This window comes from Polaromonas sp. P5_D5, from assembly GCF_054049435.1.
In genome coordinates, this window is sequence record NZ_JBFUMJ010000002.1 from 1,184,560 (window position 1) to 1,296,292 (window position 111,733).

Below are 111,733 nucleotides of genomic sequence, written 5' to 3' on the forward strand. Positions count from 1 at the left end.
GGTGCTGGCCGGTGTGGTGGCACACAGCGCCTGGTCGTCGCGCAGGAACCTGCCCAAGCAGGCCACACCGGAAGCCCCCGCACCCGAGCAAGAGCTTGCACCCGCACAAAGTGGCGAAGGTGCCGCTGCTGAACGGCTGGAACCCAGCTTTGACGTGGATTCTGGCCTGGCATCGCTGGCCTCGCTCGCCACGATGAATGCATCCGACAGAAAGCCAGGTCTTGACGTGCTGATTGATGCCGTTGCGCCCGTGGTGATTGAGGGCATGGTGTCGGGCGAAGCCGCGCTTGCCGCCATGCCCAGCACGCGCCGGGCCGGCAGCAAGCCTTTCGGCGTTGAAGGCCTGAGCATCATTACCGGCGAATGGGAATTTCCCACAGCAGGGCATCGTTACAGCGCCTTTCAGTGCGGCGTGCAGCTGGCCAACCGCACCGGTGCGCTCAACCAGATTGAATACTCTGAATTCGTGATGAAGGCGCAGGCGTTTGCCGATGCGGTAGGCGGCGAGCCGGAGTTTCCGGAAATGCTGGACGAAGTGGCGCGCGCCCGCGAACTCGACCAGTTTGCCAGCGGCCATGACGCACAGCTGAGCTTTACCCTGCGCGCCGTCAACACCGCCTGGAGCCCGGGTTATGTCCATCAAAGCGCGGCCCGGCTGGGCTTCGTTCCCGGTTCCATTCCCGGGCGCATGGTGTTGCCGGCGAGCCAGCAGGGGCAGGCCCCCATCCTGGGGCTGGCCTTCGACACACAGGCCGCCATGGCAGAAGACCCGGAGCAGACGGCGCTGCGTGAACTGACGCTGTCGCTCGACGTTCCACAGGTTTCCCGCTCCGAGCAGCCCTTTGCTCGCATGTGCGAAGCCGCGCTGTCCCTGGCTGCCAACATGGACGGTGTGATCATCGACGACAACGGCAATCTGATCCGGCCCGAGGCAATGGAAGTCATCCACGCCGACCTGGAACAGCTTTATGACACGCTGGACAGCCGCGATCTGTCGGCGGGCTCGGTGCTAGGGCGCCGGCTTTTCTCTTGATTTTCCCGGGCTTTTCGCCCGTTTCCGATCTTTTTCATGGCCACCAAAGACCTGTTTGCGCAGCCCGAACCCTCGCCGCAACCGGCTTCTGTTGCGGGGCGTGCTGCCGCCTTGCGCGCCGAGTTGCATGCCCATGCACATCGCTATTACGTGCTTGATGAGCCCACGATTCCTGACAGCGAGTACGACAAGCTGTTCAAGGAGTTGCAGGCGATTGAGGCGGCTCATCCGGAACTGCTGACACCCGATTCACCGACCCTGCGGGTAGGCGGCAAGCCGCTGGATCAGTTTGCCAGCGTGCGCCACAAGGTGCCCATGCTCAGCATTCGCACCGAAACCGACACGGAAGCCACAGGCGCCCAGAATTTCGACACCCGCGTGCGCAAGGAATTGGGCCTGGCGGAATCCGACCCGCCTGTCGAATATGTCGCCGAACTCAAGTTCGACGGCCTGGCCATGAGCCTGCGTTATGAAAACGGTGTGCTGGTGCAGGCCGCCACGCGCGGTGACGGTGAAGTTGGTGAAGACGTGACGCAGAACATCCGGACCATCAACCAGATCCCGCTTCGTTTGCCTGCCGACGCCCCGCCGGTCATGGAAGTGCGCGGCGAGGTTTACATGCGCCGCGCCGACTTCGAAGCGCTCAACGAGAAGCAGCGCGAGAAGATCGCGCAAGGCGCCAAGGGTGAAAAAACCTTCGTCAATCCGCGCAACGCCGCAGCTGGCGGCGTGCGCCAGCTGGATCCAGCGTTGGCCGCGCGGCGGCGCTTGAGTTTTTTTGCTTACGGTTTGGGGGATATCTCTCCGCCGGAAGAGGGCGGTCCGGCGTTCGAAACCCATTTTCAGCTCCTGCTAACACTCAAATCATGGGATTTTCCGGTCGCAGCCCAAACGCAGCTTGCGCAAGGCGCTCCTGAATTAATAGCATTCCACCAGACCATGGGCAAGCAGCGCGACAGCCTGCCTTACGACATTGACGGTGTGGTCTACAAGGTCAACAGCCTGGCGCTGCAGAAAAAAATGGGCTTTGTCACGCGCGAGCCGCGCTGGGCCGTGGCGCACAAATACCCGGCGCAGGAGCAGCTCACCACCGTGCTGGCCATTGAGGTGCAGGTGGGCCGCACAGGCAAGCTGACGCCGGTTGCCAAGCTGGCACCGGTATTTGTGGGCGGTGTCACCGTGACCAACGCCACGCTGCACAACGAAGATGAAGCGCGCCGCAAGGACGTGCGCGTGGGCGATACCGTGATCGTGCGCCGCGCGGGTGACGTGATACCCGAAGTCGTCAGCGTGCTGCTCGACAAGCGGGTGCAGGATGCGCCGCAATTCACCATGCCGCACAAATGCCCGGTTTGCGGCTCCGACGCCGTGCGAGAAGAAGGTGAAGCCGATTACCGCTGCACCGGCGGACTTTTCTGCGGTGCCCAGCGCAAGGAAGCCATCCTGCATTACGCACACCGGCGCGCCGTCGAAGTCGAAGGCCTGGGCGACAAGCTGGTCGAGCAGCTGGTTGATGCCAACGTGATCCGTACCTTGCCCGATCTCTACAAACTGGGCCTGACGGCGCTCGCCAGCCTGGACCGCATGGCGGAGAAGTCTGCCAACAACTTGCTGGAAGCGCTTGAAAAGTCCAAGCAGACAACTTTGCCTCGCTTTTTGTTCGGCCTGGGCATACGGCACGTCGGCGAGGCGACGGCCAAGGAGCTGGCGCGCCATTTCGGCAAGCTGGACGCCATCATGGATGCCACCGAAGAGCAACTGCTGGAAGTCAGCGATGTGGGGCCGATCGTGGCGCAGAGTATTCGCACCTTCTTTGAGCAGGCGCACAACCGCGAAGTGGTCGAGCAACTGCGCGCCTGTGGCGTGGCCTGGGAGGAGGGCGAACCAGCTGCCCGGGCGCCCCAGCCGTTGTCGGGCAAGACTTTTGTCATCACCGGCACATTACCCACCTTGAGCCGCGACGAGGCCAAGGACAGGGTGGAGGCCGCAGGCGGCAAGGTGGCTGGCTCTGTCAGTAAAAAAACCGACTACGTGGTGGCCGGCGAAGAGGCTGGCAGCAAGCTGGTCAAGGCCCAAACACTGGGTGTTCCGGTCATCGACGAAGCGGCCTTGCTGGCCCTGCTGGCTGGCCCACCCGGATAGTTTCAGGCTCACGGGAGGCAACACACCCATGCAGGCATTCGAAAACCTCAACTCTGCGGACCTCCTGGACTCGCTCCTGAGCCTGTCTTCGGCGTTCGTCTTTGGCGCCTTGATCGGTTTTGAGCGCCAGTACCGGCAACGCACCGCAGGACTTCGCACCAACGTATTGGTGGCCGTAGGCGCCGCGATTTTTGTCGACATGGCGAATCGGCTGACCGGCGCGCAGGGCGCAGTGCATGTGGTGGCCTATGTGGTTTCGGGCATCGGCTTTCTGGGTGCCGGCGTGATCATGCGCGAGGAAGGCAATGTGCGCGGGCTCAACACGGCCGCCACCTTGTGGTGCTCGGGTGCTGTGGGCGCCTGCGCGGGCGCTGACCTGGTGGTGCAGGCAGGCATTGCCACGCTGTTCGTGCTGGCGGCCAATACCTTGCTGAGGCCCATCGTCAACCAGATCAACCGCTTGCCACTGGACGTGCAGTCGGCCGAGGTAACCAACTCAGTCTATGTGGTCACGAGCGGGGGGCATCAAAAAGAGGTGCTGGGTGCCCTGGAGAAATCGCTGGAGGAGCTGCACTATCCGACCAACGACCTCAAAGTGTCCGCCTTCGGCGAGGAAAGCGTGAAAATCCAGGCGACGCTGGTCGCCATTGCGGTGGACGGCCCCGCGATGGACCGCCTTGTCCGGCAGCTCGGTGAGTTGCCTGCGGTCAGCCAGGCTTACTGGAGCGCCAGCACCACGGAGTAGTGCATCACCGACGCGCCTTACATGGCGTTACCGGGGTTTGCACGCCGGACGTCACGCCAGGCGGCTACGCCAGACGTTGAAAAGATCTCTACACACAGGAGCTTTTCATGAATTACAAACGTTTCTCTGCCCTGGCAGGGGCCGCCGGTCTGGCTGTTTTGCTGTCTGGCTGCGTGGTGGCGCCGATTGCCCCACGTCCGGTGGCTGTTTACCCGGCCCGCCCTGTCTACGTGGAGCCGGCCCCCGTGGTGGTGGTTCCCGCGCCCGGCTATTACCGGGGTTGGGGCTATCGGCATTGGCGCTAAAACTTCCCCGATAAGGCCCTGCGCCACGATAATTGGCGCATGACCATTCGCGAAATCCTCAAAATGGGCGACCCGCGGCTGCTGCGCGTGGCTCAGCCCGTGACCGCCTTCGACACCGACGAGCTGCACCTGCTCATTGCTGACATGTTCGATACCATGCGCGCTGTCAACGGTGCCGGCCTGGCAGCCCCACAGATTGGGGTCGACCTGCAGTTGGTCATTTTTGGGACTGACACGGTCAACCCACGCTATCCCGATGCACCGGTAGTGCCCCGCACCGTCTTGCTGAACCCCTTGATCACGCCCCTGGGGCCTGAAGAAGAGGGCGGCTGGGAAGGCTGCCTTTCCGTACCCGGTTTGCGCGGCCTGGTCCCGCGCCTTTCGCGAATTCGTTACAGCGGCTTTGACCAGTACGGTGATGCGATTGAGCGTTCGGTAGACGGTTTTCACGCGCGAGTAGTGCAGCATGAGTGTGATCACCTGATTGGCAAGCTTTATCCCATGCGCATCCGCGACTTCAGCCAGTTTGGCTTTACCGAGGTGCTTTTCCCCGGACTGGACGCGTCGGACGACGACTGACCGCGGGAACGTCGAAGGGTACACTGAGGCTGATCGAGGGCTATTTCGCCCCGCCAGAGCGTGTTGTACGCAAGGAAAGCTTCCGGATGTCGCACGCTCCCGTCTCGGGAGCAGTTTCCATCACCGGAGCTGCTTCGCCACCTCCCTACCAGCTGAAATTTGAAACCGTGAGCGGCAGCGGCGACGACCTGCAACTGCGTTCCTTGCTGGACCGCCAGCAATTCCATGATCCCCTCGGCGAGGCTGAACGCGAAGGCATTTCCTCGTCGGCTTGGCCTATATTCGGTTTGCTCTGGCCCTCGGGCCGTGTGCTGGCCCATGCCATGCTGACCTTTGAACTGGAAGGCAAGCGCATTCTGGAGCTCGGTTGCGGCCTGGCGCTAGCCAGCCTTGTTGTGCATCGCCGCGGTGGCGACATCACGGCGAGCGACTGTCATCCGCTGGCGGCGCAATTTCTGCTGGAAAACCTCAAACTCAACCACTTGCCTGCAATGAAATATCAGACGGGCAACTGGTCGCGCGCCAATCCGCTGCTGGAACGCTTTGACCTGATCATCGGCAGCGATGTGCTGTATGACCGTGGCCAGCCGGAGGTGTTGTCGCAGTTCATCGAGCTGCATGCGCTGCCGCACACCGAAGTGCTGATTGTCGATCCGGACCGCGGCAACCGGACCAGCTTCAATCGCAAAATGGATGCACTGGGCTATTCGCGCACTGAGACGCGCGTGACCGAATTGCCGGCCGGCGGCAGCTACAAGGGGCGTCTGTTGCAATACCTGCGGAAACCAGTCGCCTGAAGCTTCAGGTATTGAGCGCTTCCAGGAGCTCCGTCTCGATCGCGATCTGTGCCTTGTTGTGCTGCAGCTCCGGTCCATCGATCAAAAATGTATCTTCCACGCGCTCGCCCAGGGTGCTGACCTTGGCGAGCTGCAGGTTGATGCGGTGACGGGCCAGCACCCGTGCGATGCGGTAGAGCAGCCCGACCCGGTCGCTGGCCGATACGCTGAGCAGCCAGCGCTGGGCTTTTTCATCGGGTCGCAGGTCCACGCGCGGAGCGATCGGGAAACTCTTGACCCGGCGTGACACACGGCCTTTACTCGGAGGCGGCAGAGGCCCGGGGTTCTCGATGGTGCGATCCAGTTCGGCCTCCACCATGGCCGCCAGTTCGCGGTAGTGGTCGGCCAGTGTGGGGCTGACCACCTGGAAGGTGTCCAGCGCATAACCGTTTTTCGCCGTGTGGATCTTGGCGTCCAGGATGCTGAAGCCGGCTTCGTCAAAGTAGCCGCAGATGCGCGCAAACAGATCGGGCGCGTCGGGCGTGTAAACCAGCACCTGCATGCCTTCACCCGCCGACGAGCGGCGCGCGCGAACAATCGCCTTGGCCTTGCCCACATGCCGTGACAGCTGGCGTGCATGCCAGGCAATGTCGGAGGCCTCATGGCGCATGAAATAGCTGACATCCAGCGTATCCCACAGTGCCTTGTGCGCCTCGAAAGGTTCAGCGTGCAGGGCCAGCGTGGTCAGGGCTTCGCGCTTGCGGGCCTCCACTTCGGCATCCGCGTCGGGTGCGCGGCCACCCAGCACGCGCAGCGTGTAGCGGTACAGGTCTTCCAGCAGCTTGCCTTTCCAGGCGTTCCAGACCTTGGGGCTGGTGCCGCGGATGTCGGCCACCGTCAGCAGGTAGAGCGCTGTCAGATAGCGCTCGTTGCCCACGCGTTTGGCAAACGCGGCAATTACTTCGGGGTTGCTCAGGTCTTCCTTCTGGGCGATGCGGCTCATGCTCAGATGTTCGCCCACCAGGAATTCGATGAGTTTGGAGTCTTCGGCGCCAATACCATGCTGGCGGCAAAAAACGCGCACGTCCTTGCAACCCAGCTCGGAGTGGTCGCCGCCGCGGCCCTTGGCGATGTCGTGGAACAGCGCAGCGATGTAAAGAATCCAGGGCTTGTCCCAGCCGGCCGCGAGCTGCGAGCACATCGGGTATTCGTGCGAGTGCTCGGCCATGAAGAAACGCCGCACGTTGCGCAGAACCATCAGGATGTGCTGGTCCACCGTATAGACGTGGAACAGGTCGTGCTGCATCTGCCCGACGATCTTGCGGAAGATCCAGAGGTAGCGGCCCAGCACCGAGGTCTGGTTCATCAGCCGCATGGCATGCGTGATGCCCTCGGGCTGCTGAAGGATGCGCCGGAAGGTGTCGCGGTTGACCGGATCGCTGCGAAACTTGCTGTTCATCAGTCCGCGGGCGTTGTAGAGAGCGCGCAGCGTGCGCGCCGACAGGCCCTTGATGCCCACGGTTGTCTCGAATACCAAAAAGGTTTCCAGAATGGCGTGCGGTTCACGCGCATACAGGTCGTCGCTGACCACCTCCAGCATGCCGGCCTTGTCGAAAAACCGTTCGTTGATAGGCCGCAGCGGGTAGGTGTTGGGGTTGAGCCGCTCTTCGATATTGAGCAGCAGGATCTGGTTGAGCTGGGTGACCGCTTTGGCCGCCCAGTAGTAGCGTTTCATCACGGCCTCGCTGGCGCGGCGCGGCACTTTGCTGCCGTCGTCGGCCTCCGCAGAATAGCCAAAGGACTCGGCCACAGCGGTTTGCAGGTCAAACACCAGCCGGTCTTCGCGCCGCCCGGCGATCAGGTGCAGGCGGGCGCGTATCAGGCTCAGCAGCGCTTCGTTGGCCTTGATCTGCCGCACCTCGAAAGGCGTAGCCAGGCCGTTGCGGGCCAGGTCGTCCCAGGATTTGCCCAGGCCGGCGGCGCGCGCCACCCACAAAATCACCTGCAGGTCGCGCAGTCCACCCGGGGATTCCTTGCAGTTGGGCTCGAGCGAGTAGGGCGTATTTTCGAATTTGTTGTGGCGCTGCCGCAGCTCCAGCGTCTTGGCCACGTAAAAGGCCTGCGGATCCAGCACGACGGCCAGCCGGTTTTGCAGCTGCAGAAAATTCTTTTTGGACCCGGCGACCAGGCGGGCTTCAAGCAGCGAAGTTTGTACCGTGACGTCCTTGGCCGCTTCTTCGACACAACCGGAAATCGTCCGCACGCTGGAGCCAATTTCCAGGCCTACATCCCAGCAGGCGCCGATGAAACTCTCTACCTTGGCCTTGAGGGCCGGGTCGCCATCGATGTTGGCGCTGTCCGGCAACAGCAGCAGCACGTCTACATCCGAATGGGGAAACAGCTCGCCACGGCCAAAGCCTCCTGCGGCCACCAGGCAGGCGGAAACCGGAAAGCCGGCCCGCTGCCAGAGCAGCTGCAGGGTCGCGTCGGCATGGCGGGCGAATTTTTGCAGCAGGCTGTGGATGCCGCGGGACGAGGCACCGCTGGCGGCCAGCGTGGCGAGGAGGGCGGCTTTCCCCGCTTTGTATTGCTCGCGGACCGGGGCCAGCTCGATCATCGCGGAGCTCGCAGGGTCAGAAAGTGCGCGGGGCGCCACTGTGCGCCTGGCTCAGGCACTGACAGCGGCTTGGGCAGGGCTGCTTTGCGGGACAAACGCCGGGATCGGCGGGCTGCCGGCGGACAGGGTCAGTACCTCATAGCCGGTTTCGGTCACCAAAATGGTGTGTTCCCACTGGGCGGACAAGGAGTGGTCGCGCGTCACGATGCTCCAGCCGTCTTTCTCGGGGCCGTCCTTGATATCGCGCTTGCCGGCATTGATCATGGGTTCGATGGTGAAGGTCATGCCCGGTGTGAGCTCTTCGAGCGTGCCGGGGCGGCCGTAGTGCAGCACTTGCGGTTCTTCGTGGAATTTTTGGCCAATTCCATGACCGCAAAACTCGCGAACCACGGAAAACCCCTGTTTTTCGGCAAAAGTCTGGATCGCAAAGCCGATATCGCCCAGCCTGACCCCGGGCTTGACGCGCATGATGCCCTGCCACATGGCTTCATAGGTCACATGGCAGAGCCGCTTGGCCGCAATGGAAGCTTCGCCAACCAGGTACATGCGGCTGTTGTCGCCGTGCCAGCCGTCCTTGGTGATGACGGTCACGTCAATATTGACAATGTCGCCTTTTTTCAACGGTTTGTCGTTGGGAATGCCATGGCAGACCTGGTGGTTGATGGAAGTGCACAGCGACTTGGGATAAGGCACATAACCGGGAGGGCCATAGCCCAGCGTGGCCGGAATGGTGCCTTGAACCTGGGTCATGTAGTCATGGGCCAGCCGGTCTATTTCATTGGTGGTGACACCCGGTTTCACGAAAGGGGTGAGGTAGTCCAGCACCTCGGAAGCAAGCCTTCCCGCCAGGCGCATGCCTTCAATTCCTGCGGCATCTTTGTAAGTAATACTCATGGCCCCGATTATCCCACCGCTCCCGGGCACATGCATTTTCAGCATGGGACCAAGGGGCTTTGGCTTTGGCCCGAATGTGGCCCGAACGGATCGCAAAAGTGCCCGGGCGCACCGGCAGCAAACCGGGGAAGGCCTTCAGTCGCTGATAAAATTACGGGTTAACGCTAGCCCGTTAAACCCAACAGCCATGCGCTGCCCACCTCCCATTACAAGGCCACCGCTACCGTGACCCTGCACCTGACGACTTTTGAGGGCGAACCCCACGGGATCAGCGCCCTCAGCGATTTCCGCGTCCAGCAACTCCTTCCCCGCCTGCAAGCCATCCACGACAAGATCGTGGGCATCAGCGCCCGGTTTGTGCATCTGGTTGCCACGGAGGCACCGCCTTCAGACATCGTCAAGGGCCAGCTCTCAGCATTGCTTACCTATGGTGATCCTTGCACTGCAGGCGCCGGCAAAACCGATGATGCACTGACCTTTATTGTTTCGCCGCGCTTTGGCACCGTCTCCCCCTGGGCGTCAAAGGCCACGGACATCGCCCACAACTGCGGCCTGGCCGTCAAGCGCATCGAGCGCATCACCGAGTACCGCATTACCTTGAAAAGCGGCTTTTTCAGCAAAACGGCCCTGACGGATGCCCAGCGCGAGCAGGTCGCCGGCCTGCTGCACGACCGCATGACTGAAAGCGTGATGTTGGATCGCGCGCAGGCTGCCGGCCTCTTCACCGAATTGCAAGGCGCACCGCTACAGACCATCGACGTGCTGGCCGGTGGCAAAGCGGCCCTGGAAGCCGCCAATGCCGAATTTGGCCTGGCGCTGGCAGCCGATGAAATCGACTACCTGGTCAACGCCTTCACCCAGCTCAAACGCAACCCGACCGACGTTGAGCTCATGATGTTCGCCCAGGCCAACAGCGAGCACTGCCGCCACAAGATCTTCAACGCCGACTTCACGATTGACGGCGTTGCGCAGGAGAAAAGCCTGTTCGGCATGATCCGCAACACCGAAAAACTGCATCCCCAGCACACCGTAGTGGCTTATTCGGACAACGCCTCGGTCATGGAAGGTTATAAAACCCAGCGGTTTTATGCCAAAAATAATGCCAAATTGGCCTCTAGCCCAACAGGAGAAAGCGCGAGCAGCTATCAAACTTATAGCGCCACGGATGACGTGTTGATGCATGTGCTGATGAAAGTCGAGACGCACAACCATCCCACGGCCATCTCACCGTTTCCGGGCGCTTCTACCGGCGCGGGCGGCGAGATTCGCGACGAAGGCGCGACCGGCCGCGGCTCCAAGCCAAAGGCGGGCCTGACAGGTTTCACCGTGTCCAGGCTGTTTGACGACGCCGCCACGTCCTATGGCAAGCCCGAGCACATCGCCAGCCCGCTGCAGATCATGACGGAAGGTCCGCTGGGCGGCGCGGCCTTCAACAACGAGTTCGGCCGGCCCAACCTCAACGGCTACTTCCGCGAATACGAGCAAACCGTAGGCGGCCAGCGCTGGGGCTACCACAAGCCCATCATGATTGCGGGCGGCGTCGGCACGATCGACGCGGCACTGACCAAAAAGATTTTGTTCCCGGCCGGCACCCTGCTCATCCAGCTGGGTGGCCCCGGCATGCGCATCGGCATGGGCGGCAGCGCGGCCAGTTCCATGGCCTCGGGGGCCAACGCGGCCCAGCTTGACTTTGACTCGGTGCAGCGCGGTAACCCTGAAATCGAACGCCGCGCCCAGGAAGTCATCAACCAGTGTGCCCAGTTGGGCGGGGCCAACCCCATCCTGGCGATCCACGACGTGGGCGCCGGCGGTTTGTCCAATGCCTTTCCTGAGCTGGTGAATGACGCCGGGCGAGGTGCGAAGTTTGATTTGCGTGCCGTGCCACTGGAAGAAAGCGGCCTTTCGCCCAAGGAAATCTGGAGCAATGAAAGCCAGGAGCGTTACGTGATGGCGATTGCGCCCGAATCACTTTCGCAGTTCCAGGCTTTTTGCGAACGCGAGCGTTGCCCGTTTGCTGTGATCGGTGTGGCTACCGAAGAGAAGCAACTGGTGCTGTCAGACAAGGAGGCCGCACCTCCCGTGGATATGCCCATGAATGTCCTCTTGGGCAAGCCGCCCAAGATGCACCGTGACGTGAAATCCGTCAAGCACATCGTCAAGCCTATAGACCTGACCGGTGTGGACCTGCAGAAAAGCGCGATTGCGGTGCTTAGCCACCCGACCGTCGCCTCCAAGCGCTTCCTGATCACCATCGGCGACCGCACCGTGAGCGGCCTCACGCACCGTGACCAGATGGTCGGCCCCTGGCAGGTGCCGGTGGCTGATTGCGCCGTCACGCTGGCCGACTACAGCGGTTTTGCCGGCGAGGCCATGAGCATGGGCGAACGCACGCCGCTGGCCACCGTCAACGCCGCCGCCTCCGGCCGCATGGCGGTCGCCGAGGCCATTACCAACCTGCTGGCGGCACCGATTGAGCTGCCGCGCGTCAAGCTGTCGGCCAACTGGATGGCCGCATGCGGCGAACCCGGCCAGGACGCAGCGCTGTACGAAACCGTCAAAGCCGTGGGCATGGAGCTTTGCCCGGCGCTGGGCGTGTCGATTCCCGTTGGCAAGGATTCCTTGTCCATGCGCACCGTGTGGAGCGACGGCGCTGACAGCAAGAAGGTGACCTCGCCTGTGTCGCTGATCGTCAGCGCATTCGCTACGCTGCCCGATGTGCGCGGCACACTCACGCCGCAACTGAACCGTGATGAAGCCGACAGCACCCTGATCCTGATCGACCTGGGCAAAGGCCAGAATCGCATGGGCGGCTCCATCCTCGCGCAGACGCTGGACAAGGAAGAGGGCGAGGTGCCCGATCTCGACGACCCGAAAGACCTGGTCAACCTTGTCAACGCCATCAATGCGCTGCGCAAAGAGGGCAAGCTGATGGCTTACCACGACCGCAGCGACGGCGGCCTGTTCGCCGCGGTCTGCGAGATGGGTTTTGCCGGCAACGTCGGCGTGTCGCTCAACATCGACATGCTGCTGGTCGAAGGCGACGGCATTTCCGACAGCCGCATGGACACCGGCGACAGCAAGAACTGGGCAAGCCAGGTCGGTGCGCGCCGCGAAGAGCTCACGCTCAAGGCTTTGTTCAACGAAGAGCTGGGCACTGTCATCCAGGTGGCGACGTCCGCGCGCAACGAGGTCATGCAGACCCTGCGCGAACATGGCCTTTCCAAATTCAGCCATTTCATCGGCAAGACCCGCCCACAGCATGCCTCGCTCGAAGTCGGCAAAGGTGAGATCCAGGTCTGGCGCGACACCAAGGCCGTGTTCTCGGCCAAACTGCAAGACCTGCATCAGGTCTGGGATGCCGTCAGCTGGAAGATCTGCCAGCAGCGCGACAACCCCGACTGTGCCAATACTGAACACGCGGCCGCCGGCAACCCCGTCGATCCGGGCCTGCATGTGCAACTAACGTTTGATCCAGTCAAAGTGCTGTCGGCGCCCGCGCTCAACCTGTCGGCGCGGCCACGCGTGGCGGTGCTGCGCGAGCAGGGCGTCAATTCGCATGTGGAAATGGCTTACGTCTTCACCGAAGCCGGCTTTGAAGCCTGCGATGTGCACATGACCGACCTTCAAACCGGCCGCGCCAGACTGGCCGACTTCAAGGGCATCGTGGCTTGTGGCGGTTTCAGCTACGGCGACACCCTGGGCGCCGGCATCGGCTGGGCGCGTTCCGTGACCTTCAACCCGGTGCTATCTGACGAGTTCAAGGCGTTCTTTGCGCGCCAGGACACCTTTGGTTTGGGCGTGTGCAACGGCTGCCAGATGTTTGCCGAGCTGGCCGACATCATCCCGGGCGCCGAGGCCTGGCCGCGCTTTACCACCAACCGCAGCGAGCGCTTTGAAGCACGCCTGAGCATGGTCGAGGTGCTGGAGTCCCCCAGCATCTTCCTGCAGGGCATGGCCGGCAGCCGCCTGCCGATCGCCGTCGCGCATGGCGAGGGCTATGYCAATTTCGCCTTCCGGGGCGATGCCTCCAAAGCGATTGCCGCGATGCGTTTTACCGACAACGATGGCAAGCCGACCGAAGCTTATCCGGCCAATCCCAACGGCAGCGCCGGCGGCCTCACCGCCGTGACCACGGCTGACGGCCGCTTCACGGCCATGATGCCGCACCCCGAGCGCGTGTTCCGCAACATCCAGAAGAGCTGGACTTCAGGCAATAGCAGCGAGCACAGCCCGTGGATGAGCCTCTGGCACAACGCGCGCAAGTGGGTGGGTTGATCCTTGGGTGTTGACGCGGTACGGCGCATCTCCTACGTCGTTCCCTATGCGCTGGTTGCGCTGCTCGCCTGGCTGGGTAACCTGTCCTGGTGGGCTGTGGCAATGCTGGCTGGTGGCGGCATTTTTGCGTGGGACTGGCTTTGGGGCGACAGAAACCTGCTTGAGGCCGGTCACGGCCTGGCTTTGACCGCGGTGGGCATGCTGTGCCTGACGGCGTCTTTCTTTCTGGCACGCGGCTTGAATCTGTCGCTTGCGGAATTCCAGGAGCTTGCACGCGGCTTGCCGCGCAGGCACAACCTGCCTTATCTCTTGCCTGTCATTGGTGTTGGACTCATCCTTTATGGGCTTCTTGGCTGGAGCCGCGCCTGGCTTTTGCAGAGAGAAGAGCGCTGGTGACTTACCGGTGTGGCGGCGCCACCGCAGCGCCTTCAATGCCATGGCGCGCCAGCGCTGCCGCCACAAAGCCGGAAGCTTTCATCTCCTCGACGAACGCACCCAGGTAACGCGCACCGGCATCACGCCCTTTAGGCAGGCCCATGGCCTGGTTGATCACCATAAAGCGTCCCGGCAGCAAGCGCACGCCCGACACGCGTTTGGCGTCGGCCTCCAGTTGCTGCTTGACTCCCGCCGCCACTTCCACGTTTTGCGCGATCATCACATCGGTCACGGCGGGTGAGGTGGGAGCCTTGACCAGCTTCGCCGCCTTCAGCTCACGGGTCAGGTAGAGGTCATAGGCACTGCCGTTGCCGACCACAATGCGGTTGGCCGCCTGGTCCACCTCTTCATTGCGCCGGATGGGGGAGTCGTTTTTCACCAGGTAAGCACCTTCGATGATGACGTAGGGCGGCGTCTGCAGCATGTCGGCACCGCGCACCGGGTCAATGGCTACAAAAGCAATGTCCACCTGCGCATCCCTGACCGCTTCGACCACCTTGCCAGCAGAATTGAAGGTGACGAGTTCCACCGGTACACCGAGACGCCTGCCCAATTCGCGCGACAGATCCACCGAGACGCCCCGCGGCTCGCCGGTGGCGGGATCTTTCACCGCGAGGATGGGGTTGCCGAAGTTGATGGCTGCCTTGAGCTTGCCCGAAGGCGCTAATTCGGCCGCGGGAGCCGGCGGCGCAGAGACGCAACCCAGCAGCGCAAAAGCAGCCAGCGCCAGCATGGCCAGCGCAACAAGCCACCACCATGTGCCATTGGAGCTGCGCACCTGACCCGGGGACGGTCCCTCGCTCGCGTGCGGTCCGGCGCCCGCGGCATCTACCGCATCCTTGGCCTCCTTGAGACCCAAGCCAGTCAGGTCCCGCAAGCGCCGTATCGCCTCTATCTTGTTGCCCTGGTCCAGCGCTTCCTGCACCTGCGCGGGCAGAGGTGCGTCGGCGGCGAATGCCTTTGGCGCAAATCCCGCGGCAGGCGGTTCGCCACACATCGAGGCTTCCACCGCATCCTTGGCTTCCTGAAGGCCCAAACCTGTGAGACTGCGCAGCCGCTTAACCGCCTCTACTTTGTTGCCTTGGTCCAGTGCTTCTTGCACCTGTGCGGGCAGGGCGGAAGGAGAATCGGGGTTGCTCATGCGGCGCTCGACTGTGCGGCGGAAGATTGAGGGAAAACAATGCGCTTGGACATGGGACCTCCAGAAGAGTGTGAGCCATTGGAGCGGTGCCGGCTGCTCCCGTCAATCGGGAAACACGCCTCTTTTAAGGCGGGGTCACCGGTCGCAATTGCCCAGCACAGAAATAAAAACGCGGCCACATGGGCCGCGTTTGCGAAGGCCGCTTCCCCGCGGCTTATTCCACCTTGGCTTTTTTGCGCAGCTCTTCCTGGAACGCCGCCAGCTTTTGCTGCTGCATTTGCTGGGCGATCTGCGGCTTCACTTCCTCGAAAGAGGGGAGCTGGGCCGTACGGATGTCGTCTACACGAATGACGTGATAGCCGAACTGGGTTTTCACCGGGGTATCGGTGGTCTGGCCCTTATTGAGCTTGACCAGCGCCTCGGTGAACTCAGGCACGTAACTGGAGGGGTTGGCCCAGTCCAGGTCGCCGCCCTTGGCACCGGATCCGGGATCCTTGGACTTCTTCTTGGCGATGTCATCGAACTTGCCGCCCTTTTTCAGGCTGGCAATGATCTCTTTGGCCTCGGCTTCCTTTTCGACCAGGATGTGGCGGGCCTTGTACTCCTTGCCGCCATTGGCTTCGGCAAATTTGTCGTATTCGGCCTTCAGCTCGACATCTGTCACCGGATTCTTCTTCTGGAAGTCAGAAAACAGCTCGCGGATCAGGATGGTCTGGCGTGCCAGTTCCATTTGCACCTTGACGTCATCGCTGGAAGCCAGGCCCCGCTTTTCCGCTTCCTGCATGAACACTTCGCGCGCAATCACTTCTTCACGAAGCTGGCCTTCCATCTCAGGCGTTACTGGCCGGCCGGACTTGGCGACCTGTTGCGCCAGTGAGTCCAGGCGCGATTTTGGAACGGCCTTGCCATTGACGATGGCCACGTTCTGCGCCATGGCGCCCTGTGCGCCCAGTGCCAGCAGCGCCGCTACGGCGGTGCCGAGTAACAGATGTTTCTTCATGATGTTTTTGTAGTCCTTTTGGTAATGCTTGAAAACGTTTGGCAAGACATGCTGACGTTGCCATGGCTCTGTGCCGAGCCCTGGGCAAATCAGCGCAGATTCAGGGTGGCTCGATGACTTCAATCGCCAGGGCGTGGAGGCCCTGATCAATGAAATTTTGCATTGCATCATACACAAGCCGGTGGCGCGCCACCCGGCTCTTGCCGGTAAAGAGCGGGCTGGCAATGCGGATGCGAAAGTGGCTACCGTAGCCTTCGGCGTTGGCGCCCGAATGCCCGGCATGCGCAGCGCTCTCGTCCAGCACCTCCAGCCATGTGGGTTGAAGCCGCGCCTTGAGCTGCTGCTCGATCTCGTGGGTGCGCACGGGCAGGGCGCTGGAAACGCCGGCGTTCATGGTGTGGCACCTGGTTTGATGTGCTTGTTCAGGTACACCGCCTGCGCCAGCACAAACACCACCATCAGACCGAGGCCACCAAACAGCTTGAAGTTGACCCAGGTGCTGGTGGAAAACGTGAAAGCCACCCACAGATTGAGCAAGCCCATCACGGCGAAAAAACCAACCCAGCTGAAATTGACCACGCGCCAGATCGGGTCAGGCAAGTTCATTTGCGCGCCCATCAGCGATTTGATGCCATTTTTCTTCCACACCAGCTGACCCAGCAGCAGTGCACCGCCCATCACCCAATACAGCACGGTAGGCTTCCATTTGATGAAGCTCTCGCTGTGGAAGTAGATGGTGGCGCCGCCAAGCACCGTCACCAGCCCCAGGCTGATCCACAGCATGGTGTCGACTTTCTTGCCGCTTACCTTGAGCCAGAGGATCTGGGCCAGCGTGGCAACGATCACAACCACGGTGGCCAACAGCACGGGCGCCTCAGCCGCGCCGACCACCCCCCCGGAAACCATAAAACCCAGCCACTCGGTGGCTGTGGCGGCAGCCCAGTCCTTGTTGCCTTCGGCGTACTTGAACATGCCGAAGAAAAGGGCAATCGGCAAAAAGTCGAAAAGAATTTTCATAAACAGATTATCGCGGGGTAAAAGAAGCGAAAGAGCTCACTGGCGTTGGGTCCCGAATTAGCAAGCATGAGCCGCGGAACCGGCTTTGCCGGGCCGCAGGCGGGCGGCCCCCTCGGGGGGCAGGAAGCTACGCGAAGCGAGCGACCGTGGGGGCTATTCCTTCTTCTTGAAATCGAGAGAAGCGGAGTTCATGCAGTAGCGCAGGCCTGTGGGAGACGGCCCATCAGGAAACACATGGCCCAGGTGCGCGCCGCAGCTGGCGCACACGGTTTCGGTGCGCACCATGCCGTGCTTGCGGTCCACAATTTCCTCAATCGCACCCGGCACGGCTTCCTCTGAGAAGCTGGGCCAGCCGCAGCCGGCATCAAATTTGGTTTCCGATTCGAACAGCTTGGCACCGCAGCAGATGCAGTGATAGCTGCCGTCTGCCCAAACAGCCTCATATTTTCCGGTGTAGGGGCGCTCGGTGGCGGCGTGGCGCGTGACTTCAAAGGCCGCAGGCTCAGCGCCTTTTTCTGCCAGCAGGGCCTTCCACTCGGCGTCGGTTTTCTGGATCTTGGTGCTCATGTTCTGTTCCTGGCGTGAGTTGGCGGAGGTGTTACGAACTGCAACTGATTTCAATGGACGAGGCCCAGTCTGGGGGGAAATCCGCAAAGCTCTCGTGCCCCGGGTGCTCATCAGATGGGGCCTGCAGCAAGGCAAGCAAGGTGTCGACCCCGGAAAAGTCTTTTAGTTTCGCGGCGCGTATGGCTTCTTCACCCAAATGGTTGCGCAGAACGAATTTCGGGTTGTTCTTGAGCATCAAATCGGCCCGCAGCCCTTGATCCACCTGCGCGAGGCGCTCTGAATACTGTAGCGCCCAGGCGTTGAAGGATTCCCGGTCAAAGAACAGGTCACGCAGGGGTTCATGGCCGCTTTGTGCCGTGAAACCATTCAGGCGCCGCCAGAAGATGGTGTAGTCCACCTTGTTGGCGGCCAACAGTTTGAAGGTGTTGTCCACCAGGGCCTTGTCCTCGGGTTGCTCGTCCGCCAGGCCAAGTTTGCTGCGCATTCGGGCCTGCAATGCCTCAGGGAACAATGTTTTGTAGGGTTCCAGGGCTGCAAGCGCCTGCTCCTGGTCTTCAATCAGCGGCAGCAAGGCCTGTCCCAGGCAGAACAGGTTCCAGTAGGCCATGTTGGGCTGCTTGTTGTAGGCATAGCGGCCCTGGGTGTCCGAATGGTTGCAGATATGGCCAGGATCAAACGCATCGAGAAACTGGAACGGGCCATAGTCAATGGTCAGCCCCAGGATGCTCATGTTGTCGGTGTTCATGACGCCATGGCAAAAACCTGCAGCCTGCCACGCTGCCATAAGGTGTGCGGTCTTTTCGCTGACGGCCTCCAGCAGCGCCGCATAAGGTTGCTTTGCCTCGCGGCAGGCAGGGTAAAACCGGTCGATGACGTGGTCGGCCAGCACCTTGAGCTGCGCATGCTGGTCGTTGTAGCTGAAATGCTCGAAGTGGCCGAAGCGGATGAAGCTTGGCGCGGTGCGGGTCACCACGGCGGCGGTCTCGGTCTCCTCGCGCCGTACGGCCGCGTCGGAGCCGGTAACGCACAGCGCCCGCGTGGTCGGAATGCCTAGGCCATGCATCGCTTCCGAGCACAAAAATTCGCGAATCGAGCTGCGCAGTACAGCCCGGCCATCGCCCATGCGGGAGTAGGGTGTTTTGCCGGCGCCTTTGAGCTGGATTTCCTGTGGCCCGCGCGGAGTATTGATTTCGCCCAGCAACAAGGCACGGCCGTCACCAAGCTGCCCGGCCCAGACGCCAAACTGGTGACCGCTGTAGACGCTGGCCAACGGCTCGGAGCCGGGCAAGACGCTATTGCCGGTCAAGGCTTCCAGGGCAGCCTGCGATTCAAGCCATTCTGCGCCCAGCCCCAGTTCGCGCGCCATGCTGCGGCTGCGGCCGACCCAATAGGGATCTGGCAGGGGTTGCGGTTGCAAGCGGGTGTAGAAGTCACCACCCAGTTGGGCGAAGCTGTTGCTCCAGGTCAGCGAGGTGCCGACAGAGGAGCCTGCATCGTCGGGCGCCGGAAGGTTTGCAGAGGTCATCGGCAAATTGTCCCCTACCTGACATGAACCCGTGATTTCACGGGCAATCCCGCATGACCGTCATGGTGCGCTGCGGCATGATGCCCACTTGCTGAACACTATTTAACCAATGGAGACTTCCCGATGCTTGGGTTAATGCAAAGCCAGCCGCTGCTGATTTCCGGCCTGATCGAATTTGCGGAGCGCCATCATGGCGACGCCGAAATCGTCTCGCGCCGCGTGGAGGGCGACCTGCATCGCTACACCTACAAGGATGTCGCCCATCGGGCGCGCCGGGTTGCCAATGCGCTGGACGGCCTGAAGCTCGCATTCAGCGACCGCGTTGCCACGCTGGCCTGGAACGGCTACCGGCACCTGGAGCTTTATTACGGCGTGAGCGGATCTGGCCGGGTGCTGCATACCATCAACCCGCGCCTGCATCCGGACCAGATCGCCTGGATCGCCAACCACGCCGAAGACCAGGTGCTGTGCTTTGACCTGAGTTTTCTGCCACTGGTGCAGGCCGTGCATGCCAGGTGCCCGACCATCAAGCACTACATCGCGCTGTGCGACGCCGACCAGTTGCCGGCCGATTCTGGTATCCCCAATCTGCAAAGCTACGAAAGCTGGATAGGTGCCCAGACTGCCGACTACGCCTGGCCCAATTTTGACGAAAACACCGCTTCGAGCATGTGCTACACCAGCGGCACCACGGGCAACCCCAAGGCCGCGCTCTACAGCCACCGTTCCAGCACCCTGCACGCCTACGCGGCCGCGCTGCCTGACGTGATGTCCATCTCCGCACGGGATGCCATCCTGCCCGTCGTGCCCATGTTCCATGTCAATGCCTGGGGCATTCCGTACTCGGCCGCGCTTACCGGTGCCAAGCTGGTGTTTCCGGGGCCTGCGCTCGACGGCAAATCGATCTATGAGCTGATTGAGGCCGAGAAGGTCACTTACGCAGCCGGCGTGCCCACCGTTTGGCAGATGCTGCTGACCCACATGAAGCCTGCCGGGCTGAAGTTCTCAAGCCTGCGTCGCACCGTCATTGGCGGCTCTGCTTGTCCCCCCGCCATGATCAATGCCTTCCGCGAAGACTACGGTGTGGAAGTGCTGCACGCCTGGGGCATGACCGAGATGAGCCCGTTGGGCACGCTGTGCTCGCTCAAGAACAAGCACGACGCACTGCCGGAAGCAGAAAGAATGAAGATACGCCTCAAGCAGGGGCGCGCCATCTACGGCGTCGACATGAAGATCGTCAATGCCGACGGCAAGGAACTGCCCTGGGACGGCAAGGTCTTTGGCGACCTTTACGTCAAGGGGCCGTGGATTGTGCGCGAATACTTCAAGGGTGAGGGCGGTGACCCGCTGGTGGACGGCTGGTTCCCGACGGGCGACGTCGGCACCATAGACGCCGACGGTTATCTGCAAATTACAGACCGCAGCAAGGACGTGATCAAGTCCGGCGGCGAATGGATCAGCTCCATCGAGATCGAGAACATCGCCGTGGCGCACCCAGCCGTCGCCATGGCTGCCTGCATAGGCGTGGCCCATCCCAAGTGGGATGAACGCCCCATCATCGCGGTCGTGAGAAAGCCCGGCATGGACGTCACGCGCGACGAGCTGCTGCGCTTCTACGACGGCAAGACCGCCAAATGGCAAATCCCCGACGACGTCGTTTTCGTCGACGCCATCCCCCTGGGCGCCACCGGCAAGATGCTCAAGACCAAGCTGCGCGAACTTCTTAAAGATTACAAATTGCCACAGCCATAAAACAAAAGGGCGGTGACCTCCCTTACCAGTCGGGGCCGCGGGACTGGCTTTGCCAGACCGCAGGCGCAGCGGCCCCCTCGGGGGGCAGCGCATTACACGAAGTGAAAAGCGTGGGGGTCACGTGGGTGACATCGGCTAGGGCATTCCCTGACGCAGTGCAACATCATTTGACCTAACCTTTGCCGGTTCCCTCTGCGGATTCACCGCGCATTCATACAATTTTCAGGAGACAAGGGATGACAACCCAGAACCGATTTTTCGCACGGCATGCAGGCATCGCCCTGGCGGTGTCTTCCATGCTTTACAGCGGCATGGCGCTGGCCCAGGCGCCCGCCAAGGCCGCAGCGCCCGCCAAAGCTGCAGTTGCAGCACCGGCCACCGGTGCCGTCAACCTGAACCAGACTGTCAAGATCGCCTGGCTTGATCCGCTGTCCGGCCTGATGGCGGCCGTGGGCACCAACCAGCTCAAGGGCTTCCAGTTCCTGGCCGAGCAGTTCAGCAAGAAGAACAAGGCCGGCGTGAAGTTCGAGATCATCGGCATCGACAACAAGCTCAGCCCGCAGGAAACCACCAATGCGCTGAAGTCCGCCATCGACCAGGGCGCGCGCTACGTGGTGCAGGGCAACGGTTCCGGCCCGGCGCTCGCCATCATGGATGCACTGTCCAAATACAACGAACGCAACCCCGGCAAGGAAGTCGTCTATCTCAACTACGCCGCGGTGGACCCGGACCTGACCAACAGCAAGTGCGACTACTGGCACTTCCGGCTCGATGCCGACACTTCCATGAAGATGGAGGCCCTGACGGCCTTCATGAAGGACCAGCCCGACATCAAGAAGGTCTACCTGATCAACCAGAACTACTCGCACGGCCAGCAGGTTGCCAAATTCGCCAAGGCCAACCTGGCCTCCAAGCGCCCCGACGTCCAGATCGTCGGCGAGGACCTGCATCCGCTGGCGCAGGTGCGCGACTTCGCGCCCTACATCGCCAAGATCAAACAGTCGGGTGCCGACACCGTGATCACCGGCAACTGGGGGTCCGACCTCTCGCTGCTGGTGAAAGCCGCCAACGAGGCGGGCCTGAACAACGTCAAGTTCTACACCTATTACGCCGGCGTCACCGGCACGCCGACCGCCCTGGGCGCGGCCTCGGCCGGGCGGGTCTATATGGTGTCCTACAACCACCTCAACATGGGGGGCGAGATCCAGCAGATCCAGGCCGACTACAAGAAGAAGTTCAACGACGACTTCTACACCGGCGCCATTTACCACGCCTTCACCATCCTGACCGAAGCCATGGCGCAGACAAAATCGACCGAGCCGGCCGTCGTGGCCAAGGCCATGGAAGGCCTGCGCTTCAAGAGCTTCAACGGTGATGTCGAGATGCGAAAGACCGACCACCAGCTGCAGCAGGGCCTTTACATCGACAAATGGGAAAAAGCCGGCGGCAAATACCCTTACGATGCCGAGAACACCGGCTACACCTTTGTGCCGGTCAAATACTATGAGCCCTATGTGGCCAGCACGCCTACCTCGTGCCAGATGAAGCGCCCGGGTTGATTCCCGCGTCCCGCTGACGGACACAGGCCCGATCCGAGTTCGGGCCTTTTTTCATCCGGTTTTTTGCAACAGGCGCTTATCGATGAATCTGGAATCCTTCACCATCGCGATGCTCAACGGCCTCAGCTACGGCTTGCTGCTGTTCATGCTCAGTTCCGGCCTGACGCTGATCTTCAGCATGATGGGCGTGCTTAATTTCGCGCACGCGTCCTTCTACATGGTCGGCGCCTATATCGCCTACAGCACCTCGCAGGTCATAGGCTTCTGGTGGTCGCTGCTGGTGGCGCCGCTGCTGGTGTTTGTGATGGGTGCGGCTTTCGAGCGCTTTTGCCTGCGCAAGGTGCACAAGTTCGGCCACGTGCCCGAGTTGCTGGTCACCTTCGGGCTGTCTTACCTGCTGCTGGAACTTGTGCAACTGGTCTGGGGCCGATCGGCCGTCAACTACGTGCTGCCCGAAGGCTTGCAGGGGCCGCTGTTCACGGTGTTCGGTACCAACTTCCCGAAATCGCGCGCCTTCATCATGTTCATTTCGCTGGCCATGCTGGCCGGCATCTGGCTGCTGCTCACGCGTACGCGCATAGGCCTGGTCATCCAGGCCGCGCTCACGCATCCTGAAACCGTGGAGGCACTGGGCCACAACGTGCCGCGCGTCTTCATGCTGGTTTTCGGCGGCGGCGCGGCGCTCGCGGGCCTGGCCGGCGTCATAGGCGGCAACACCTTCATCACAGAGCCAGCCATGGCCGGCTCGGTCGGCGCCATCATCTTCGTGGTCGTGGTGGTGGGCGGCATGGGTTCGCTGAGCGGCGCCTTCCTGGCGTCCCTGCTGATAGGCCTGATCCAGACCTTCGCGATCCAGATGGACCAGTCGTTGATGACACTGCTGGCGAAATTCAGCTACACCGTGACGCCCGAGACCTTTGGCTATCCGCTGCTCAAGCTCACGATTTCGCAGGTGGCGCCCATCCTGCCGTTCCTCTTTTTGGTGCTGATCCTTATCTTCCGGCCCAAGGGCTTGCTTGGTACACGGGAAGGATGAATCGCCACATGTCTACCGCTTACCACCAATTCAAACCCTACAACGTCGGCCGCTGGCTGCTGTGGTCGCTGTACGCGCTGCTGCTCATTGCCGCGCCCATGATGTTCAAGAGCAGCCTGGCGCTCACCATGCTGTCACAGGCCGGCTACCTGGTCATCATCTGCCTGAGCTACAACATCCTGCTGGGGCAGGGCGGCATGCTCAGTTTCGGCCATGCGGTCTATGCCGGGCTGGGTTCCTTCCTGGCCGTGCACGCGATGAATCTGGCCGCCAAAGGCAGCTTTTACATCCCGCTGCCGCTGATCCCGCTGGTGGGTGGCCTGTCGGGCCTGTTCTTTGCCGTGCTGTTCGGCTACGTCACCACCAAGAAGGCCGGCACCACCTTTGCCATGATCACGCTGGGCGTGGGCGAACTGGTGTTCGCCATGTCGCTGATGTTCCCCGAGTTTTTCGGCGGGGAGGGCGGCATCACCACCAACCGCGCTTACGGCAAGCCGGTGTTCGGCATCAGCTTCGGCCCGCAGATCCAGGTTTATTACCTGATCGCGTTTTATTGCTTCATCTGCACGGCGGCCATGTTCGCCTTCACGCGCACGCCGCTGGGCCGGATTTTGAACGCTGTGCGCGACAACCCCGAGCGCGTGGAGTTCATCGGCTACAACACGCAGCGCGTGCGCTACTACGCCTTCATCATTGCCGGTTTCTTCGCCGGCATAGGTGGCGGTCTGGCGGCCATCAATTCGGAAATCGTCACGGCGGAAGTGGTGAGCGGTGTGCGCTCAGGCAGCCTGCTGCTGTTCACCTTCCTGGGCGGCGCCACCTTCTTCTTCGGCCCCATCATCGGCGCCGGCCTGCTGGTGCTGGCGCTGATCCTGTTGTCGGAACTGTCCATGGCCTGGCTGCTCTATGTGGGCCTGGTCTTCCTGTTCATGGTGATGTATGCGCCCGGCGGCATTGCCAGCCTGATCATGATGAATTTGCGCATAGCCTCCTTCGGCAAGCTCAGGGAGCTGTGGGTGGGCTACCTGGGCCTGGCCGTAACGGCCTTCACAGCGCTCGCCGGCGCGGCCGCCATGGTGGAGATGGTCTACCACCTGCAGCTCAACGCGGCCCTGGGCCCCGAGCTTGGCTTTATGGGCGTGCGCCTCAACGCCACCAACCTCAACAGCTGGCTGGGCGCCGGCTTTGTGCTTGTCACCGGCCTGGGGCTGTTCGAGCTCACGCGCCGGCAATTCCTCACGCAATGGGGCCAGATACAAAATGACATCGAGAAAGAAATCAAGCGAAGGGAATTACTGTGAGCCCCCACGCTCGTCACTTCGAGCCTGCGGCTCGCTGCCCCTTTCATGGTGGTTGGGGCGCTGCGCCTGCGGCCCGGCAAAGCCGGTTCCGCGGCCCTGGCTGGTGGGGAGGTTGATATGAACTATTCGCTTGAGCTCAAAGACCTGCGCAAGAGCTTCGGCAAGACCGAAATCATCCGCGGCGCCAACCTCCAGGTACAGGCCGGCGAGCGCGTCGCCATCATCGGCCCCAACGGTGCCGGCAAGTCGACCTTGTTCAATCTCATCAGCGGGCGCTTTGAGCCCACCAGCGGCGAAGTGCTGCTCAATAGCCAGCGCATCGACGGCAAAAAGCCGTTTGAAATCAACCGGCTGGGTCTGTCGCGCAGCTTCCAGATCACCAATATCTTCCCCAAGCTCAGTGTGTTTGAAAACCTGCGCTGCGGCGTGCTGTGGAGCCTGGGCTACAAGTACACCTTCTTCCGCTTCCTGGCCGACCTGGATGACGCCAACGAGCGCGCAGACGAGTTGATGGCCATGATCAAGCTCGACAAAAAGCGTGATGTGCTGGCCACCAACCTGACCTACGCTGAGCAGCGCGCGCTCGAAATCGGCATCACGATTGCCGGCGGCGCGAACGTGATCCTGCTGGATGAACCCACAGCCGGCATGAGCCGCTCGGAGACCAGCCGCTTCATCAATCTGATCAAGGAAGTCACCGTGGGCAAAACCCTGCTGACGGTGGAGCACGACATGGGCGTGGTGTTCGGTCTGGCCGACAAGATCGCGGTGGTGGTCTATGGCGAGATCATCGCCTACGACACGCCGGAAGCCGTGCGCGCAGACCAGCGTGTGCAAGAGGCCTATCTCGGCTCTTCTGTTGCGGACGCCCAAGCGCATGGAGGAGGCCACTGATGCTGCATATCCAGAACCTCCACGCCTTCTACGGCAAAAGCCACGTGCTGCATGGCGTGCATTTCGACGTGCAACCCGGCCAGATTGTTGCGCTGTTGGGCCGCAACGGCTCGGGGCGCTCCACTACGGCCAAGGCCATCATGGGCCTGGTCGACTGCCAGGGCTCCATCCTCTGGAAAAAGCAGGAAATTGTCGGCAAGAAGGCCTACCAGATCGCTCACCTCGGCATAGGCTATGTGCCGGAAAACCGCGACATCTTCCCCAAGCTCACGGTGCACCAGAACCTGTTGCTGGGCCAGAAAGGTTCAGGCAAGGGCTCGCGCTGGTCGTTTGAAGACATGTACCAGATGTTCCCACGCTTGCGCGAACGCCAGCACACCGAGGCCGGCGTGCTCTCGGGCGGCGAGCAGCAGATGCTCACGCTGTGCCGCACGCTGATGGGCGATCCCGACCTCATCATCATCGACGAGCCCACTGAAGGCCTTGCGCCCAAAATCGTTGAGCTGGTGGGGCAGTATTTGCAAACGCTGAAGGCCAAGGGCATCTCGGTACTGCTGATCGAGCAGAAACTGACGATTGCCATGGCAATTTCCGATCGCGCGCTGGTCATGGGCCACGGCAGCATCGTGTTTGACGGCACACCCGACAGCCTGCGGGCCGATGCCTACATCCGCAAAGAGTGGCTGGAAGTGTGAGAACCTGTTTACAGCCTAAACGGGGCCGCGCAAGCCCCTTCTCGGGATGGGATGCAAGGCGCGGTGCGACGCCCATAGCACAGCTATGGGTTAGCATCGCAACGCCGCGGACCGCCCGAGAAGGCGCTTGCCCTCCGGGTTGGGGTGAAATCGGGCGATTGAGCCACCCAGGCTCTTGCATGGGCATTAGCCCATGCAAGAGCCCGAGCGGCCCACTCATCCCGATTGCACCCCAACGCGGCCCCGTTTAGGCTGTAAACAGGTTCTACAAACGGTTGGGATTGTCCAGGGCATGTCGCCGCTGGGACAAAAATAGACTGAACAGTCCATCCGGAGACTTGTGCCGTCACAAACGCCCCCTACAATGGAAAAAGAACGGTCGTACTTTTTTGTGCGCCCGACCAGCGCGTGCCGGGCCGCAGCGCCAGCCGAGACAACCGAAAACTGAAACTCCATCAAGGAAAGAAGCAACGCAATGACCACCCTTTACGAAGTTCACGGCCCCGTCGCGCTCATCACACTGAGCAACCCACCCGTCAACGGCCTGGGTCACGCCACACGCCTGAGCCTGACCGACAACATCCAGAAGGCCAACGCCGACGCCGCCATCAAGTCCATCGTGATCACCGGTGCAGGCAAAGCCTTTTCGGGCGGCGCCGACATCAAGGAGTTCGGCACGCCCAAGGCGCTGATCGAACCCAATCTGCTGAGCGTGATCCGTGCGGTCGAGAATTCCGGCAAGCCCATCGTCGCCGCGATCCATTCCGTCTGCATGGGCGGTGGCCTGGAACTGGCCCTGGGCTGCCACTACCGCATCGCCGCGCCTGGCACCAACGTGGCCTTGCCTGAAGTCAAGCTCGGCCTGTTGCCTGGCGCCGGCGGCACGCAGCGCCTGCCGCGCGTGCTCGGCGTGGAACCGGCCCTGAACATGATCGTGAGCGGCGAACCCGTCAAGAGCGAACTGCTCGCGCAAATCCCCGGTCAGAAACTGTTCGACAAGCTTGCTGCCTCGCCCGAATCGCTGGCCCAGGAAGCCCTGGCCTTTGCCCAATCGATTTCCGACACCCGGCCGCTTCCGCTGGTGCGTGACCTGCGCGCCAAGCACCCCAATGGCGACGCTTACTTCCAGTTCGCCCGCAACATGGTGAAGGGGATGGCGAAAAACTTCCCCGCGCCGCTGAAGTGCGTGGATGCGGTCGAAGCCGCAACCAAGAAGAAATTCGAAGACGGCATGACTTTTGAGCGCGAGTGCTTCATCAACCTGATGTGGACACCCGAAAGCCGCGCGCTGCGCCATATCTTCATGGCTGAGCGTGCGGCCTCCAAGATCCCCGACGTGCCGGAAGACACGCCCAAGCGCGAGATCAATTCGGTGGCTGTGATCGGCGCAGGCACCATGGGCGGCGGCATTGCCATGAATTTCCTGAACGCCGGCATCCCGGTCAAGATTCTCGAGATGAAGCAGGAGGCCCTGGACAAAGGCCTCGGCATCATCAGCAAGAACTACGAAGCCCAGGTCAAGAAGGGCAAGCTCAAGCAGGACAAATATGACCAGCGCATGGGACTGCTGAGCACCACGCTCAGCTACGACGACCTCAAAGACGCCGACCTGGTGATCGAGGCCGTGTTTGAAGAGATGGGTGTCAAGGAAAAGGTCTTCAAGGAACTGGACCGCGTGATGAAACCGGGCGCCATTCTGGCCTCCAACACCTCCACGCTGGACGTCGACAAAATCGCCGCCTTCACCAAGCGTCCGCAAGACGTGGTCGGCCTGCATTTCTTCAGCCCGGCCAATGTGATGAAGCTGCTGGAAGTGGTGCGCGGCGCCAAGACCGGCAAGGACGTGTTGGCCACCGTGATGACGATGGGCAAAAAGATCAAGAAGACGGCCGTGGTCTCTGGCGTCTGCGACGGCTTTATCGGCAACCGCATGATCGAGCAGTACGGCCGCCAGGGCGGTTTCCTGCTCGACGAAGGCTGCACGCCCGAGCAGGTCGACAAGGCGGTCGAAAAATTCGGCTTCGCCATGGGCCCCTTCCGCATGGGCGACCTGGCCGGCAACGACATCGGCTGGGCGATCCGCAAGCGCCGCTACACCGAAAAACCAGACATGAAGTACAGCAAGACCGCTGACCTTCTTTGCGAAAAAGGCCGCTTCGGCCAGAAAACCGGCGCCGGCTGGTACGACTACGTGCCCGGCAAGCGCGATGCGATCCCGAACGCCGAAGTCGTCAAGATGATTGAAGGCCACCGCACCAGCCTGGGCATCACACCGCGCAAGATCTCTGACGAGGAAATCGTACAGCGCCTGGTGTATTCGCTGGTCAACGAGGCCGCGCACATCCTGGAAGAGGGCATTGCCTCCAAGGCCAGCGACATCGACATGGTCTACATCATGGGCTATGGCTTCCCGGTCTACCGCGGCGGCCCCATGCTGTACGCCGACCAGGTCGGTCTCTTCAATGTGGTGCAAAGCATGAACCGCTTCGCGCAGAACCCGCTGGACGACGCCAAATTCTGGAAGCCCGCGCCCCTGCTGGCCAAGCTTGCGGCTGAAGGCAAGACCTTCAACCTGTCCACCTAAGCCCAGCAGACCGCACAGATCAACGTCCCAGAATCCGGAGAATTCCATGACTTCAGCAGTAATCGTTTCCACCGCACGCACCCCCCTGGCCAAGAGCTGGAAGGGCTCCTTCAACATGACACACGGCGCCACCCTGGGCGGTCATGCCGTCGAGCACGCGCTCAAACGCGCCGGCATCGAGGCCGCCGAAGTCGATGATGTGATCATCGGCTGCGCCACGCCCGAAGGCGCCACGGGCGCCAACATCGCACGCCAGATCGCCCTGCGCGCTGGCTGCCCGGTGACGGTATCGGGAATGACAGTCAACCGTTTCTGCTCGTCCGGCCTGCAGACCATCGCCCTGGCGGCCCAGCGCGTGATCGCTGGCGAAGCCGACATCTACGTGGCCGGCGGCGTCGAAAGCATTTCCTGCGTGCAGCAGGAAATGAACACCCACATGCTGCAGGAAACCTGGCTTGCCAAGAACAAGCCCGAGATTTACTGGAACATGCTCCAGACCGCTGAGCAGGTCGCCAAACGCTACAACATCTCGCGCGACCGCATGGACGAGTACGGCGCACTGAGCCAGCAAAAAGCAACCGCAGCTCTCGCTGCAGGCCTCTTTGAAGCCGAGATCGCACCGATCACCGTGACAGCCGGCGTGGCCGACAAGGTCATGGGCCTCTCCACCAAACAAGTTACTGTGAGCAAAGACGAAGGCATCCGCGAAGGCACGACCAAGGAAGGCATCAGCGGCATCAAGCCGGCCATTCCTGGCGGCGTGATCGCGGCCGGCAATGCCAGCCAGTTCTCCGACGGCGGCGGCGCCGTAGTTGTGATGAACGAAACTCTGGCCGAAAAGAAAGGCCTCAAGCCCCTGGGCCGCTTCCTTGGCTTCGCAGTTGCCGGTTGCGAGCCCGACGAAATGGGCATTGGCCCGGTCTTCGCGATCCCCAAGGTACTGGCCAAGCTGGGCCTGAAGATCAGCGACATCGATTTGTGGGAGCTGAATGAAGCCTTTGCCGTGCAAGTGCTGTACTGCGCCGACAAGCTGGGTATTCCCATGGACAAGCTCAACGTCAACGGCGGCGCCATCGCCGTCGGTCACCCTTATGGCGTGACCGGCCAGCGCCTGACGGGCCACGCCCTGATCGAAGGCAAGCGCCGCGGCGCCAAGCGCGTCTGCGTGACGATGTGCATTGGCGGCGGCATGGGCGCAGCCGGCATTTACGAAGTTCTCTAAACCGGGCAGCCACCATGAATGAAACCCTGCTCCTTCAGAAAGGGCAGGTGTTTCCTGCCTTGCCGCCCGCTCTTGTACCGGGGAGCCCGTCATGAGCCTTCGGCCCACGCTGGACTTTCTGCTTTACCGATGGCTGGGCGCCGAGTCGCTGAACCAGCGCGCGCGTTTCGCCGACCATTCGCGCGAGACTTTCGACGCGGTGTTCGACACCTGCGAGCGCATCGCGCGCGAAAAATACGCGCCTTTCAACCGCATAGTGGACACACAGGAGCCGCATTTCGACGGCGAAAAAGTCATCCTGCCGCAGGCCACACACGACGCGCAGAGGGCCTATGCCGCCTCCGGCATGCTCAGCGCCGCGCAAGACTACGAAGTCGGCGGCATGCAGCTTCCCTATACCGTGGAAGCGGCGGCCAATGCCTTCTTCGCCATGGCCTCAGTCAGCATCGGCTCAGGCCTGCTCACTACCGGCAATGCCAACCTGCTGATGGTGCATGGCACCGACATGCAGAAGGAAGTCTTCGCCAGGAACGAGTTCTCCGGCCGCTTCTCGGGCACCATGTGTTTGTCCGAACCGCAGGCCGGTTCCTCGCTCAGCGACGTGACCACGCGTGCGGTCCCGGATGGCGACGGCTTTGAGGCTGACCCGCTGGGCCCACGTTATCGCCTGAAGGGCAACAAGATGTGGATCTCGGCCGGCGAGCACGAGCTGACCGACAACATCATCCACCTGGTGCTGGCCAAGATACCGGGGCCGGACGGCAAGCTGATCGCCGGCACGCGCGGCATTTCGCTCTTCATCGTGCCCAAGAAAATGGTCGATACCCAAGGCGAACTCACCGGCGTGCGCAACGACGTGGCGCTCGCGGGCCTGAACCACAAGCTGGGCTGGCGCGGCACCACCAACACGCTGCTCAATTTCGGCGAAGGCAAATACCCTGTGGACGGCCAGGCCGGCGCGGTCGGCTACCTGGTCGGCAAGCCTCATGAAGGCCTGCGCTGCATGTTCCACATGATGAACGAGGCACGCATCGGTGTGGGCACGGCCGCCACCATGCTGGGCATGGCGGGTTATTACGCCAGCCTCGATTACGCCAAAAACCGGCCGCAGGGCCGGCCCGTCGGCGGAGGTTCTAAAAACGGCACCGGTGCCGTGGGCAAAGACGCCTCCCAGCCACAGATCCGCATCATCGAACATGCCGACGTCAAGCGCATGCTGCTTGCGCAAAAAGCGTATTGCGAGGGCGCGCTGGCGCTGGAGCTGTATTGCGCCCGCCTGGTTGACGAACACCACACCGCCGAGGCGCAGGCTGCCGACGACGCGCGCCTGCTGCTCGAGGTGCTGACGCCGATTGCCAAGAGCTGGCCCAGCGAGTGGTGCCTGGAGGCCAACTCGCTCGCCATACAGGTGCATGGCGGCTACGGCTACACACGCGACTTTCCGGTCGAGCAGTACTGGCGCGACAACCGCCTGAACATGATCCACGAAGGCACGCACGGCATCCAGGCCATGGATTTGCTGGGCCGCAAAGTGCTGATGGAAGGGGGCAGGGGATTGCAATTGCTGGCAGCGCGTATCAACGCCACGGTTGAAAAGGCGATTCAGGTGCCTGAACTCGCCGCCCATGCCAACGCACTGGCCAAGGCATTGCAGCATGTGGGCAGCGCCACCAAGGCGGCCTGGGCCACGGGCGAACCCGGCCAGGCGCTGGCCAATGCGGTACCCTACATGCAGGCCTTCGGCCACACCGTATTGGCGTGGATCTGGCTGGACGTGGCGCTGGCCAGCCTGGCATTGCAGCAGCCTGCTACTAATTCGATAGCGGCTCACGCAGGACGGATGGGCGCTACACGCTATTTTTATCATTACGAATTACCCAAAATCGGCGCCTGGCTCAAGGTCGTTGAAACCCGCGACCTGACCTGTGCCGATTTACCCGAGGAGGCGTTTTAATGGCTTTTTTCAAACCGTCCGCTGACCCTGTTTCCAACAAGGCCGTGGCTCGCTTGCAGACCCTGATCTGGGTCCTGATTTACGGCGGGCTGCTCACGTTGGTATTGGGTCTGTCGGTCCAGCGGCTGGACGATGCCATCGGCTGGTCCATGGTGGTGCTGGGTGGCATTGTGGCGGCGGTTGGCGCGGTGCTGGTTTACGTGCGCTCCCGCATCAACGTCGGCTCGTAGCGGCCTGAAGTCGCCACGACGACAGCGCAGCCTGCAAGGCCCCTGATGTTGTGCCAATATGGCAGACCGTCGCGCCCGGCATTGAAGCCACGGCCAAAACTGACAGATTATTCGCAACCCATCCTTGCCGGAAGTCCCGATGCGGCGCCCGGCAAGCCCGATGACATCCAACAGGAGACAACTTTCATGACCCGTACCATCCAGCAGCTGTTCGACCTCAAAGGCAAAACCGCACTCGTGACCGGCGGCTCGCGCGGCCTGGGACTGCAACTGGCCCAGGCGCTGGGCGAAGCCGGCGCCAAAGTCATTTTGAGTTCGCGCAAGGCCGAAGACCTGATCGAGTCCGCTGCCGAGTTGAAAGCTGCCGGTATCGACGTCGACTGGATCGCCGCCGACTGCTCGAAAGAAGAAGACATCCGGGCGCTGGCCGACGAGGCCATCAAGCGCCTGGGCCATGTCGACATCCTGGTCAACAATGCCGGCGCCGCCTGGGGCGCACCCGCGGAAGACCACCCGGTCGAAGCCTGGGACAAGGTCATGAACCTCAACATCCGCGGCTATTTCATCCTGAGCCAGCACATCGCCAAGCACAGCATGATCGCCCGCAAGTCCGGCCGCATCATCAACGTAGCCTCCATCGCCGGCCTGGGCGGCAACCCGCGCGAGATGACCACGGTGGCTTACAACACCTCCAAGGGTGCCGTCATCAACTTCACGCGCGCACTGGGCTGCGAATGGGGCAAGTACCACATCACCGTCAACGCCATCTGCCCGGGTTTTTTCCCGAGCCGGATGACCGTGGGCACGCTGAAAGCGCTGGGCGAGGAAAAACTCGCCTCGCATGCACCGCTGGGCCGTCTGGGCGACGACGAGGATTTGAAGGGCTTGTGCGTGCTGTACGCGTCGGATGCCGGCAAGCACATCACGGGCCAGTGGATGGCGGTGGACGGCGGTGTATCAGTAGTAACCGGTGGCTGATGTGGCCCCCACGCTTGTCGCTTCGCACCTGCGGTGCGCTGCCCCTTTCCTAATGATTGGGGCGCATTTTTCCTTGGGGCGGCCCGGCGGAAAAACACAGTGAAAGGTTGGGAACAGTTAATGAATTTCGGCGCTGACATCCCTTTCGTCAACCACCTTGGATTCGAGCTCGAACTGTTCGAAGGGGGCGCCTCGGCCATTGGTTATGCGCCCAGGCCCGAGCACCTCAACTCATTTGCCGTGACGCACGGCGGCGCCATCATGACGCTGCTGGACGTGACCATGGCGACGGCCGCTCGCAGCGTACAGAAAGACATGGGCGTGGTCACCATCGAGATGAAGACCAGCTTCATGCGGCCGGCACCCGGTGACGGCAGCCGGCTTACAGCCAAGGGGCGGCTCATGCATCGCAGCACCACCATGGCGTTTACCGAAGCCACGCTGTATGACGCGGAAGGCCGCGCCTGTGCACACTCCACGGGCACCTTCAAGTACGTGCGGCGGGTTGCCACCGCCGCCCAAAACACCGGCGCACCGGATCTATCCGGCGGCGGCATATCAACCGATTGAACCGAGTTATTGGTTAAATCACAGCCCAGCCCAATAAAAACCGGCGCAAGCAGCTATCAAATCAATAGCAAATCATCTGCCTTTCCCGACAACACACAGGAGACTTCCATGCCCATCAACCAGCAAATCCTGCTCGACAACCGTCCCACCGGCGAAGCCGTCGCCAGTAACTTCATGCTGGTGTCCAGCGACACGCCGCCGCTGCAGGATGGCCAGGTGCTGGTGCGCCACCATTACCTGAGCCTGGACCCTTACATGCGTGGCCGCATGAGCGATGCCAAGAGCTATGCCGCGCCGCATCCGCTGGGCCAGGTCATGCTGGGCGGCACGGCAGGCGAGGTGGTGGAAAGCCGCTCGCCCAAATTCCAGCCTGGCGACAAGGTGGTCGGCATGGGCGGCTGGCAGGAATACAGCGTGGTCAATGCCGACCAGCCCGGCGCGCTGCGCAAGGTGGACACCACGCACGTGCCGCTGTCGCACTACCTGGGCGCGGTCGGTATGCCCGGTGTCACCGCCTGGTACGGCCTGGTGAAAATCATTGAGCCCAAAGCCGGCCAGACCATGGTGGTCAGCGCCGCTACCGGCGCAGTGGGGAGCGCGTTCGGCGCACTCGCCAAGGCACGCGGCTGCCGCGCCGTCGGCATTGCCGGTGGCCCCGATAAATGCAAATATGCCGTCGATGAACTCGGCTTTGACGCCTGCATTGATTACAAAGTGCACGCCGATGCCGCTTCGCTGACCAAGGCTCTCAAGGACGCCTGCCCGGATGGCATTGATGGCTACTTTGAAAACGTGGGCGGCATGGTGCTGGACGCCGTGCTGCCGCGCATGAACGCTTTCGGCCGCATCGCGCTGTGCGGCATGATCGCCGGCTACGACGGCCGGCCCATGCCGTTGGCCTACCCGGCGCTGATTTTGACCAGCCGCCTCAAGCTGCAGGGCTTTATCGTGGCCGAGCACATGGAAGTCTGGCCCGAAGCGCTCAAGGAACTCGGCACGCTGGTGGGCACCGGCAAGCTGCGCCCGCGTGAAAGCGTGGCGCAGGGGATTGAATCGGCGCCCGAAGCATTCCTCGGGTTGCTCAAAGGCAAAAACTTCGGCAAGCAGTTGGTCAAGCTGATCTGACCCGACCACGGCGCGGTCAAAAGGAGGTGGACATGACGCATGAAGTCTTCAACCAGCCCGCAGCGCTGTCGGACTACAACCTGTTTGACACCAATCGCCCGCTGCGCGACGCGCTGAAATTTAATGCGCCAGCGCTGGACACGCACGAGCTGAGGCAGCTCGGTGCGAAGCTGGGCAGCACGGCCATGCAGACCCACGCGCGCCTGGCCAATGTGCATGGGCCGGCGCTGCACAGCCATGATCGTTTTGGCCGTCGTGTGGACCAGGTGGAGTTTCACCCGAGTTATCACGAGCTCATGAAACTCGCGACGGGCTCGGGCCTGCATGGCTCTCCGTGGTCTGAAGAAAACCCGTCACCCCATGTCCAGCGCGCAGCAGGCTTCATGCTCTTCACCGAGCTCGAGCCCTCCATCCTGTGCCCCATCTCCATGAGCTACGCGGCCACGCCCGCGTTGCGCGGCAACACAGCCATCTACGCCGACTGGGGCCCCAAGCTGGCGAGCCGCGCCTATGACCCCGAACTCAAGCTGTGGCAAGCCAAGGCCGGCCTCACCATGGGCATGGGCATGACGGAAAAGCAGGGCGGCTCCGACGTGCGGGCCAACACCACGCGCGCTGAGCCCGCAGGCCGCGACGGCTGGGGCGAGCGCTATGCCATCACCGGCCATAAATGGTTTTTCTCGGCGCCCATGTGCGACGCCTTCCTGGTGCTGGCCCAAACCCCAAGCGGCCTTTCCTGCTTTTTCCTGCCACGCGTGCTGCCCGATGGCGGCCTCAACGCCATCCGCATCCAGCGCCTCAAAGACAAGCTGGGCAACAAGGCCAACGCAAGTTCTGAAGTGGAATTTGAAAACGCCCAGGCCTGGCTGGTCGGAGGCGAAGGCCGCGGCATTCCACAAATCCTCGAAATGGGCACCATGACCCGGCTGGACTGCGCGCTGGGCACCAGCGGGTTGATGCGGCAGGCGCTGGCCCTGGCGCTGAACCACACCTCGCAGCGAAAAGCTTTTGGCAAGCTGCTCATCGACCAGCCGTTGATGCGCAACGTGCTGGCCGACCTCGCGCTTGAATCCGAAGCCGCGACCGCGCTGGCAATGCGCCTGGCCCGGGCTTTCGACCACACGGGCGATGCCCACGAAGCCGCCATGGCACGCCTGTTGACGCCTGTCGCCAAGTTCTGGATCTGCAAGCGCGGCAGCCACTTCGCCCAGGAGGCGATGGAATGCCTGGGCGGCAACGGTTATGTGGAGGAGGGCGGCGAGGGCGTCATGGCCCGCGTTTACCGCGAAATGCCGCTCAATTCGATTTGGGAAGGCGCGGGCAACATCATGGCGCTGGACCTTTTGCGCGCGCTGCGCAAAGCCGACGCCGTAGCGGCCCTGAACCAGGAGCTTGCCGCCGCACAAGGCGCGCATCCGGCGCTGGACCGGCTGGCCGCTGCCTTGCCCACACGTGTGGAAGAAATGGCGACTGAAGTGGAGGCACGGCGGCTCGCGCAGGACGTGGCGTTGGCGGTGCAGGCCGCCTTGCTCTACCAAACCGCGCCCGCTGCCGTCTTCAGCGCTTTTTGCGACTCGCGTATTGCGGGCAACTGGGGCCATGCCTTTGGCACGCTCGGTGCCGGGACCGATTTCGACACCCTCATCGCGCGGGCCATGCCCCGCTGAATTTCCAGACACCCAGAACACCCCGGAGACACCATGAGCGAGCTGATTCTTCACCACTACCCCACATCGCCATTTGCCGAAAAAACCCGCCTGATGCTGGGTTACAAAAACCTGCCCTGGAAGTCCGTCATCATCCCGATGATCATGCCCAAGCCCGACGTGGTGGCGCTGACCGGCGGCTACCGCAAGACACCCATCCTGCAAATCGGCGCCGACATTTACTGCGACACCGCCCTGATCAGCGACGTGCTGGAGCATTTGCAGCCCGAGCCTTCGGTGTACCCGGAACCCAGCAAGGGCCTGGCGCGCACGCTGGCGCACTGGGCCGACAACACGCTGTTCTGGACCTCCATGGCCTACAACACGCAGCCCAAGGGGATTGCCCAGATGTTCGACAAGGCGCCGCCCGAAGCCGCCCGGGCTTTCGGCGAAGACCGCAAGGCCATGAGCATCGGCATGCCGCGCCTGCGCTCCAGCGACGCCGCCGCAGCCTATAAATCCTATTTGCGCCGCATTTCCGACATGCTCGACGACCGGCCTTTTCTGCTGGGCGATGTGCCCTGCATCGCCGATTTCGCGATGTACCACCCACTGTGGTTCACGCGCACCCGCACCCCGGTGCTTGCGGGCATCCTGAACCTCACACCCGCCGTGCTGGAGTGGATGGACCGCATGGCCGCCATCGGCCATGGCGGCATTGAAAAATTCAGCTCTGCCGAGGCTGTGGCGCTGGCCGCCGCGTCCACCCCTGCGCCGCTGCCGGGCGATCTGTTCCAGGACGAACACGGCATTCCCTTGGGCAGCCAGGTGCTGGTCAGCGGCGAGAGTTTTGGACCGGAGCCCACCGAGGGCGAGCTGATCGCCGCTACCCGCATGCATTACACGCTGCGCCGTACCGATGCGCGTGCCGGCACCGTGCATGTGCATTTCCCCCGCATCGGCTACACCCTGAAAGCGGCAACTCCGGCATGAGCAGCAACACCGGTATTTCCTGGCGTTTTCTTCCCTTTGGCGCGCTGACCACACGTGAGCTTTACGAGATCTTGCAGCTTCGCAGCGAGGTGTTTGTGGTCGAGCAGGCCTGCAGCTTCCAGGACATGGACGGCGCCGACATGGAGGCCATGCATTTGCTGGGCACAAGCGAAGGGCGGCTGGTGGCCTATGCGCGCTGCTTTGCCGCGGGCGTGAAGTTTGCGGAGGCCAGCATAGGCCGCGTGGTCACGCATGCCTCGGCACGCGGCGGCGGCGTTGGCCATGTGCTGATGAAAGAGGCCGTTGGCCGTTTACAGCAGCACTGGGGCCCGCAACCCATTCGCATAGGCGCACAGGCACGGCTTGAGCAGTTCTACCTGCAGCACGGTTTTTCCAATACCGGCCAGCCCTACATCGAGGACGGCATACCGCACATCGAGATGTTGCGGATTGCCTGAACAGTTGCCTCAAGTTCCCAGAGTGACAGCTGAGACGCCTTGCCTCACGGACAATTTTCCCATTCCAGCCATCAAGGACTCCCCAAAATGATCACGGACTTCAAAGGTAAAACCGCAGTGCTGACCGGCGCGGGCTCGGGCTTCGGCCTGGAATGCGCGCGCCTGGGCGCCAAACTGGGCATGAACCTGGTGCTGGTCGACGTGCAGCAGGACGCGTTGGACAAGGCCACCGAGGAGATGAAGGCCGCCGGCGCCCAGGTGCTGTCCTTCAAACTTGACGTCTCCAGCGCCGCGCAGATGGAGGCCATGGGCAAGGCCGTGTTCGAGCGCTTCGGCGCGCCGCATTTCGTCTTCAACAACGCCGGCGTCGGATCCGGCGGCCTGATCTGGGAAAACAGCGTCAAAGACTGGGAATGGGTGCTGGGCGTCAACGTCATGGGCGTGGTCCACGGCGTACGCATCTTCACGCCGATGATGCTGGAAGCAGCCGCCAAAGACCCATCCTGGCAAGGCCACATCGTCAACACCGCCAGCATGGCCGGGCTGCTGAACCCGCCGAACATGGGCGTCTACAACGTGAGCAAACATGCCGTGGTGGCGCTCAGCGAAACCCTGTACCAGGACCTGGGCCTTGTGACCGATCAGGTTGGCGCCTCGGTGCTGTGCCCGTTTTTTGTGGCCACCGGCATCGGCATGAGCCACCGCAACCGGCCGGCTGAACTCGGCGCGGAAAAGCCCACCAGGAGCCAGATGATCCAGCAGGCCATGACAGGCAAGGCGGTCGGCTCCGGCAAGGTGAGCGCCGCCGATGTGGCGAAACTGGTGTTTGACGCCATCGCAAAGAACCAGTTCTACATCTATAGCCACCCCAAAGCCATCAACTCTGTGCAGACACGGCTTGAAGACGTGCTGCAGGCACGCAACCCGACGGATCCGTTTGCCGACAAGCCCGAAATTGGCCAGCAACTGAAAGCCGCGTTGCGCGGAGCCTGATGCGCCGCGGCTGCCTTGCTTGGGCCGGCCTGCTGCTTGGGCTGGCGGGGGCAGGCGCGTTGGCACAACCGGTGAAGTGCCCCGACGGAAAACTTGCCGACGGCATTGAACGGGCAGGGGACGCCCGGCAATGCCTTGTCATCCGCAAGCTGGCGCCTGGCCAGACGTCCCGCATCACGCCCAAGGTACTGGTCGTCTTTCTGCACGGCGACAACGGCGGGCGCACGGAGTTGAAAGCGGACAGCGGCACAGCAGCCTTGCTTGCCGAAAAGCTCCAGGCCGTCACCGTGGCGATGCAGCGGCCCGGCTACCGCAGCGATCTGGGCGTATCGGACGGCGAGTCCGGCCCCGGGGACGACGACTACACACCCCGCAACGCCGAAATCATTGCTGCCGCGCTGGGCAGCCTGCGCAGCCTCAACCCCGGCAAAAAAATCCTGCTGATCGGCCATTCGGGTGGCGCGGCCATGGCGGCGCTGGTCGCCAGCCGCTTTCCCGGCAGCGCCGACGCCTATTTGCTGGCCGCCTGCCCCTGCGATGTGCCGGCATGGCGGCAATGGCGCAACAGCTCGGCGGGCAAGGCCGGCGTCTGGAGCCGCAGCCTTTCACCGCTGGCCGAAGCGGAAAAAAACAGCCCGGATACACAGATCAGCGTGGTGGTGGGCAACAAGGACGAGAACACCTTGCCCCAGTTCAGCGAGGCCTATGTCAGGGCGCTGCAGGCGCGCGGCGTCAAAACCCGGGTCACGTATGCGATGAACGCCACCCACGTGTCGGTGCAGCGCGCGCCGGAGTTCTTCATGCTGGCCGGGGAATTGGCCGACAGGCTGTCGAAATAGCGGCGCTGCGCTATCCTTGCCGCTCCTTCATTCAACGCTTTTGATGATGTCCAAATTCCTGAACCGCCTTTCCCTGGCTGCCGTTGTCGCGGCCGGCTTGCTGCTTGCCGGCTGTAACGACGCGCCGGGCACCGCACCCGGCAGCCCGTCGGCAAAGGCTGCCGCCGAACCGGTATCCGTGGCTGCCATCGAAGCCGGCGCCAAAGGTTTTTCGGCCGGCGCTTTAATGAGCAAGCGCACGGTGTATGTGTTTTTTGATGCGCAATGCCCGCACTGCGGCGCGCTGTGGGAAGCGGCAAAACCGCTGAAGTCCCAGGCCAGGTTTGTCTGGATCCCGGTTGGCATGCTCAACGCCGCCAGTACGGCCCAGGGGGCGACCCTGCTGGCGGCCAGCGACCCGGTGGCTGCCATGGACGCGCATGAAACTTCGCTGCAGGCCCGGCGCGGCGGCATCAGTGCGGCCAGCAATATCGACGCGCAAAAAGAAGCCGTCGCCAAAAACACCGAGCTGATGACCAGGCTGGGTTTCGCTTCGATCCCCACCATCGTCGGAACCCACGCGCAGACCGGCGCCACGGTGTCACATGAAGGTTCATTGCCAACGGCGGCTCTGGCCACCTTGCTGGGTTTACAGCCGCCGGCAGCGCAGTAATCTGGTATTTACCTTGGAAAAGTGGCTGAAACCCAATAGGGACGCGCGCAACAAGCTATATATTTGATAGCAGTTGCGCGCCGTGGCTCAGCCCCGCTTCAAAACAGAACCCGGCTGCGGATGGTTCCCGGCACCTCGGCCAGCTTGGCCAGCGCGATATCGGAGTGCGCTGCGTCGATGTCGATCACCACGTAACCCACTGCCTCGTTGGTCTGCAGGTACTGCGACGCGATGTTGATGCCGTTGGCCGCAAACACCTTGTTGATTTCCGACAGCACGCCCGGCACGTTGCGGTGAATGTGCAGCAGGCGGTGCTTGCCTGGGTGGGCCGGCAGCGCCACTTCAGGAAAGTTGACGGAAGATGTCGAGGTGCCGTTGTCGCTGTACTTCACCAGCTTTTCGGCCACTTCGATGCCGATGTTTTCCTGCGCTTCCATGGTCGAGCCGCCCACGTGCGGCGTCAAGATCACGTTGTCGAGGCCGCGCAGGGGTGATTCAAAAATGTCCTTGTTGCTGCGCGGCTCCACCGGAAACACGTCGATCGCCGCACCCAGCAGCTTTTTCTGCTTCAGCGCCTCGGCCAGCGGTTCGATCTCCACCACCGTGCCGCGTGAGGCATTGATCAGCACGCTGCCGGGCTTCATCGCGGCAATCTCGGCCGCGCCCATCATCCATTGCGTGGCCTGGGTTTCGGGCACGTGCAGGCTCACCACGTCGGACTGGGCCAACAGATCCTTGAGTTGAGCCACCTGCCGGGCGTTGCCCAGCGGCAGCTTGGTCACCACGTCAAAAAACACGACCTGCATGCCCAGCGCTTCGGCCAGCACCGACAGCTGCGTTCCGATGGAGCCGTAGCCCACGATGCCCAGCGTTTTGCCGCGGATTTCGTAAGCGTTTTCGGCCGACTTGAGCCAGCCGCCGCGGTGCGCCACGGCGCTTTTCTCGGGCACGCCGCGCAGCAGCAAAATGGCCTCGGCCAGTACCAGCTCAGCCACGGAGCGGGTGTTGGAAAAAGGCGCGTTGAACACCGCAATGCCGCGTTCGCGGGCGGCGTTCAGGTCGACCTGGTTGGTGCCGATGCAAAAGCAGCCGACCGCCGCCAGCTTGCCGGCCTGGGCAAACACATCGGCAGTGAGCTGGGTGCGGGAACGGATGCCGACAAAATGCGCGTCGGCGATTTTTGCCTTGAGTTCGTCATCGGGCAGCGCGCCGGCCAGGCTTTCGATCTGCGAGTAGCCTGCCGCCTTGAGAACTTCCACTGCGGAGGGGTGAATGCCCTCGAGCAACAGGAATTTGATTTTTTGCTTGTCGACCGAAGTTTTGTTCATGGAAAGCCGCTGCGCCAAGAAGTGGATGAGGAGCAAGTATGAGGGAAGCGAAATACCCGTGCTGGTGCGCGGTTGGGCGGCGGGATTCGAGGCCTCGAATAATGCCAAAAATGGCCGCAGACCTTACTGGACGTGCGCAAGCAGCTATTAAATCAATAGCGGCTGGGTCTGGGGCTCCTGATCGGGTTCGGCGGGTTCACAGGCAACAGCATCCCCCACGCGCAGTAAACCGCCCTGCAACACACGCGCCGTCAGCCCGCCGTGGCCGCGCATGGCGTTGTAGCCGCCCGGGCCCAGCACTTCCTCCATGCGCGAACAGGGTTCGCACGGGCCGGTGATTTCCAGCACCACATCGCCGATGCGCAGCGCCATGGGTTGGTCCCTGAAGAGCGATTTCGCAGCCAGCAGGTTCAGGCCCGACACCACCAGGTTGCGCCTAAGGCTCGCGGCATCCACCGTGCCAAGCCGCATCAGCGCCGCCAGCACAGGCAGGTGCTCGGCCTGGATCAGGGTGACCTGGCGCTTGCTGCTTTCCGGGCGAATGGCGGGCGCCGCAGCGCTCCGGTCGCCTTCCAGCCCACGGCCGGCAAGCGCCGTCACGGTTGCCACGCGGAGCGCCGGGCTGCGGCGGGCGGGCCTCAGCAAAATCTGCTCAAGCCGCCCTTGGTGGGGGAATTGCCGGGTGAGCGTGCGCAGGTCACTGATGCCCGTGCCGGCGGTGGCTGTCATTCCAGTACCTGTCCCGCGGAAGGGTAGCTGCGCGACAGCACCTGCTCGTCTGTCAATTCCGGGCCCTGCCACATGGTGACTTCTGAAGCGCCGGCCCCCAGGGCCATCTCATGGAGGGCCCGTATTTCCACCTGGGTGAAACCACCCGCGGGCTCCCCTAGAGGATGGAACACCATGCGGGGCGCGGGAGCCAGCACGTGGCTGGCCTGAAGTTTCCGGACGAATGCCTTCAGTACCTGCTCACCGTGGGTGAAGTCGGACACCATGGAGCGCGGGTGGCTGAAAGGATTGATGACCTGTGCCGACTTGCTCGATTTATGCAGGGCAGCGTCATTGCCCGCACCCAGCACTTTGGGCTTGGGGCTGCGGGAAATCGCAATTTCGGGCACTTCGGAAATGAAAGCGCCCGTTTTCACATTGCGCACCGTCAGCCGGTAAGGCGACAGGCGAATGTACAAAGGTGGCTTGATGAAGTCGAACATGGTCAAGGGCGGCGGTTGAATTCAGTGAGCCTGGTGCTCATGACAATACGGCTTTCAGCGCGGCCAGGAGCCGCGCAGCTGCCAGCTTGACCCGCATCTTGAAACGACGGGCCATGCGCCATGGCAACGACGCCCTGGCCTGGGCCATGATTTTGTCCTTCCAGGCTTTCCAGGGGGTGTAGAGCCGCGCGAACCACGGCATTTGCATGAGTGCAGGCTGGGTCAGCTGAAAGAGGCGTGCGGCCAGCGCGGTTCCGGTGAGTTTGGCCGCCAGTATCAGCGCCAGGCCGACAGTCACATGCCCCAGGCCGAACAGGTAAAGCGCCAGCAGCTTCACCGGTATCAGCGCCAGCACCGGCACGCTGAAGGCGAGCAGGGCAGCCCAGGGCGGCAAGCGGATGATCCAGCGCTCCAGCCGCCCCCACCAGGGCAGGCGCCCCAGTGCTGCAAAGCCGGCGGCCAGCGGCTCCCAGCCCCATTCTTCAAACAGCAAAAACAGCGCGACAGGCGCAAGCAAAACGACCCGCAGCACTTTTTCGAATTTGCCCATATCTGTTTTCCTTAAAGCGCCGAAGGGTAGGCACGGCTCCAGCCGAGCAGCAGCACACCCGCTGCAAGCACCCAGGCCAGTGTGGCGCAGGCGAGCGTGACGGGCAGTGTCGCGCGCACGCTGAGCCAATACACCACCAGCAGATAAACCGCATAGGGAATGAGCGACCACAGGCCAAACAGTGCCGTGGTACGAAGGTCGGCCGCGGAGCGTTCGCTGCCCACGATGTAGTGCGCAATCAATGCAAAGGTGGGAAACAGCGGCACCAGCCCGGCGATGAAAAAGCTGCGCGACCGGGAAAGAAGGGCAATAACCAGCACGGCAAGCGCACCCAGCAGGCATTTAAGAAAAAGTGAAAGCATCGATCGAAAAGAAAAAAGAATGCAGGGACGTGGCCGCAACAGCACGGACCCACAGTTTATCGAAGGGCACTATGGACGCCCCTCGGCCTGTATCGCCTGCATGCCGTTCAGCGCTTCCCTGCGCATGGAAAAAATGCTGTCGTTCGAAAGCTCAGGCACCACTGCAAAGCCGAGGCCTTCGTAGACGGTCAGCGCAGGGTGGTTGTCACGGTACACGCGTAGTGTGAAAGCTGTGGCACCGGTGTTACGAGCCGCCTGGGCCATTAGCAGCCTGCACAACATTGAACCCAGGCCCTGGCCGCGCGTGTGGGGCGCCAGGATGATGCGGGCCAGATGGGCAACACCTGCCTCACGCACCCAGAACTGCCCAAAGCCCAGCGCCTCTGCCGGCCCCCGGCTCATGACAAAGCTGAAGGCGCCGGGTTCAGCCAGCAGTACCGGGAGCTGCTCGGGCTCAAACGGAAACTTCAGCTTGGGGCCGGCCCAGCGCAGACAGGTGCTGGCGTCCTGGACCCAGGTGGCCAGCGCCGCATAGTCGGCGGCCCCGGGCGGCCGCAAAGCCAGCGAAGGAGCGCAGGGCGGTGATTGCGGGGAATCCATGGCGCCATTGTGCGGCAAGCCCGAGGCCTCGCGTTGCCCCGCCTATACGGTGCGCCAGGCGGTAGTCCTTCAGTGGCCGTGCTTTACGCGGCACATTGAAGGCTGACGGCCTGCAGGGTCTTGCCGGTTTGAGGGTCGAACACCACGAGATTCACCTGGCGCTCATGGCCCTGGGTCGCGGCTATGCTGCGAAAGGCCAGTTTTTGCGGCCCGGTTCCACTGCTTTTGTATTCCCCTGCCTGGGTGTACTGGCGCACCACGAAGTCGTGTTGGAGAACTTCGCCGGCGTTTTCGCCGGCTTTCACCCTGGAATTGTGCCCATGCTCAGTGACGGTCCAGTAGGCTGACCAGGACGGTGACACCTGCGGTGCGGGCACCGGGGTGACACTGGCTTCAAACTGGCCCGGCCCGAGTTGCCTGAGTACGATGCTGGCGCGCGCGGGTTCCTTGCTGTCGGCAGGCCTGCCACCCCAGCGAGGCCAGTCTTTGCCGTTGAGTACGGCCTGCGGTGTATAGATGCCGCGCAGATTGTTCCTGGACGCTATTTCGCGTTGCCGGCTGGTGTAGGCGGGCGCGGCAAAACGGTCAACCCAGCCGATGTAGTCCCAGTAGCCGACATGAAAGGCTTGCACCACGGCCCCACTGCCTTTCAGCGACGATGCCCATTTGTCAGCGGGCGGGCAGGAGCTGCAGCCCTCAGAGGTATACAGCTCAACAACCGGCGTGATGGTCGGCCCTGAGCTGATGGCACAAGCGTTTTGTGCGGACAACGCGCTGGACGTCGATGCCATCAGGACGATTGCGATGATCAGCGGGGTGTTGCGGCGGGAAGGCCGTGGGGGCGCGGTGTGCAGCATGAGGGTCTCCGTGGATTTGCAGACCCCCATTGGTCGATGGACTTCGCCGGTTCTTACACCTGCCGGGCCCGGTTAATAAGAAAAGAAAGACGCGGCACAACCGGTATTCAGGCACTTAAACCAGCGGCATGGTCTCCGAGTCTTTTTCCAGGTGCGGAATTCCGCCATGCCGTTCGAGGCGGTCCTGGAGCTGGCCCATGTGGGCGGCCATGGTGTTGTCCGACTGCTCCAGCCGCGCCAGCAATGCCTGTTGCTGCTGCGAGAAGCGTTCGGCCAGCACAGTGGCGGCGGCGGCTTCCCGGTGCTGTGCGGCCAGGGCCTGCACCTCCAGGTAGCTCCGCAGTTCGGTAAAACGCGAAGCCTCGGCCTTGTCAGCCAGCTCACGCTGCGTGTTCAGCTCGCGTGCGTAGCGCCGGGTTTCCAGCAAGTTGGTGCTTTGCATGTAGAGCGTGGAGGCCAGAAACACCACCGTGGCAACCACCAGCAAGAGCAGCATCACGAAGCCCAGCGACACCTCCACGGTGGTAAAGCCCAGGCTGAGCATGCTCACACGGCTGAATTCATCGACATTGAGGGCCACAAAGCCCGCCAGCAGCAGCATGGCCACCACCAAAAAAATCGTGCGAGTCCGCATGTGTGTCTCCCCTGAAAATGTAAGAAATTGCTTTAAGCCAAGGGCCATTATCAGAAGCAAAACAGCGCTGGTGCTGTGGGACAATGCCGACCCTTGGCGTCAGTTTGTACTCGGCGCACCGATAACGGCTCTCTGCCAGGGCAGGCTGCATCGCCGGGCGGGCATTTGCCCCTTTATCGACCTTCTTTTGCTTCTTTTTCCGAGCTTTTTCGAACATCTCTTTCAATATGCAGAAAATCATCCGCCAGATCGCGGCAGAAATTAAAGTCCAGGAACACCAGGTCAAGGCAGCCGTCGAGCTGCTTGACGGCGGCGCCACGGTTCCCTTCATCGCGCGCTACCGCAAGGAAGCCACCGGCGGGCTGGACGACATCCAGTTGCGCGAGCTGGAATACCGGCTGGGCTACCTGCGCGAGCTGGAAGAGCGACGCGAAGCCGTGCTCAAAAGCATTGAAGAGCAGGGCAAGCTCACGCCCGAGTTGCGTGCAGCCATTGAGTTTGCCGCCACCAAGCAGGACCTCGAAGATCTTTACCTGCCCTTCAAGCCCAGGCGCCGCACCAAGGGTCAGATTGCGCGTGAAGCCGGCATCGAGCCGCTGGCCGACAAGCTGTTTGCCGACCCGTCGCTGGTACCTGCCGACGAAGCCGCGGCCTTTGTGAAGGCCGAAAAGAACGAAAGCGGTGACGACTTCACCACTGTGCAGGCCGTGCTGGATGGCGTGCGCGACATTCTCAGTGAACGTTGGGCCGAAGATGCGGGCCTGGTGCAGTCGCTGCGCCACTGGCTCTGGAGCGAGGGGCTCTTCAGCTCCAAGCTGGTCACCGGCAAAGATGAAAACAACGCCGACAACAGCAAGTTCCGTGACTACTTTGACTACGACGAACCGATTGGCCGCGTGCCTTCGCACCGCGCGCTGGCCGTGTTCCGCGGCCGTGGGCTGGAAATTCTGGATGCCAAGCTGGTGCTGCCCGAGCAGGCCGAGCCCGGCAAACCCAGCATTGCCGAAGGCAAGATCGCACTGCACCTGGGCTGGAGCCACAAGGCCCGCCCGGCGGATGATTTGATCCGCAAGGCCGTGGCCTGGACCTGGCGCGTCAAGCTCAGCCTTTCGCTTGAGCGCGACCTCTTTACCCGTTTGCGCGAAGAGGCCGAGAAAGTCGCCATCAAGGTCTTTGCCGACAACCTGCGCGACCTGCTGCTGGCGGCGCCCGCCGGCCCGCGTGTGGTGATGGGCCTGGACCCGGGTATTCGCACCGGCGTGAAGGTGGCCGTGGTCGATGCCACCGGCAAGCTGGTGGAGACCTCTACCGTCTATCCGCATGAACCGCGCAAGGACTGGGATGGCTCCCTGCACACGCTGGCCAGGCTCTGCGAAAAGCATGGCGTCAACCTGATCGCCATCGGCAACGGCACCGCCAGCCGCGAGACCGACAAACTCGCCGCCGACCTGATCAAGGGAATGGCCAAGGTGGAACAGGCCATTGAAAAAGTCGTGGTCAGTGAGGCGGGTGCCTCCATCTACTCCGCCAGTGAATTCGCCAGCCAGGAAATGCCCGACGTGGATGTGAGCCTGCGCGGCGCGGCCAGTATTGCGCGACGCCTGCAAGACCCGTTGGCCGAGCTGGTCAAGATCGACCCGAAATCGATCGGCGTTGGCCAGTACCAGCACGACGTGAACCAGAGCGACCTGGCGCGCAGCCTCGACACCGTGGTCGAAGACTGCGTGAACAGCGTGGGCGTGGACCTGAACACCGCCAGCGTGCCGCTGCTGGCGCGCGTGTCGGGCCTGTCGCAAACGGTGGCCAAGTCGGTCGTGCGCTGGCGTGATGCCAACGGTGCCTTCGCCTCGCGCGCCGACTTGCTCAAGGTGACCGGCCTGGGCGCCAAGACTTTTGAGCAGAGCGCGGGTTTCCTGCGCCTGCGCAGCAGCAGCAACCCGCTGGACATGACAGGGGTGCACCCCGAAACCTACCCGGTGGTTGAAAAGATCATGGCCCACACCGGCAAGCCGGTGGCCGAGCTGATGGGCCGGGCCGAGATGCTCAAGACCCTGAAGCCCGAGCTGTTTGCGAATGAACAGTTCGGCGTGATCACCGTCAAGGACATCATTGCCGAACTGGAAAAACCCGGCCGCGACCCGCGTCCCGACTTCAAGGTGGCACGCTTCAACGACGGCGTGGAAGACATCAAGGATTTGAAGGAAGGCATGACGCTGGAAGGTACGGTCAGCAACGTGGCCGCCTTCGGCGCCTTCATTGACATCGGTGTACACCAGGACGGCCTGGTCCACGTGAGCCAGCTTTCCAACAAGTTCGTGACCGACGCGCGTGAGGTCGTAAAAACCGGCGACATCGTCAAAGTGCGCGTGACCGAGGTCGATGTGGCGCGCAAGCGCATTGGCCTCACCATGAAACTCGACGCCGCACCGGCCCGCCGCGACGGCCCGCGTGACAACCGCTTTGAAAGCGCGCGCCCGCCGGGCGGGCAAAACCGCGGCGGCAACTATGGAAGCCGCCCAGGCGCGCCACAACCGGCCGCCGCGACCGCCATGGAGTCGGCCTTCAGCAAGCTGGCGGCACTGAAGAAATAACAATGCGCACGCCGCCAGGTCGCCAGAAAGACATGAATTGACCCGTTTTTAAGGTTAAATCAGGCCCTGGCGCTTGACTGGCGGGCGCAATCAGCTATCAAAATAATAGCAAACTCCACCCCCATGCAAGCCCTCCGCATTTACGCCGGTCCCAAGGCACGCCGGCATATCGAGCAAAACGGCCTCAGGCCAGCAGACATTGCCGTCGTACCCGGGGCGGCGGGCGGGCCCAAGGGCTTGATCCTTGGCGCACTGGACCGCTTTATCTTTGGTGACTGGCTGGCGCAAAGCAGCCATCCGGTGGACCTGGTCGGCGCGTCCATAGGCGCATGGCGCATGGCCACGGCCTGCCTGGACAACCCTGAGGCCGCATTCCAGCGCCTCGAAACCGATTACATCCACCAGCATTACGAACTCAAGCCCGGGCAGAAGCGCCCGACCGCCGACGCCGTCAGTGAGCAGTTCGGCCAGAGCCTGAAGGTTTTCTACGGGGGCAGGGTGAAGGAAGTGATTGGCCATCCCCGCTATCGGCTGCACATCGTCACCTCGCGTGGCCGCCACATGCTGGGTCGTGAGCACAAGGTAGCCACGCCGCTGGGCTACTTTGGCGCGTTCCTCACCAACAGCCTGCACCGCAAGGCCATGGGCGCATGGCTGGAGCGCGTCGTGTTTTCCACGCAGAACGCCTCCCTGCCGTTTTCAACTGCCGACTACCGGACCCGCCAGGTGCCGATGGACGAAGCCAATTTTCAGCCGGCGCTTCAGGCCAGCTGCTCCATCCCTTTTGTGCTGCGCTCCGTGCACAACATCCCCGGCGCGCCGCCCGGCGCCTACTGGGACGGCGGCATCACCGACTACCACCTGCACCTGAACTATCACCGCGGGGGCACGGCAGGGGAGGCGGGGTCATCGCCGGGATTGGTGCTGTACCCGCATTTCCAGAGGGCCGTGGTGCCTGGCTGGCTCGACAAGGGCCTGAAGTGGCGGCACGGAGCCACACATTTTCTGGACAACATGGTGTTGCTCGCCCCCAACCCGGAGTGGATCAAAACCTTGCCCGGCGGCAAGCTTCCGGACCGCGCAGACTTCATGCGCTACGGCCCCGATATCCAGGCACGCATACGCGCATGGTCGCAGGCCACATCGAAAGCCGGGCAGCTTGCGGAGGAATATGCCCGGTGGCTGGAACATCCGGACATGAAGCTGGTTCATCATTTATGAACCGGCCATGAACCGGCCGGAATGCGCGCCTGGATGCGGTGTTCCCCCGGCGAGGCGCTCATAAAAAAGCCGCATGACGTGGCACGTCATACGGCGATTCCAGATCGCTGCCAGGCACCTCAGCCTGGAGCGGAAGCCTCAAAACACGTGTGCAATACCCGCGTACAGCGACTTCGGGCTTTGGCCGACCGCCGAGAGCGCCAGGCCAGCCGAACTGCCACCGCCGCCGCTGATGGTGTAGCCTGCGTTGGCCTGGTTGCTGATCCTGGTCGCGCCGCCGTAGATCGTGGTTCGCTTGGACAGCGGATAGTCGTAGCGCAGACCTATGGCCTTGGAATCCGAATTCGCCGTGGTCTTGTTTTTGAGCTGGCCGTAGGTGGCGATCAGCTTGCCTACGCCGACAGGTGCCGAGGCGCCGATCTGGTAAGCGTCGAGCGCGGGCGCACCAGTCGTGTCGCCGCGACGACGTACAAAGATGGCAGACGGCTTGATGAACCCGAAATCGTAGGAGACGGCGACGTCAGTGTATTTATCGGTATTGCCGACTATGTAGATGGTTTTTTCCGTCAGGTAGCTGACTTGCGCCGCAAGCGTGCTGCTGCTGTAGCCGGCTGCGATGTTGAGCACGTTGCCGGTGGACTTGGGTTGGCCGCCCGCGCCGGTCGATTCGCCGAAAGCATAAAACACATTGGCCTTGAAACCGCTCCAGGTCGGCGTTGTGTACTGGATGGAGTTGTCCCGGCGGGTGGTGGCGTCAGAGAGCGAGCCACCGTTGATGCCTACGCCCGGCCCCGCGTAATAGTTCAGGGCGCCGGACATCGTGAATCCGGCAGGGTCAAAAGCCGCCATGGTTCCAAAATGCGGCGTGTACTGGCGGCCGATGTTGACGGCGCCGAAGTCACCACTCAAGCCCACGGTCGCCAGGCGCTGAAACATGTAACTAGCCCCAGTCGGCACAGTGCTGGTGGGGATGGTCGCAGTACCTGTGCCAGTGCCTGTGTCTGTTAAAAAGCCGGCCTCCAGCACGAAATTCGCCTTCAGGCCGCCGCCGAGGTCTTCCGTACCGCGAAACCCGAAACGTGAACCCATGGCACCCCCGCTGGAGACGCGTGTCACATTGCCGTTGCCGGCAGACGCGACTTCCAAATAGGTATCAACCACGCCATACAGCGTGACGGAGCTTTGGGCCTGAGCGGCGCAACTGGCAGCGGACAGCACGGAAAGTGCAAATAGTTTGGTCTTCATCAGGTCTCCTAATGTTGTTGATATAAGCGTGCTTATCGATTCGACGCAGCCCTACAGGTCCCATGCACTGTTGTTTGCGGACAGCAAACACCGCGTGAAATCGCTAATCACTGCATGAGGTTAATGGGGTTTTAGTTATAAAAAATAAGTAAATAGTCTCTTGTCAACAATGACATTTATGGTTATAAAAAGTAATTAAATGATTTTGCGACTGATTCTTCGGCCAGAACGCAGCCTGGCTGCTAGCTACTGATCTGGCCCGAATTGCGAGTGATGCTGCGCGAAGGCAACTTCAGCCCGGCGTCCACCGCATTCCCGGCGCTACGAGAGCGGTGGGACCTCATCATTGCCCGCACTTCGCGATGCTTCTGAACTGATGGGGTGGCGCATACATCGGATGGGTCCGATGTGGCAGATAGAGACATGGTGGGCGGGTGCGACCTGGCGCACCCCCAGCGGGAGCTCAGCGCCAGGCGGAGCCGGCGTCCGGGCAGTCGCTCGACACGGCTCTGACGGTCGCTGCCGGCAATGTCGCACGCTGGTGTTCGGCTCGCCACAACACATCCCAGACACCAAGATCCGCCAACTGAAGCCGCACCGTGCTGCGGCAATGCCGATTCCAGTCGTAGCCGACCATGAGATTGAGCCGGTCGCTTGCGGCTCGCGAGGCTGGCGCTTGTTCGGCCAGCTCGCGGCGTGTTTTTTCGCTCCAGGCTTGTATGGCCGGAACCTCGGGCAGCAGGTGTGCCGACCAGCGTGTTTCGCCGTAGGCTCGCAACAGCAGGTCGTTCGCCTCATAGACCCGGCCGAGGTAACCGGCATGCGCATCGACAATCAGGTCAACCTCACCGCCGGGCGGCGCCGGCCGCGCCGCCAACGCTTTGACGATGCCGTGCTCCTGCGCGATTCGTTCAAGTTTTTTCCAGTGGCCAGCCATGCCGATCAGGAGGTTCACTGCGATCATCAGTACCAGGGCGCCGCGCAGTGTCGCACCCCGCACCGTCGCGCGTTGGACCAGTGCGACGCAGCAGCCCGCAAACAGCGCAATGACAACCATCGGTAGCAATAGATGCCGCGCACCCCATTCGCCGTACCAAAAGCTCAACGGCGCCTGGCTTGAGGCCGTCGCGAGCACCGCGGAGACGGAAGTCGGCGACGGCAAATGAACGACAAACAACGGGGAGCCGAGCCCGACCACCACATAGGGGGCCATGGCCGCCAGCGCGAGCAATCCCAGTAGCGCCATCGGCCGCCAACCGGCTCGCAGCGCGGTACCGAACGACTTCTCGCCGGCAGCCCGGCGATGCCAGCTCGCCACGAGGCCGGGCAACAAAGGCAGTAGCAGCAGGAACCAGGTTGCGAACAGTGCCAGATATTTGAGGTAACTCAGCATGCTGCTCAATGCGAGGGGATCGAGAAACTGGTTGTAAGCGATGTACGCGCCGACTGGCCGCCAGATCACCCGCGTAGCGGCAAACGCGGCAATCGCAGCGAACACCAGAATCACCGAGCGGACATAGTTCCAGCGGGACCTGTCACGGGCAAACAGCCAGCGACCGGATTCCAGCGCGATCAAAAAAGCACAGTTCGATGCGAGCTGGAACGACAGCAGCACCAGCAGCAGCCCGAGACTGGCTTGCATGCGTCCGGGCGCGTGGAACAAACGGTAGCCCGCCAATGCCAGAAACACGCAGGTGATATGGCCGAGCATTGGCGTGTAGCTGAAGAAAACATACCAGAGCGGGAAGCTCAATACGACGGCAGGCAACCATGCGGCAACCGCCGGTTCAATGTTAAAGACGTCCTCCCCAAGGCGGCGTACTTCCCAGGCGATACCGAGCGCCATCAAGATGATCCAGAGCTTGAAAAATATCCAGGGTGGCAGCAATGGCTGAAGCGCATCGGCGAGGTAAAAGAGGCCGTAGGTCAGGTACCAGTTGCTGTCGAGCAGCCAGCTTCTGAGCGTGGCCCAGTCGTGATTGGCCAGAGCGTGGGCGCCGATGACACCATCCCACATTTCAGTCGACGACAGCCAGATTGGTGCAGGTCCGAGCAGCAGCGCGAACACGGTCCAGAAAATTACGCTACCGAATGGGGTTGTCGGTCCGGCGCGGCCAGCCTCGGCCGCCTTAATCATCGAAATTAATGCGTTCACGTTCGACGACGAGCGGACGTTTCATGACATGGGTCAGGATCGCGCCGACATATTCTCCGAGCAGGCCTATAAAAAACAGCTGTACCGATGCGAAAAAGAACACGCCTATCAGTACCGGTGCCGTGCCCATCGAAAACTGGTTCCAGAACAGCAGTTTGAGTAACAGATAGACGAGGGAGACCAGCAAGCTCAAGCCCGACAGAGCAAAACCGATCATCGTTGCGAGCCGTAACGGCACGCGCGAGTGAGAGGTGATGCCGAGCATCGCAATATCGTAGAGCGTATAGAAGTTGTTTTTGGTAATGCCCCGCAGGCGCCGCGGCTGGTTATAGGGGATTTGCACCGCCTCGTAACCAACCTCGGAAACAAGGCCGCGCAAATAAGGATATGGATCGTCGATGCGTCGCAGGACCTCCAGTACCTTGTGGTCGTACAGGCCGAAGCCCGTGAAATTCTGGATCAGCTTGACGTCGGCGATCTTTGTGACGGTACGGTAATAAAGGCGGCGCAGCGAGAACATCAGCGAGGACTCTTCGGAGCTTGGTTTCACGCCGACAACGATTTTTTCGCCGTCAAGCCAGTGCGCGACAAAATCTTTCATAAGTGCCGGCGGATCTTGCAGGTCTGCCACCAGCAGGATCGCAGCGTCGCCAGTCGCCTGCAGCAGTCCATAGTAGGGTGAGCGGATATGGCCGAAATTGCGCGCGTTCAGGATGACCTTGACCTTCGGGTCGGCGGCTGCCAGTTTGCGTAGCAGCGCTTCGGTACGATCAGTCGAACAGTTATCGATAAACAGGTGTTCGTAACTGACGCCCTCGATTTCACCAAACACCGCGCGAGTTTGCGCATAGACCTCTTCGACGTTGTCCTCTTCGTTATAGCAAGGGGTGACTACTGTGATTTTTTTCATGGCATGGCGAAGACGAATTTCTGTTGCATCTTATAGGCGATCAATGCAAGCGGGAGCAGGACTATCGCGTTGGCGGCATAAAGATTGAGACCTGCCGCCAGCAAAAGTGCAACCCCGCCCACATTAAGCCCGTAAATCAGGACATAAACCGCGACAAAACGCATGAGCCTGCTGCGGGGTGCGCCGTCGAATACGAGTCGACCGGTGGTCTGAAAGTTAAACGCGATCCCGGCAACGGTCGCCAGTCCGATCGCTACGGGATATGGCATGCCAAGCAAGCTCAGAATTGCGAACAGTCCGTAACCGAAACCGGTATTGAGCAGGCCGACTGTCAAAAAACGCAGAAATTTTGAAATTGGCAATTCAAGCAAACCTTGGAAGCTGGGCAGAACGTATTTTCCCCCCAACCCTGCGCTACATCGATTTTTCGAGCATGAGGCGGTAATCATTCATGTCGGCGATGCGTGGATTGGTCTTATGGCAATGGTCAGCCAGCGCGCCGTCGATGATCCTGCCGAAACTTTGCGGCTGCACGCCCATTGCTGCGAGGCCGTCAGGCAACCCCAGCCGTGCGTTCATCTCGCGGATGGCATCCGGAATGTCGGTGCCCGAAGCAAAGCCCATGGCACGCGCCATGCGGTCGAGGCGCCGGTCCTTCTGCACGGATTCGGCGGCCGCATTGAAGTCGACGACCACAGGCAGAAACATGGCATTCAGCGTGCCGTGGTGCAGGCGCGGGTCGACTCCGCCCAGGCTGTGGCTCAGCGAATGCACGCAGCCCAGTCCTTTCTGGAACGCCATGGCCCCTTGCATGGAGGCGCTCATCAGGTTGAAGCGGGCGTCCCGGTCACTGCCATCGCGCGTGGCCCGTTCGATATGGGCCCAGCCGCGTTCCAGGCCGTCCAGCGCGATGCCGTCGGCCGGCGGGTTGAAGGCGGCTGACATGAAGGTCTCCATGCAATGCGCAATCGCGTCCATGCCGGTGGCCGCTGTCAGTTTGGCCGGCAGGCCCAATGTGAGCTCCGGATCGCAAATCGCCGTTTTCGGCACCAGATGCCAGGAATGAAACCCAAGCTTGCGGTGGTCATCCACAATAATGATGGCCCCGCGGGCGACTTCGCTGCCGGTGCCGCTGGTGGTGGGTACGGCAATCAGCGGGGCCGCGCGGTCCGTGATTTTCAGTGAACCGCCTTCAATGGTGGCGTAGGTCGTGAGCGGGCCTTCATGGGTTGCGGCAATCGCCACGCCTTTGGCGCAATCAATGGCTGAGCCACCACCGACCGCGATCAGGCCGTCGCAGCCGGCGGACTTGTACAGCGCGGCGGCTGCGCGAACGGCTGCCTCGGTGGGATTCGAAGGGGTTTGGTCAAACACCGTCACCTGCACACCGGGCAGCGCGTCAATCGCTTTTTGCAAAATACCTGCAGCCTTGACACCGGGGTCGGTGACGATGAGCGGACGGGTGATGCCGACACGCTCACATTCCTGCTTGAGCAATTTGATCGCGCCGAATTCAAACTGGATCTGGGTGACGTAATAGATAAAGGCCATGGTTTTGCTGTCTTTCGCGTTGTACGATGCTGGGCGGTTTTCCCGTGCCGCCCATCTTGCCCCAATCGGTTGCCCCAATCGGCTTGGCCCTACTTTAATAGCTGGAGATGCCCATGAATTGCAAGCAAACCCTGATGCTGGTCACCTTGGCGATAGCGGCTCTTCAGGCCAGGGCCGAATGTCTGAGCGACGCGCAAGTCGGCGACCTGGCCGAAAAGATCGCCGCCAGACAGCCTGCGGCAAACCCGGAAGGTCTCAACGAAGCCGATGGCGCTTGTACCCGCGCCAAACTCAATGCGCTGCTGGAAAAACGCCACGGCAAAGTGGTCGGCTACAAGGCAGGCCTTACCAACCCGGCGGTACAAAAACGCTTCAACTACGACCAACCCGTGTGGGGCAAGCTGTATGAGGGCATGGTGCTGCCCGGCGGGTTCGTGGTCGATGCGGCCTTTGGCGCGCGTCCGCTTTTTGAGGCCGACATGCTGGTGCGTGTCAAAAGTGCAGCCATCAACCAGGCCCGGACATCCCTGGACGTGCTTGAAGCCGTTGACCAGATCATTCCCTTCATCGAATTGCCCGACCTGGTCGTGCAGGCGCCACCCCGGCTCAATGGCCCGGCGGTCAGTGCCATCAATGTCGGTGCCCGGTTCGGTGTGGCCGGTACGCCCTTGGCCGTGCCCGTGACGAGGGCAGAGCGCTACGCCATGCTGGGCATGCTGGAAAACATGACCGTCGTGCTTGCAGACGGCAGCGGTGCAGAACTGGGAAGAGGCAAGGGCAGCGACATCCTCGGTCATCCCCTCAACGCAGTCGTCTGGTTAGCCGGCGCCCTGGCCAAGGAAGGTCTTGCCATGAAGCCAGGCGATTTGATCAGCCTGGGCTCGTTTTCACCCCTGCTACCCCCCAAGGCAGGGTTGACCGCCACAGCGACTTACCAGGGACTGGCCGGAGCGCAGCCTGTGTCGGTAACATTCAAATAAATGCGCCGCACCTCCCCTGAAGACTTGCTGACTCCCGCGATGCGGAATGTACTCAGCCGCATGGCACGGGCCAGGCGCCCACCGTTTCATACGCTCACCCCCGCAGGGGCCAAAGCGGCATACGAGGCAGGTGCCGGCGTGCTGGAAATTCCCAAGCCGGCCTTGACGCGAGTCGAAGACCTGCTCATTCCCGCCAGGGATGGCTACAGCCTGCCTGCGCGCCTCTACGCCTCCTCAACTGACCGCCTGCCGGTGCTGCTTTACTTTCATGGCGGCGGCTTCACCATCGGAAGTGTGGCAACGCATGACGTGCTGTGCCGGCAGCTCAGCCACCTGTCAGGTTGCGCGGTGATTTCCGTGGACTACCGGCTGGCACCGGAGTACAAATTTCCTGTAGCTGCCCATGATGCCTGGGATGCCCTGCAGTGGCTGACGGTACGGTCAACCAGCCTCGGTCTTGACGAAACCCGTGTGGCGGTCGGCGGCGACAGCGCGGGCGGCACGTTGGCAACCATGTGCGCCATCCTGGCCCGCGATGCCGGTTTGCCGCTGGCGCTGCAGCTGCTGTTTTACCCCGGTTGCGCCGCCCGCCAGGACACACCGTCGCACCGGCTTTTTGCCGGTGGTTTTGTGCTCGAGGAAGCTGATATCACCTGGTTTTTCAACCACTATGTGCGAAGCCCTGCCGACCGCGAGGACTGGCGCTTCGCGCCGCTCAATGCGCCGGATGTGGACGATGTGGCCCCTGCCTGGCTGGGGTTGGCAGAGTGCGATCCCCTGATCGACGAAGGGGTGATGTATGCCGACAAGCTGCGCGCGGCCGGCGTGCCGGTCGACCTGGAAATCTACCGCGGGGTCACGCACGAGTTCATCAAGATGGGGCGCATCATTCCCGAAGCGCGGCAAGCCCATGCGGACGCGGCTCGGGCGCTGCGCCTGGCATTCAATCTTTCGGACAATAAACCATGAAACGACAGGAATTCCGATTTTTTCACCCGCTGCGGGTTCGCTGGGCCGAAGTGGACATGCAAAAAATCGTGTTCAACGCGCATTACCTGATGTACTTCGACACTGCCATCACCGACTACTGGCGCGCGCTGGCACTGCCGTACGAGGAAACCATGCACAAGATGGGCGGTGACCTGTACGTGAAAAAGGCCACACTGGAATACCACGGCTCGGCACGCTTTGATGACCGGCTCGATGTTGCGCTCAAGTGCGCACGCATCGGCAATTCGTCCATGACATTCATAGGTGCGGTGTTCAGGGCCGATGAACTGCTCATTACCTGCGAACTCATCTATGTGTTTGCCGATCCCCTGACCCAGACGTCCCGGCCCGTGCCGGATGCGCTGCGCAATCTGCTCGTGGGCTTTGAGGCCGGTGAGGCCATGGTGAACATCAGGACGGGTGATTGGGCCACCCTGGGCGCCGACGCGGCCAGGGTCCGCACGGCCGTGTTTGTGCAGGAGCAGGGCATTCCGATGGAGATGGCGTGCGACGAAGCGGACAACCCGGCCGTGCACGCCGTTGCCTATAACGGGTTGGGAGAGGGCATTGCGACCGGGCGGCTGGTGCGGCAAGCCGATGGCACGGCGAAGATCGGGCGCATGGCGGTGCACAAGGCGCTGCGCGGAGCTCACCTTGGGCAAAATCTTTTGAACGCGTTGATGGACGCCGCCCGGGATCGCGGAGACCACGAGGTCATGCTGCATGCGCAGCGCAGTGCGGAGGGCTTTTACCGGCGCCTTGGCTTTGAGGCCCGGGGTGAGCCTTTCGAAGAAGCCGGCATCTCCCATGTTGAGATGGTCCGGGCACCGTAACGGCGTTGTTGGTGCATGCCGTCGCCTGTGCGTGCGGCCTGTTTCAAACACTCAGAAAGCTGATCGATCTCATGACCCCCAAAAAAACCGGCCCCGATGCGCAGGGGCATCCCACCGTCGCAGGTACGGTAGCCAAGCTGGACCCTGCTGACTCACCCGGCGCGGACTCCATGGCGGCCCTGCCTGCAGAGGTGGCGCAGGGCGGCTGGATCACCGTGCTTCTTGCTTTCATGATGTTTGTGACGCCGGCAATTGGCGTGCCTCATGAAGAAATGCTGCAGGACACGCTGAAATCCATGATGGTGTCGTTTTCGGCGATCAGTGCCGGCCTGATTTTCTTCTGGCAGCAGCGCCACCGGCGGGAGCCCCTGCGTTGGCATGCCCTCATGTGGTTACCCCTGTCGCTCATGTTTTACGCCCTGGCAAGCATGCGGTGGTCACACGCCTATCTCGGTGGCGTGGAGGCCATCCGGTGGTTCGTCTTCAGCCTGCTGCTGTGGCTGGGGCTCAATACCCTGTCAAGGGACCGGTTGCCTCATTTGGCCCTGGGGATTCATGCGGGCGCCCTCGTGGCTTCGCTCTGGACCGCACTTCAGTTCTGGTTTGATTTCACTTATTTTCCGCAAGGCCCGAATCCAGCGTCCACTTTTGTCAACCGCAACTTTTTTGCCGAATTTGCGGTCTGCACCATTCCTTTCTCCTTCTATCTATTGATGCGGGCACGGAACTCGCTGCAAATATCCCTGCTGTCCTTGACCAACGGCTTTGTCGTCGTGGCGCTCATGATGACAGGGACGCGTGGGGCCTTGATGGCGTTATGGCTGCTGCTGATCTTCGTACTGCCGCTCATCGCCATGCGCTACCGCCGGCAACTGGCGATTTCTTCGTGGCACCTCGGCCAGAAATTGTTGGCATGCGGGCTTCTGGCGGCCACCGTCCTCGCTTTGGGTTTGATCCAGACCGGTAATCCGAAACTGACAGCAGAGGCCCGGGGCAACACGGCTTTCGAGCGGGCCTTCAAGCGTACGGCAACAATTTCCGTCGATGACAATTCCTTGGGCGTGCGCTTTGTGATGTGGAAAGCGACATCGCGGATCATCCAGGCTCATCCGCTAAGAGGCGTTGGCGCCGGCGCCTGGGAAGTGGATGTTCCGCTGTACCAGGTCGATGGCACGCAACTTGAAACCGACTATTACGTCCACAACGAGATCCTTCAGTTGCTGGCCGAATACGGCCTGGTGGGCTGGATGTTCCTGCTGGCCCTTCTTGGCTATCTCAGCATCGCCGCGTGGAAAACGCTCAGAAACCGGGGATTCGGGTGGTTGCAAGAGGCCCCGGAACGTGCGCTTGTCCTGTCCAGCTTGCTGGCGCTTTTGATCGTCAGCAATATCGGTTTTCCCTGGCGCATGGCCACTACCGACGCAATCTTTGCACTGGCGCTGGGGTTCCTGACTGCTTCCGACGCCCGCCTGGGCGTTCAAGGCAAGTTTGCCGCCCAACAACTTTCCTGGAAGCCTGTGTACTCGAAGTTGCTGGGCATCACTTTAATGTTTTGCCTCGCGCTGGCGATCTATATATCGCAACAGGCCGCCATGGCGGAAAGCCGGATCGTCAGGTCCGTCAGACTGGCACTAACCATCACGCAGTCCGGGGATGTCAACAACCCGCGCTGGAACGCCACCAAGCTGGAAATATTGGAGCTGGTCAAAGAAGGCACCCGCATCAATCCCCACTACCGCAAGCTGACGCCGATGGTGGCTGACGAATTGGCGCGCTGGGGCGACTGGCCAAACGCCGTCTGGATCTGGGAGTCTGTGGTGTCTTCGCGTCCGTACGTGGTGGCCCTGCTGACGAATATTGCCCGTGGGTATGCCCAGATGGGAGCCATGGACAAGGCTTTCGAATACCTGGAGCGCAGCAAGAACCTCCAGCCGAAAGCGGCTTCAGTCCGATCGCTGGAAGTCGTCCTGCTGAGCCGGTCGGGGAGAACGGCAGAGGCCCAAAAGCTGGCCAAACAATACCTGGCAGAAGGTATTTATGACTATGACCTCCTGGATGCCGGGTGGGTACTGGGTGTGAAAAACGGCGACTTGGATCTGGCCATCCAGAGCATGGAACTGCGTAACAAAAGCTTTCCTGACCAGCAGGTCGACGGGCTGGTCAAACTGGGCTACCTCTATGCCATCCGGAAAAAAGATGACGCGAAGGCGTTGATGTTCTACAAGGCGGCCATGGCCGCATCACCCGAAAAAGACAAGGAAGCCACGCGTCAGCGTATTCCCCCCGACTACCGGTCCAGGCTCTGAGAAGCGGGTGCGGCTTTCTGCCATTGAACAGTGAACCGGTGCGAAACGGGATACGCCGGCTGATGGTGATGGCTGGACTCTTCAGCTGACGGGCTCACGTACGTATGCTCCTCGACCTGGACATCCCATCGCGTTGACAGATCGGCTGGATCTGCTGCTGCCAGCAGCACGGTGCTGCTCCGTGTGCCGTACGCATGGTCCGGAAAATCCACAAAGGCACTGGACAGAGCTTCTTCCAGCGCCAACGGCACACCGGTGGCTGGAAGGTCTTCGCGCGGCGCGCGCTGGCGATTACCCAGAGCTGACCACAGCGATGCCTGAAGCTCCGTTGCTTCCAGGCCTGAGCTCGCCATCAGCGCGGCGTGGAGGGAGCGTTTGAGTTCCAGGGTTTTGGGCCACGGCGTATCCAGTGCCGCATTGGACAACCCATAGAGACCTGGTGGCAGAGCCTGAAGATGCAGGCTTGAAGCGCCAGACACCACGGCCGGCTTGTTCGTCACCCAGGCCCAGACGTTCCGCTGAAAATCGCCAACCACCAGGTTAAAGCCTGCGTAGTCCGCGCCTTCTTCTTCGAGGGCTGAAGCAAAACCTGCCGCATCATCGCGGCTTTCCAGCCAACGTGTTACCAGTTCCCCCCGTGAGCGAGCTCCGGTATCCGCACGGGCTCCGCGCACATTGGTGAGAAAAGCGATCCTGCCGCCCGGAGTCATGCCCATCCAGGTGCCGCCGGCACGCAAGTCGCGGCCTGAGAGGACTTCTTGCCCCGAAGCGGTTTGCCAGCGGGCCAGCGGCAGCGTCGGCCGGTCCAGGAATTCATCGCGGTTGGCCGCAATCAGGAGCGGCCAACGCTCCGACACGCCAATGGCAAACGCGATCAGGCACATGTCATGAGCCCCACGCCCCAGTGCCGCGCATCAGATGTCTTCGAGCAGCGCGTAGGGCAGGGGAAGCAGGCTCAGGGACTCGCCCGTGGCGCTTCCCAGTGTCAACCGGCCATCTCCGGCATCGGCGGCGGCAGAGGTTTGCATCGATACGATGGCGTCAAAGCCGCCAGCAGGATTGGCAGCTGCCGCGGCGACCAGCCCGCAAGGCTGTCCTGCGTCCGAGGCGTGAAACACCTCCTGGCCCACGGTTGGTGTTCCGGCGGTATGGACAAGGTATGCGCGCCGTTTGAGCGTGCCGCGGAACTGGCTGCGCGCAACGATTTCCTGGCCCGGGTAGCAACCCTTTTTGAAGTTCACCCCTCCGACGGATTCGTAATTCAGCATTTGCGGCACAAAGGCCTCAAAGATGGGCTGCGTGATCATCGCGATACCGGACTGCACGTCCAGCCAATGCCACAAGGCGCTGTCGATGCGTGGGCCTTCGGGAGCGGGTGAAGCGGCAGGTGCGCACCAGATCGCACGCGGCTGGCCCGCGCCGGGCTGCAAAAACACCATATTTGCATCACAAAAATCGGCTTTTGACCATACAGGACGAGCGCCACCAGCTATCGAATCCATAGCAGATCCGGTGACGCCGTAGAGCGCAAATTCGGCGCTGGCATCGGTCAGTCTGGCCTTGGCACGCAGCACAAACATCGACAGGCGCTTGAGTGTGGCGGGCAGGATGTCGCGGCTGCACAGCAGCAGCGCGTCCTGGCCGGCATCGCTGCTGCGCTTGAACACCACAAAACTGGCCTGCATCCGGCCCTTGGCATTGCAGAAAGCCGCCAGGCGCGCTTCGCCGGCCCCCATCTGGGCCACGTCCTGGGTCAGCTGGCCCTGCAAAAACGTGACGGCATCTTCACCGGAGGCACGGATGACACCCAGGTGCGCAAGTTCGGTGATGCCGGAAATCAGGTGAGCGGCAGGAGGCAGGGTCATGGGGCGTTCACATTCGATGAGGAGATGGGCTGAATTATCATAGGCTCGAGGTTTTGTGTTCTGTACAGAAAAGGTAGCTGGGTTGTGCGTCGTGTCTTTACAAGTCTGTTGATACTGGTATTTGCCGGCACCCTGCTGTTGTTTGGCGCGGGTTTGTGGTGGCTGCACGAGCCGATTCCCCTGCGGCTGGCCCCCGGCAGCCAGGTCGTAGACCTTGAAATCGAGCCCGGCACGCCCGCCAGCGGCGTGGCCGAGGTCATCGTGGCCAGCGGCGCCGATGTCCCGGCCCTGTTGCTCCATGCCTGGTTTCGCTTTTCGGGCCAGGCCCGGCTCATCAAGGCCGGCAGCTACGAGCTGGTGCCCGGCACCACGCCGCAAAAGCTGCTCGCCATGCTGGTGCGCGGCGATCAAGCCCTCAAAAGCGTCACGCTGGTGGAAGGCTGGACCTTCAATCAGGTGCGCGCTGCGCTACAAAAAGCAGAGCAGCTTGCGCCCGACACGCTTGGCCTGGCGCCCGAAGTCATCATGCAAAAGCTGGGAAGGCCGGGTGTGCACCCCGAGGGCCGTTTTTTCCCCGACACCTACACCTACGCCAAGGGTTCCAGCGACCTGGCCGTGCTCAAGCGCGCGTCACGGGCCATGGACAAGCGGCTGGACGCTGCCTGGGCGCTGCGAAACCCCGACACACCGCTGAAAACCCCTGACGAGGCCCTGATCCTGGCCAGCATCGTCGAAAAGGAAACCGGCAAGCCGTCGGACCGCTCCCAGATCGGCGGCGTTTTCACCAACCGGCTGCGCCTGGGCATGCTGCTGCAGACCGACCCCACCGTGATTTACGGGCTCGGCGACAAGTTCGACGGCAACCTGCGAAAACGCGACCTGCTGACTGACACGCCCTACAACACCTACACCCGCGCCGGTCTGCCGCCCACCCCCATCGCCATGCCGGGCAAAGCTGCCTTGCTGGCCGCCGTGCAGCCGGCACCGACCAAGGCCATTTATTTTGTGGCGCGCGGCGACGGCACCAGCCATTTCAGCAGCAGCCTGGATGAGCACAACCGTGCGGTGAACAAATATATAAGAGGCCAGTAATAACTATGGCCCCCACGCTTGTCGCTTCGCGTACTGCGCTGCCCCCCGAGGGGGCGCTGCGCCTGCGGCCCGGCAAAGCCGGTTCCGCGGCCCTGGCTTGCGTGTCACTTTCGCTCAGTTGGCGGCTTGGCGTTACGCGAATGACATCATGAGTAATAGACCTCTGAGCGGCCTTTTCATCAGCTTCGAAGGCATAGACGGTGCCGGCAAGTCCACGCACATTGCCGGGCTGGCCGATGCCTTCAAGGCCGAGGGCAGGGCGGTGACGCTGACACGAGAACCCGGGGGTACGCCGCTGGCCGAAAAACTGCGCGCCATGGTCCTCAATGACGCCATGGACCCGCTGACCGAAGCCTTGCTGATTTTTGCCGCACGGCGCGACCACCTGGTGAACGTGATTGCACCGGCGCTGCTGCGCGGTGACGTGGTGCTGTGCGACCGTTTCACCGACGCCACTTTTGCCTACCAGGGGGCAGGGCGCGGTTTTGACCTGAAGCTGCTCTCAACGCTGGAGCGTTGGGTTCAATCCGACGAAGGGCTGCTGGGCGACCCCGCCGGCAATTCACCCATGAAGCCCGAGGTGGAAACCGTGATCGAGCCGCATTTGACGGTATGGTTTGACCTGGCGCCTGAAGAAGCGGCCCGGCGGCTGACGGGCGCGCGACTGCCCGACAAATTCGAGGCGCAGCCGGTGGCATTTTTCCGCCGCGTGGCGCAAGGCTACGCGGACCGGCAGAAAAATCATCCGGAACGTTTCGCCCGCATTGACGCATCAAAAAGCCGCGATGAAGTCTGGCAGGCCGTGAAGCAGGTGTTTATTGCCAAAGGCTGGTTGTCATGAGCGTTCTGGATACTTTGCCGGCGACAGCCGGATCCAGCAACCCGCGCCTGGCGCCGTGGCTCCAGGCGCAACTTGAAAGCCTGCTGGCCCAGCGCGGCCATGCGTGGCTCCTGAGCGGACCTTCGGGTTTGGGGCAGTTTGAACTGGCGCTGGCACTGGCGCGGGCCTGGCTTTGCGAAGAAGCCACGCCGCAGGGGGCCTGCGGGCACTGCGGCAGTTGCCACGCGGTAGATGTACACACGCATGCGGACCTTTGCATGCTGATGCCCGAAACCCTGTCGCTGGCGCTCGGCTGGCCGCTCGACGAAAAGACGCAGGACGACCTGGACAGCAAGAAACGCAAGCCCAGCAAGGAAATCAAGGTCGATGCGGCGCGCGAAGCCGTGTCTTTCACCCAGTTCACACGGTCACGCGGCACCACCAAGGTGGTGCTGGTGTTCCCGGCCGAGCGCATGAACAACGTCACGGCCAATACCCTGCTAAAGACACTGGAAGAGCCTCCAGGCGCCGTCAAGTTCATCCTGGCCACCGAGGCCGCGCACCAGTTGCTGCCCACCATCCGGAGCCGGTGCCTGGGCCACACCATGGTCTGGCCGGACTTTGACCAGGCTCTGGGCTGGCTCCAGCAGGAAATCACGCTGGCAGGTGACAGCGCCGGTAGCACCAAAAAAGCCGTGGCAGCGCCAAAAGCCGCCGAATTGCAAACCTTGCTGGTGGCCGCGGGCGGACGACCCGCCGACGCGCTGAGCTGGGCGCAGAACAACCCGCCCGCGGAAGCTGCCCAACATTGGCAGGCCCTGCCCAAAGCCATGGCGCGCGGCGACGTGAGCGCGCTGTCGGACTGGGCGCCAGCGCAGGCTGTGGATGCATTGCAAAAGCTTTGCCACGATGTGCTGGCTGTGCGCATGGGTGCGGCGCCGCGGTTTTTTCACGCGGGCGACCTGCCAGCAGCCCTTCCCGCTGCGGCCGGCAAGACGGGTGGCGGGCTTTACGCCCTTGCAAGCTGGTCCAAAGAGCTGGCGGCCATTGCCCGCACGGTGGAACACCCCTACAACCCGGGCCTGATGCTTGAATCGCTGGTAAGCCGGGCCCGCACAGCGCTGAATGCGAAATAAACCCAAACCGTTTCTTTTATGCTGCAATTGCAGACGCCTTCGCAGGCAAACCGATAAACTAGCGCCATGAGCACACCACCGCCCGCCAGTTCGGCCGCCACCGCCCGCCCCAGCGTTGTCCAGCTGGCCATCAAGGAAAAAGCAGCGCTTTATGCCGCCTACATTCCCTTGTTCACGGAAGGCGGCGTTTTCATTCCGACTGCACGCGACTACAAGCTGGGCGACGACGTCTACGTCCTGCTGACGCTTCCCGAAGATACGCAGCGCTATCCGGTGGCCGGCAAAGTGGCCTGGGTCACACCCGCAAGGGCGGCCGGCAACCGCACGCAAGGCGTCGGCGTCCGGTTCCCGTCGGACGATAAATCCCGTCTCCTGAAGATCAAGATTGAAGAAATCCTCGGCGCCCACCTGGCGTCCGACCGCCCCACACAGACCATTTAGGCCCTGCTGGCCACGGCCGGCCACATCGGCAAGCGCCGTGGTTGCTATGGTATTTATACCTGCTTGCGCAAGACCAATAAGGCTTGCAGCCTTTTTTGATACCTAACTTTGTACCGCGATGTTCACTGACTCCCATTGCCATTTGAGCTTTCCGGAGCTTCAGGCCCAATTGCCGCAAATCCGCCAGGCCATGCAGGCCGCCCAGGTTGACCGGGCGCTGTGCATCTGCACCACCCTGGAAGAGTTCGAAACTGTTCATGGATTGGCCACGGCCTACGACAATTTCTGGGCAACCGTCGGCGTGCATCCCGACAACGAAGATGTCCGAGAGCCCAGCCTGGACGACCTGCTGACACGCGCCAGCCTGCCCAAAGTGGTCGGCATTGGCGAGACCGGGCTCGACTATTACCGGCTGGGTGACCGGACCGTAGCGGACATGGAATGGCAGCGGGAGCGGTTTCGCGTGCACATCCGGGCAGCTCGCCAGACCGGCAAGCCCCTGGTGATTCATACCCGCAGTGCTTCCGACGACACCATCGCCTTGTTGAAGGAGGAGGGCGGTAGCGCTGGAGAAGCGGGCCGCGCCACTGGAGTTTTTCACTGCTTTACCGAAACCCAGGCGGTGGCTCGCGCTGCGCTTGACCTCGGGTTTTACATCTCTTTTTCCGGCATCCTGACCTTCAAGAATGCGGCGGATTTGCGGGAGGTGGCCCGATTTGTCCCCCTGGACCGCATGCTGATTGAGACCGACAGCCCCTACCTCGCGCCCATGCCGTACCGCGGGAAAACCAATAATCCTTCGTATGTTCCCCTGGTGGCCAAGCAGATCGCGGAGCTCACCCAACAACCCATCCAGGCCATTGCAGAGGCCACCAGCCGCAATTTCGAGCAGCTTTTCAGCGGGGTTAAAGCATGAAAAATAACCTCATAAATTACTTTAAGAAAGCAATTATTGCCGTTGTTTTTTATGGGATTTCTTCGGCAAATGCAGGGTCGTACGATGATTTTTTCATCGCCGTCAAGCGCGATGATCCCCGCACTATTCAGGCACTGCTGCAGCGGGGGTTTGATCCCAACACACCTGACCCAAAAGGCGAGCGTGGGCTCTTTCTCGCGCTGAAGGAGCCATCGCTCAGAGTAGCGCAGGTATTGGTTGACTGGCCCAAGACCGACGTCAACACCCTCAACGACAAGGGCGAAAGCGCGCTCATGCTGGCTGCCCTCAAGAACCATCAGGGCCTGGCTGAGAAGCTGGTCAAACAGGGCGCCGACGTCAACAAGACCGGCTGGACGCCGCTGCATTACGCCGCCAGCGGCGGGCACCTGGGCATCATCAGCCTGCTGCTGGAAAATAGCGCCTATATTGATGCCGAGTCTCCCAACGGCACCACGCCGCTGATGATGGCCGCCATGTATGGCACCACGGAAGCAGTGCGTCTTCTCCTGGAGGAGGGCGCCGACCCGCAACTCAAAAACCAGCTGGGTTTGACAGCCTTGCAGTTTGCCGAGCAAGGCAACCGGCCTGACGCCGCAGCAGCGATCGTTGCAGCCATTCGCGCAAAAAGGCCTGCCGGAACCTGGTGAGTCGACCTGCCTGACACCAGATTTGATCTCAAGAGAGGTAGGGGAAAGTTGTGGTCCGATGTGGCGGCGCCGTCCGACTTGACGCAACCCACATAAGACATATGCTTTAAGCCACGTCTCTGATCCGGAGCGTGCAGGAGAAACTCATGACCTCTTTGAAATGCGCAATGGCGCTGTCCTTAACGGCCTTGGCCGCGCCAGCCATGGCGTGCTACACCGTTTATAACCCCAGCAACCAGATCCTTTATTCCGGTGAGGCGCCGCCCATAGACATGAGCTACCAGATCCACGAAAAGCTGCCCGCCGTCTTTCCCAGTGGCCATCTGATTTTTGACACGAGCAACAATTGCCCATCGATAGACGTACGCCGTGCCGTACCGCAACTCACTAATGTCGCGCTTGTATCGGCCGCACCCGCTCCCAGGCAAGCACGTCAGATGACGCGCGCCCAGCGCGAACGCGCGCTCGATTCCCAGACGAAATGAGCACGAGCAGTACGCCGCTTTAGTTTGAAGCTGGCTACGCAGCGAACTGCTGAAAAACATCACCCATTGAGGCGTGCGGTGCGCTTCACTTCACAGGCCTCATGTGATCGGCGAGGCAAAGATACCTTTGCGGCACCTGCAATGTTCTACGATGTATAAAACGAGCCCGTTATGAAAACTCTGTCTCATAATCGCTGTTGAAATCACACCACGATCTTTGTGATGTTAAGCAAACCCTCCCCTAATTGGAGGGTTTTTTTATGCCCGAGCGATTCAGCCGATGAATAGTAATTCGAGGGAAGGCAGAAGAATCAAGTCTAATAGCTAAACAGCCGCCTATCGGCCCGATGCCGACATCGAAACTAGTCGTATTAATTATCAATGAAGCCCCTCAATTTCATCGCCTTTTGCCTCATGGCCTCGACGTTTAGTGTAGTTCTTGCCGCACCGTTCGACGGTACATGGACGATTGATCTGCGTTCTCCGGCAGAGAAGAGTTCGAAGGCTGAGTGCGGCATCGCGATGTTTGTGTTGAAGCAAGACGGAACACGCGTGACCGGCGACCATCAGATGGCTACCGTCGGCTGCGGCAGGCTGAATGAGGGCGGCGAGGATACTGTTGAAGGCACGGCACGCGGTAACAGCGCCGAACTCACCGTGACGAGTGGTAGAAACGGACAGATCGTGCGCGGTAGGGCAACCCGCATTGGAAACTCTCTGCGATGGAAAGTCACGGAAGAAGTGAAGCCTGGTGAACCTGAAGGCGATTCCGGGCTGATCTTGTGGCGAGGTACTCTTAAGCGAAACCGGCACTAACGCCTATTGGCCAGAAGCGGATATAGGACTAAAGATGAGGATCGGCCCCAGGCTCATGCATCGAATTGAGCCGCACCATGACGCGACGGACATCGAGACCCTGCGAAAGTTGCTACAGGGCGCCCCGGGCGTTGTACGAGTCCTATCGATGCAACCGCATCACAAGGGAGGCTTCAGCACGTCAATCGACTTAGATGAAAGCCTTCTCGATCAATTCATAACCCATGTAGATGAAGCGGGTTGGATGAGTGTGCTCTAACGGCATTGGCGTCCGCTTTGGGCCCGAGGCTGCCATCCGGCGACTCGCAAGAATTCCACGATATGTATTATGTTAAATGATAAATACAGCCAATCAGAGTGGTAGTTACCTTTGGCTAAAAAGCACAGCGATTACGTAAACCTACATCCAAACACGACGTAATCTTGCTCCTTTCGGTGTTTTGACAGTTTCAGCGAAAAGTATGCGGTTTACGTTTTTGGCTGACCGTCGATTGGCTGAAGCTCTGCGGCTTGAGCTAGGCCTGGGGTGTGACCCAGATGTCCCGGGTACAGGCAAGTACCGCCGCTAGTTGACGCATTTTCTGCCAGGTTGCCTTGCGAGGCACACCGCTTTCCAACTCCAACTCAGCCGCGGCCGCCGACAGCACGCTCAACGGAGCCTCGTCGAGCAAGGCCCGCAGTTGCGCAATGTGCTTGGGAGGAATGGTGCCGGTGATCAATGAGTGGCGTAGTGTCTCAGGCGGTATCGGCTCGCCGTAGCTGATGCCGCCAGAACGTGCGGCTACATTGAGCGCGGTGCCAGGTTGTTCATCTGATTTTGATCTGCGGACACCTGTCACTCCCAATCCGAAACCCAACACGTTAACTAGGCGCTCGGTGCGCGTGAGGCTTAGATTGGCGAGCTTTCCGGCTTCAAGCGCATTGATCGTGGCGCGTGATAGCCCGGCCAGCTCTGCAAGACGTTCCTGGCTGAAACCCATTTCGAATCTCTGGCGTTTTACGATATCGGCGAGCTCACTAAGTATCGGCATGCCAGCACCGTAGCAGCCCATTCTCAAATTGTCAAATATATCCATCTTTTCATTGAGCAATATATGAGAGATTCAGAAGTTTGGCTGGTCCATTGGAGCGCCCTGCTCACCTCGCCCCCTCCTTTGAGGCCATGCAAAGCTGGAGCCTAGCTCGCCTTTACATGCCGCAGCAGGACACGCAGTTCCTTTAAAACCCCTTCAACAAGCGCATCTGCGCCCTTGGAATGCGGGTGGCCGGCGTATGCCAGCGTTAGCAGAGTTAAAGGGTGGACATCCAAGACTTCTGCCAGGGCATCGACTTTCACCAGCGTCGGGCTTTTCATTCCTCTTTCCAAGCTACTGACGTAGGTTCTGCTGGAGACCAGGCTGAAAGCTTCCTGAGAAAGGCCGCGAGCAGTGCGAGTCACCTTCAGGGCTTCTGAGAATTTGTTCTTGTGTTGTGCTTTGCGGACCATCCCGCCATTAGTAATTTTCGAGCCCTATAGAGCTACAATCTATAGGATTCATCTTTACTAACATGTTCGTTACTTACAAAGAGCACAAGGCACCACTGAACCCTTTTGGGGATGGATTGACTCATTGGCGGGCTGCGGAGCTTGCCCTCCAGCGGCCGTGGTTCCTTGTATCGATCAGTCAATCAGATTCCATTGACGATGACTCCTTCCGAGTCAGCCGCACGATGCTGATGTCGAACATTTCGGACGTGGAAGCATTGACGCAGCTGGATGTGGCAAGCCCGCTCCAGCTTGACTCGGTATTCATCGTCACCCCAGGTCACTTCAACGGCACTAGCCAATGGAAGATGGAGCCTTTGCGGGCGGTTTGGAGGGCTGAGGAGCCGTCAGCGCTTGGGCAGTTAGCTGACATATATGAGACGGCAGAGGGGGTGACGTATGCCGATTCAATGCTCGCCACACCCCTCAAGCGGTTGCGGAAAAAAGTCCTCCATCACACCTTTCCCCAGCAGTAACAGACCTGCACCGCCATATCGGGCCCCCTTTCGTACCTTCGGGTCTTTGGGTGCTTGCCCGAGTTCAATGCAATCTCCTCTCCCCTACAGATACCTCATGAAAAAATCACCCAAGAACCTTTTTGCCGCTGCCCTATTGGCTGCTGCGTCGTTTTCAGCCACAGCCCAGGAGCTGTACATCTCCGGCAGTACTGAACACCGAGCATCAGCCGACGTGGTGACTGGCAGGCCGCAAGTTGCAACCATGACGGCCGGCGGCTACCAAATCTGGCTGCCTGGCGAGGGTTGGACGCTACTGTCTGCGACGCCGTCCAAAGGCTTGCTGAATAAGGACAACTCGAGCATGGGCGAGTATGTTGTGAGTCGAACTAACTTTGTGCGTATTGAGCAAGGCGTAGTGCGTGACGTTCAAAGCGTGCGGGTGTCCCACGCAGAGAACAAGAAGCACACTTCCTGGACGAACCCAACCCCGTGCGGCGGAGGCGCCGGCGCGCAGGACATCTACGGCGTCGTGCTGAGTGCTGAACAACCGACGTTCACCCGCGGCACCAATTGCGCGTTTGTCTCCGTTAACAAATATCTGTCTGGCGCGACCCCCGACATCACGCAACCCCAAAATGCGGCACCTCTTCAGAAACAAGCTATTCGTGTTGGTGTTCTGCGAGATGGCATGTACTCGAAGAAGCTTGACGTGACCTTTGACATTTTTCCGGACTCCGAGGGCTTCACGGGTGGCTGGAGCAAAGCGGAGATTGCCGCTGATCCCGCCAAGAGCCAATTCATTGCCCACCTCCAGAGCTGGGTGAAAACCCTTCAGGCTGCGGTCGACCAGGCGTATGAGGGAAGGCCTGATGCCTATAAAGGAATGGTGAGCTGGCGTGTTGGCGCCATGCTTCCAAAGCAGTAGTTCAAAGTCATCCCAGGTTTGGGGAGCTCAAAGTGCTGTGAAAACCACTGGTGACGTTGTTTTGTTCTGTGGCGACCCGCACGGGAGGTTCGACCACATCCTGCAAGCCGCGGATGAGCTGCGCGCATCAGCCGTCATATTGCTGGGGGATATGGAGCCGGTGCGTCCGCTACACGAGGAGTTGGCTCCGATTGCCGACAAGCTCTGGTACATCCACGGCAACCACGACACCGACAGCGAGCGCAATTGGAACCACCTCTGGGGCAGCAAACTGGCAGACAAAAACCTCCACGGCCGGGTGGTGCCTTTGCCCAATGGTCTCCGGATAGCCGGCTTAGGTGGTGTATTCCGGGAAAGCGTCTGGTATCCCAGCCTGCCTACATCGCCAAAATTCCGCAATCGCCAAGAGCATGTCCAGGCTACGCCCCAGCAGGACCAGTGGCAGGGCGGCGTGCCGCGCAAACACTGGTCAAGCATTTATCCAGACGACCTGGATCGTCTGTCCCTGATGCAGGCCGACATTCTCATTACGCACGAAGCGCCGGGTTATCACAACAACGGCTTTGAAATCCTGGACACCCTGGCGCAAAGCATGGGTGCCAAGGTGACAGTGCATGGGCACCACCACGATAATCTGGATAGCTCCGACGGATGGGGTCAGCAAGGCTTCAGGAGTTTCGGCGTTGGCTTGCGGGGTATTACCGCCATCAACGCGGACGGAAACGCCACCGTGATCGTCCCCGGCGAGCTGGATGCGCAGCGGGACTTCCGGCAAAAATACCTGGACGTTTTCAAGAACGCGCCGCCATGAGCCCGATTCTCTTTCTTGACTTCGACGGGGTGCTGCATCCGGAGCCGCTCATGGCTAAAAAAAAACTGTCTCAGCTCCCTCTCGTGGAAGCAATCCTGCGGGACTTCCCTTCCGTCGAAATCGTCATTTCCTCAGACTGGCGCCTCGATTGGTTCAATGAAGGTGAAGCGGTTGCTGTATCGAACATGCGCCGGCATTTTTCCCCAGACATCGCCTCACGGGTCATCGGAGTCACGCCATTTTTAGGCCGGCGTGAATCGCGAGGTCTGGCTCCGCTGCCCTACCCGCGCGAGGCCGAATGCCTGAAATGGCTTAAATCGAATCGGCCAGCCTGGACTCCATGGATGGCTTTAGATGACCGCGCCTGGTGGTTCTCACCCGGCAGCATCAACCTTATGCCGATCAATAAAGGCGTCGGATTCATCCCGTCCGATGAAGATTTGTTCCGCGAGCACCTGACGCGGATCACGAGACAACCGATGGACACCAGTAAGGAATATATGACCCTGTTTCTTGACTTCGATGGCGTCCTCCATCCAGACGTTTGCGATAGGGAGAGCAGGTTTTGTAACCGCGATCGGCTCCAGAAAATCCTGCGTGATTTCCCGGAAGTCGACATCGTGTTGACAACAACCTGGCGCCTTCGCTTTCCATTGGACTCTGCAGGCGACACCCTGAAGCATTATTTTTCTTACGACATATCAGAGCGCATCGTCGGAGTCACGCCTGACTCCAAGGATCTGGACCCTCGACAGTTTCCGGATGGCCTGGACCTCTACCCGCGGGAATGGGAGTGCATTGCCTGGTTGCGTGCCAACCGGCCTTATAGCCAGCGCTGGCTGGCCTTGGACGACAAGGCGTTTCTGTTTCGTCCTTTCAACAAGAACCTGATGGTCGTCGATGCAGCGACGGGGTTTGTCGGCGCGGACGAAAGTCGATTGCGCCAGCTGCTGCGGGAGCGTATCCAATGAAAATCCTGCTCCTGTCCGACCGCGGTGCAATTTCAGATGGGGGACAAGGAGAAAATTTTTCAGGAGCTTGTGAAAAAGGGACACCTGAGGGTGCCGCGACCGGCAAGGTCGAGTTTCCCTCAAGGTAACTGAAGCTGCGGCACTTTCGAGATGGTAACGGAAAGCTTGTATTCGCACAGCTCAACGTCCCTGATGCTGGCGCAAGCCAGGCGAAGGTCCTCAGAAATGGCGCGGCAAACGATGATGCCGCGCACGCGCTGGCCAGGCTCGGCTAGCTCCTTACGAACCCAGTTCATATACCGCAGCAGCTGGCCAACAACGCGGTCATAGCCACGCGAGACTTTTAGTTCCAGAACAACAAAGGCTCCGGCCTGGTCCACAGCCAGGATGTCAATGCGCCGGCCGCCGCCCGCCTCAAACTCTATGCCGCGAATGTCTTCATCCTCATAGAGTCGTAACCCGGGCTCGATGCACCCAAGGTTTTCAGCCAGGTAACGCTGCAGGTCTTTCTCAAGGAGAAATTCCGAAGAGCCCGGTGCTGCGGTTTCCCCTTCTTCCTCCTCGTCAACCTGGGCGGCCGCCTCCTGACGAGCCACATCGCCCTCAACCATTTCGCGAATGGGCGCCGGGTCTGTTMCAGGTTCATAGAGGCGAAATTGACCCGAATCGACCTTGAACAAAATGTCGTCGGTTTCGTTTGTGGCCGGATGATGAAGCCGACTGCGATCGTTCGTCGCCGCCTGGACCAGGTGCGCGCGAATGCTTCCCGCCTTCAGCCTTGGATAATTCTTGGCGAACCAATCGACGGCTCGGGCCGTCGTGAATACTTGACCAGGCCTGAGGCCCCAGTCTTTGAGCATGTCTTTGAGCAGTGCCCGCGTGGGTTTGTCGTAGATTGTTCGCGCCATATCGGCTTCCAAAATGAATGCCCCTGCCGCACCGCAGAGATAATCCAAGGGTACCCGAGGTACGTGGAGATGAGTTCCGCTTGAACGAACAAAAGTAAATGTTGTTCTCCCCTGCCCTTTGATAACAAAGACCAAGCATTGCAAGGTCTTTGGCTACCTTCTCCATCGAGCTCCTTATCATTTGTCTCGCAAGAACTGTGAAAGCATATGTCCCATTTTTCGTGCCTTTGTTTGAAGGTACGGAGAAGAATCGGGCGTGGCCTGAATCTCCAGACTTTCACGTACTACCTCGATTCCGTGGGTTGCGAGCCCTTCAATCTTTCGAGGGTTGTTTGTTAGAAGGCGAATGCGCGTAATGTTCATATAGCGAAGCACATAAGCCGCCCGCGAGTATTCGCGAGGATCTTGAGGCACGCCCAGGCGCGCGTAGGCATCTGAAGTGTCGAGGCCGTGGGTGCGTCCTAGCTCGAGGCCGAGCGTCTTCGTGAACAATCCGGCGCCGCGGCCATCGCATAGAACATAGATGAGAAGGCCTCCGTCGTGCTGTATGCGTGCGAGACTCGTTTCAAGCTGCTCATGGCAGTCGCAATCAAGGCTTCGAAAAATCTCCGCTGTGTAACACGCGCTTTGTATGCGACAAATTGGTGGTTGCTTCGGTTCTCGAAGTTTAGAAAGACAAAGGACATTGTCCTCTTCGTGAGGACCCCACGCGAAGCAGTGAAATTCAAAATCCCCGTACGCGGTGTTTAGATGTGTGGATGCGACGTTAGGCGTTTGCTGCTGGGTCATTCTCTACTTTTGTAGCCGCTGGTTTAGTCCCCACGGCCTCTGGGGTCGGAACGAGAGGAAGCCAGCGCTGGTGCGCATCCCATGCGACAGCACGCACGGCATCCGCAAGGAGCCTTGAGCGCTCCGTATCGTCGGTAGCGTATGGCCCTAGGTGATACTGATACTTATACACATGATCTTCAATTCGGCGCTGACAGTCGCGATATAGAGACCATAGACTTTGAGGCTTTCTCAGCTGAAGCCACGCTGTGCTGGCTGCAGCGGACAACGACAGTACCGACGGAACAATTTTCCCCAGGAACGCACCTTCTCCGAGAGTTACGAAGAGAGGGCTAACCAAGCTGCAAACCACTACTAGAGCAAAGCAGGCCAGCGACTCCGATTTATTGTGGTCCGATTTCCTTTTAAAACCCCGCAATGTATCGTCTGCGAATTGCAAGGCATCGGGTATTGCTCTGGGGAATGTCATTGGAGGCTTCCTGATTGTTGGGAACAAGTCGCCCTTGGAGCGATTTAGTGACCGAGTTAATTTATGCGAACCCTCTTGCTTACATCGTCAAATCTTCGAAGGGGTGTCATCGAAAGATCAATGGCCATTGACGATTGCTCTCCATGCTGACACTAATAACTATAGCCTGCGTCTCGCGCAGACTTGCAAGCACGTACGACGATTAGCAAGGGGAAACGGCGGCATGACCTCCTGGTCTGTTGCAACGCCGGTTAGGCTCCTCCCCTAATTGGAGGAGGATGAAAGGTTGGCCGTGGCGCATACTTCCAACTCGAAAGTAACAAAAAGTACAGGGACATTTTGCCGCTACGCCTCCGATTTATCCTGGACACAAACATCCTGATTCCTCTGCAGGACTCGTTCGTAGCCCTTGAGCCCAATCTTGCGAACTTTGTAAAGCTTGCCGGAGTTGGCGGGCATCAGCTCCTCTATCACCCCGCCTCAGAAGCTGACATCCGTCGCGATAAAGACGTTGCGCGCCGTACCCGCATGCTGGCAAGACTGAGGCAATACACGAAGCTTCAACCAGGCCCTCCTCCTCCCTGGAGCGCTCCGGGGATTAACGTCAACGATGCTTGCGACGATGAGATTCTCTATGCCTTAGAGAATGAAGCGGCGCACGCGCTGATTACGGAGGATCAGAAACTCCATGCCAAAGCCAAAGCGAGAGGACTTAGTTCTCGTGTGTATTTCATCCAATCAGCAGAGGATTGGCTTCGCCGACTACACGAACCCGCAAAAATACAGCTGCCCAACATTGAGGATGTTGAACTACACACGCTTACTGTTCAACTACCCAATCCTTTTTTCGACAGCTTACGCGCAGGGTACGCCGGCTTCGACGGATGGTTTAGAGCCAAAGCGCAAGAGGGTCGCCATGCATGGATCTACCGTGACGGCGGCAATCTTGCTGCGCTGTGTATATATGCCGTCCAACACGATGAGAAAATTACGGATAACGGCGAGCTACTAAATGGCTCGGCGCTGAAGCTTTGCACCTTCAAGGTAGGCGAGACAGCACGAGGGCGGAAAGTTGGCGAGCTATTCTTACGTGCAGCCTTTCGCTACGCCAGTGACCAGCGATGTGAGGCGATTTTCTTGCATGCAAATCCCGAGCGGCACGCTCACTTGATCGACCTTCTCGACGATTTTGGTTTTTTCGCAGTTGGAACCTACCGCGGCGACACCATGTACGTCAAGCGGCATCCGGTGAATCCTCCCCCACTCAATATCGATGCATTCGAGTACGTTAAGCGGTTCTATCCACACTACTTGAGCGGAATTGGGGTTCAGAAGTTCTTGGTTCCGATTCAGCCAAATTACCATCGGATTCTGTTTCCCGACTACGCCGTACCGGGTACATCGTTGCCTGCAGACCACCCACGCAYGCATGTGTCGAATGCGATGAAGTTGGCCTACCTTTCTCACGCTCCTAGCAATCAGGTTCATGCAGGCGATGTCGTGATTTTCTATCGCACACATGACTTAAAGGCCACCACCACGCTGGGTATCGTGGAATCATTTCATACGTCGAGTGACCCGGCTGAAATTGCGCGCTTGGTAAGTCGGCGAACGGTCTATTCGAAGCAAGAAATCGTTAACATGGCAAAACGACCGACGAAAGTCATGCTGTTCAGGCTTATAGAACATTTCCCAACTTCGGTCGATTACGATTGGCTGMGTAAAAATCGGGTCGTACGTGGCCCAATTCAATCTATCCTGAGAATTACTGATGAATCTTTTCGAGGAATCGTCCGAGCTGCCGGGCGGTAGAGCGGTACTTCTTTCTATCAAGCCGAAATATGCCGACCTGATCCTCGCCGGAAGCAAGCGGGTTGAGTTGCGGCGTAGCTGGCCCTCCAACGATATTGGTGTCATGGTTCTATACGCATCATCGCCAGTCCAGAGACTTGTCGGCATAGCTTACGTAGACCGGATTGAAGAAACTGACCCGAATGGGCTTTGGAAGCTTGCTGACGACTACGGTGGTGGCGTCACTCGCGAAGAGCTTGACGAGTACTTCGCCGGGAAAAAGACGGCGTTTGGGGTAATGATCGCTCGTACAAAAACTGCAGAAATTGCAATAAATCCTAAGGAATTATTCCCGAATTTTGTCCCCCCGCAATCTTTTCAATACCTGACGCCAAGAGAATTTCAACTCGTAATGCAAGCGATTTTCCCGAAACAAGAACCTTCATGAATATCTTTATTGCGGGCATACACGGCGTAGGGAAAACCTACCTTGCGTCCCTGTTCGCACCAGGCTCAGCCCTCCTGCACACCTCCGCCAGCAAGCTGATCAAGGAGGAGCGGACAATGGCCAACTGGGGCGTCGATAAATTGGTGTCGGACGTTGAAGGAAATCAGCTCGCACTGATTTCAGCGGTTCGTCGCCACAATGCCGATGGTCAGAAGCTTTTGCTGGATGGCCATTTTGTTTTGCTCGACGGCGCCGGTCAGATGGTGCCGCTGGAAATTCCCGTGTTCGAGGCGCTCAATCTCAGCGGAGTCGTACTGATTGAGGCGGATGCGCAAGTGGTGGTCGATCGAGTCAAGGCACGCGATACGAAGGTCCAATCCCTCGACCATGTCATGAAATTCATGGCTCTCGAAAAGGCACAGGCCGGCAAGATCTGCGCTTCGCTTCAAATCCCGTTGAGTGTTCTGGTCGCCCCGTCGATTGACGAATTTTCGACGGTAGTTTCCAGGTTTTCAGCGCCAAAAGTCTAGGGACCGGCGTTTGTACCCGGCCTCGCTCTCCAGTAAGACTCTTTTGGAGAATCAGTCGTTTAATTTCAAGTGCTTCGGCACCGATCAATGTTTGTAGCTACGTTCACAAGCTGGTGGCACAAAGACGATCCTGATCTCGGGATCATGAATACGATTAGTCATTCTCTTTCTCGTTATGAGCTCGCCCATCCCGACGGCATGCCGAATCTTAGAAATGATGCCTCGCTCACTGTTGCATTAGATTTCGGTGGTGCACACCGCGAATCACCGTACGAAACGATGGGCGTTCTTTTGGTCGGAAACGAATCCATCTTGAAATGGGCAGCTCAGCAAGAATCGGTTCGAATGAATCACTTGCCCGATTGGCGTCGGATGTCCTACAAAGGCCTGAATGATCGCCTGAAGTACGACGCTCTCCCGCATTTTTTAAAAGCCGCAGACTCGTTGAATGGCGTACTGCTTACCGTGCTCGTCGATAAACAACTGGGAAGTATCTTTTCTAATTCCGGTCGCCTCGCTCGTGAAGACGTTCCACTTGAAGCGCTCAAAAGTTGGCCAACTGCAACTGTGGAGAGGATGTTGAGAGCGACATATTTCATCGGTATCCTGCTGCGAGGTCTGAGCAGCCCGTATCAAAACCTTGTTTGGTTTCTCGACCATGACGACATCGTGGCAAACGAAAAGCGTCACAGAGAACTAGTCGAATGTTTTGGAGTGATAGCCGGGAACTGCCTACCGCACAGCCTCGGACACTGTCGAGTAGGTACCGCCGCCAGCGACAACGGAAACCGCCAAGTCGAGGATCTTATCGCCCTCCCCGACCTAGTGGTCGGAGCGCTTGCTGACGCCATACCGCAGATGGTAGCGAATGGCCTTCTATCTGGACGATTAGCCGTGGCGCCACCTGCAATGAAGCCCAAAGCTAAGTTCTTGCTGGACTGGTTTTCGAAGAATACAACTCCTCTTAAGCGTCTGGTTCTTGTGCTCGATCAAGCGCCTGATTCGAAGAAATGCCGCATTACTACTTTGAGGATGCACGGCTCCAACGACCGCTGATATTTCTTTTTCTCCAAATTTGGAGCTACCAGATGAACAAGCCCAAAGCCAGTTCCAATCTCCCGACGGATCTCATACCAGAGGTTTATCAAGGGCGTGAGCAAGCACTCGTAAAACATCGCCTGCTGGAGAGTTACCTGCAAAAGCTCGTCCTCATTATTGGCGCCAGCGCGCGTCGCGCTGGACGCGTCGAGATTTGTTATGTAGATTGCTTTGCCGGACCATGGGGTGCAGTCAATTCCGATTTGAAAGGAACGTCGATCGCAGTAGCGGTAGAGACGCTCGCTGAATGTAGATTGAAGTTGGCGAGTCTCGGTGTGACCGCCACGATGCGCGCGCTGTTTGTAGAAAGTGACGCCACAGCTTTCGGACGGCTCCAAGCATATCTTGAAAAAACCGCACCCGCGTCAGTAAAATGCGAGGCCCGTTTCGGTGATTTTGTGGGGTTTAGACAAGACATTTTGAATTGGTGTGGACGCGATGCATTCACCTTCTTTTTCATTGATCCTAAGGGATGGAAGGAGGTCGGCATAGAAACACTCCGACCTTTGATCTGTCGACCCCGCTCCGAGTTTCTCATTAACTTCATGTATGGATTTATCAATCGCGCGGTATCGATGAAGGATCAAGAGGTAGCAATGACGACATTGCTCGGAGAACTGCTCAAACTTGATCCCGACCTATCGCCTGACGAACGAGAGGACCGAATCCTTGGGACTTATAGAAAAAATCTTAAGAGTTGCGTAGTCCTTGCAGGAGGAGCGTCCAGGCCACGGACGGCATATGTGCGGGTTCTCGATCCTCAAAAAGAACGACCCAAATATCATCTGGTTTATCTAACATCTCATCCTAAGGGCGTCATCGAATTCATGACCCTGTCGGAGAGTATCGATTTAATTCAGAAGCGAGTGCGTGCCGTGAAGCGGGATAGCGCTCGCTTGGAAAAAACTGGCACGCCTGACATGTTTGGCCCGGAGAGTCACATTGATTCGCTTGATGGCCATACCAGCGATTACGATGTGGATCTTTTTTGGAGAAATCATCTTGATGCTGGCGAAAAAAAAATTGGGATAAGCGAATTCGCAGACATTCTTGAATCGACCGATTGGTTCGCCAGTGATCTGCAAGCGTCCCTGGTTAGATTGATCAAGTCAGGGGAAATTGTGAACCTCGACAGCAAAAAACTGCGCCCAATAAAGCCCTTACATTTTGAGGTGTGTGAACGGCTTCAACTCGTACGTTAAGTGTTCTCGCGGTAGGCTTTAAGGAATTAGGGATTGACCTCGATCGTCGTGCTTGGCAGTGAAAATATAGTGCGTTGCGCAGCGCTCAGTACGTCGCCGGCTTTTAACGACTGTCCTTTACTACGTATCGTTCCATTGAGTGCCCTTGCACGAATCTCCCCTTGGCGGATTGATTGGTCTAGCGCCCCTCGAATCATGTCTGCGGTTGCCGGTGTTGAACTGCCTATCGATTCAAGCAATTCTCCGAACTGCATTGGCTTGTCGGCGTCATAGACTAAAGGGATAAGTTTCGTTGTCAAGCCAGAGTGGCAACGTTGAGCGGCAAGCGAATCGAAATGATGCGCCTCTCCCAAATCAATCGATTCTTGTCGCGTAGCACGGCTATCGCTGCTGGTGCGATAACCTAGTGTGAACAGATCAGGTTCTAGATAGTGGGAGAAGTGATTGGCGTGCTCCCAGTGCAACTCCATCATCACGTCGCGCGCCTTAAAGTTGTTGGATAGATGAACCAACCAGTAGGTCCAGGCGGTATTGCCCATGGGAGTGATGTAGAAGATAGTGTAGTGTCGCGCACCACTTGTCTTTACCAATCCATCCGCGAGGTAGCGCTGGATAGTAGACCGCCATATCGTCGGCGAGGCAGTTTTTAGCGAATCGATTAACTTCCAGTCGATAAAACTGCCAAGTCCGATTTCTTCAAGTTTGGTACGACTTTTCTCTTTGTCACTAAGGAAGGTAATCAGGGAATCAACATTGAAAGTCAGCAAAACTTCTGCGCCCTTGACTTCGGAAAAGATGGTTCGCAGCAGTTGCGCCGGTACTTGGTCATATGCATACTGATCGAGAAGGAATATCGCTCGCCTTCCGCCCTCTCGTGCACAGATACTTTGAATGATGGGACTGACTTTTTCTTGAAATGACCCATTGAGTAAGACCACGTCAGAGCCAATTCGACTCGGTCCAATTTGACTGGTGAGCAAGCCACTCAGGTAATCGAAATTCGACTTTAACTTTTCCACAAAATAGTACTTGGCGTCGATACGTCGCGGCTTGTTGCGCCCAACGTTCAGCAGTGCTTCTTGATCACGTACTGTATTCAAGGCAATAAGCGGGGAGCCTTCATGAATGGCGCCACCAGCTTGCGCCGTGTACTCCCCTCCGCCGGCGAACCCATCTACGATTGACAACGTGAGTTTTTCGATCCGCACGTTACTCATGAGCACCTGGATGTAGCGCGCCAAATAGTCACGTACGATTTGATGCTTAATCAGGCTGTGATTGTCAACCGTAGGCGGGCTGCTGCCCAAATGCCAGCTGTACTTATCGGCTTTTTTGACCATCGGCTCGCCGGTTGAAAGTTACCATCACGTGATGCTAAGCCTCAAGGTCAAATTCACCAATCGGTATTTACATTGTGGCTCCAGCAGGCATTTCATCCCAGGTTTGTCCATTCAGTAAGCGACCATTGGCATGTTTTGCGCGCCGTTTGCCATCGACGCCCCATGCTCCCCATTGCTTGAAAAAGAATGCCACCCTCTGCTCTTCGCACTGAAGCCGTACGGAATCAGCCCAGGCCTCCTTCATAGGCCGCGCCTTAGGCCCAGATTCACCGCCGACGATGACCCAATGAATGCCCGTCAGATCTAACTGCCCAACGTCTTCAAGCATGGGTTCTACGGAAAGGAATCTGACTCGCGCTGGAACTTGACGCAGATGATCAATCCGTGGCACTCCATGTCGCCGATTTTCAACAGAGACACCCATCCATGCGTTATCGGGCACAGACCGGGTTTTGAAGTAGCGAGYCATCCTGGCGCCTCGCTTGGTCAGAATTTGATATGTATGGTGAGGTGTTTGCGCAATTGTCAGGAATACTTTCTCAATGTATTCATCGGGGATCCGGTCGTGGAAAAGATCGGACATCGAGTTGACAAAGTAGATTGTTGGTTTGGAGCGCTTAAGCGGATCATTAAGTCGCTGTGGCAGCATCTGCAATGCAAAGCCGCGCTCATAACCAGGAGTTCCCATTGCTTGAAGCCGCTTGGCCATCCCTTCCGCATAGCAGTTTTTACAGCCTGCAGAAAGTTTGGTGCATCCGATCGTGGGATTCCAAGTTTGCTCGGTCCACTCAATGCGGCTGATGGTCGTCATGAGTTGACTCCTGTAAATGCTCGTGGGTGAAAAGTCGAGCGGGACGAATATTGACGAACAAGGCCGCGGACGATACCGAAGATTTCGAGATGCTGCTTAGGATAAATCCGCTCATAGTTGGCATTGTGCGGTACGAGCATTGGCTGCTCTCCCTCGTAGGCGAGCTCCTTAACGGTAAAACTGCCATCTATGACCGCAACAACGATTTGCCCTGAACCAGCGACCTGAGCTCGTTCCACTACGCATAAATCGCCTTCAAGTATTCCAGCATCGCACATGGAGTCGCCCTTTACTCTGACAAGCACTGTTTTCGATGGTTCTCGAACGAGGAAGCTATCCAGTGTCATGAGGTCGGCCGTAATTTGCCCTTCGACAACGTCTGCTGCTCCGGCACGCACTGAAGAGGTAGCCAGTGGAAGCTCAAAGAAACGTTCTGTTGGAACCAGCTTCCCTCCAGGTGCCGCACGTAAATATCCTGCCGCGATAAGCCGATTCGCTAGCTTCACTGCAGAGGTCTTAGCTCGATAGCCAACCACTTTTCCAATGCCGGCATAAGAGGGCAGCGTCCGATGTTTCGCATAGTGATCCTGCAAACGACCCAGGTGTTCGACGTCAACGTTAATCATGGCCATCAGGCATTATGGAGTACGAACGTACTCTTTGCAATTGGCGCCACCTGATGGTTGCATTACCGGGTCGAATTGGCTACGGCGCACGTTTAACTGTGCCTGGGCCGCGCCTGCTCCCCGTGGAGGGCATGGCCGCACGTCCTTTAGCGATACGTCGCGACTCCCCAGAGGTAGCTGCAAGTGCGCTCTCAAGCTCTTTTGTTCTTTTCTCGGCACCTTGCAGCCGCTCCCTCAACGTGGCGAGTTCCATTTGCCCCTCTTGCAGCCGAACGCCCAGCTCAACGCTCCTTCGCTCTAGCGCCTGCTCCTCGGCGGCATGCCTCTGGCTGGCACCCTCAAGTGCTCGAGACGACTGCTTCGCCTCTTGGCGAGCGCGGTCCACCTCTTCCAGAAGGCGCTTTTCGCTAGCCGACGCCCGCTGTTCGATGCGCTGGCGCTCCTCGGCTAGCACGCGAAGCTGTTCGTCGAACTGCCGCCTGTCCGCATCGCGTCCCTGAACCAGGTTGGCGAGGCTGCTGTGGGCCTGTTCGAGGTCGCGGCCGGCCTTTTCAAGCTGGGCGGTCTGATCCCGCAGTTGGGACTTGGCCAACTCCAGCGCATGCTCTAGGGCAATACCCCGTTCGGTGAGCGCGGCTTCCCGCTGTAGGAGCTCTTGACGCGCGATATCCAGTTTCAGGCCTTGCTGGGCAAGCCTGTCGCGCTCGGGCTCTAGCGCTCTATCCGCTTCGTCACGCGCGGCTGCAACAGCTGCGGCCCAGACTTTGTCCAGCGCCTGGCGTAGCTCCTTGGGTGCATCCTCCTCTGCCTGGGCGCCTGAGAGCGCAACTCCGAGTCGCGGCCCCAGAGTGGCAAACCAGGCCTCCAGCATGGGACTGACGGTATTCGGTGAGCCGCGCCCGATTTTGAGACGCACCCGCTCAATCGTCGGCCGCTCTCCGGCGGCGATCAGCGCATCCGCCGCGGCCCACACCTCTTCCTGCTGAATACCTCTCGTACTTTTCGATTGCATGGCCGGGCTCCAGTGGCTATATTTACCAACGATAAGAGATTGTTATCGTGATCTATTCAATACTCGCGTAATACATCATACATACCATGTATGTTTTTAATCAATAACTCGCCCTTAGCCGAACATGCGCCTGCCTGTCCTCCAAAAAGTCCCGGCCCTGCAGCCGACCGAGCTCAGCGATGTCACACGGCGCGCGGTCGAGGATCTGCTGCGCGAGGGCGAGTCGAAAAACACCATGGCCAGCTACAAAAGCGCCCTGCGCTATTGGGCCGCCTGGTACGGCATTCGTTATGGCGGCCAGATCCAGCTGCCGGTCCCCTCCCCCTGCGTGCTGCAGTTCATCGTGGACCATGCCGAGCGGACCACGGACAAGGGCTTGGTGTCGGAGCTCCCGGCCCTGATCGACCAAACGCTGGTCCAGGCCGGCTACAAAGGCAAGCTGGGCGCGCTGGCCCACAACACCCTCGTGCACCGGATTGCCGTGCTGTCCAAAGCGCACCAGGTGCGCGAACTCAAAAATCCCTGCCAAGACCCCACAGTACGTGAGCTGCTTTCACGGACTCGCAAGGCCTACGCCAAACGCGGCGCCCTGCCGCAGAAGAAAGAAGCGCTCACCAAGCATCCTCTGCAGGCCATCCTGGCTACCTGTGACGACTCGCTGCGCGGCAAGCGGGACCGCGCCCTGCTGCTGTTTGCCTGGGCCAGCGGCGGGCGCCGGCGCTCCGAGGTCACGGGAGCGGACATGCAGTTTCTTAAGCCGATTCCCGAGGGCTTTGTCTACAACCTGGCGTATTCCAAGACCAACCAGGCGGGCGTGGACCTTCCGGATAACAACAAGCCGCTGCTGGGATCGGCCGCCGTGGCGTTGACTGCCTGGCTGCAGGCTAGCGGGATTAAGGCAGGGGCGATTTTTCGGAGCGTGCGCAAAGGCGGACACCTAGGTGAGGCGCTCTCCCCCGCCGCGGTTCGCGCCATCGTCAAAGAGCGATGTGAACTCGCGGGAGTCGGCGGTAGTTATTCAGCGCACTCGCTGCGATCAGGTTTTGTGACCGAAGCTGGAAGGCAACAAGTGACGCTCGCCGACACCATGGCCATGACCGGGCACCGCAGCTTGGCAACTGTTGTGGGGTACTTTGGTGGTGACGCAACCATCTTGAATTCCGCCGCGAAGCTGCTCGACTAGCAATGCGCCGCGGCATTGGCGAATCGGACGGCGAAGGGAAAGCTACTCGCGGCGTGATCATCATGCGCTCGGGCAAGAGCCCGCTGAGACCATCGCGTCTGCCAAGGCCGAAGTTCCAGGCCTTGCAGGCCAGTCTGCCCATGCGGGGTGAATCGATCCCAGGAAACCTCAGCGCCGTGCAGCTTGATAAGCCTCAATCTGCGGCAGAAGGTCTTTCCGACGTGCAAGGGCTTCGGCAGACCAGACTGCTTCGCGATCATAGTACTCACCGAAGGCGGGCGTCTCTGAAGGAATGATCACCCACGGCTGCTTCGAGCCGGTGAAAATGTGGACATCCGGAGACATCATGTCCGTATCGTCGAGTGTCCCGACTCGGACGAACTTCAACACCGGGCCGGAGCCGGCATAGTGACTCCAGACCGCGATACGGCACTTCGGGCATCTGGCAATCTTCTGGCCTGCGCCGCTCGCGGAGGGAGTGTCAATCACCTCGGGCTCACCGCCAAGGTGCACGACGCGATCAGCCTCGTACATCGCATTGAGCGCGAACGCGGCGCCGGATTCGCGCTGGCACCAGCGGCAATGGCAGCAGTGGACGATCATCGGCGCAGTGGCCAGACGATACCGGATGTAGCGGCAATCGCATCCGCCTTCGACGGGGTAGTTCATGCTGAATGATATGCGCAGTGTCTGAACCGCTGCAACCCCGACTCAGTCGCGAATGTCCGACCGTCTGACGGCCCCACCATCTCTATTCCCTGCGCTCGTATTCATCCAGAGCGAGCAGCAAGCTCGTCCTGTGGTTGCGTGCGACATCCTGCCAACGCTCGCCGGTGAGAGCCCCTTCCAGCGCCCAAAGAAGATTCAAAGAGACGCGCTGGCCAGCACGCTTGGCCTTCGCGTAGGCAGCCACAGATCCAAGTGTTCGCAGGTCACTCAGCGTTTGTATGCCCGCAGTCTGTAGCATCTGAGCAGACTTGGGTCCGAGATTCGGCAGTAATGAAAGCGAGGTCGCATCAGCCATGAAAAGATCATTCCCCTCAAAGCCAGCCGAACTCAATCAACTCGGTAACGTCATAGAGCCGGTTTTCGAGCGAGTGTAGTCCCAGCAAGTTTGTAGCCAGGGCTATGGATGATTCCACGGATTGTTTCCCGCGAGAAGCGACTAAGAGATCTGGTTGGGCGACGTAAAACTACCAGCGCAGTACCCAACGACCCAGCGCAGCACCAACAAGCACCGGCACCATCATGCCAATGACATACCACACAGCAAGAAATGGAACGGCGAGTTCCACACAGTGCAGCGCATAGATCGCAGCTCCCACCCCACCGGCCAGCGCACCGGCAGCCGCGCCGGCGAGTGCCTGCCGGGTGGGCGCCAGATCCCTGAGCGCCAGTAGCGTCGCCACAAAAACCGGCAAGGCTATGAGGCCGATACTGAGCGCACAAGTGCGCCAGGACTGCCCCAGCAACGACGGCATGCGCTCCTCCATCGGCATTCCAAACCATGCCACGGTGGCCATCGTCCAGACCAAGAGCACGGGCACCGCCAAGCCCATCCAGGCGCGCCGCACCTCGACGCCCGGTCGCGCCAGACGCAGCACGGTGACAAAGGCCGAAACGGCAATGGACAGCGGGAACAACAGCTTGACCCAGAACATCGGCAATGAAATGACCAGCCTCAAGTCCTCACGTAATCCATAGCCTGCGAAGAGGATCGCCAGAGACACCGGCACACCGACCAGCAGCGCCAGTCTGAGGCGACGGCCGGCCGCGTTTTGCGGAACGGCAGCCGCGCCATTGGCAAGCATCGCCACAAAATCGTCAGTTTTCATGTAGTGCTCCTGAATCTGGCAGCCAAGGCCTTGAGTCCGCGGTGAATGCCGATCTTCACGGCCGACTCCGACATGCCAGTCAGACTTGCTGTCTCGGCCACCGACAGACCCTCTATTTTCACGTGGACAATAGGCAACCGCTGGCGTTCCGGCAGGGTTTCAAGCAGACCAGCCAAGTCGCGCCTGGCGTCGCCGGCTTCCGCGGCCGACTCGGCGAACACCGCCAAGTCGTCGTCCAACGGGTCATGCAGGTCCTCGCGGACCGACTTGGCCCGCAGCAGATCGATCATCTTGTAGCGTGCGATCGCATGCACCCAAGCCGTCAGCGGCTGGTCGCTCTGGTAGGTGTGGCGCTGATTGTGCATGGCGAGCAAGCATTCCTGGACAAGGTCTTCCACTTCATCGGGCCAGCCGAAGAGGCGTTTGCGCAAAAACGCGCGCAAATAGGCACTGAGCTTTTGGAGGAAAGTTCGGTAGGCGGCGGTATCTCCATCGAGGCCGCGCATGAACAGGTCATGCAGCACTTGTTCCGCATCGCTTCTCACCACAACACTCCTAACGCTCCTTCTTGTCATTCGGTCTTTCGGCTTGTCCGGTTACAAAAAGTGCAAAAAAAACTTGCCCGATTGTGCCTTGCGCTGTAACCGCAGCGGTGCGGACTACGAAGTACCAAGTAACCACGCATTCGGCGTGGTTACGCTTCAAACATATTTAGGAGTTCATTCATGACTAACCGTCCTCTCGTCATTTCCGCCCTCGTCCTTGGCGCGCTTGCCGCCGGCTCCGCCATGGCCCAGGACAAACCAATGACCGACAACATGGCCAAGATGGAAAAATGTTACGGCGTCTCGATGGCCGGGAAAAACGACTGCGCTGCCGGCCCTGGCACAACCTGCGCCGGTACGTCCAAAGTCGATTACCAGGGCAACGCCTGGAAGAACGTGCCAGCCGGCACTTGCACCACGATCAAGACCCCCAAAGGAGTCGGCTCACTGCAATCGATGAAATCCTGACCGATCCCGAGCCGCCTTCAGCTGCCATGGTAGACGTCCTCACGGCCGGCCTCAGCCTCAAGCCTGAGCACTTCGAGCCTGCGCTGTCGACACAGGCCGATGGCCTGTGGTTCGAGGTGCACCCCGAAAACTACATGGCGGCGGGCGGCCCGCGGATGGGGTGGCTGGACGCCATCCGCGCCCATCATCCGGTGTCCCTGCACGGCGTGTCCTTGTCGCTTGCGGGCGACGCGGAACCGGATGCCGCTCATCTCCAACGGCTGGCGACGCTCGCCCGGCGTATCCAGCCGTCGCTGATTTCCGAACATCTGGCATGGTCCCGATGGAACGGCCAGTACTTTCCCGATTTACTGCCTTTCCCACGCACGACTTCAGCGTTAAACCGCATTGCCGCCAATATTGCGCGCACGCAGGACGCGCTGGGCACGGCGATTGCCATCGAAAACCCCTCCCATTACCTGCGCCTCGATGGGCATGAATGGGACGAAATCGATTTCCTGAGCGAGATGGCTCGGCGTACCGGTTGCTCGCTGCTGCTCGACATCAACAACGTGCATGTCTCGGCGCGCAACCTCGGCTTTTGCGCAGAAGACTGGCTGGACCGTTTTCCGCAAGCGCTGGTCAGCGAAATTCATCTTGCGGGCCATACCACCGACCCCAGCCTGGGCGAAGGCCTTTTGATCGATTCGCATGACATGCCCGTCGCGCCGGAGGTCTGGCGCCTCTATCGCCGCTTCATTGAACGCGCTGGCGCGCGGCCCACGCTGATCGAGCGCGACGGCAATGTGCCCGCTTTTGACGAACTGATGACTGAGCGAGACCAGGCCTTGCTTGAGCTCGAACGCGGCACGCAGGAGACCATGACATGAGCACGCCGCTGCCGCTGGGGCAATTCCAGCAGGCCTTTGCCCAGGCCCTGTTCGCACATCCCGCGGCCGTCGGCCCTGAGATGCAATTGCTCGCCACGCAACCTGCTTTTGCGGTGTACCGCAACACGGTGATGAAGGCCTGCATCGATGCACTGGAGGCCAACTTTCCAGCGGTCGCACGCTTGGTGGGGGATGAGTGGTTTCGTGCCGCTGCCGCGCTTTACGTGGAGACCGAAGCACCAAAAGACGCACGCCTTCTGTACTACGGCAACGGTTTTTCCGACTTCCTGCGCGGCTTTGAACCGGCAGCCGAACTTGTCTACCTGCCCGGCGTGGCGCAGCTCGACATTTTCTGGCGCGAGGCCCATGTCGCGTCCGACGCCCCTGCCGTTGACGCCGCATGGGTCGCCGCCCACACGCCGGAGCAGATGGCCACCCTCGTGTTAAGTCCCCACCCGGCGGCACGCTGGGCCTGGTTCGACGAACAACCGGTTTACAGCATATGGGAGCGCAATCGCAGAAGCAACGAAATCAACAAGGATCTGACTTGGCGGGGCGAAGGCGCGCTGCTGACGCGGCCTCGCGATGCGGTGGTCTGGAGCGAAATCACGAAAGCCGGTTGCGTTTTCCTTGATGCCTGCGCGGGCGGCCGAACACTCGCTCACGCAACGGCATCCGCACTTGCGGTTGATCCGAAGGCAGACCTCGCGACCACCTTTGCATGCCTGCTGCGCTCTGGCGCATTCGCTGGTAATTCGATTTAATCCCCTGCGAAAGAACACTATGAGCACCAATGTTCAGATTCCCCAAACCATCCCGGGCGACGGCGACGGTGGTCTTCGCGCTCGCTTGAACTCGATCGCTACCTGGCTTTCACGCATGGTGACTCACGATCTGCTGGCGCTGGCCTCGCGTTTGGGCATTGCCGCGATTTTTTTCTACTCCGGGCGCACCAAGGTTGCGGGCTTTCTGACACTGACCGACAGCACCTATGAACTGTTTCGCACCGAGTACAAGCTGCCGCTTTTGCCGCCAGAGATTGCGGCGCATCTGGCAACCTATGCCGAGCATCTGTTCCCGCTCTTGTTGGTATTGGGACTGTTCACGCGTTATTCGGCGCTCGCCCTGTTGGGCATGACGCTGGTGATTCAGGTCTTTGTGTATCCGGACGCGTGGCCAACGCACCTGTCATGGGCAGCCTTGCTGCTTTATCTGGTCGGCCGGGGCGCCGGACGCCTCTCGGCTGACCGAGCATTGGGCCTTCTCTGAGCGGATGCTCGAATGGCGCAGGAGTATTGCGCTGTGCGCGAACCTTACCAAGCGCAGCTGAACTGCACGGGGCAGGCAGTGATTCCCTTTGCCTTGCACCATTTCTCTCGCATCCCTATTTGTCGAAAACCGCCCCTACAGGCGCGTGGCCGAAAGCCCGGCTGTAAGCACGGCTGAATGCCGCCGCACTGGCATAGCCGCTCCAGGCCGCAACTACTTTGACGCGCGCACCTTGCTGCAGCCGGCGGCGGGCAAGCGTGAGGCGCCAGGCCGTGAGAAAAGTGCCCGGCGTCATGCCCAGCGTGCGACGGAATGAAAGCATGAACTGGCTTCGGGAGAGCGCGCTGATTTCAGCCAGATCTTCCATCCGCCAGGCACGCGCGGGTTGTTCCAGCAATGCGCCCACCGCATGCCTTAGCCGCGGATCGGCCAGCCCTGCCAGCAAACCCGGCTGGGTCGCTCCCTGATCGATAGCGTGGCGCAACACCATCAGCACCAGCAACTCGCCCAGCCGCGCGAGCGCCGCGGAGCCACCGCAACGCGGCACCTGCGCCTCAGAGAGCAGTTGCCGCGCCAACGCCCAGAGGGGCTCATCTTCCTGCGTGTCGAGCGCCACTTCCGGCGGCAAGGAGCGCAGGAGTGGATTGGAGTCACCTCCAAATCTCACCACCGCCGCCATCAGGACCGTTCCCGGAGAGCGCGGCCGCAGCGCGCCTGCACTGCAAAAGACGATCTGGCGCGCTCCCACAGTATCGCTTTCAAGCAGGAACAGGTGGGCAGCCTCACGTGTGTCGCCATCGTCCGCAGCCGGTTGCACCTGAAGGGGGAAGGCGGCAAGAAACGCGCTGAGACGGTCGGTGCGGGCGGGCGAAGTCATAGATTAGGACTTTTGATCATGCATTTCGGAATTTTAGTTGCATTGAGTCTGCCATGCTTGATGCCTCTATTAACTTCGAAAGGAAAGACATGCTCACACCTCGACAAACCGTCCCATCGCTGGTCGTCCCAACTCTCTCTGGTGAGTCTTTTGACCTGGCGAGGGAAACCCCCGACCGGTTTACGCTGCTTTGCTTTTACCGCGGCCTGCACTGTCCGGTCTGTGCGATCTACCTGCGCGAGCTGGAAAGCAAGGTCGAGGCTTTCGCCGAGCGTGGCGTGGGCGTGCTGGCCTTGAGTGGCGACGGCCAGGATCGTGCACGCCAAATGGCGGAAAAGATCGGGGCCAGCAAGTTGCGCATGGGCTACGGGCTACCGTTGGCTATGGCCCGCGCCTGGGGCTTGTATTTGTCCACATCGCGAGGAAAGACGTCGATCGGCATTGAGGAGCCCGCGCTCTTTTCCGAACCTGGCGTATTCCTGGTGCGCCCCGACCGAACGCTCTACTGGCTGGCTGTGCAGTCGATGCCATTTGCACGGCCAAACTTCGGGGAGTTGGTCCAAGCGCTGGATTTCGTTATCAAGAACGATTATCCGGCCCGCGGTGAATACCTTGGGGACGTCAATGGTGGCGCTTGACAATCTAGGACGGTCATCCTAATATCGCCGAAATTTCCAGGTCAACCGTCCCTAATCATGGCAACGCCAACCCGCGACAGCATCATCCAGGCTGCAGACACCCTGTTCTATGAACAGGGGTTCGAGCACACATCTTTCTCGAACATCGCGGATGCCGTGAATATTTCGCGCGGCAATTTCTACCATCACTTCAAGACCAAGGACGAAATCCTGACGGCGGTCGTTGCCGAGCGGCTGGCACGCACGCGGGCGATGCTGGCGCAGTGGGAGGCCGAGGGGAAAAGCGCGCAAAAGCGCGTCGAGCTGTTCATCACCCTCCTGATACGCAACCAGTCCAAGATCATGCGACACGGCTGCCCGGTTGGCACGCTGTGCATGGAACTGGCAAAACTCAAGCATCCGGGGCAAGGCGACGCTAACGCCGTCATGGACATTTTTCGCGTATGGCTGCGAAGGCAGTTCGAGGAAATGGGCCGCAGCAAAGACGCGGATGCCCTTGCCTTGCATCTCCTGGCGCGGAGCCAGGGCGTTGCCGTGTTGGCGCAGTCCCTGCGCGATAAAGACTTCGTGCGACAGGAGGTAAACCTTATGACTGCCTGGGTCCAGTCCTGCGCGAAGCCAAAGAAGGCCGCCACAGGGCGTTCACATTAGCCATTTTTTTCAAACAGGAGCGTTCATGTTCTGTATTTTTCTCAAGTTCTCCAGCAACAAAGGCCAAGCCGCAGTCCACGTGGCAGGGCACAAACGATGGATTGACCAGGGGTTCGGGGATGACGTCTTTCTCGTGACGGGCAGCCTTGCAGGCAACCAGGGCGGCATGGTCCTGGCGTACAACACCACGCGCGAGGCACTGGAGACTCGCGTGGCGCTCGATCCCTTTGTTGCGGAAAAGGTGGTCGAGGCGGAGATCGCCGAGATGACTCCCAACAGGGCCGAAGAACGCCTGCAATTCCTGCTGGAACACGCCTGAGATGGACTTGACTGTTCCAGGTCCCGATGGACAGCCGCGTTTCCCAATGTGATTTAGGTTCTGTAACGTGTCCTTTGGTCGCGATGTAAGTCAAGCCACTTCCTCTGGCTGTACTTAACCGTACGGTTTACCCCTCAGTCAATGAGCGTCGTGAAGCGCGGAAATTAAAGGGCAGGAAATGGTTCCCCTTGCCTTGTGGCAGTTTTCTACCAGAGTGCTGAGGGCCGACTCAATGCGGCGCAGATCATTCAGCTTTTCACGAACGTCCGCCAGTTTGTGCTCGGCCAGTCCTCTGGCCTCTTGGCAATGGGCGCCGTCCTCCAGCCTCAGGAGTTCCGCAATTTCGTCCAGGCTAAAGCCCAGGCGCTGAGCAGATTTCACAAACCTCACACGGCTTACCTCCGCGGCCCCATAACGTCGAATGCTGCCGTAGGGTCGTTCCGGTTCAGCCAGTAATCCTTTGCGCTGGTAGAAGCGGATGGTCTCGACGTTGACGCCGGCGGAAGCGGCGAACTCGCCAATCGTCAGGTGGGTCACAATTTTCTCCATTGACTTGACTCCGTACTTAAGTACGGAAGTAATCTTACGCTATGAAGTCAAGCATCCCTGCAGAACCTCCCACCCCCGCACAGCAGTACGGCACCGTCACCCTGGTAACCGGCGGTGTTGCAGCTTTCCTTGCGTCCGCCTGCTGCCTGGGTCCATTGGTCCTGATCCTGCTGGGATTTGGTGGCGCCTGGATTGGCAATCTGGCTCTCCTGGAACCTTATCGCCCGTTCTTTATAGCAATTGCCTTGCTGGCTTTGGGTCTCGCCGGGTGGCGCCTCTATCGCCCCGCGAAAGCCTGTACCGCAGGTGAAGTCTGTGCGGTACCGCGAGTTCGCATTCTCTACAAGGTCGCCTTCTGGGTGGTTGTGACGCTTGTGCTGATCTCGCTCGTTTTCCCCTACGTCTTGCCGTTGTTCTATTGAAAAGGAATTGCCCATGAAACACCCCATCCCTTTGCTCGCCTTGGTCGCCTGCTTTGCCGCGCCCGCGTGGGCCGCTCCCAAGACGGTGGTCTTGTCAGTCTCTGGCATGACTTGTGCCGCCTGCCCGATCACGGTGAAGGTGGCTTTAACTAAAACCCCTGGCGTCTCCAAAGCTGACGTCAGTTACGAAAAACGGCAGGCCACCGTCCTCTTCGATGACGCAAAAACAAACACTGCGGCGCTCACCCGGGCTACCGCAGACGCCGGCTATCCCTCTCATCTTGTCGGGGCGACCCCATGAGACCGGTCACCCTGGACTCGGCTCTGACATGCCCGAGTTGCGGCCACAAAAAAACCGAACAGATGCCCGAAAATGCATGCCAGTGGTTTTACGAGTGCGAACAGTGCCACACCGTACTGAATCCGAAACCAGGGGATTGCTGTGTATTTTGTTCCTATGGAACGATGCCTTGTCCTTCCATGCAGGACAAGGATCTTGTGTCAGGCTGTTGCACCTGAGAACTTTTTTTTGCATTTGGGGTCACAGACTCATTAAACTCAGCCCATGACCCGAAACCGTCACCACCGCCTGATCACAGTGCTCTTCGCACTGGTCAGCTTGCTGTTCATGCAGCTGGCGGTGGCTGGCTATGTTTGCCCCGGTTCCGGATCAAAAATCGCTGAGGTGGCCGCGATGGCCGAGGCCGGCATGCCGTGTGCCGAATCCATGCCGCTCAGCATGGACGATCAGCAGCCCAACCTGTGCCATGCGCACTGCCAGGCGGGCCAGCAGTCTGCTGACAAGCATGAACTGCCGTCACCCGTGGCCCTTGGCGCCTTGCCTGGCGATTTCAGTTTGCAGGTCGCCGTCCCGGTCTTTTCTGAAGCGCCGTTGCAAGCGCCTCATCTGCAGCGCACCACCGCGCCCCCTGTAGCCATCCGGAACTGCTGCTTCCGCCTCTGACCTCCCAGACCGTCTAGCTCCTGTCTGATGCATTTCCTATGCATTGACAGGTCCGTATTCGTGCTCTGGAGGTTTTATGTTTATCCCCTTTCCGATTTATCGGACTATCGTTGCTGCCTTGATGGCGGCCACGGTCTCTGCGTCATGGGCTGCCGACCCGTTAACCCTGATCGAGGCGCAGCGCATTGCCGTCGGCCGATCCCAGCAACTGATCGCCCAAGGTGCTTTGGCCACCGCCGCCAGAGAACAGGCCGTGGCAGCCGGCCAACTCCCCGACCCGGTACTCAAATTCGGCATCGACAACCTGCCTGCCGACGGTGCGGACCGCGGCAGCCTGACGCGCGATTTCATGACCATGCGCCGCATCGGCGTCATGCAGGAAATCACCCGTTCCGAGAAGCGCCAGCTGCGCTCGGAACGCTTTGAGCGCGATGCGCAGCGGACGCAGGCGCAGCGCCAGCTGACATTGGCCAATTTGCAGCGCGACACCGCGCTGGCCTGGTTGGATCGCTATTACACCCAGGCTATGCGCGAACTGGTGCAGCAACAGATCGAAGAAGCCCGGCTGCAGGTGCAGGCCGCCGACATCGCTTTTCGCGCCGGCCGGGGCAGCCAGGCCGACGTGTTCGCCGCCCGCGGCGCCGTGATCCAGCTGGAAGACAGGCTCAGCCAGATCGACCGGCAGTCGCGCAACGCCAGCTTGATGCTGGCCCGCTGGGTGGGCACGTCGGATGCGGATCGACCGCTCTCCGGTTCGCCGCCCTGGCAAAGCACCCCGCTGCAGAGCCAGGTTTCAAGCGAACACCTCAAGCAGCACCCTGATCTGTTGGCCATGAGCGCAGAGGTCGATGCGGTTGAAACCGATGCCCGGCTGGCCCAAGCGAACAAACAAGCCGACTGGAGCGTCGAGGCCAGCTACGCCCAGCGCGGCCCGGCTTACTCCAACATGCTCTCCGTCGGCGTCTCTATCCCTCTGCAATGGGACCAGAAGAACCGTCAAAACCGCGAGCTGGCCGCCAAGCTGGCCCTGGTTGACGAAGCCAAGGCCCGGTACGAAGACATGCTGCGTAACCATGAAGCCGAGGTACGGGGCTGGCTCAATGACTGGCAAACGGGCAAGGACCGGGTCGCCCGGTACCGCAATGAGTTGATCCCGACAGCCCGTCAACGCACCGAGGCTGCACTCACCACCTATCGCACAGGCAAGAGCGACCTGGCTGGCGCCCTCGCTGCTCGCCGCGATGAGATCGACACCCGTATGCAGGCCCTGACGCTGGAAATGGAAACCGCGCGTTCCTGGGCTCAACTCAACTTCCTCGTCCCCGAACACAGCATGCCGGCGCAAACCAAGGAACAGCCATGAATAAAAAATACCTTATTGCCGCGCTGATCGCTGCCAGTGTTCTCAGCGCCGCAGGTTATGGCCTGTATGCCCTGGGAATGAAAAATGGCAGCAGTATGACGGCCGCCACCACACCAGGTGAAGCGCCACCGGCTCCAGCCGCCGCGTCCACAGCCGGCCCCCAAAGCATTGCCGAGGGCGAAGAAGCCACCCGCCGCCACATTAGCTCCGGCCTCAAGGCGGGCGATACCGATCCCGCCAGCGGCCGCAAGATTCTCTACTACCAGGATCCCATGGTGCCGGGCAACAAGTTCGATAAACCGGCCAAGTCACCATTCATGGACATGATGCTGGTGCCTGTCTATGCCGATAGCGATTCCGACCAGGGCAAGATCACCGTCAGTCCGCGGATTCAGCAGAACCTCGGAGTGCGTACCGCTGTTGTCACCGAAGGCACGCTGTCGCCTCAGGTCTCTGCGGTCGGCAACATTGCTTTCAACGAACGCGACCAGGCCACCGTGCAAGCCCGGGCGACCGGCTATGTCGAGCGTCTGCATGTGCGCGCCACGCTGGATGCGGTGGCCAAGGGACAGCCTTTGGTGGACCTGTATGTTCCGGACTGGGTGGCGGCCCAGGAGGAGTTCTTGTCCCTCAAACGCATGCAGGGCAATGACCTGGGATCGCTGGTCGATGGCGCCCGCCAGCGCATGCGCCAAGTGGGCATGAATGACGAGCAAATCCGCCTGGTGGAAGCCAGCGGGAAGACGCAACCCCGCACGACGATCACGGCGCCATTGGGTGGCGTGGTGGTGGAGCTGCTGGCACGCGAGGGCATGACGGTGTCGGCGGGGATGACCTTGTTCCGCATCAACGGGCTTTCCACAGTCTGGGCCAATGCCGAAGTGCCCGAGAGCCAGACGGCGCTGCTGCGCCCCGGCGCCAAGGTGCAAGCCCGCAGCCCGGCAGTGCCCGGCACGACCTTCGAAGGCAAGGTGCAAGCCATCCTGCCGGACGTCAACGCAGCGACGCGCACGCTCAAAGCCAGGCTGGAGCTGGCCAACCCGGGTTCGCGCCTGGTGCCCGGCATGTTTGTGACCATGCAGTTCATGGACATGCGGGCCGAGAAAGCCCTACTGATTCCCGCCGAAGCCGTGATCCAGACCGGCAAACGCACGGTCGTGATGCTGGCCGAGGAGAACGGCCGCTTCCGGCCTGTTGATGTTGAAGCCGGCATTGAAAGCGGCGGCCAGACGGAAATCAAGCGCGGCCTGCAGGCCGGGCAGCGTGTGGTGGTGTCCTCGCAGTTCCTGATTGACTCGGAAGCCAGCCTCAAGGGCGTGGAGGCGCGGCTCAACAGCGAGGCCGCCCCGTTGACCCGGCACCCCGGTGAGGCGCAGGTGATCGCCATCGACAAGGACAGCGCGGTGCTGGCCCATGGCCCACTTCCCACAGCCGGCATGGGTGCCATGACCATGGAGTTCAAGGCACCAGCCGGCGGCATGCCGCGCAATGTGACCAAGGGGGACAAGGTCCAGTTCGAGTTTGTGATGCCCAAGGACGGCGAGCCGACCTTGACCTCCATCACGCCTGTGGCACCTGTTTCGCCGCAGTTGCCTAAAACCCCATCGTCAGGAGTTCAGCGATGATGGCCCGCCTGATTCGCTGGTCCATAGTCAACCGTTTCCTGGTGCTGCTGGCCACGCTGATGATTGGGGCCTGGGGCGTGTACTCGGTGATGAGAACGCCGCTGGACGCCTTGCCCGACCTGTCGGACGTGCAGGTCATCATCCGGACGACTTACCCCGGTCAGGCGCCGCGCATTGTCGAGAACCAGGTTACCTACCCGCTGACCACAACCATGTTGTCGGTGCCGGGAGCCAAGACGGTACGCGGCTATTCCTTTTTTGGCGACTCCTATGTCTACGTGCTGTTTGAGGATGGCACGGATCTCTACTGGGCACGCTCCCGGGTATTGGAGTACCTGAACCAGGTCCAGTCGCGCCTGCCGGCGGCAGCCAAGGCCTCACTGGGGCCAGACGCTACGGGCGTCGGCTGGATCTACCAGTACGCCCTGATTGACCGCAGCGGCACCCAGGACGCCGGACAGCTGCGAGCTCTGCAAGACTGGTTTCTCAAGTACGAACTCAAAACCGTGCCGAATGTGGCCGAGGTTGCATCGGTCGGTGGCATGGTGCGCCAATACCAGATCGTCCTGGACCCGGACAAGCTGGCCGCCTACGCGATTCCGCATACCAAGGTGGTCGAAGCCATCCAGAAGGCCAACCAGGAAGCTGGCGGCTCGGTGCTGGAGCTTGGGGAAGCGGAATACATGGTGCGGGCATCGGGTTATCTGCAGAGCCTGGAGGATTTCCGTTCGGTTCCGCTCACGACTTCGGCGGCCGGTATTCCGGTGCGCCTGGGCGATGTGGCCCGTATCCAGATCGGCCCGGAGATGCGCCGCGGCATTGGTGAGCTGGATGGTGAAGGCGAAGCCGTCGGCGGAGTGATCATCATGCGCTCCGGCAAGAACGCGCTGGAGACCATTGCCGCCGTCAAGGCCAAGCTGCAGACCTTGCAAGCCAGTCTGCCCAAGGGCGTTGAAATCGTGCCGACTTACGACCGCTCGGGCCTGATCGAACGCGCCGTGGACAACCTCACGCACAAGCTGCTGGAAGAATTCCTGGTGGTGGCCGTGGTGTGTTTCATCTTCCTGTTTCACCTGCGTTCGGCCTTCGTGGCCATCATCTCGCTGCCGCTGGGCATCCTAGCCGCCTTCATCGTGATGCACTACCAGGGCGTCAATGCCGACATCATGTCACTCGGTGGCATCGCTATTGCCATCGGCGCGATGGTGGACGCCGCCGTGGTGATGATAGAGAACGCCCACAAACATCTGGAGCATTGGGGACATGACCACCCGGGCGAGACGCTGGAGGGCGAAGCGCGCTGGCGCGTCATTGGTGACGCAGCGGCCGAAGTCGGGCCAGCGCTGTTTTTCTCGCTGCTGATCATCACCCTGTCGTTCATCCCGGTGTTCACGCTGGAAGCCCAGGAAGGACGCTTGTTCTCGCCATTGGCCTTCACCAAGACCTATGCCATGGCCGCTGCGGCCGGACTGTCGGTGACCCTGATTCCGGTGCTGATGGGTTACCTGATACGCGGCCGGATTCCCCACGAGAAGTCCAATCCCTTGAACCGCCTGCTGATTGCCATCTACCGCCCGATGCTGGAGGTGGTGCTGCGCGCGCCCAAACTCACCTTGCTGGCCGCGGGTGCCGTCCTGGTCATCAGCCTCTGGCCGCTGCAGCATATCGGCGGCGAGTTCATGCCAAGGCTGGACGAAGGCGACCTGCTTTACATGCCGTCTGCATTGCCGGGCTTGTCTGCCGGTAAAGCCGGCGAGCTGCTGCAGCAGACCGACCGGTTGATCAAGACCGTGCCCGAGGTCGCCAGTGTGTACGGCAAGGCCGGCCGCGCCGAGACGGCGACGGACCCCGCGCCCATGGAGATGTTTGAAACCACCATCCAGTTCAAGCCACGCGAGCAGTGGCGCGCCGGCATGACCCAGGACAAGCTGGTGGAGGAACTGGACCGCATCGTCAAGGTGCCTGGCCTGTCCAATATCTGGGTGCCGCCGATCCGCAACCGCATCGACATGCTGGCCACCGGCATCAAGAGCCCGGTGGGGGTCAAGGTGGCCGGCGCCGACCTGCTCACAATAGACCGGCTGACCGGGGAGATCGAACGAGCGCTCAAAGACGTTCCCGGTGTCAGCAGCGCCTTGGCCGAACGCTTGACCGGCGGACGGTATATAGACGTCAATATCAAGCGCGACGCGGCATCCCGCTTTGGCCTGAACATTGCCGATGTGCAGTCGGTCATCAGCTCAGCCGTGGGCGGCGAGAACATCGGTGAAACCGTCGAAGGCCTGCAGCGCTTTCCGATCAACATGCGTTATCCGCGTGAAATCCGGGATTCGATGGAGAAGTTGCGCAGCCTGCCCTTTGTGACGGAGCGTGGTCAGCGCCTGGTGCTTTCGGACGTGGCCGACATCCGCATCACCGACGGCCCGCCCATGCTGCGCAGCGAAAACGCACGCCTCTCAGGCTGGGTCTACGTGGACATCCGCGGTCGTGACTTGCGCTCGGCCGTCCAGGACATGCAGAAAGCCGTTGCGGACAAGGTCATGCTGCCACCGGGCTACTCGGTCTCCTGGTCGGGCCAGTTTGAATTCCTGGAGCGCGCCACAGCCAAGCTCAAGGTGGTGGTGCCGTTCACGCTGCTGATCATCTTTGTGCTGCTGTACCTGACCTTCAAACGCTTTGACGAGGCCTTGCTGATCATGGCGACCTTGCCGTTCGCGCTGGTGGGGGGCATCTGGCTGCTGTACCTGCTGAGCTACAACCTGTCGGTAGCGGGTGCAGTGGGCTTCATTGCCCTGGCCGGGGTCTCTGCGGAGTTCGGCGTGATCATGCTGCTGTACCTCAAATCCGCTTGGGATGATCGGCTCGACCAGGGTAAAACCACCGCGGCCGACCTGCTGGATGCGATCCGGGAAGGTGCTGTGCTGCGCGTGCGACCCAAGGCAATGACAGTAGCGGTCATTCTGGCCGGGCTGTTCCCCATCATGTGGGGAACAGGTACGGGCTCCGAGGTTATGCAGCGCATTGCCGCGCCCATGGTCGGCGGCATGATCACCGCCCCCTTGCTGTCCATGTTTGTGATTCCAGCGGTGTATCTGCTCATGCGCAGGCCTCGCGAACGCCAGGCCGCAGGAAAGCCGTTCTGGGCACGACGTCATCCCGCCGCTTGATTTATTTTTGTTAGTTTTATCAACCACTCTCAAAGGAGTTTTTCATGAAGAAGATCGTAATTGCCTCTCTCATTGTGGCCGCAGCGTCCACCAGTTTCGCCCAGTCAAAGATGGGCGATATGAAGGGCATGGACATGGCCAAGAAGCCCGCCGCCGGCGCTCAAGCCACGCATGAAGCGAACGGCACGATCAAAAAGATCGATACCAAGGCAGGCAGTGTCGTGATCGCTCACGGTCCCGTCAGCAGCCTCAACTGGCCGCCGATGACTATGAGTTTTAAGGTCAAGGACAAGGACTTGCTTTCCAAGCTGGCTGTCGAAAGGAAAGTCGTCTTCGGCTTTACCAAAGAAGGTGATGATTATGTGGTGACGATGGTGAAATAATTCCAGGGAGAAGCACACTACCAGCTAGGGTGGCGACTTGCTTCGGTTCATTTCGGCTTGCTCTCTCCTATCGATCCAATTGGATAAATTGGTAGCGCTCTGCAATCGTTTTTCCACCGCCCAATCGACGTGCGCTAGGAAGTACTGGTTGATGCTGGGATACTCTTTAAGGTAAATCCAAGAAAAAACTGAAGCGAGGTCTAAGGACGCAACTTCACGCTGAGCGTTATGGATGACGGCGCCGCGCAGGCTCACTAGATGGAGCCTTGATATCGATGCGCCTCGGTCCAGTTCCCCCGCCTTTTCAAAGAACACGCGGGCATGTTCCTTGGCATTCTCAAATGCCTTGGCTGCACGTACGCTGCAGCCTTGAAAGACTAATGCTTCACCTCGACTGGTTCCATTGGGTACCGGGGTTAGTCCAAGTAGCCCGGTGAGTGTGCCAGTGAGGGGGCCGCTCGAAAAAACTGTCCAATGGTCCCTTCCAGACGGGAATTCCCAAGCCACGATGTGCTCGCCGCGCTGGTGCGCGACAAAGTCCTTGAGGCGCAACTTATCTATCTGTTTATAGAAAATCCCTCCGTAGTAGAGCATCTGAATCAACCCAAGCACCTGCAGGTCCTTGTATGACTCCGAATCGCCTTGCAGATACGGATGCAGTGCAGCCCAAACTGGCGTGGTGATTTTGTCCAGTTTTAAAGGCTGATTTGCCGTGGCCATAGCAGAGCGTTCGTTCTTTAGCAGTGCAGTTAACGCATGCAAAGGGTGACCCGCCAACAACAAGCCATGAGCATTTGCCCACCGAAAATACAAACGGATTAACGTCAATGTTGTACCGACTCCGCTCGCATTCATGGCAACCCTAAACGGTTTCCAATCGGCTCTCGCGCGGTTCCCTATGGTGACGGTCATCCATCTGGGTTTTGGTTCTGGCGCCATTAAAAACTGTATGAAAAGCGCCACCTCTTCTCCGCTCAATTCGGCAAGAGCGTGCCCCCGCTCAACTACACACCACAACAGTATTTTTTCTATCGCCAGTCGGCACTGTCGCCGCATACTGCTCCCGCTGTAACCATCCAGCCAGGCCTTAAGCGCTTGGATATCGTTGGCGAATGTCGACGGCTCCCTAGCGTCCCAAGGTATGGCCCAGGCGGTGGAACCATCGAGTGTGGAGGGCATATGTAATTCTTCTAGGGGTCGAATCAGCTTTGCGCGTCCCTCTGGCGTTGACAATTCCGTGGACATCAACATCTTCATTACGGCTCCATGATCAGGAATACGGGAAAAACGGCCGGCACACGCAACTCAGAGCAGCCAATTTAGGCCCTTCGTTTGCCCCCACCAGAAAGCGTGCATTGTTGACCGTGCGTTTAACCGGCTCGATGAGCGAAGTCTGTACTTCGAGCCGGTGGTGAGCGACTGAGAACAGCTGGTGATAAGGGGGCGGCACAGCGTCAAATTCGAAATGATCAATGCTCGTGCTGCCTTGTACCAATAACCTCCACCGGCTTTCGACCCAGGCGCATACTGCCCGAAAGCTTGCATGGAACGAGAACCACACGAGCGCGGGCCACTCGCTATCGGTCAAAMTGCCGTCCCAGACACCCCCTGCGTAATCCCTTTCCCAGTCCCCTGGGCCAGATGACCGCAGCAGGCATGCCCGATTGAATCGAGTTTCAAATCGAGACCTCCAAAGCATCCAGGCCTGCGCCCAAACACACAGTCTCGCGTCCGGCAGGCTGCTAAGGTTCAACCAACCGAACGTGGCGCCACCGGATGGGCTGCGCAAACATTTCTGATGAGGTTTGAGATACTTTCGGAAGATATGCCGACGTATGGCTTTGTAAGCTTTGACGCGCTCAAACGCGGCTTGGTCACTGGTTCGCTTCGGAAGCTTTGGAGTTTCATCACCGCGCGCATCCTCGATCTTGTGAAACTGATAGCGTTCCGCGCCGTCGAACACTTCAAATCCAAGATCGGGGGCACCTAAGGCTTGGCAAACACATTCGAACATGATCTTGCGTTGCTGAGATGCGGGGTCAATTTCCAGCTCGTTCAATAGCCAACGCTCCCCTTCTGACCAACGCAACGGATGTGCGGCCGTCATTCGCAACCACTCTCTGAGTTTCTCAAGGCGTTGGAGACCAAGATGGCTTGCAGATGGGCCTCGCGATCCCGATCCAGCCAAGCTGCTGATGTCGAAATCACCGGCTAGATAGAGGCCGCACTCGACGCACCGGTACGGCGAGAAGAACGTTTCTGTGGTCGCGGCATAGCGCGGCGTCATTGCACCGCAAGATCTGCAGTTGGAAAGCAGTGTGTCGCCGTGAACGGGGCACCGGCCTAGACTCGCAATCTGAAACTCGGCATAGTGAATTCCTACGCTCAGACAAGCGGGGCAATAGCGCACGCAGCGGTCCAGAGAGAGTGAAGCGATCTGGATGCCCTCTGGCGCCAGGCTCTGCCTGCAAACAGCACGAATATATTGCAGGTTGGGGTGGGCTTCGTACTTGGTCGTCCAGCCAGTGTCCAAAAAGCTTCTGCGATGGATAGCCAGACTGGAGCCATGGCTCATGGGCGAGTTAAAAACCCTCCGAAGCAATTCGCCAGCTTGAAGAGTATTGACCATCGCCAACTTCAAAAGTGCCCCATAAAGAGACTCACCAGGGCTACCCCATTCGTCTTGCCAGATGTGCCTGGGGGACTCTAAGGAATCAAGCATCGGGATCATCCAGGTCGATGGGCTTATCCAGCACACCCAGACTTTGCTGGTAGCCCGAGCATTCGGCGGCGTTGCGCCACAGGTTTTCGGGAAGGATCAGCCTTGGGTCGTCTACAAGCATGACCTGCTGAAGCACATGGACGAGCGCGATACGGACCCAAGCCATCGCCACTTGCATGGGTTGAGCGGTCAAATCCTGCCCTACGTTTACTGCGCAGCGTTGGAATTCCGCCCACAGCTGGATTGCGTAGCAATGCAAACGCCAGCCAGCGGCGAATGCCCGAGGTGCAAAGAACTGCGTACAAGCGCAGCCACTTCCCAAGGGATACTCGGACAGCACCTCATCGTCCAATGCGAGCATGACCTCGGCCAGCTGTTCCGCGTTCTTGATGCCCTCGAAGGTGTGAACCTGAACCATGAAGCGGCCCAAGATGTCCATTCGACCGACCTGGAAGAAAGTTTGCCGCAGACCTAAAAGGTCCGGTTGGCCAAAAAGCACCACGCAAAGCGAAATTCTCTTCTCGGCCAATGTGTTCGCAACATCGATCAACCACGAGTACTCGGCTTCCGAGAGCTTCTGAGCTTCATCAACAATCAGAACAATTCGTTTGGAGCGACGCGTCAGAACCCATGACCACCACCCCTTCCAAAGACGATTAAACCGATCAGTAGCGTCTCGTCCAGGTGGCACGCCCATCTCCGAGGACTCAAGGAGCTCACGGTAAAACCGAGCTTCGTCGGATTTGGCGTGTCGGCGGGCAATGTGCACTACGACTGGTGTTCCGTTCAAAGTCTCTTGAATTTTCTCCTTAATCAGCCGGATAGCCGTGGTTTTTCCGTACCGAGGTACCGCAACCCACGCGATGCCAGGGGTGCCTGCCATGATCGAGCTGACGATCTGAGTGAGCGCTGCGATGACGGGCGGTGTCGGCAACGCGTATCCGCCAGTTGCCAACATCAAAGGGTGGTCAGCGATGTAGATATTCCGCTGTTGCACATCGAGCGGATCGAACCCGGCGAACAGCGCCCCCTGCACAGGCACAGCGCCAAAACCGGATTCCAAGTCGTTGGTACTGTTCATCGCGGCTTGCCTCGAAAGTTGGTGTGAGGCAAAAAGCTCGGCCACTCAGGGGTCTTAACGGGGAGGGAAACCCGACCTCCGGACGGTTTCGGTGCAGGCACTAGAAGAGGCTGCACAGGATTACGCGGTGGCATGGGCATCGGGACGCCTGCTTTTGGGGGTGAACCAATCGCAGTGGCGTAATGAGCTGCTTTGGTTGTTTCTTTGGAAATCGTGGGGCGCCCCTTGTTCTGATCGCGTTTTTTCTGACCTTTATCAAACATGTGGCGGTTAAATGCGGTGATCTCGTCTTCTCCCGTAAGGACCTCGAGCTTGCCGCTATTAATCAGCCGTCCGATCTCCTTTCTCATCTCCAGGGTATGCGGCTTGATACCCCATACTCCTTTCGCTGTCAGCACGCCAAGTGATCCACCGTTCTTGAAGAATGCCTTTGCAGTTCGCGGATCCTGCGTATTGATGTGCAGAGTGACTTCGTGGCCAATCAATGACGCAGTGGAAGCCAACATAGGACTGGTGTAGCGCGCGTAGGACGTTTCGGCGTACTGGCGGATGGCATGCACACCTTGAGAGCCACGGATCGGGACTTTGACTACCAGTGTGGTCATATCGGGCACATGAGACGGGAGCGCTGGCAGGCGGCGCGGCAAGAAGCCAAAGGCATCCATACTCACGTAGTGGCGCAACACGTCCAGTGCAGACCTCCCACCGAGCGCGCTTGTGGGCTTCGCATTAAAGTTGGCGATGACAACATCGACGAGGTCCAGAATCTCCTCAAGTTCTATTTCATGCCGGATCGCGGCGCCAACTGGATCGCTTTTCCTGATATCCCGCGGATGACTGCCGGTGGTCGAGATGATCCGCTGGAAACCACGTTTCTCCAGAATGCCGAACACTCTCTCTACAACCTGACGTCGAACCCAATGGCCCACCGGCCCCCAGTTAATAGACATACCGGTCCTCTGACGGATACGGTCGACAAAGGCGCGGGACCAATGCGCCATGGAGTTGTCGATTTGCATTTCAGCGGCACATGCGCCTTCAAGTTCCGGAATCACTCCCGATGGCAATCCTGCACCTGGCATATATTTGACGTAGTCAATAACCAACTGTCGCGGCTGCCACCGCCCTAACACATTAGCCATGGTCAAGACCATTTCCTCCGCAGACGCCTCACTGCGTAAGGCGATGTGGTAGCCCACCACGCACTGGACGTGCACGTCAACAACCAATATGAGGATCAGACGGCTTATAGGTATGAGTTGAGGACCTTTGGGCGTCTGAATAAGCACTACGCCGAGGAAATCAAACTTGTGCTCATCGAGTTGGAACATGTCATATGGTTTGTCGGCTGTCAGGAGACTCACGAATCCGGTACCCGGCGCAGTCCTGGATGCGCCCACCTCCCCACCCAGCAACTTCGCGCCGATTGCAAAGTTTGACTTTCTGATCTGATGCGCGAAGCGGCGCGCCGCCGCGCTGCCCATGCTCTTCGTGTTGAACGGATATTGACCAGGCAATCTCCCAGCTTCGATGCACAGGTCCTTAAACTTTTGAAAGATGCCTTGGAAAGCGATTCCGGATTCAATAACCCGATCCCGCTTCTTTGAGCTTTTCAAGATGAAATCTACGAGGCCCWCTGCAATTGACGGGTAGTCCAGCAACAGCTTGGTGAAGCATCCACTCAGCCCGGCTTTTCCTGTCCACGTGGTTTCATCGGCCACGCGCTTGTAGTCTTCGACTCGCAAGTCTTTTATCAAGCCGCGCCAACCTAGAATCCGTCCGTCATCTGCTGGGGCCAGGCAGCGGCTCAGCTTATCCACGAGCACAGATGAGCCTACCCCGTGCCATTTTTTGATGTGAACGACGTGCTCTCCATTCAAATAGGCTTCAAGAGCCGCTCTTAATTTTTTAAACCTGGAGATGTTGCTTTCGCTCCAGTCGTCTGTTGAGACCTCCGGCCAACTGGCATGATCCGAATGTTCATCGGAAATCGTTTTTCGCGTGATCCGCAGGCGCTTCACGGCGCCTCCAACATGGTGCGAGGCCCTAGTGATAACTTGTCGAGGTCGGAAAGARCGCGGCCTTGTTGAGTCAGTTTTAACAGTGCTGCGACAACTCGGCTGTGCTCTTCAGCCGTGTATTCAGCCACAATCGCTGACAGCGCGATAGCTTTGCGTGCCGAGACAAGAGCGCACACCTCGTCTTCGTATTGTTGGATGTTGAGATGACGCACAGCCGCACAAAACGCGGTCGCACGTCGCCAATTGCAAATGAACTGCCAGTGCTTTTTTATCAGTTCGGGCGTGACTCGCAGGTATTGATACTGGAAGTCCTGAGTGATCCGCTCCTGGATAGCTCGCTGGTTCTGGGCAGGCATTGAGCCTTCCTGCTCTTCATCTTCCTTGACTTCGCGCCACTGGATTTCACCATCCTGATAGACAGCGATCGCAGCGGGATAGTTCGCCTTACTACTGTCATCCTCGTCAGCAATGTACAAATCTGAGTCGACTGAAAAGGACAGGATTTTTGGATCACCTTCCATCCAGTGGAAATTCAGGTATTCCATGTCCCCGATCAGCACAAAATCTTTCTGATTTTTGGTGCTGTAAACGGTCCAGATGTTATGGTTTTTGTGGCCGCGCTTCACGGCTGCGGCGATGGCTTTGAGGCGTAGCGCTCGGAAGTTGCCCTTGGGAATTTTTTTCTCAGCCATTGCTCTTCTCCCCGGCCCGCAACGGCCCAAGCTCAAGCGAATCTAGCGCTCGCGCGATAGGGAAATTGACGGCGGAGACAGGTGGGATAGGAGTGACCCGGAGCTGGCTGGCAGGATTGATAATGCGGGAAGACCACTTGCCGCAAGACTTGAGAAATGATGGCATGGACGACTCCAGCACGAGGCGCGGACTGAGCGCGCTGCGTGTAAAAGTAAAAAAGCTACCCTCCCCGCTTGACAGCAAACGGATAGGTCGTTCATACTGGAGTCGTCAGATTGCAAATCACGTACCCCGGCTGTAAAGGCCATCGGCCTCCTGGTCGAAAACGAAGCAGTCATGTGTTGACGCACATGGCTGTTTTTTTTTGCCACGCAAATACACTGTCTATGAGGCGGATAGGACCTAACTGGTATCCATGTCACCCTCCTTTTGCTTGTCAGCCTCCGTTGCGCGCATGGTGGCTAGCCAAATGGCCACGTCCTTCGCCAGGGCGAATTTTCCTTTGCGATGTTCGATGGAGAACACTTTGATCGGAAGTTGACGTCGGTACGCCGCTCTTCGGAACGCAGTTGCGGTCGGAAAGGCAAGTACGCGAGCCAAATCGGCCTGCCCCAGCATGAAGCCATATTTCTGGACAAGAGTTGCCTCAAGCGTGCTGGCAAGCTCGCTGATCTCTTTGCTCATCTGCTGATCACTCAAAGGCCGGTTGGTCACGCTAAAAGTGTGCACACTTCCGTGTGATTTGGGAACCCAGTCAAAAAGAGGCACTAAAGCGCGGTGTATGTACTGTGAGATCCACCGTGGCGATGATGGAGCGGTTGTCAAAACAGGTTCTGGCTAGCAAACGCAGGGGCTGTTTAAGGGGCGAATTTGGGTAAAAACAACGCTGGTGCACGTCGAATGGTTTCCGAGATATACGCGGCACCATTCTCGAGGAAAGTTTGAAATAAGTGCTTGCGCACAGGGGAGTTTTTCACTCCAATAAACTGATGTCCATCAGCGGTTTGATCAAATCACCAGCAGGCGAGTCCTCTCTGAAACTCAGGGAGATCAGCCTTTTTTTCGGCCAACTTACGCCGTCATTTCTCCACCAATTTCGTCCTGCGAGTCATGGGATAACACCGTTGCGTCAGTTTCTGCGCGAGCGAAAGAATATGTCATGACTGCGCCAACTCGCGCCTCGTCGCCAACCATCGACAGCGAGAACCGTGGCCGCTTTGCGCATCTATACGGAGTGCTGACGGCCCAGGAAATGGCAGACCATCTCAAGTGTTCGCCGGAGGCTGTTTATGAACGCGCGGTCGTCGGCGAATTCATTTTTCTTTCGTCGCCAGCCCGGGTCGATGACCGGCGGTATCCCGCGTTTCAGCTCAATGACCGGCTGGACAAGTCACTGCTGAAGCAAAGCATCCAGAAATACCTTGAAGCCGACGTCAACTCGACCCTGCTCTGGAGCTTCCTGCGGAGCCCGCAGAAGATATATGCCGGTCTGACTCCCATCGAGATGCTGCTGGGCGGTACGCCACCTGAATACGACACGCTGTCGCCCGAGGAGAGGTCGGACATATTCCTTGATGTGGTGGACGAAGAGATTTCTCGGGTGCGATGGTAGCTCCTGTTATGAGCGACCTGATGCTCTCGCCGACATCGATGGTGTGCTGCACCGCGGCATCACGAGCTCAGGTGCCTATACCGCCCAGTGTCAATCTTTGAGGAAACGCTTCGTGCATCCGAAAATTGAAGGCGTCATTTCCAGCGACCGGCTGGCTCATGAGTCTGGGATGGCCGTAGACAAATCATTCGGAGCTGGGAATCAATTCGGATATTTTGGTGACCGACGGTCGGCGAAAGGAAGGAGCTAAGTTTGAACTACCCCGACTTGATCGATAACCGAAATTACTTCAAAACCTTTGATCTGATCCGGACGTTTAGCGACTTTGAGTGTCCCCAGGATCTCTACACGCTAGACAATCCGAGAACCCGTAGAAAGCATGTAAGAACCTGCCAAACCGTGTACTGGTATGAGTACTTGAAAGCCCGGCACGGGCTGTCGTCGGCTCGGTCAATGCAAAAGAAATTCGAGCCTACCTCTTTTAAAACCGGTGAAGGCATCAAACCCTACGACAGCAACATTTGGCTGAAATATCGCGACGGTAAACACAAGCCCACACAAACCAAGCTCTTTAAGGTTGAGATTATTTCGCCTGGGTCCTCGGCGGCAGTGAGAGATCTACTATGGACTTTGCTGCTCAGAGACGGCTTTACACATAACAAATCGCAGCGATTGCTCAAGCGGTTGCCAGCATCGGTTCAAACAATCATTTTTGCCAAAGACCCGCATGGTCGTCTTAAACGGGTGCCAATGCCGTCGATTCTTAGTCAGCTTTCGCATCGAAATGACTTGTCAATATTGTCCGTCTACACAATCCTCGCACGAGAAGCCATAGAAGCTGAAGATTGGCCGTGCGCGGACATTTGGGCCGCTCATTTATTCAATGTATTCCTTGCGCTTTGCCCGGATTTTCATCGTATAGGAATAGCCAAGCCGCTTTTTCAAATTTTTGAAAATTTGATATTTAGCCGCACAGAGCTAGGAACCTGGCGCTCACGAGATTTCAGAGATGCTGATATGGAATTCAGGGATGCTTACCTCTGAGCGGACTTAAGCATAAACAGGATAGGTGACGTCTATTCGAATTCATTGATCTTGATCTTCTACCCCGGAGCTTCTCTGAGTAACAGCTGGGTATCACATCTTGACCGAGTGGCCGCTTCCTGACGCATAGGCTAGACTTCTGCAGTGGGCCATCAGCCGACCTTCGCAACTCCCAGCCGATTACTCGCCCACTGCAATCCCAATGCCTTTCTCGCTGCTATCAGGTGGTTCGTTAGTGCATCACGAACAGCACGATGCGATTGTTCCCTGGTGGAGCTTTACGAAGACGGTGCTATCGGCAGCAGCGCTGACACTGGTGCGAGACGGATTGGTTCGGCTTGATGCTGCGGTCCTTGACGCTCCGTTTACGCTGCGTCAGTTGCTGAAACATGAAGCCGGGTTGGCAGACTATGGTGAGCTTGCCGAATACCACGCCGCCGTTGCGCGCGGCGAAACGCCTTGGGCGGCGGACGAAATGTTGGAACGCCTCGATGCCACGAGGCTGCGATATACGCCCGGAGTTAGTTGGCGATATTCCAACGTCGGCTACATGTACGTGGCGAGACTCCTCGAACGCCTGACCGGTCTCACCCTCGATGAAGCCCTGATGCAGCAAGCGTTTTC

115 protein-coding genes and 1 pseudogene (2 of these 116 running past the window's edge) are annotated in these 111,733 nt (G+C 59.9%); 71 read left to right on the top strand and 45 right to left on the bottom strand.

Annotated features, from left to right (window positions below; genetic code table 11):
- From ACXJKE_RS12250 to ACXJKE_RS12275, 6 genes are all read left to right on the top strand, one after another.
- Positions 1-1,033, top strand: the 3' portion of a protein-coding gene (locus ACXJKE_RS12250; RefSeq protein ID WP_457280838.1) for a cell division protein ZipA C-terminal FtsZ-binding domain-containing protein. It extends 41 nt beyond the left edge of the window; 1,033 of the gene's 1,074 nt are visible here — the last part of the coding sequence; the start codon falls outside the window, past its left edge; the stop codon is at positions 1,031-1,033.
- 36 nt (positions 1,034-1,069) lie between these two features.
- Positions 1,070-3,175, top strand: a complete 2,106-nt coding sequence (ligA, locus tag ACXJKE_RS12255; RefSeq protein ID WP_457280839.1) for an NAD-dependent DNA ligase LigA — start codon at positions 1,070-1,072, stop codon at positions 3,173-3,175.
- Positions 3,176-3,203: 28 nt separating this feature from the next.
- Positions 3,204-3,920, top strand: coding sequence for an MgtC/SapB family protein (locus tag ACXJKE_RS12260; RefSeq protein WP_457280840.1), 717 nt, complete (start codon positions 3,204-3,206; stop codon positions 3,918-3,920).
- Between the two features lie 107 nt (positions 3,921-4,027).
- Positions 4,028-4,225: a hypothetical protein gene (locus tag ACXJKE_RS12265; RefSeq protein WP_457280841.1), complete on the top strand. Its 198-nt coding sequence runs from the start codon at positions 4,028-4,030 to the stop codon at positions 4,223-4,225.
- Between the two features lie 39 nt (positions 4,226-4,264).
- Positions 4,265-4,804: a peptide deformylase gene (gene def / locus ACXJKE_RS12270; RefSeq protein WP_457280842.1), complete on the top strand. Its 540-nt coding sequence runs from the start codon at positions 4,265-4,267 to the stop codon at positions 4,802-4,804.
- 86 nt (positions 4,805-4,890) lie between these two features.
- Positions 4,891-5,601: a class I SAM-dependent methyltransferase gene (locus ACXJKE_RS12275; protein ID WP_457280843.1), complete on the top strand. Its 711-nt coding sequence runs from the start codon at positions 4,891-4,893 to the stop codon at positions 5,599-5,601.
- Positions 5,602-5,605: 4 nt separating this feature from the next.
- Here the strand turns inward: ACXJKE_RS12275 and ACXJKE_RS12280 are convergent, their stop codons facing one another.
- Together ACXJKE_RS12280 and map are read right to left on the bottom strand one after the other, a co-directional pair.
- Positions 5,606-8,197 (bottom strand): [protein-PII] uridylyltransferase, encoded by a 2,592-nt coding sequence (locus ACXJKE_RS12280; RefSeq protein WP_457280844.1) that lies wholly within the window; start codon positions 8,195-8,197, stop codon positions 5,606-5,608.
- Between the two features lie 51 nt (positions 8,198-8,248).
- Positions 8,249-9,091, bottom strand: a complete 843-nt coding sequence (gene map, locus ACXJKE_RS12285) for a type I methionyl aminopeptidase (RefSeq protein ID WP_457280845.1) — start codon at positions 9,089-9,091, stop codon at positions 8,249-8,251.
- Between the two features lie 225 nt (positions 9,092-9,316).
- Here map and purL point away from each other — a divergent pair, with 225 nt between their 5' ends.
- Both purL and ACXJKE_RS12295 read left to right on the top strand, forming a co-directional pair.
- Positions 9,317-13,366, top strand: coding sequence for a phosphoribosylformylglycinamidine synthase (gene purL / locus ACXJKE_RS12290; RefSeq protein ID WP_457280846.1), 4,050 nt, complete (start codon positions 9,317-9,319; stop codon positions 13,364-13,366).
- A 3-nt stretch (positions 13,367-13,369) separates the two neighbouring features.
- The gene (locus tag ACXJKE_RS12295; RefSeq protein ID WP_457280847.1) at positions 13,370-13,762 is read left to right on the top strand and encodes a hypothetical protein; all 393 of its coding nucleotides are present in this window, start codon (positions 13,370-13,372) and stop codon (positions 13,760-13,762) included.
- A 1-nt stretch (position 13,763) separates the two neighbouring features.
- Here ACXJKE_RS12295 and ACXJKE_RS12300 read toward each other — a convergent pair whose 3' ends face one another.
- The 7 genes and pseudogenes from ACXJKE_RS12300 to ACXJKE_RS12330 all read right to left on the bottom strand — a co-directional run bounded on the left by ACXJKE_RS12300 (position 13,764) and on the right by ACXJKE_RS12330 (position 19,051).
- Positions 13,764-14,534, bottom strand: a complete 771-nt coding sequence (locus ACXJKE_RS12300) for an ABC transporter substrate-binding protein (protein ID WP_457280992.1) — start codon at positions 14,532-14,534, stop codon at positions 13,764-13,766.
- 96 nt (positions 14,535-14,630) lie between these two features.
- Positions 14,631-14,942: pseudogene (locus ACXJKE_RS12305) on the bottom strand (ribosomal protein L7/L12); the annotation flags it as partial.
- A 214-nt stretch (positions 14,943-15,156) separates the two neighbouring features.
- Positions 15,157-15,942 (bottom strand): peptidyl-prolyl cis-trans isomerase, encoded by a 786-nt coding sequence (locus tag ACXJKE_RS12310; RefSeq protein ID WP_457280848.1) that lies wholly within the window; start codon positions 15,940-15,942, stop codon positions 15,157-15,159.
- Positions 15,943-16,042: 100 nt separating this feature from the next.
- Entirely contained in the window at positions 16,043-16,336 is a 294-nt protein-coding gene (locus ACXJKE_RS12315; RefSeq protein ID WP_457280849.1) for a BolA family protein, read from the bottom strand.
- Positions 16,333-16,959, bottom strand: coding sequence for a septation protein A (locus ACXJKE_RS12320; RefSeq protein ID WP_457280850.1), 627 nt, complete (start codon positions 16,957-16,959; stop codon positions 16,333-16,335). Before ACXJKE_RS12320 ends, ACXJKE_RS12315 begins: the two co-directional genes overlap by 4 nt.
- A gap of 153 nt (positions 16,960-17,112) precedes the next feature.
- A complete protein-coding gene (msrB, locus tag ACXJKE_RS12325) occupies positions 17,113-17,526 on the bottom strand; it encodes a peptide-methionine (R)-S-oxide reductase MsrB (protein WP_457280851.1) in 414 nt (137 codons plus the stop codon).
- A gap of 31 nt (positions 17,527-17,557) precedes the next feature.
- Positions 17,558-19,051 (bottom strand): protein adenylyltransferase SelO, encoded by a 1,494-nt coding sequence (locus ACXJKE_RS12330; RefSeq protein ID WP_457280852.1) that lies wholly within the window; start codon positions 19,049-19,051, stop codon positions 17,558-17,560.
- Between the two features lie 123 nt (positions 19,052-19,174).
- On the opposite strand from ACXJKE_RS12330, the gene ACXJKE_RS12335 reads away from it, so the two are divergent.
- The 19 genes from ACXJKE_RS12335 (at position 19,175) to ACXJKE_RS12425 (ending at position 40,532) form a co-directional block, all read left to right on the top strand.
- Positions 19,175-20,803 (top strand): 3-(methylthio)propionyl-CoA ligase, encoded by a 1,629-nt coding sequence (locus ACXJKE_RS12335; protein WP_457280853.1) that lies wholly within the window; start codon positions 19,175-19,177, stop codon positions 20,801-20,803.
- Positions 20,804-21,114: 311 nt separating this feature from the next.
- Positions 21,115-22,362, top strand: a complete 1,248-nt coding sequence (locus tag ACXJKE_RS12340; RefSeq protein ID WP_457280993.1) for a branched-chain amino acid ABC transporter substrate-binding protein — start codon at positions 21,115-21,117, stop codon at positions 22,360-22,362.
- Positions 22,363-22,444: 82 nt separating this feature from the next.
- On the top strand, positions 22,445-23,398 hold the full coding sequence (locus ACXJKE_RS12345) for a branched-chain amino acid ABC transporter permease (RefSeq protein ID WP_457280854.1): 954 nt from the start codon (positions 22,445-22,447) through the stop codon (positions 23,396-23,398).
- Between the two features lie 8 nt (positions 23,399-23,406).
- Positions 23,407-24,699 carry a branched-chain amino acid ABC transporter permease gene (locus tag ACXJKE_RS12350; protein WP_457280855.1) on the top strand — a complete coding sequence of 431 codons (1,293 nt, stop codon included), beginning with the start codon at positions 23,407-23,409 and terminating at the stop codon, positions 24,697-24,699.
- A gap of 117 nt (positions 24,700-24,816) precedes the next feature.
- Entirely contained in the window at positions 24,817-25,593 is a 777-nt protein-coding gene (locus ACXJKE_RS12355) for an ABC transporter ATP-binding protein (protein ID WP_457280856.1), read from the top strand.
- Entirely contained in the window at positions 25,593-26,288 is a 696-nt protein-coding gene (locus tag ACXJKE_RS12360; RefSeq protein WP_074574254.1) for an ABC transporter ATP-binding protein, read from the top strand. Before ACXJKE_RS12355 ends, ACXJKE_RS12360 begins: the two co-directional genes overlap by 1 nt.
- Before the next feature lie 475 nt (positions 26,289-26,763).
- Positions 26,764-28,872, top strand: coding sequence for a 3-hydroxyacyl-CoA dehydrogenase NAD-binding domain-containing protein (locus ACXJKE_RS12365; protein ID WP_457280857.1), 2,109 nt, complete (start codon positions 26,764-26,766; stop codon positions 28,870-28,872).
- A gap of 46 nt (positions 28,873-28,918) precedes the next feature.
- Entirely contained in the window at positions 28,919-30,094 is a 1,176-nt protein-coding gene (locus ACXJKE_RS12370; protein ID WP_457280858.1) for an acetyl-CoA C-acyltransferase, read from the top strand.
- A gap of 91 nt (positions 30,095-30,185) precedes the next feature.
- The gene (locus ACXJKE_RS12375; protein WP_457280859.1) at positions 30,186-32,048 is read left to right on the top strand and encodes an acyl-CoA dehydrogenase; all 1,863 of its coding nucleotides are present in this window, start codon (positions 30,186-30,188) and stop codon (positions 32,046-32,048) included.
- Positions 32,048-32,278: a hypothetical protein gene (locus ACXJKE_RS12380; RefSeq protein WP_457280860.1), complete on the top strand. Its 231-nt coding sequence runs from the start codon at positions 32,048-32,050 to the stop codon at positions 32,276-32,278. Before ACXJKE_RS12375 ends, ACXJKE_RS12380 begins: the two co-directional genes overlap by 1 nt.
- A gap of 186 nt (positions 32,279-32,464) precedes the next feature.
- Positions 32,465-33,256 carry an SDR family oxidoreductase gene (locus ACXJKE_RS12385; RefSeq protein ID WP_457280861.1) on the top strand — a complete coding sequence of 264 codons (792 nt, stop codon included), beginning with the start codon at positions 32,465-32,467 and terminating at the stop codon, positions 33,254-33,256.
- A gap of 120 nt (positions 33,257-33,376) precedes the next feature.
- On the top strand, positions 33,377-33,826 hold the full coding sequence (locus tag ACXJKE_RS12390) for a PaaI family thioesterase (RefSeq protein WP_457280862.1): 450 nt from the start codon (positions 33,377-33,379) through the stop codon (positions 33,824-33,826).
- Between the two features lie 108 nt (positions 33,827-33,934).
- On the top strand, positions 33,935-34,951 hold the full coding sequence (locus ACXJKE_RS12395) for an NADP-dependent oxidoreductase (RefSeq protein WP_457280863.1): 1,017 nt from the start codon (positions 33,935-33,937) through the stop codon (positions 34,949-34,951).
- A 26-nt stretch (positions 34,952-34,977) separates the two neighbouring features.
- On the top strand, positions 34,978-36,618 hold the full coding sequence (locus ACXJKE_RS12400) for an isovaleryl-CoA dehydrogenase (protein WP_457280864.1): 1,641 nt from the start codon (positions 34,978-34,980) through the stop codon (positions 36,616-36,618).
- Between the two features lie 33 nt (positions 36,619-36,651).
- Positions 36,652-37,590 (top strand): glutathione S-transferase family protein, encoded by a 939-nt coding sequence (locus tag ACXJKE_RS12405; RefSeq protein WP_457280865.1) that lies wholly within the window; start codon positions 36,652-36,654, stop codon positions 37,588-37,590.
- Positions 37,587-38,048, top strand: coding sequence for a GNAT family N-acetyltransferase (locus ACXJKE_RS12410; RefSeq protein WP_457280866.1), 462 nt, complete (start codon positions 37,587-37,589; stop codon positions 38,046-38,048). Before ACXJKE_RS12405 ends, ACXJKE_RS12410 begins: the two co-directional genes overlap by 4 nt.
- An 87-nt stretch (positions 38,049-38,135) precedes the next feature.
- Positions 38,136-39,041, top strand: coding sequence for an SDR family oxidoreductase (locus ACXJKE_RS12415; protein ID WP_457280867.1), 906 nt, complete (start codon positions 38,136-38,138; stop codon positions 39,039-39,041).
- Complete coding sequence (locus tag ACXJKE_RS12420) at positions 39,041-39,880, top strand: alpha/beta hydrolase family protein (protein WP_457280868.1); 840 nt, start codon at positions 39,041-39,043, stop codon at positions 39,878-39,880. The genes ACXJKE_RS12415 and ACXJKE_RS12420 overlap by 1 nt, the downstream gene beginning before the upstream one ends.
- A 43-nt stretch (positions 39,881-39,923) precedes the next feature.
- Entirely contained in the window at positions 39,924-40,532 is a 609-nt protein-coding gene (locus ACXJKE_RS12425) for a thioredoxin fold domain-containing protein (RefSeq protein WP_457280869.1), read from the top strand.
- Between the two features lie 98 nt (positions 40,533-40,630).
- Here ACXJKE_RS12425 and serA read toward each other — a convergent pair whose 3' ends face one another.
- The 8 genes from serA to ACXJKE_RS12465 form a co-directional block, all read right to left on the bottom strand.
- Positions 40,631-41,860, bottom strand: a complete 1,230-nt coding sequence (serA, locus tag ACXJKE_RS12430; protein WP_457280870.1) for a phosphoglycerate dehydrogenase — start codon at positions 41,858-41,860, stop codon at positions 40,631-40,633.
- Positions 41,861-42,007: 147 nt separating this feature from the next.
- Positions 42,008-42,589 carry an MOSC domain-containing protein gene (locus ACXJKE_RS12435; RefSeq protein ID WP_457280871.1) on the bottom strand — a complete coding sequence of 194 codons (582 nt, stop codon included), beginning with the start codon at positions 42,587-42,589 and terminating at the stop codon, positions 42,008-42,010.
- Complete coding sequence (locus ACXJKE_RS12440) at positions 42,586-43,071, bottom strand: rod shape-determining protein (protein ID WP_457280872.1); 486 nt, start codon at positions 43,069-43,071, stop codon at positions 42,586-42,588. Before ACXJKE_RS12440 ends, ACXJKE_RS12435 begins: the two co-directional genes overlap by 4 nt.
- A 37-nt stretch (positions 43,072-43,108) precedes the next feature.
- Entirely contained in the window at positions 43,109-43,621 is a 513-nt protein-coding gene (locus tag ACXJKE_RS12445; RefSeq protein WP_457280873.1) for a hypothetical protein, read from the bottom strand.
- An 11-nt stretch (positions 43,622-43,632) separates the two neighbouring features.
- A complete protein-coding gene (locus ACXJKE_RS12450; protein ID WP_457280874.1) occupies positions 43,633-43,983 on the bottom strand; it encodes a GlpM family protein in 351 nt (116 codons plus the stop codon).
- A gap of 69 nt (positions 43,984-44,052) precedes the next feature.
- The gene (locus ACXJKE_RS12455) at positions 44,053-44,583 is read right to left on the bottom strand and encodes a GNAT family N-acetyltransferase (protein ID WP_457280875.1); all 531 of its coding nucleotides are present in this window, start codon (positions 44,581-44,583) and stop codon (positions 44,053-44,055) included.
- Positions 44,584-44,666: 83 nt separating this feature from the next.
- Entirely contained in the window at positions 44,667-45,440 is a 774-nt protein-coding gene (locus ACXJKE_RS12460; protein ID WP_457280876.1) for a DUF1223 domain-containing protein, read from the bottom strand.
- 115 nt (positions 45,441-45,555) lie between these two features.
- Positions 45,556-46,074: a hypothetical protein gene (locus ACXJKE_RS12465; protein WP_457280877.1), complete on the bottom strand. Its 519-nt coding sequence runs from the start codon at positions 46,072-46,074 to the stop codon at positions 45,556-45,558.
- Here ACXJKE_RS12465 and ACXJKE_RS12470 point away from each other — a divergent pair.
- The 3 genes from ACXJKE_RS12470 to ACXJKE_RS12480 all read left to right on the top strand — a co-directional run bounded on the left by ACXJKE_RS12470 (position 46,040) and on the right by ACXJKE_RS12480 (position 49,886).
- Positions 46,040-46,339 (top strand): hypothetical protein, encoded by a 300-nt coding sequence (locus ACXJKE_RS12470; RefSeq protein ID WP_457280878.1) that lies wholly within the window; start codon positions 46,040-46,042, stop codon positions 46,337-46,339. The genes ACXJKE_RS12465 and ACXJKE_RS12470 overlap by 35 nt on opposite strands.
- Positions 46,302-48,665, top strand: coding sequence for a Tex family protein (locus tag ACXJKE_RS12475; RefSeq protein ID WP_457280879.1), 2,364 nt, complete (start codon positions 46,302-46,304; stop codon positions 48,663-48,665). Before ACXJKE_RS12470 ends, ACXJKE_RS12475 begins: the two co-directional genes overlap by 38 nt.
- 123 nt (positions 48,666-48,788) lie before the next feature.
- Positions 48,789-49,886: a patatin-like phospholipase family protein gene (locus ACXJKE_RS12480; protein WP_457280880.1), complete on the top strand. Its 1,098-nt coding sequence runs from the start codon at positions 48,789-48,791 to the stop codon at positions 49,884-49,886.
- A gap of 138 nt (positions 49,887-50,024) precedes the next feature.
- Here ACXJKE_RS12480 and ACXJKE_RS12485 read toward each other — a convergent pair whose 3' ends face one another.
- The 5 genes from ACXJKE_RS12485 to ACXJKE_RS12505 all read right to left on the bottom strand — a co-directional run bounded on the left by ACXJKE_RS12485 (position 50,025) and on the right by ACXJKE_RS12505 (position 55,747).
- Positions 50,025-51,131, bottom strand: a complete 1,107-nt coding sequence (locus tag ACXJKE_RS12485) for a porin (RefSeq protein WP_457280881.1) — start codon at positions 51,129-51,131, stop codon at positions 50,025-50,027.
- Between the two features lie 463 nt (positions 51,132-51,594).
- Positions 51,595-53,286, bottom strand: a complete 1,692-nt coding sequence (locus tag ACXJKE_RS12490; protein ID WP_457280882.1) for a hypothetical protein — start codon at positions 53,284-53,286, stop codon at positions 51,595-51,597.
- A complete protein-coding gene (locus tag ACXJKE_RS12495) occupies positions 53,261-54,196 on the bottom strand; it encodes a glycosyltransferase family 2 protein (protein ID WP_457280883.1) in 936 nt (311 codons plus the stop codon). Before ACXJKE_RS12495 ends, ACXJKE_RS12490 begins: the two co-directional genes overlap by 26 nt.
- Positions 54,193-54,645: a GtrA family protein gene (locus ACXJKE_RS12500; RefSeq protein ID WP_457280884.1), complete on the bottom strand. Its 453-nt coding sequence runs from the start codon at positions 54,643-54,645 to the stop codon at positions 54,193-54,195. The genes ACXJKE_RS12495 and ACXJKE_RS12500 overlap by 4 nt, the downstream gene beginning before the upstream one ends.
- A complete protein-coding gene (locus tag ACXJKE_RS12505) occupies positions 54,611-55,747 on the bottom strand; it encodes an iron-containing alcohol dehydrogenase (protein WP_457280885.1) in 1,137 nt (378 codons plus the stop codon). The genes ACXJKE_RS12500 and ACXJKE_RS12505 overlap by 35 nt, the downstream gene beginning before the upstream one ends.
- Before the next feature lie 113 nt (positions 55,748-55,860).
- Here ACXJKE_RS12505 and ACXJKE_RS12510 point away from each other — a divergent pair, with 113 nt between their 5' ends.
- The 4 genes from ACXJKE_RS12510 to ACXJKE_RS12525 all read left to right on the top strand — a co-directional run bounded on the left by ACXJKE_RS12510 (position 55,861) and on the right by ACXJKE_RS12525 (position 60,856).
- Positions 55,861-56,727 carry a 2-keto-4-pentenoate hydratase gene (locus tag ACXJKE_RS12510; protein ID WP_457280886.1) on the top strand — a complete coding sequence of 289 codons (867 nt, stop codon included), beginning with the start codon at positions 55,861-55,863 and terminating at the stop codon, positions 56,725-56,727.
- Entirely contained in the window at positions 56,728-57,696 is a 969-nt protein-coding gene (locus ACXJKE_RS12515; RefSeq protein ID WP_457280887.1) for an alpha/beta hydrolase, read from the top strand.
- A complete protein-coding gene (locus tag ACXJKE_RS12520) occupies positions 57,693-58,550 on the top strand; it encodes a YbgC/FadM family acyl-CoA thioesterase (protein ID WP_457280888.1) in 858 nt (285 codons plus the stop codon). Before ACXJKE_RS12515 ends, ACXJKE_RS12520 begins: the two co-directional genes overlap by 4 nt.
- A 71-nt stretch (positions 58,551-58,621) precedes the next feature.
- Positions 58,622-60,856, top strand: coding sequence for an O-antigen ligase family protein (locus ACXJKE_RS12525; RefSeq protein WP_457280889.1), 2,235 nt, complete (start codon positions 58,622-58,624; stop codon positions 60,854-60,856).
- Here ACXJKE_RS12525 and ACXJKE_RS12530 read toward each other — a convergent pair.
- Positions 60,838-61,740, bottom strand: a complete 903-nt coding sequence (locus ACXJKE_RS12530) for an NRDE family protein (RefSeq protein ID WP_457280890.1) — start codon at positions 61,738-61,740, stop codon at positions 60,838-60,840. The genes ACXJKE_RS12525 and ACXJKE_RS12530 overlap by 19 nt on opposite strands.
- 30 nt (positions 61,741-61,770) lie before the next feature.
- A complete protein-coding gene (ygfZ, locus tag ACXJKE_RS12535) occupies positions 61,771-62,721 on the bottom strand; it encodes a CAF17-like 4Fe-4S cluster assembly/insertion protein YgfZ (RefSeq protein ID WP_457280891.1) in 951 nt (316 codons plus the stop codon).
- Between the two features lie 84 nt (positions 62,722-62,805).
- On the opposite strand from ygfZ, the gene mltG reads away from it, so the two are divergent.
- From mltG to ACXJKE_RS12575, 8 genes are all read left to right on the top strand, one after another.
- A complete protein-coding gene (gene mltG / locus ACXJKE_RS12540) occupies positions 62,806-63,813 on the top strand; it encodes an endolytic transglycosylase MltG (RefSeq protein WP_457280892.1) in 1,008 nt (335 codons plus the stop codon).
- Between the two features lie 148 nt (positions 63,814-63,961).
- Positions 63,962-64,654, top strand: coding sequence for a dTMP kinase (gene tmk / locus ACXJKE_RS12545; RefSeq protein WP_457280893.1), 693 nt, complete (start codon positions 63,962-63,964; stop codon positions 64,652-64,654).
- Positions 64,651-65,769: a DNA polymerase III subunit delta' gene (locus ACXJKE_RS12550; RefSeq protein WP_457280894.1), complete on the top strand. Its 1,119-nt coding sequence runs from the start codon at positions 64,651-64,653 to the stop codon at positions 65,767-65,769. Before tmk ends, ACXJKE_RS12550 begins: the two co-directional genes overlap by 4 nt.
- A 66-nt stretch (positions 65,770-65,835) precedes the next feature.
- On the top strand, positions 65,836-66,210 hold the full coding sequence (locus tag ACXJKE_RS12555) for a PilZ domain-containing protein (RefSeq protein WP_457280895.1): 375 nt from the start codon (positions 65,836-65,838) through the stop codon (positions 66,208-66,210).
- Between the two features lie 118 nt (positions 66,211-66,328).
- Positions 66,329-67,126, top strand: a complete 798-nt coding sequence (locus tag ACXJKE_RS12560) for a TatD family hydrolase (RefSeq protein ID WP_457280896.1) — start codon at positions 66,329-66,331, stop codon at positions 67,124-67,126.
- Entirely contained in the window at positions 67,123-67,794 is a 672-nt protein-coding gene (locus tag ACXJKE_RS12565; RefSeq protein WP_457280897.1) for an ankyrin repeat domain-containing protein, read from the top strand. The genes ACXJKE_RS12560 and ACXJKE_RS12565 overlap by 4 nt, the downstream gene beginning before the upstream one ends.
- A 146-nt stretch (positions 67,795-67,940) precedes the next feature.
- Positions 67,941-68,279 carry a hypothetical protein gene (locus ACXJKE_RS12570; protein ID WP_457280898.1) on the top strand — a complete coding sequence of 113 codons (339 nt, stop codon included), beginning with the start codon at positions 67,941-67,943 and terminating at the stop codon, positions 68,277-68,279.
- Between the two features lie 381 nt (positions 68,280-68,660).
- Positions 68,661-69,095 carry a hypothetical protein gene (locus ACXJKE_RS12575; protein WP_457280899.1) on the top strand — a complete coding sequence of 145 codons (435 nt, stop codon included), beginning with the start codon at positions 68,661-68,663 and terminating at the stop codon, positions 69,093-69,095.
- Between the two features lie 515 nt (positions 69,096-69,610).
- Here the strand turns inward: ACXJKE_RS12575 and ACXJKE_RS12580 are convergent.
- Both ACXJKE_RS12580 and ACXJKE_RS12585 read right to left on the bottom strand, forming a co-directional pair.
- Positions 69,611-70,171, bottom strand: coding sequence for a helix-turn-helix transcriptional regulator (locus ACXJKE_RS12580; protein ID WP_457280900.1), 561 nt, complete (start codon positions 70,169-70,171; stop codon positions 69,611-69,613).
- A gap of 101 nt (positions 70,172-70,272) precedes the next feature.
- Positions 70,273-70,581 carry a helix-turn-helix domain-containing protein gene (locus ACXJKE_RS12585; protein WP_457280901.1) on the bottom strand — a complete coding sequence of 103 codons (309 nt, stop codon included), beginning with the start codon at positions 70,579-70,581 and terminating at the stop codon, positions 70,273-70,275.
- A gap of 62 nt (positions 70,582-70,643) precedes the next feature.
- On the opposite strand from ACXJKE_RS12585, the gene ACXJKE_RS12590 reads away from it, so the two are divergent.
- The 5 genes from ACXJKE_RS12590 (at position 70,644) to ACXJKE_RS12610 (ending at position 73,913) form a co-directional block, all read left to right on the top strand.
- Positions 70,644-71,096 carry a hypothetical protein gene (locus ACXJKE_RS12590; RefSeq protein ID WP_457280902.1) on the top strand — a complete coding sequence of 151 codons (453 nt, stop codon included), beginning with the start codon at positions 70,644-70,646 and terminating at the stop codon, positions 71,094-71,096.
- Positions 71,097-71,193: 97 nt separating this feature from the next.
- Positions 71,194-72,003 (top strand): hypothetical protein, encoded by an 810-nt coding sequence (locus ACXJKE_RS12595; RefSeq protein WP_457280903.1) that lies wholly within the window; start codon positions 71,194-71,196, stop codon positions 72,001-72,003.
- Positions 72,004-72,040: 37 nt separating this feature from the next.
- Positions 72,041-72,814, top strand: coding sequence for a metallophosphoesterase family protein (locus ACXJKE_RS12600; RefSeq protein ID WP_457280904.1), 774 nt, complete (start codon positions 72,041-72,043; stop codon positions 72,812-72,814).
- Positions 72,811-73,785: an HAD domain-containing protein gene (locus ACXJKE_RS12605; protein WP_457280905.1), complete on the top strand. Its 975-nt coding sequence runs from the start codon at positions 72,811-72,813 to the stop codon at positions 73,783-73,785. Before ACXJKE_RS12600 ends, ACXJKE_RS12605 begins: the two co-directional genes overlap by 4 nt.
- Entirely contained in the window at positions 73,782-73,913 is a 132-nt protein-coding gene (locus ACXJKE_RS12610) for a hypothetical protein (protein ID WP_457280906.1), read from the top strand. Before ACXJKE_RS12605 ends, ACXJKE_RS12610 begins: the two co-directional genes overlap by 4 nt.
- Here ACXJKE_RS12610 and ACXJKE_RS12615 read toward each other — a convergent pair.
- The 3 genes from ACXJKE_RS12615 to ACXJKE_RS12625 form a co-directional block, all read right to left on the bottom strand.
- Entirely contained in the window at positions 73,905-74,741 is an 837-nt protein-coding gene (locus tag ACXJKE_RS12615) for an endonuclease NucS domain-containing protein (RefSeq protein WP_457280907.1), read from the bottom strand. The two genes, ACXJKE_RS12610 and ACXJKE_RS12615, sit on opposite strands and share 9 nt — an antisense overlap.
- A gap of 129 nt (positions 74,742-74,870) precedes the next feature.
- Complete coding sequence (locus tag ACXJKE_RS12620) at positions 74,871-75,482, bottom strand: GTP cyclohydrolase II (protein ID WP_457280908.1); 612 nt, start codon at positions 75,480-75,482, stop codon at positions 74,871-74,873.
- Entirely contained in the window at positions 75,460-75,951 is a 492-nt protein-coding gene (locus ACXJKE_RS12625; protein ID WP_457280909.1) for a DUF4231 domain-containing protein, read from the bottom strand. The genes ACXJKE_RS12620 and ACXJKE_RS12625 overlap by 23 nt, the downstream gene beginning before the upstream one ends.
- A 339-nt stretch (positions 75,952-76,290) precedes the next feature.
- Here ACXJKE_RS12625 and ACXJKE_RS12630 point away from each other — a divergent pair, with 339 nt between their 5' ends.
- From ACXJKE_RS12630 to tcmP, 5 genes are all read left to right on the top strand, one after another.
- On the top strand, positions 76,291-77,763 hold the full coding sequence (locus ACXJKE_RS12630; RefSeq protein ID WP_457280910.1) for a GNAT family N-acetyltransferase: 1,473 nt from the start codon (positions 76,291-76,293) through the stop codon (positions 77,761-77,763).
- Entirely contained in the window at positions 77,723-78,190 is a 468-nt protein-coding gene (locus ACXJKE_RS12635; RefSeq protein ID WP_457280911.1) for an ASCH domain-containing protein, read from the top strand. Before ACXJKE_RS12630 ends, ACXJKE_RS12635 begins: the two co-directional genes overlap by 41 nt.
- Entirely contained in the window at positions 78,187-78,720 is a 534-nt protein-coding gene (locus ACXJKE_RS12640) for an ATP-binding protein (protein ID WP_457280912.1), read from the top strand. Before ACXJKE_RS12635 ends, ACXJKE_RS12640 begins: the two co-directional genes overlap by 4 nt.
- Before the next feature lie 87 nt (positions 78,721-78,807).
- A complete protein-coding gene (locus ACXJKE_RS12645; RefSeq protein ID WP_457280913.1) occupies positions 78,808-79,776 on the top strand; it encodes a hypothetical protein in 969 nt (322 codons plus the stop codon).
- 32 nt (positions 79,777-79,808) lie between these two features.
- Complete coding sequence (gene tcmP, locus ACXJKE_RS12650) at positions 79,809-81,020, top strand: three-Cys-motif partner protein TcmP (RefSeq protein ID WP_457280914.1); 1,212 nt, start codon at positions 79,809-79,811, stop codon at positions 81,018-81,020.
- A gap of 26 nt (positions 81,021-81,046) precedes the next feature.
- On the opposite strand, the gene ACXJKE_RS12655 is transcribed toward tcmP, so the two are convergent.
- The 4 genes from ACXJKE_RS12655 to ACXJKE_RS12670 all read right to left on the bottom strand — a co-directional run bounded on the left by ACXJKE_RS12655 (position 81,047) and on the right by ACXJKE_RS12670 (position 84,809).
- Positions 81,047-82,360, bottom strand: coding sequence for a three-Cys-motif partner protein TcmP (locus ACXJKE_RS12655; protein WP_457280915.1), 1,314 nt, complete (start codon positions 82,358-82,360; stop codon positions 81,047-81,049).
- A gap of 67 nt (positions 82,361-82,427) precedes the next feature.
- Positions 82,428-83,171 (bottom strand): DUF5131 family protein, encoded by a 744-nt coding sequence (locus ACXJKE_RS12660; RefSeq protein ID WP_457280916.1) that lies wholly within the window; start codon positions 83,169-83,171, stop codon positions 82,428-82,430.
- On the bottom strand, positions 83,168-83,803 hold the full coding sequence (locus tag ACXJKE_RS12665; RefSeq protein WP_457280917.1) for a LexA family protein: 636 nt from the start codon (positions 83,801-83,803) through the stop codon (positions 83,168-83,170). The genes ACXJKE_RS12660 and ACXJKE_RS12665 overlap by 4 nt, the downstream gene beginning before the upstream one ends.
- A 73-nt stretch (positions 83,804-83,876) precedes the next feature.
- Positions 83,877-84,809 carry a DNA-binding protein gene (locus ACXJKE_RS12670; protein WP_457280918.1) on the bottom strand — a complete coding sequence of 311 codons (933 nt, stop codon included), beginning with the start codon at positions 84,807-84,809 and terminating at the stop codon, positions 83,877-83,879.
- Positions 84,810-84,933: 124 nt separating this feature from the next.
- On the opposite strand from ACXJKE_RS12670, the gene ACXJKE_RS12675 reads away from it, so the two are divergent.
- Complete coding sequence (locus tag ACXJKE_RS12675) at positions 84,934-85,992, top strand: site-specific integrase (RefSeq protein WP_457280919.1); 1,059 nt, start codon at positions 84,934-84,936, stop codon at positions 85,990-85,992.
- 168 nt (positions 85,993-86,160) lie between these two features.
- Here ACXJKE_RS12675 and ACXJKE_RS12680 read toward each other — a convergent pair whose 3' ends face one another.
- From ACXJKE_RS12680 to ACXJKE_RS12695, 4 genes are all read right to left on the bottom strand, one after another.
- Positions 86,161-86,661 (bottom strand): GFA family protein, encoded by a 501-nt coding sequence (locus tag ACXJKE_RS12680; protein WP_457280920.1) that lies wholly within the window; start codon positions 86,659-86,661, stop codon positions 86,161-86,163.
- Positions 86,662-86,743: 82 nt separating this feature from the next.
- Complete coding sequence (locus tag ACXJKE_RS12685; RefSeq protein WP_457280921.1) at positions 86,744-87,016, bottom strand: TfoX/Sxy family protein; 273 nt, start codon at positions 87,014-87,016, stop codon at positions 86,744-86,746.
- Positions 87,017-87,185: 169 nt separating this feature from the next.
- Positions 87,186-87,827, bottom strand: a complete 642-nt coding sequence (locus tag ACXJKE_RS12690) for a DUF1109 domain-containing protein (RefSeq protein ID WP_457280922.1) — start codon at positions 87,825-87,827, stop codon at positions 87,186-87,188.
- Positions 87,824-88,402 (bottom strand): sigma-70 family RNA polymerase sigma factor, encoded by a 579-nt coding sequence (locus ACXJKE_RS12695; protein ID WP_457280923.1) that lies wholly within the window; start codon positions 88,400-88,402, stop codon positions 87,824-87,826. Before ACXJKE_RS12695 ends, ACXJKE_RS12690 begins: the two co-directional genes overlap by 4 nt.
- A 150-nt stretch (positions 88,403-88,552) precedes the next feature.
- Between ACXJKE_RS12695 and ACXJKE_RS12700 the strand changes: the two genes are divergently transcribed.
- The 4 genes from ACXJKE_RS12700 to ACXJKE_RS12715 are packed head-to-tail and all read left to right on the top strand — an operon-like array spanning position 88,553 to position 90,978.
- Positions 88,553-88,840 carry a BufA1 family periplasmic bufferin-type metallophore gene (locus ACXJKE_RS12700; RefSeq protein ID WP_457280924.1) on the top strand — a complete coding sequence of 96 codons (288 nt, stop codon included), beginning with the start codon at positions 88,553-88,555 and terminating at the stop codon, positions 88,838-88,840.
- Positions 88,841-88,866: 26 nt separating this feature from the next.
- Entirely contained in the window at positions 88,867-89,709 is an 843-nt protein-coding gene (bufB, locus tag ACXJKE_RS12705) for an MNIO family bufferin maturase (RefSeq protein ID WP_457280925.1), read from the top strand.
- Complete coding sequence (locus ACXJKE_RS12710; RefSeq protein WP_457280926.1) at positions 89,706-90,473, top strand: HvfC/BufC N-terminal domain-containing protein; 768 nt, start codon at positions 89,706-89,708, stop codon at positions 90,471-90,473. Before bufB ends, ACXJKE_RS12710 begins: the two co-directional genes overlap by 4 nt.
- A 19-nt stretch (positions 90,474-90,492) precedes the next feature.
- Entirely contained in the window at positions 90,493-90,978 is a 486-nt protein-coding gene (locus tag ACXJKE_RS12715; protein ID WP_457280927.1) for a DoxX family protein, read from the top strand.
- 115 nt (positions 90,979-91,093) lie between these two features.
- On the opposite strand, the gene ACXJKE_RS12720 is transcribed toward ACXJKE_RS12715, so the two are convergent.
- Complete coding sequence (locus ACXJKE_RS12720) at positions 91,094-91,855, bottom strand: AraC family transcriptional regulator (protein ID WP_457280928.1); 762 nt, start codon at positions 91,853-91,855, stop codon at positions 91,094-91,096.
- Between the two features lie 53 nt (positions 91,856-91,908).
- Between ACXJKE_RS12720 and ACXJKE_RS12725 the strand changes: the two genes are divergently transcribed.
- From ACXJKE_RS12725 to ACXJKE_RS12735, 3 genes are read left to right on the top strand one after another with little or no spacing between them, the layout of a single operon-like run.
- Positions 91,909-92,493, top strand: coding sequence for a peroxiredoxin-like family protein (locus ACXJKE_RS12725; protein ID WP_457280929.1), 585 nt, complete (start codon positions 91,909-91,911; stop codon positions 92,491-92,493).
- 57 nt (positions 92,494-92,550) lie between these two features.
- Positions 92,551-93,144: a TetR/AcrR family transcriptional regulator gene (locus ACXJKE_RS12730; protein WP_457280930.1), complete on the top strand. Its 594-nt coding sequence runs from the start codon at positions 92,551-92,553 to the stop codon at positions 93,142-93,144.
- Between the two features lie 25 nt (positions 93,145-93,169).
- Positions 93,170-93,463, top strand: a complete 294-nt coding sequence (locus tag ACXJKE_RS12735; protein ID WP_457280931.1) for a YciI family protein — start codon at positions 93,170-93,172, stop codon at positions 93,461-93,463.
- A 138-nt stretch (positions 93,464-93,601) separates the two neighbouring features.
- Here ACXJKE_RS12735 and merR read toward each other — a convergent pair whose 3' ends face one another.
- Entirely contained in the window at positions 93,602-94,012 is a 411-nt protein-coding gene (gene merR, locus ACXJKE_RS12740; protein WP_457280932.1) for an Hg(II)-responsive transcriptional regulator, read from the bottom strand.
- Between the two features lie 41 nt (positions 94,013-94,053).
- Between merR and merT the strand changes: the two genes are divergently transcribed.
- The 8 genes from merT to ACXJKE_RS12780 all read left to right on the top strand — a co-directional run bounded on the left by merT (position 94,054) and on the right by ACXJKE_RS12780 (position 101,936).
- Positions 94,054-94,434: a mercuric ion transporter MerT gene (gene merT, locus ACXJKE_RS12745; RefSeq protein WP_457280933.1), complete on the top strand. Its 381-nt coding sequence runs from the start codon at positions 94,054-94,056 to the stop codon at positions 94,432-94,434.
- A gap of 13 nt (positions 94,435-94,447) precedes the next feature.
- The gene (merP, locus tag ACXJKE_RS12750; RefSeq protein ID WP_457280934.1) at positions 94,448-94,735 is read left to right on the top strand and encodes a mercury resistance system periplasmic binding protein MerP; all 288 of its coding nucleotides are present in this window, start codon (positions 94,448-94,450) and stop codon (positions 94,733-94,735) included.
- Positions 94,732-94,953 carry a GDCCVxC domain-containing (seleno)protein gene (locus ACXJKE_RS12755; protein ID WP_457280935.1) on the top strand — a complete coding sequence of 74 codons (222 nt, stop codon included), beginning with the start codon at positions 94,732-94,734 and terminating at the stop codon, positions 94,951-94,953. The genes merP and ACXJKE_RS12755 overlap by 4 nt, the downstream gene beginning before the upstream one ends.
- A gap of 46 nt (positions 94,954-94,999) precedes the next feature.
- Positions 95,000-95,398: a hypothetical protein gene (locus tag ACXJKE_RS12760; protein ID WP_457280936.1), complete on the top strand. Its 399-nt coding sequence runs from the start codon at positions 95,000-95,002 to the stop codon at positions 95,396-95,398.
- Between the two features lie 76 nt (positions 95,399-95,474).
- Positions 95,475-96,761, top strand: a complete 1,287-nt coding sequence (locus ACXJKE_RS12765; RefSeq protein WP_457280937.1) for a TolC family protein — start codon at positions 95,475-95,477, stop codon at positions 96,759-96,761.
- The gene (locus ACXJKE_RS12770; protein ID WP_457280938.1) at positions 96,758-98,386 is read left to right on the top strand and encodes an efflux RND transporter periplasmic adaptor subunit; all 1,629 of its coding nucleotides are present in this window, start codon (positions 96,758-96,760) and stop codon (positions 98,384-98,386) included. The genes ACXJKE_RS12765 and ACXJKE_RS12770 overlap by 4 nt, the downstream gene beginning before the upstream one ends.
- Positions 98,383-101,553, top strand: coding sequence for an efflux RND transporter permease subunit (locus ACXJKE_RS12775; RefSeq protein ID WP_457280939.1), 3,171 nt, complete (start codon positions 98,383-98,385; stop codon positions 101,551-101,553). Before ACXJKE_RS12770 ends, ACXJKE_RS12775 begins: the two co-directional genes overlap by 4 nt.
- Positions 101,554-101,597: 44 nt before the next feature.
- Positions 101,598-101,936 (top strand): copper-binding protein, encoded by a 339-nt coding sequence (locus ACXJKE_RS12780; RefSeq protein ID WP_457280940.1) that lies wholly within the window; start codon positions 101,598-101,600, stop codon positions 101,934-101,936.
- Positions 101,937-101,960: 24 nt separating this feature from the next.
- Here ACXJKE_RS12780 and ACXJKE_RS12785 read toward each other — a convergent pair whose 3' ends face one another.
- The 6 genes from ACXJKE_RS12785 to ACXJKE_RS12810 all read right to left on the bottom strand — a co-directional run bounded on the left by ACXJKE_RS12785 (position 101,961) and on the right by ACXJKE_RS12810 (position 109,137).
- A complete protein-coding gene (locus ACXJKE_RS12785) occupies positions 101,961-103,115 on the bottom strand; it encodes a hypothetical protein (RefSeq protein WP_457280941.1) in 1,155 nt (384 codons plus the stop codon).
- A 91-nt stretch (positions 103,116-103,206) separates the two neighbouring features.
- On the bottom strand, positions 103,207-104,511 hold the full coding sequence (locus tag ACXJKE_RS12790; protein WP_457280942.1) for a hypothetical protein: 1,305 nt from the start codon (positions 104,509-104,511) through the stop codon (positions 103,207-103,209).
- 139 nt (positions 104,512-104,650) lie between these two features.
- Positions 104,651-105,739, bottom strand: coding sequence for an ATP-binding protein (locus ACXJKE_RS12795; RefSeq protein WP_457280943.1), 1,089 nt, complete (start codon positions 105,737-105,739; stop codon positions 104,651-104,653).
- Entirely contained in the window at positions 105,736-107,760 is a 2,025-nt protein-coding gene (locus ACXJKE_RS12800; protein ID WP_457280944.1) for a hypothetical protein, read from the bottom strand. Before ACXJKE_RS12800 ends, ACXJKE_RS12795 begins: the two co-directional genes overlap by 4 nt.
- On the bottom strand, positions 107,757-108,452 hold the full coding sequence (locus ACXJKE_RS12805) for a hypothetical protein (protein ID WP_457280945.1): 696 nt from the start codon (positions 108,450-108,452) through the stop codon (positions 107,757-107,759). Before ACXJKE_RS12805 ends, ACXJKE_RS12800 begins: the two co-directional genes overlap by 4 nt.
- A gap of 403 nt (positions 108,453-108,855) precedes the next feature.
- The gene (locus ACXJKE_RS12810; RefSeq protein WP_457280946.1) at positions 108,856-109,137 is read right to left on the bottom strand and encodes a hypothetical protein; all 282 of its coding nucleotides are present in this window, start codon (positions 109,135-109,137) and stop codon (positions 108,856-108,858) included.
- Between the two features lie 475 nt (positions 109,138-109,612).
- Here ACXJKE_RS12810 and ACXJKE_RS12815 point away from each other — a divergent pair, with 475 nt between their 5' ends.
- The 3 genes from ACXJKE_RS12815 to ACXJKE_RS12825 form a co-directional block, all read left to right on the top strand.
- The gene (locus ACXJKE_RS12815) at positions 109,613-110,065 is read left to right on the top strand and encodes a hypothetical protein (RefSeq protein ID WP_457280947.1); all 453 of its coding nucleotides are present in this window, start codon (positions 109,613-109,615) and stop codon (positions 110,063-110,065) included.
- 252 nt (positions 110,066-110,317) lie between these two features.
- The gene (locus ACXJKE_RS12820) at positions 110,318-111,109 is read left to right on the top strand and encodes a hypothetical protein (protein ID WP_457280948.1); all 792 of its coding nucleotides are present in this window, start codon (positions 110,318-110,320) and stop codon (positions 111,107-111,109) included.
- Between the two features lie 202 nt (positions 111,110-111,311).
- On the top strand, positions 111,312-111,733 hold the 5' end (the start) of the coding sequence (locus ACXJKE_RS12825) for a serine hydrolase domain-containing protein (protein WP_457280949.1). It continues 484 nt past the right edge of the window; the window shows 422 of its 906 coding nt (coding positions 1-422); the start codon lies at positions 111,312-111,314; the stop codon falls past the right edge of the window.

Excerpts from the sequence above, each read along its gene's own strand:
- ligA (WP_457280839.1), top strand. The coding sequence starts at position 1,070 with ATGGCCACCAAAGACCTGTTTGCGCAGCCCGAACCCTCGCCGCAACCG.
- ACXJKE_RS12260 (WP_457280840.1), top strand. The coding sequence starts at position 3,204 with ATGCAGGCATTCGAAAACCTCAACTCTGCGGACCTCCTGGACTCGCTC.
- ACXJKE_RS12265 (WP_457280841.1), top strand. The coding sequence starts at position 4,028 with ATGAATTACAAACGTTTCTCTGCCCTGGCAGGGGCCGCCGGTCTGGCT.
- def (WP_457280842.1), top strand. The coding sequence starts at position 4,265 with ATGACCATTCGCGAAATCCTCAAAATGGGCGACCCGCGGCTGCTGCGC.
- ACXJKE_RS12275 (WP_457280843.1), top strand. The coding sequence starts at position 4,891 with ATGTCGCACGCTCCCGTCTCGGGAGCAGTTTCCATCACCGGAGCTGCT.
- ACXJKE_RS12280 (WP_457280844.1), bottom strand. The coding sequence starts at position 8,197 with ATGATCGAGCTGGCCCCGGTCCGCGAGCAATACAAAGCGGGGAAAGCC.
- map (WP_457280845.1), bottom strand. The coding sequence starts at position 9,091 with ATGAGTATTACTTACAAAGATGCCGCAGGAATTGAAGGCATGCGCCTG.
- ACXJKE_RS12300 (WP_457280992.1), bottom strand. The coding sequence starts at position 14,534 with ATGCTGGCGCTGGCTGCTTTTGCGCTGCTGGGTTGCGTCTCTGCGCCG.
- ACXJKE_RS12310 (WP_457280848.1), bottom strand. The coding sequence starts at position 15,942 with ATGAAGAAACATCTGTTACTCGGCACCGCCGTAGCGGCGCTGCTGGCA.
- ACXJKE_RS12315 (WP_457280849.1), bottom strand. The coding sequence starts at position 16,336 with ATGAACGCCGGCGTTTCCAGCGCCCTGCCCGTGCGCACCCACGAGATC.
- ACXJKE_RS12320 (WP_457280850.1), bottom strand. The coding sequence starts at position 16,959 with ATGAAAATTCTTTTCGACTTTTTGCCGATTGCCCTTTTCTTCGGCATG.
- msrB (WP_457280851.1), bottom strand. The coding sequence starts at position 17,526 with ATGAGCACCAAGATCCAGAAAACCGACGCCGAGTGGAAGGCCCTGCTG.
- ACXJKE_RS12330 (WP_457280852.1), bottom strand. The coding sequence starts at position 19,051 with ATGACCTCTGCAAACCTTCCGGCGCCCGACGATGCAGGCTCCTCTGTC.
- ACXJKE_RS12335 (WP_457280853.1), top strand. The coding sequence starts at position 19,175 with ATGCTTGGGTTAATGCAAAGCCAGCCGCTGCTGATTTCCGGCCTGATC.
- ACXJKE_RS12340 (WP_457280993.1), top strand. The coding sequence starts at position 21,115 with ATGGCGCTGGCCCAGGCGCCCGCCAAGGCCGCAGCGCCCGCCAAAGCT.
- ACXJKE_RS12345 (WP_457280854.1), top strand. The coding sequence starts at position 22,445 with ATGAATCTGGAATCCTTCACCATCGCGATGCTCAACGGCCTCAGCTAC.
- ACXJKE_RS12350 (WP_457280855.1), top strand. The coding sequence starts at position 23,407 with ATGTCTACCGCTTACCACCAATTCAAACCCTACAACGTCGGCCGCTGG.
- ACXJKE_RS12355 (WP_457280856.1), top strand. The coding sequence starts at position 24,817 with ATGAACTATTCGCTTGAGCTCAAAGACCTGCGCAAGAGCTTCGGCAAG.
- ACXJKE_RS12360 (WP_074574254.1), top strand. The coding sequence starts at position 25,593 with ATGCTGCATATCCAGAACCTCCACGCCTTCTACGGCAAAAGCCACGTG.
- ACXJKE_RS12365 (WP_457280857.1), top strand. The coding sequence starts at position 26,764 with ATGACCACCCTTTACGAAGTTCACGGCCCCGTCGCGCTCATCACACTG.
- ACXJKE_RS12370 (WP_457280858.1), top strand. The coding sequence starts at position 28,919 with ATGACTTCAGCAGTAATCGTTTCCACCGCACGCACCCCCCTGGCCAAG.
- ACXJKE_RS12375 (WP_457280859.1), top strand. The coding sequence starts at position 30,186 with ATGAGCCTTCGGCCCACGCTGGACTTTCTGCTTTACCGATGGCTGGGC.
- ACXJKE_RS12380 (WP_457280860.1), top strand. The coding sequence starts at position 32,048 with ATGGCTTTTTTCAAACCGTCCGCTGACCCTGTTTCCAACAAGGCCGTG.
- ACXJKE_RS12385 (WP_457280861.1), top strand. The coding sequence starts at position 32,465 with ATGACCCGTACCATCCAGCAGCTGTTCGACCTCAAAGGCAAAACCGCA.
- ACXJKE_RS12390 (WP_457280862.1), top strand. The coding sequence starts at position 33,377 with ATGAATTTCGGCGCTGACATCCCTTTCGTCAACCACCTTGGATTCGAG.
- ACXJKE_RS12395 (WP_457280863.1), top strand. The coding sequence starts at position 33,935 with ATGCCCATCAACCAGCAAATCCTGCTCGACAACCGTCCCACCGGCGAA.
- ACXJKE_RS12405 (WP_457280865.1), top strand. The coding sequence starts at position 36,652 with ATGAGCGAGCTGATTCTTCACCACTACCCCACATCGCCATTTGCCGAA.
- ACXJKE_RS12410 (WP_457280866.1), top strand. The coding sequence starts at position 37,587 with ATGAGCAGCAACACCGGTATTTCCTGGCGTTTTCTTCCCTTTGGCGCG.
- ACXJKE_RS12415 (WP_457280867.1), top strand. The coding sequence starts at position 38,136 with ATGATCACGGACTTCAAAGGTAAAACCGCAGTGCTGACCGGCGCGGGC.
- ACXJKE_RS12420 (WP_457280868.1), top strand. The coding sequence starts at position 39,041 with ATGCGCCGCGGCTGCCTTGCTTGGGCCGGCCTGCTGCTTGGGCTGGCG.
- ACXJKE_RS12425 (WP_457280869.1), top strand. The coding sequence starts at position 39,924 with ATGATGTCCAAATTCCTGAACCGCCTTTCCCTGGCTGCCGTTGTCGCG.
- serA (WP_457280870.1), bottom strand. The coding sequence starts at position 41,860 with ATGAACAAAACTTCGGTCGACAAGCAAAAAATCAAATTCCTGTTGCTC.
- ACXJKE_RS12435 (WP_457280871.1), bottom strand. The coding sequence starts at position 42,589 with ATGACAGCCACCGCCGGCACGGGCATCAGTGACCTGCGCACGCTCACC.
- ACXJKE_RS12440 (WP_457280872.1), bottom strand. The coding sequence starts at position 43,071 with ATGTTCGACTTCATCAAGCCACCTTTGTACATTCGCCTGTCGCCTTAC.
- ACXJKE_RS12445 (WP_457280873.1), bottom strand. The coding sequence starts at position 43,621 with ATGGGCAAATTCGAAAAAGTGCTGCGGGTCGTTTTGCTTGCGCCTGTC.
- ACXJKE_RS12450 (WP_457280874.1), bottom strand. The coding sequence starts at position 43,983 with ATGCTTTCACTTTTTCTTAAATGCCTGCTGGGTGCGCTTGCCGTGCTG.
- ACXJKE_RS12455 (WP_457280875.1), bottom strand. The coding sequence starts at position 44,583 with ATGGATTCCCCGCAATCACCGCCCTGCGCTCCTTCGCTGGCTTTGCGG.
- ACXJKE_RS12460 (WP_457280876.1), bottom strand. The coding sequence starts at position 45,440 with ATGCTGCACACCGCGCCCCCACGGCCTTCCCGCCGCAACACCCCGCTG.
- ACXJKE_RS12470 (WP_457280878.1), top strand. The coding sequence starts at position 46,040 with ATGGCCACCACCAAAAAAATCGTGCGAGTCCGCATGTGTGTCTCCCCT.
- ACXJKE_RS12465 (WP_457280877.1), bottom strand. The coding sequence starts at position 46,074 with ATGCGGACTCGCACGATTTTTTTGGTGGTGGCCATGCTGCTGCTGGCG.
- ACXJKE_RS12475 (WP_457280879.1), top strand. The coding sequence starts at position 46,302 with ATGCAGAAAATCATCCGCCAGATCGCGGCAGAAATTAAAGTCCAGGAA.
- ACXJKE_RS12480 (WP_457280880.1), top strand. The coding sequence starts at position 48,789 with ATGCAAGCCCTCCGCATTTACGCCGGTCCCAAGGCACGCCGGCATATC.
- ACXJKE_RS12485 (WP_457280881.1), bottom strand. The coding sequence starts at position 51,131 with ATGAAGACCAAACTATTTGCACTTTCCGTGCTGTCCGCTGCCAGTTGC.
- ACXJKE_RS12495 (WP_457280883.1), bottom strand. The coding sequence starts at position 54,196 with ATGAAAAAAATCACAGTAGTCACCCCTTGCTATAACGAAGAGGACAAC.
- ACXJKE_RS12500 (WP_457280884.1), bottom strand. The coding sequence starts at position 54,645 with ATGATTACCGCCTCATGCTCGAAAAATCGATGTAGCGCAGGGTTGGGG.
- ACXJKE_RS12505 (WP_457280885.1), bottom strand. The coding sequence starts at position 55,747 with ATGGCCTTTATCTATTACGTCACCCAGATCCAGTTTGAATTCGGCGCG.
- ACXJKE_RS12510 (WP_457280886.1), top strand. The coding sequence starts at position 55,861 with ATGAATTGCAAGCAAACCCTGATGCTGGTCACCTTGGCGATAGCGGCT.
- ACXJKE_RS12515 (WP_457280887.1), top strand. The coding sequence starts at position 56,728 with ATGCGCCGCACCTCCCCTGAAGACTTGCTGACTCCCGCGATGCGGAAT.
- ACXJKE_RS12520 (WP_457280888.1), top strand. The coding sequence starts at position 57,693 with ATGAAACGACAGGAATTCCGATTTTTTCACCCGCTGCGGGTTCGCTGG.
- ACXJKE_RS12525 (WP_457280889.1), top strand. The coding sequence starts at position 58,622 with ATGACCCCCAAAAAAACCGGCCCCGATGCGCAGGGGCATCCCACCGTC.
- ACXJKE_RS12530 (WP_457280890.1), bottom strand. The coding sequence starts at position 61,740 with ATGTGCCTGATCGCGTTTGCCATTGGCGTGTCGGAGCGTTGGCCGCTC.
- ygfZ (WP_457280891.1), bottom strand. The coding sequence starts at position 62,721 with ATGACCCTGCCTCCTGCCGCTCACCTGATTTCCGGCATCACCGAACTT.
- tmk (WP_457280893.1), top strand. The coding sequence starts at position 63,962 with ATGAGTAATAGACCTCTGAGCGGCCTTTTCATCAGCTTCGAAGGCATA.
- ACXJKE_RS12550 (WP_457280894.1), top strand. The coding sequence starts at position 64,651 with ATGAGCGTTCTGGATACTTTGCCGGCGACAGCCGGATCCAGCAACCCG.
- ACXJKE_RS12555 (WP_457280895.1), top strand. The coding sequence starts at position 65,836 with ATGAGCACACCACCGCCCGCCAGTTCGGCCGCCACCGCCCGCCCCAGC.
- ACXJKE_RS12560 (WP_457280896.1), top strand. The coding sequence starts at position 66,329 with ATGTTCACTGACTCCCATTGCCATTTGAGCTTTCCGGAGCTTCAGGCC.
- ACXJKE_RS12565 (WP_457280897.1), top strand. The coding sequence starts at position 67,123 with ATGAAAAATAACCTCATAAATTACTTTAAGAAAGCAATTATTGCCGTT.
- ACXJKE_RS12570 (WP_457280898.1), top strand. The coding sequence starts at position 67,941 with ATGACCTCTTTGAAATGCGCAATGGCGCTGTCCTTAACGGCCTTGGCC.
- ACXJKE_RS12575 (WP_457280899.1), top strand. The coding sequence starts at position 68,661 with ATGAAGCCCCTCAATTTCATCGCCTTTTGCCTCATGGCCTCGACGTTT.
- ACXJKE_RS12580 (WP_457280900.1), bottom strand. The coding sequence starts at position 70,171 with ATGGATATATTTGACAATTTGAGAATGGGCTGCTACGGTGCTGGCATG.
- ACXJKE_RS12585 (WP_457280901.1), bottom strand. The coding sequence starts at position 70,581 with ATGGTCCGCAAAGCACAACACAAGAACAAATTCTCAGAAGCCCTGAAG.
- ACXJKE_RS12590 (WP_457280902.1), top strand. The coding sequence starts at position 70,644 with ATGTTCGTTACTTACAAAGAGCACAAGGCACCACTGAACCCTTTTGGG.
- ACXJKE_RS12595 (WP_457280903.1), top strand. The coding sequence starts at position 71,194 with ATGAAAAAATCACCCAAGAACCTTTTTGCCGCTGCCCTATTGGCTGCT.
- ACXJKE_RS12605 (WP_457280905.1), top strand. The coding sequence starts at position 72,811 with ATGAGCCCGATTCTCTTTCTTGACTTCGACGGGGTGCTGCATCCGGAG.
- ACXJKE_RS12610 (WP_457280906.1), top strand. The coding sequence starts at position 73,782 with ATGAAAATCCTGCTCCTGTCCGACCGCGGTGCAATTTCAGATGGGGGA.
- ACXJKE_RS12620 (WP_457280908.1), bottom strand. The coding sequence starts at position 75,482 with ATGACCCAGCAGCAAACGCCTAACGTCGCATCCACACATCTAAACACC.
- ACXJKE_RS12625 (WP_457280909.1), bottom strand. The coding sequence starts at position 75,951 with ATGACATTCCCCAGAGCAATACCCGATGCCTTGCAATTCGCAGACGAT.
- ACXJKE_RS12635 (WP_457280911.1), top strand. The coding sequence starts at position 77,723 with ATGAATCTTTTCGAGGAATCGTCCGAGCTGCCGGGCGGTAGAGCGGTA.
- ACXJKE_RS12640 (WP_457280912.1), top strand. The coding sequence starts at position 78,187 with ATGAATATCTTTATTGCGGGCATACACGGCGTAGGGAAAACCTACCTT.
- ACXJKE_RS12645 (WP_457280913.1), top strand. The coding sequence starts at position 78,808 with ATGTTTGTAGCTACGTTCACAAGCTGGTGGCACAAAGACGATCCTGAT.
- tcmP (WP_457280914.1), top strand. The coding sequence starts at position 79,809 with ATGAACAAGCCCAAAGCCAGTTCCAATCTCCCGACGGATCTCATACCA.
- ACXJKE_RS12655 (WP_457280915.1), bottom strand. The coding sequence starts at position 82,360 with ATGGTCAAAAAAGCCGATAAGTACAGCTGGCATTTGGGCAGCAGCCCG.
- ACXJKE_RS12665 (WP_457280917.1), bottom strand. The coding sequence starts at position 83,803 with ATGGCCATGATTAACGTTGACGTCGAACACCTGGGTCGTTTGCAGGAT.
- ACXJKE_RS12670 (WP_457280918.1), bottom strand. The coding sequence starts at position 84,809 with ATGCAATCGAAAAGTACGAGAGGTATTCAGCAGGAAGAGGTGTGGGCC.
- ACXJKE_RS12675 (WP_457280919.1), top strand. The coding sequence starts at position 84,934 with ATGCGCCTGCCTGTCCTCCAAAAAGTCCCGGCCCTGCAGCCGACCGAG.
- ACXJKE_RS12680 (WP_457280920.1), bottom strand. The coding sequence starts at position 86,661 with ATGAACTACCCCGTCGAAGGCGGATGCGATTGCCGCTACATCCGGTAT.
- ACXJKE_RS12685 (WP_457280921.1), bottom strand. The coding sequence starts at position 87,016 with ATGGCTGATGCGACCTCGCTTTCATTACTGCCGAATCTCGGACCCAAG.
- ACXJKE_RS12690 (WP_457280922.1), bottom strand. The coding sequence starts at position 87,827 with ATGAAAACTGACGATTTTGTGGCGATGCTTGCCAATGGCGCGGCTGCC.
- ACXJKE_RS12695 (WP_457280923.1), bottom strand. The coding sequence starts at position 88,402 with ATGACAAGAAGGAGCGTTAGGAGTGTTGTGGTGAGAAGCGATGCGGAA.
- ACXJKE_RS12700 (WP_457280924.1), top strand. The coding sequence starts at position 88,553 with ATGACTAACCGTCCTCTCGTCATTTCCGCCCTCGTCCTTGGCGCGCTT.
- bufB (WP_457280925.1), top strand. The coding sequence starts at position 88,867 with ATGGTAGACGTCCTCACGGCCGGCCTCAGCCTCAAGCCTGAGCACTTC.
- ACXJKE_RS12710 (WP_457280926.1), top strand. The coding sequence starts at position 89,706 with ATGAGCACGCCGCTGCCGCTGGGGCAATTCCAGCAGGCCTTTGCCCAG.
- ACXJKE_RS12715 (WP_457280927.1), top strand. The coding sequence starts at position 90,493 with ATGAGCACCAATGTTCAGATTCCCCAAACCATCCCGGGCGACGGCGAC.
- ACXJKE_RS12720 (WP_457280928.1), bottom strand. The coding sequence starts at position 91,855 with ATGACTTCGCCCGCCCGCACCGACCGTCTCAGCGCGTTTCTTGCCGCC.
- ACXJKE_RS12725 (WP_457280929.1), top strand. The coding sequence starts at position 91,909 with ATGCTTGATGCCTCTATTAACTTCGAAAGGAAAGACATGCTCACACCT.
- ACXJKE_RS12730 (WP_457280930.1), top strand. The coding sequence starts at position 92,551 with ATGGCAACGCCAACCCGCGACAGCATCATCCAGGCTGCAGACACCCTG.
- ACXJKE_RS12735 (WP_457280931.1), top strand. The coding sequence starts at position 93,170 with ATGTTCTGTATTTTTCTCAAGTTCTCCAGCAACAAAGGCCAAGCCGCA.
- merR (WP_457280932.1), bottom strand. The coding sequence starts at position 94,012 with ATGGAGAAAATTGTGACCCACCTGACGATTGGCGAGTTCGCCGCTTCC.
- merT (WP_457280933.1), top strand. The coding sequence starts at position 94,054 with ATGAAGTCAAGCATCCCTGCAGAACCTCCCACCCCCGCACAGCAGTAC.
- merP (WP_457280934.1), top strand. The coding sequence starts at position 94,448 with ATGAAACACCCCATCCCTTTGCTCGCCTTGGTCGCCTGCTTTGCCGCG.
- ACXJKE_RS12755 (WP_457280935.1), top strand. The coding sequence starts at position 94,732 with ATGAGACCGGTCACCCTGGACTCGGCTCTGACATGCCCGAGTTGCGGC.
- ACXJKE_RS12760 (WP_457280936.1), top strand. The coding sequence starts at position 95,000 with ATGACCCGAAACCGTCACCACCGCCTGATCACAGTGCTCTTCGCACTG.
- ACXJKE_RS12765 (WP_457280937.1), top strand. The coding sequence starts at position 95,475 with ATGTTTATCCCCTTTCCGATTTATCGGACTATCGTTGCTGCCTTGATG.
- ACXJKE_RS12770 (WP_457280938.1), top strand. The coding sequence starts at position 96,758 with ATGAATAAAAAATACCTTATTGCCGCGCTGATCGCTGCCAGTGTTCTC.
- ACXJKE_RS12775 (WP_457280939.1), top strand. The coding sequence starts at position 98,383 with ATGATGGCCCGCCTGATTCGCTGGTCCATAGTCAACCGTTTCCTGGTG.
- ACXJKE_RS12780 (WP_457280940.1), top strand. The coding sequence starts at position 101,598 with ATGAAGAAGATCGTAATTGCCTCTCTCATTGTGGCCGCAGCGTCCACC.
- ACXJKE_RS12785 (WP_457280941.1), bottom strand. The coding sequence starts at position 103,115 with ATGCCCTCCACACTCGATGGTTCCACCGCCTGGGCCATACCTTGGGAC.
- ACXJKE_RS12795 (WP_457280943.1), bottom strand. The coding sequence starts at position 105,739 with ATGAACAGTACCAACGACTTGGAATCCGGTTTTGGCGCTGTGCCTGTG.
- ACXJKE_RS12810 (WP_457280946.1), bottom strand. The coding sequence starts at position 109,137 with ATGAGCAAAGAGATCAGCGAGCTTGCCAGCACGCTTGAGGCAACTCTT.
- ACXJKE_RS12815 (WP_457280947.1), top strand. The coding sequence starts at position 109,613 with ATGACTGCGCCAACTCGCGCCTCGTCGCCAACCATCGACAGCGAGAAC.